At 69.6% G+C, this 111,259-nt stretch carries 105 protein-coding genes, 1 tRNA gene and 1 pseudogene (2 of these 107 running past the window's edge); 48 read left to right on the top strand and 59 right to left on the bottom strand.

From position 1 onward, the window contains the following. From Q0Q47_RS04380 to Q0Q47_RS04395, 4 genes are all read right to left on the bottom strand, one after another. Positions 1-811: the 5' portion of an ABC transporter ATP-binding protein gene (locus Q0Q47_RS04380; protein WP_293854937.1), read on the bottom strand. Its footprint begins 248 nt before the window's first position; 811 of the gene's 1,059 nt are visible here — the first part of the coding sequence; its start codon is at positions 809-811; the stop codon falls past the left edge of the window. Positions 812-831: 20 nt separating this feature from the next. Next, a complete protein-coding gene (locus Q0Q47_RS04385; protein ID WP_293854940.1) occupies positions 832-3,036 on the bottom strand; it encodes an iron ABC transporter permease in 2,205 nt (734 codons plus the stop codon). Positions 3,037-3,143: 107 nt separating this feature from the next. Next, on the bottom strand, positions 3,144-4,181 hold the full coding sequence (locus Q0Q47_RS04390; RefSeq protein WP_293855388.1) for an ABC transporter substrate-binding protein: 1,038 nt from the start codon (positions 4,179-4,181) through the stop codon (positions 3,144-3,146). 66 nt (positions 4,182-4,247) lie between these two features. Further along, on the bottom strand, positions 4,248-5,045 hold the full coding sequence (locus tag Q0Q47_RS04395; protein ID WP_293854943.1) for an inositol monophosphatase family protein: 798 nt from the start codon (positions 5,043-5,045) through the stop codon (positions 4,248-4,250). Between the two features lie 122 nt (positions 5,046-5,167). On the opposite strand from Q0Q47_RS04395, the gene Q0Q47_RS04400 reads away from it, so the two are divergent. Then, positions 5,168-5,677 (top strand): peptide deformylase, encoded by a 510-nt coding sequence (locus Q0Q47_RS04400; protein WP_293854945.1) that lies wholly within the window; start codon positions 5,168-5,170, stop codon positions 5,675-5,677. Between the two features lie 14 nt (positions 5,678-5,691). Here the strand turns inward: Q0Q47_RS04400 and Q0Q47_RS04405 are convergent, their stop codons facing one another. Genes Q0Q47_RS04405 through Q0Q47_RS04415 form a run of 3 tightly spaced genes read right to left on the bottom strand, consistent with a single transcriptional unit; the run spans position 5,692 to position 8,950 of the window. Next, on the bottom strand, positions 5,692-7,350 hold the full coding sequence (locus tag Q0Q47_RS04405) for a Na/Pi cotransporter family protein (protein ID WP_293854948.1): 1,659 nt from the start codon (positions 7,348-7,350) through the stop codon (positions 5,692-5,694). Between the two features lie 42 nt (positions 7,351-7,392). Next, positions 7,393-7,893 (bottom strand): NUDIX hydrolase, encoded by a 501-nt coding sequence (locus tag Q0Q47_RS04410; RefSeq protein WP_293854951.1) that lies wholly within the window; start codon positions 7,891-7,893, stop codon positions 7,393-7,395. Between the two features lie 4 nt (positions 7,894-7,897). Further along, positions 7,898-8,950: a LacI family DNA-binding transcriptional regulator gene (locus Q0Q47_RS04415; RefSeq protein ID WP_293854954.1), complete on the bottom strand. Its 1,053-nt coding sequence runs from the start codon at positions 8,948-8,950 to the stop codon at positions 7,898-7,900. Positions 8,951-9,331: 381 nt separating this feature from the next. Here Q0Q47_RS04415 and Q0Q47_RS04420 point away from each other — a divergent pair, with 381 nt between their 5' ends. The 3 genes from Q0Q47_RS04420 to Q0Q47_RS04430 all read left to right on the top strand — a co-directional run bounded on the left by Q0Q47_RS04420 (position 9,332) and on the right by Q0Q47_RS04430 (position 14,243). Further along, positions 9,332-10,732 carry an efflux RND transporter periplasmic adaptor subunit gene (locus Q0Q47_RS04420; RefSeq protein WP_293854956.1) on the top strand — a complete coding sequence of 467 codons (1,401 nt, stop codon included), beginning with the start codon at positions 9,332-9,334 and terminating at the stop codon, positions 10,730-10,732. Then, the gene (locus tag Q0Q47_RS04425) at positions 10,732-13,857 is read left to right on the top strand and encodes an efflux RND transporter permease subunit (protein WP_293854959.1); all 3,126 of its coding nucleotides are present in this window, start codon (positions 10,732-10,734) and stop codon (positions 13,855-13,857) included. The genes Q0Q47_RS04420 and Q0Q47_RS04425 overlap by 1 nt, the downstream gene beginning before the upstream one ends. A 161-nt stretch (positions 13,858-14,018) precedes the next feature. Further along, complete coding sequence (locus Q0Q47_RS04430; RefSeq protein WP_293854962.1) at positions 14,019-14,243, top strand: hypothetical protein; 225 nt, start codon at positions 14,019-14,021, stop codon at positions 14,241-14,243. 281 nt (positions 14,244-14,524) lie between these two features. On the opposite strand, the gene Q0Q47_RS04435 is transcribed toward Q0Q47_RS04430, so the two are convergent. Both Q0Q47_RS04435 and Q0Q47_RS04440 read right to left on the bottom strand, forming a co-directional pair. After that, complete coding sequence (locus Q0Q47_RS04435) at positions 14,525-14,917, bottom strand: hypothetical protein (protein ID WP_293854964.1); 393 nt, start codon at positions 14,915-14,917, stop codon at positions 14,525-14,527. A gap of 101 nt (positions 14,918-15,018) precedes the next feature. Beyond that, the gene (locus Q0Q47_RS04440; RefSeq protein WP_293854967.1) at positions 15,019-16,968 is read right to left on the bottom strand and encodes an acetoacetate--CoA ligase; all 1,950 of its coding nucleotides are present in this window, start codon (positions 16,966-16,968) and stop codon (positions 15,019-15,021) included. Positions 16,969-17,180: 212 nt separating this feature from the next. On the opposite strand from Q0Q47_RS04440, the gene Q0Q47_RS04445 reads away from it, so the two are divergent. Beyond that, entirely contained in the window at positions 17,181-18,998 is a 1,818-nt protein-coding gene (locus Q0Q47_RS04445) for an AsmA-like C-terminal region-containing protein (RefSeq protein WP_293854969.1), read from the top strand. A 16-nt stretch (positions 18,999-19,014) separates the two neighbouring features. On the opposite strand, the gene Q0Q47_RS04450 is transcribed toward Q0Q47_RS04445, so the two are convergent. Genes Q0Q47_RS04450 through Q0Q47_RS04470 form a run of 5 tightly spaced genes read right to left on the bottom strand, consistent with a single transcriptional unit; the run spans position 19,015 to position 23,534 of the window. After that, positions 19,015-19,809 (bottom strand): ABC transporter permease, encoded by a 795-nt coding sequence (locus tag Q0Q47_RS04450; RefSeq protein ID WP_293854972.1) that lies wholly within the window; start codon positions 19,807-19,809, stop codon positions 19,015-19,017. Then, complete coding sequence (locus tag Q0Q47_RS04455; protein ID WP_293854975.1) at positions 19,806-20,726, bottom strand: ABC transporter permease; 921 nt, start codon at positions 20,724-20,726, stop codon at positions 19,806-19,808. Before Q0Q47_RS04455 ends, Q0Q47_RS04450 begins: the two co-directional genes overlap by 4 nt. Next, positions 20,723-21,907, bottom strand: a complete 1,185-nt coding sequence (locus Q0Q47_RS04460; protein ID WP_293854977.1) for an ABC transporter ATP-binding protein — start codon at positions 21,905-21,907, stop codon at positions 20,723-20,725. Before Q0Q47_RS04460 ends, Q0Q47_RS04455 begins: the two co-directional genes overlap by 4 nt. After that, complete coding sequence (locus Q0Q47_RS04465; RefSeq protein WP_293854980.1) at positions 21,900-22,586, bottom strand: Crp/Fnr family transcriptional regulator; 687 nt, start codon at positions 22,584-22,586, stop codon at positions 21,900-21,902. Before Q0Q47_RS04465 ends, Q0Q47_RS04460 begins: the two co-directional genes overlap by 8 nt. A 54-nt stretch (positions 22,587-22,640) precedes the next feature. After that, positions 22,641-23,534 carry an aldose 1-epimerase family protein gene (locus tag Q0Q47_RS04470; protein WP_293854984.1) on the bottom strand — a complete coding sequence of 298 codons (894 nt, stop codon included), beginning with the start codon at positions 23,532-23,534 and terminating at the stop codon, positions 22,641-22,643. Between the two features lie 165 nt (positions 23,535-23,699). Here Q0Q47_RS04470 and Q0Q47_RS04475 point away from each other — a divergent pair. Then, positions 23,700-23,775: transfer RNA gene (locus tag Q0Q47_RS04475), tRNA-Phe, on the top strand. Between the two features lie 73 nt (positions 23,776-23,848). Here Q0Q47_RS04475 and Q0Q47_RS04480 read toward each other — a convergent pair. Then, complete coding sequence (locus Q0Q47_RS04480) at positions 23,849-25,813, bottom strand: UvrD-helicase domain-containing protein (RefSeq protein WP_293854987.1); 1,965 nt, start codon at positions 25,811-25,813, stop codon at positions 23,849-23,851. A 142-nt stretch (positions 25,814-25,955) separates the two neighbouring features. After that, positions 25,956-26,552 (bottom strand): hypothetical protein, encoded by a 597-nt coding sequence (locus Q0Q47_RS04485; protein WP_293854990.1) that lies wholly within the window; start codon positions 26,550-26,552, stop codon positions 25,956-25,958. A gap of 202 nt (positions 26,553-26,754) precedes the next feature. Between Q0Q47_RS04485 and Q0Q47_RS04490 the strand changes: the two genes are divergently transcribed. The 5 genes and pseudogenes from Q0Q47_RS04490 to Q0Q47_RS04510 all read left to right on the top strand — a co-directional run. Beyond that, positions 26,755-27,276 (top strand): cupin domain-containing protein, encoded by a 522-nt coding sequence (locus Q0Q47_RS04490; protein WP_293854993.1) that lies wholly within the window; start codon positions 26,755-26,757, stop codon positions 27,274-27,276. Positions 27,277-27,381: 105 nt separating this feature from the next. Continuing rightward, on the top strand, positions 27,382-28,392 hold the full coding sequence (locus Q0Q47_RS04495; protein WP_293854996.1) for an ABC transporter substrate-binding protein: 1,011 nt from the start codon (positions 27,382-27,384) through the stop codon (positions 28,390-28,392). Positions 28,393-28,445: 53 nt separating this feature from the next. Then, on the top strand, positions 28,446-29,183 hold the full coding sequence (locus Q0Q47_RS04500; protein WP_293855391.1) for an ABC transporter permease: 738 nt from the start codon (positions 28,446-28,448) through the stop codon (positions 29,181-29,183). Next, the gene (locus Q0Q47_RS04505) at positions 29,176-29,877 is read left to right on the top strand and encodes an ABC transporter ATP-binding protein (RefSeq protein ID WP_293854999.1); all 702 of its coding nucleotides are present in this window, start codon (positions 29,176-29,178) and stop codon (positions 29,875-29,877) included. The genes Q0Q47_RS04500 and Q0Q47_RS04505 overlap by 8 nt, the downstream gene beginning before the upstream one ends. Positions 29,878-30,233: 356 nt before the next feature. Then, positions 30,234-30,653, top strand: a pseudogene (locus Q0Q47_RS04510) (ATP-binding cassette domain-containing protein); the annotation flags it as partial. A gap of 277 nt (positions 30,654-30,930) precedes the next feature. Here the strand turns inward: Q0Q47_RS04510 and Q0Q47_RS04515 are convergent. Next, positions 30,931-32,733, bottom strand: a complete 1,803-nt coding sequence (locus Q0Q47_RS04515; RefSeq protein WP_293855002.1) for an acyclic terpene utilization AtuA family protein — start codon at positions 32,731-32,733, stop codon at positions 30,931-30,933. A gap of 50 nt (positions 32,734-32,783) precedes the next feature. Next, on the bottom strand, positions 32,784-34,031 hold the full coding sequence (locus Q0Q47_RS04520) for a CaiB/BaiF CoA transferase family protein (RefSeq protein WP_367278207.1): 1,248 nt from the start codon (positions 34,029-34,031) through the stop codon (positions 32,784-32,786). A 130-nt stretch (positions 34,032-34,161) separates the two neighbouring features. On the opposite strand from Q0Q47_RS04520, the gene Q0Q47_RS04525 reads away from it, so the two are divergent. Further along, positions 34,162-34,983 (top strand): GntR family transcriptional regulator, encoded by an 822-nt coding sequence (locus Q0Q47_RS04525; protein ID WP_293855008.1) that lies wholly within the window; start codon positions 34,162-34,164, stop codon positions 34,981-34,983. Here the strand turns inward: Q0Q47_RS04525 and Q0Q47_RS04530 are convergent. The 8 genes from Q0Q47_RS04530 to Q0Q47_RS04565 form a co-directional block, all read right to left on the bottom strand. Continuing rightward, the gene (locus tag Q0Q47_RS04530; protein WP_293855011.1) at positions 34,967-35,605 is read right to left on the bottom strand and encodes an NAD(P)-dependent oxidoreductase; all 639 of its coding nucleotides are present in this window, start codon (positions 35,603-35,605) and stop codon (positions 34,967-34,969) included. The genes Q0Q47_RS04525 and Q0Q47_RS04530 overlap by 17 nt on opposite strands. Positions 35,606-35,616: 11 nt before the next feature. Beyond that, entirely contained in the window at positions 35,617-36,597 is a 981-nt protein-coding gene (locus Q0Q47_RS04535; RefSeq protein WP_293855014.1) for a tripartite tricarboxylate transporter substrate binding protein, read from the bottom strand. Between the two features lie 95 nt (positions 36,598-36,692). Beyond that, positions 36,693-38,210 carry a tripartite tricarboxylate transporter permease gene (locus Q0Q47_RS04540; RefSeq protein ID WP_293855017.1) on the bottom strand — a complete coding sequence of 506 codons (1,518 nt, stop codon included), beginning with the start codon at positions 38,208-38,210 and terminating at the stop codon, positions 36,693-36,695. Between the two features lie 5 nt (positions 38,211-38,215). Beyond that, entirely contained in the window at positions 38,216-38,671 is a 456-nt protein-coding gene (locus Q0Q47_RS04545; protein ID WP_293855020.1) for a tripartite tricarboxylate transporter TctB family protein, read from the bottom strand. Between the two features lie 107 nt (positions 38,672-38,778). Continuing rightward, positions 38,779-39,549 carry an enoyl-CoA hydratase-related protein gene (locus Q0Q47_RS04550; protein WP_293855023.1) on the bottom strand — a complete coding sequence of 257 codons (771 nt, stop codon included), beginning with the start codon at positions 39,547-39,549 and terminating at the stop codon, positions 38,779-38,781. 99 nt (positions 39,550-39,648) lie between these two features. Continuing rightward, a complete protein-coding gene (locus Q0Q47_RS04555; RefSeq protein ID WP_293855026.1) occupies positions 39,649-40,806 on the bottom strand; it encodes a thiolase in 1,158 nt (385 codons plus the stop codon). After that, positions 40,803-41,192: an OB-fold domain-containing protein gene (locus Q0Q47_RS04560; RefSeq protein WP_293855029.1), complete on the bottom strand. Its 390-nt coding sequence runs from the start codon at positions 41,190-41,192 to the stop codon at positions 40,803-40,805. Before Q0Q47_RS04560 ends, Q0Q47_RS04555 begins: the two co-directional genes overlap by 4 nt. Beyond that, entirely contained in the window at positions 41,189-42,493 is a 1,305-nt protein-coding gene (locus Q0Q47_RS04565; protein WP_293855032.1) for a CaiB/BaiF CoA-transferase family protein, read from the bottom strand. Before Q0Q47_RS04565 ends, Q0Q47_RS04560 begins: the two co-directional genes overlap by 4 nt. A 145-nt stretch (positions 42,494-42,638) precedes the next feature. On the opposite strand from Q0Q47_RS04565, the gene Q0Q47_RS04570 reads away from it, so the two are divergent. Genes Q0Q47_RS04570 through Q0Q47_RS04585 form a run of 4 tightly spaced genes read left to right on the top strand, consistent with a single transcriptional unit; the run spans position 42,639 to position 45,981 of the window. Next, positions 42,639-43,400: an SDR family oxidoreductase gene (locus tag Q0Q47_RS04570; RefSeq protein ID WP_293855035.1), complete on the top strand. Its 762-nt coding sequence runs from the start codon at positions 42,639-42,641 to the stop codon at positions 43,398-43,400. A 37-nt stretch (positions 43,401-43,437) separates the two neighbouring features. Further along, positions 43,438-44,718 (top strand): aromatic ring-hydroxylating dioxygenase subunit alpha, encoded by a 1,281-nt coding sequence (locus Q0Q47_RS04575; RefSeq protein WP_293855038.1) that lies wholly within the window; start codon positions 43,438-43,440, stop codon positions 44,716-44,718. Between the two features lie 31 nt (positions 44,719-44,749). After that, the gene (locus Q0Q47_RS04580; protein ID WP_293855041.1) at positions 44,750-45,226 is read left to right on the top strand and encodes a MaoC/PaaZ C-terminal domain-containing protein; all 477 of its coding nucleotides are present in this window, start codon (positions 44,750-44,752) and stop codon (positions 45,224-45,226) included. Further along, positions 45,223-45,981, top strand: a complete 759-nt coding sequence (locus Q0Q47_RS04585; protein ID WP_293855044.1) for a ThuA domain-containing protein — start codon at positions 45,223-45,225, stop codon at positions 45,979-45,981. Before Q0Q47_RS04580 ends, Q0Q47_RS04585 begins: the two co-directional genes overlap by 4 nt. A 160-nt stretch (positions 45,982-46,141) precedes the next feature. On the opposite strand, the gene Q0Q47_RS04590 is transcribed toward Q0Q47_RS04585, so the two are convergent. Next, a complete protein-coding gene (locus Q0Q47_RS04590; RefSeq protein WP_293855047.1) occupies positions 46,142-46,456 on the bottom strand; it encodes a Rieske 2Fe-2S domain-containing protein in 315 nt (104 codons plus the stop codon). Between the two features lie 166 nt (positions 46,457-46,622). After that, positions 46,623-47,786 (bottom strand): acyl-CoA dehydrogenase family protein, encoded by a 1,164-nt coding sequence (locus tag Q0Q47_RS04595; RefSeq protein WP_293855050.1) that lies wholly within the window; start codon positions 47,784-47,786, stop codon positions 46,623-46,625. 101 nt (positions 47,787-47,887) lie between these two features. Between Q0Q47_RS04595 and Q0Q47_RS04600 the strand changes: the two genes are divergently transcribed. The 4 genes from Q0Q47_RS04600 to Q0Q47_RS04615 are packed head-to-tail and all read left to right on the top strand — an operon-like array spanning position 47,888 to position 51,594. Then, the gene (locus Q0Q47_RS04600) at positions 47,888-49,258 is read left to right on the top strand and encodes an FAD-dependent oxidoreductase (RefSeq protein ID WP_293855053.1); all 1,371 of its coding nucleotides are present in this window, start codon (positions 47,888-47,890) and stop codon (positions 49,256-49,258) included. Beyond that, positions 49,255-49,692 (top strand): hypothetical protein, encoded by a 438-nt coding sequence (locus Q0Q47_RS04605; protein WP_293855056.1) that lies wholly within the window; start codon positions 49,255-49,257, stop codon positions 49,690-49,692. Before Q0Q47_RS04600 ends, Q0Q47_RS04605 begins: the two co-directional genes overlap by 4 nt. Beyond that, positions 49,689-50,084 carry a MaoC family dehydratase gene (locus tag Q0Q47_RS04610; protein WP_293855059.1) on the top strand — a complete coding sequence of 132 codons (396 nt, stop codon included), beginning with the start codon at positions 49,689-49,691 and terminating at the stop codon, positions 50,082-50,084. The genes Q0Q47_RS04605 and Q0Q47_RS04610 overlap by 4 nt, the downstream gene beginning before the upstream one ends. A 1-nt stretch (position 50,085) precedes the next feature. Beyond that, positions 50,086-51,594 carry a class I adenylate-forming enzyme family protein gene (locus Q0Q47_RS04615; RefSeq protein ID WP_293855062.1) on the top strand — a complete coding sequence of 503 codons (1,509 nt, stop codon included), beginning with the start codon at positions 50,086-50,088 and terminating at the stop codon, positions 51,592-51,594. A 192-nt stretch (positions 51,595-51,786) separates the two neighbouring features. Here Q0Q47_RS04615 and Q0Q47_RS04620 read toward each other — a convergent pair whose 3' ends face one another. From Q0Q47_RS04620 to Q0Q47_RS04630, 3 genes are read right to left on the bottom strand one after another with little or no spacing between them, the layout of a single operon-like run. Beyond that, positions 51,787-52,680, bottom strand: coding sequence for an SDR family oxidoreductase (locus Q0Q47_RS04620; protein ID WP_293855065.1), 894 nt, complete (start codon positions 52,678-52,680; stop codon positions 51,787-51,789). A 7-nt stretch (positions 52,681-52,687) separates the two neighbouring features. Then, complete coding sequence (locus Q0Q47_RS04625) at positions 52,688-53,542, bottom strand: enoyl-CoA hydratase-related protein (protein WP_293855068.1); 855 nt, start codon at positions 53,540-53,542, stop codon at positions 52,688-52,690. After that, positions 53,491-54,738: an aromatic ring-hydroxylating dioxygenase subunit alpha gene (locus Q0Q47_RS04630; RefSeq protein ID WP_293855070.1), complete on the bottom strand. Its 1,248-nt coding sequence runs from the start codon at positions 54,736-54,738 to the stop codon at positions 53,491-53,493. Before Q0Q47_RS04630 ends, Q0Q47_RS04625 begins: the two co-directional genes overlap by 52 nt. Before the next feature lie 165 nt (positions 54,739-54,903). On the opposite strand from Q0Q47_RS04630, the gene Q0Q47_RS04635 reads away from it, so the two are divergent. From Q0Q47_RS04635 to Q0Q47_RS04645, 3 genes are all read left to right on the top strand, one after another. Further along, positions 54,904-55,425 carry a VOC family protein gene (locus Q0Q47_RS04635; protein WP_293855072.1) on the top strand — a complete coding sequence of 174 codons (522 nt, stop codon included), beginning with the start codon at positions 54,904-54,906 and terminating at the stop codon, positions 55,423-55,425. Between the two features lie 83 nt (positions 55,426-55,508). Further along, on the top strand, positions 55,509-56,054 hold the full coding sequence (locus tag Q0Q47_RS04640; RefSeq protein ID WP_293855075.1) for a nuclear transport factor 2 family protein: 546 nt from the start codon (positions 55,509-55,511) through the stop codon (positions 56,052-56,054). A 2-nt stretch (positions 56,055-56,056) separates the two neighbouring features. Continuing rightward, positions 56,057-56,374 (top strand): 2Fe-2S iron-sulfur cluster-binding protein, encoded by a 318-nt coding sequence (locus Q0Q47_RS04645; RefSeq protein WP_293855078.1) that lies wholly within the window; start codon positions 56,057-56,059, stop codon positions 56,372-56,374. 183 nt (positions 56,375-56,557) lie between these two features. Here the strand turns inward: Q0Q47_RS04645 and Q0Q47_RS04650 are convergent, their stop codons facing one another. Next, on the bottom strand, positions 56,558-58,180 hold the full coding sequence (locus Q0Q47_RS04650; protein WP_293855081.1) for a class I adenylate-forming enzyme family protein: 1,623 nt from the start codon (positions 58,178-58,180) through the stop codon (positions 56,558-56,560). A 349-nt stretch (positions 58,181-58,529) separates the two neighbouring features. On the opposite strand from Q0Q47_RS04650, the gene Q0Q47_RS04655 reads away from it, so the two are divergent. The 5 genes from Q0Q47_RS04655 to Q0Q47_RS04675 all read left to right on the top strand — a co-directional run bounded on the left by Q0Q47_RS04655 (position 58,530) and on the right by Q0Q47_RS04675 (position 63,163). Beyond that, positions 58,530-59,657 carry an ABC transporter substrate-binding protein gene (locus tag Q0Q47_RS04655; RefSeq protein ID WP_293855084.1) on the top strand — a complete coding sequence of 376 codons (1,128 nt, stop codon included), beginning with the start codon at positions 58,530-58,532 and terminating at the stop codon, positions 59,655-59,657. A 279-nt stretch (positions 59,658-59,936) separates the two neighbouring features. Beyond that, the gene (locus tag Q0Q47_RS04660; protein WP_293855087.1) at positions 59,937-60,827 is read left to right on the top strand and encodes a branched-chain amino acid ABC transporter permease; all 891 of its coding nucleotides are present in this window, start codon (positions 59,937-59,939) and stop codon (positions 60,825-60,827) included. Beyond that, positions 60,824-61,711 carry a branched-chain amino acid ABC transporter permease gene (locus tag Q0Q47_RS04665; protein ID WP_293855090.1) on the top strand — a complete coding sequence of 296 codons (888 nt, stop codon included), beginning with the start codon at positions 60,824-60,826 and terminating at the stop codon, positions 61,709-61,711. The genes Q0Q47_RS04660 and Q0Q47_RS04665 overlap by 4 nt, the downstream gene beginning before the upstream one ends. Then, positions 61,698-62,462 carry an ABC transporter ATP-binding protein gene (locus Q0Q47_RS04670; RefSeq protein ID WP_293855093.1) on the top strand — a complete coding sequence of 255 codons (765 nt, stop codon included), beginning with the start codon at positions 61,698-61,700 and terminating at the stop codon, positions 62,460-62,462. Before Q0Q47_RS04665 ends, Q0Q47_RS04670 begins: the two co-directional genes overlap by 14 nt. After that, complete coding sequence (locus tag Q0Q47_RS04675; protein ID WP_293855096.1) at positions 62,459-63,163, top strand: ABC transporter ATP-binding protein; 705 nt, start codon at positions 62,459-62,461, stop codon at positions 63,161-63,163. The genes Q0Q47_RS04670 and Q0Q47_RS04675 overlap by 4 nt, the downstream gene beginning before the upstream one ends. 32 nt (positions 63,164-63,195) lie before the next feature. On the opposite strand, the gene Q0Q47_RS04680 is transcribed toward Q0Q47_RS04675, so the two are convergent. The 3 genes from Q0Q47_RS04680 to Q0Q47_RS04690 all read right to left on the bottom strand — a co-directional run bounded on the left by Q0Q47_RS04680 (position 63,196) and on the right by Q0Q47_RS04690 (position 66,919). After that, positions 63,196-64,017, bottom strand: a complete 822-nt coding sequence (locus tag Q0Q47_RS04680) for an SDR family NAD(P)-dependent oxidoreductase (protein ID WP_293855098.1) — start codon at positions 64,015-64,017, stop codon at positions 63,196-63,198. 230 nt (positions 64,018-64,247) lie between these two features. Continuing rightward, positions 64,248-65,297, bottom strand: coding sequence for an SDR family NAD(P)-dependent oxidoreductase (locus tag Q0Q47_RS04685; RefSeq protein WP_293855101.1), 1,050 nt, complete (start codon positions 65,295-65,297; stop codon positions 64,248-64,250). 14 nt (positions 65,298-65,311) lie between these two features. Continuing rightward, the gene (locus Q0Q47_RS04690) at positions 65,312-66,919 is read right to left on the bottom strand and encodes an alginate export family protein (RefSeq protein ID WP_293855104.1); all 1,608 of its coding nucleotides are present in this window, start codon (positions 66,917-66,919) and stop codon (positions 65,312-65,314) included. Between the two features lie 382 nt (positions 66,920-67,301). Here Q0Q47_RS04690 and Q0Q47_RS04695 point away from each other — a divergent pair, with 382 nt between their 5' ends. The 4 genes from Q0Q47_RS04695 to Q0Q47_RS04710 all read left to right on the top strand — a co-directional run bounded on the left by Q0Q47_RS04695 (position 67,302) and on the right by Q0Q47_RS04710 (position 71,677). Then, on the top strand, positions 67,302-67,793 hold the full coding sequence (locus Q0Q47_RS04695; protein ID WP_293855107.1) for a hypothetical protein: 492 nt from the start codon (positions 67,302-67,304) through the stop codon (positions 67,791-67,793). A gap of 223 nt (positions 67,794-68,016) precedes the next feature. Further along, positions 68,017-68,940, top strand: coding sequence for a thiamine pyrophosphate-dependent dehydrogenase E1 component subunit alpha (locus Q0Q47_RS04700; protein ID WP_293855394.1), 924 nt, complete (start codon positions 68,017-68,019; stop codon positions 68,938-68,940). Positions 68,941-68,954: 14 nt separating this feature from the next. Next, positions 68,955-69,968, top strand: coding sequence for an alpha-ketoacid dehydrogenase subunit beta (locus tag Q0Q47_RS04705; protein ID WP_293855110.1), 1,014 nt, complete (start codon positions 68,955-68,957; stop codon positions 69,966-69,968). 2 nt (positions 69,969-69,970) lie between these two features. Next, the gene (locus Q0Q47_RS04710; protein WP_293855113.1) at positions 69,971-71,677 is read left to right on the top strand and encodes a 2-oxo acid dehydrogenase subunit E2; all 1,707 of its coding nucleotides are present in this window, start codon (positions 69,971-69,973) and stop codon (positions 71,675-71,677) included. A gap of 183 nt (positions 71,678-71,860) precedes the next feature. Here the strand turns inward: Q0Q47_RS04710 and Q0Q47_RS04715 are convergent, their stop codons facing one another. After that, positions 71,861-72,541 carry a GntR family transcriptional regulator gene (locus tag Q0Q47_RS04715; protein WP_293855116.1) on the bottom strand — a complete coding sequence of 227 codons (681 nt, stop codon included), beginning with the start codon at positions 72,539-72,541 and terminating at the stop codon, positions 71,861-71,863. Between the two features lie 117 nt (positions 72,542-72,658). On the opposite strand from Q0Q47_RS04715, the gene Q0Q47_RS04720 reads away from it, so the two are divergent. Next, positions 72,659-73,471 carry an SDR family NAD(P)-dependent oxidoreductase gene (locus tag Q0Q47_RS04720; RefSeq protein WP_293855119.1) on the top strand — a complete coding sequence of 271 codons (813 nt, stop codon included), beginning with the start codon at positions 72,659-72,661 and terminating at the stop codon, positions 73,469-73,471. A 414-nt stretch (positions 73,472-73,885) separates the two neighbouring features. On the opposite strand, the gene Q0Q47_RS04725 is transcribed toward Q0Q47_RS04720, so the two are convergent. The 4 genes from Q0Q47_RS04725 to Q0Q47_RS04740 all read right to left on the bottom strand — a co-directional run bounded on the left by Q0Q47_RS04725 (position 73,886) and on the right by Q0Q47_RS04740 (position 78,910). Next, on the bottom strand, positions 73,886-75,529 hold the full coding sequence (locus Q0Q47_RS04725) for an AMP-binding protein (RefSeq protein ID WP_293855122.1): 1,644 nt from the start codon (positions 75,527-75,529) through the stop codon (positions 73,886-73,888). Beyond that, complete coding sequence (locus tag Q0Q47_RS04730; RefSeq protein WP_293855125.1) at positions 75,526-76,371, bottom strand: ThuA domain-containing protein; 846 nt, start codon at positions 76,369-76,371, stop codon at positions 75,526-75,528. The genes Q0Q47_RS04725 and Q0Q47_RS04730 overlap by 4 nt, the downstream gene beginning before the upstream one ends. A gap of 30 nt (positions 76,372-76,401) precedes the next feature. Then, the gene (locus Q0Q47_RS04735) at positions 76,402-77,163 is read right to left on the bottom strand and encodes an SDR family NAD(P)-dependent oxidoreductase (RefSeq protein ID WP_293855129.1); all 762 of its coding nucleotides are present in this window, start codon (positions 77,161-77,163) and stop codon (positions 76,402-76,404) included. 94 nt (positions 77,164-77,257) lie between these two features. Further along, positions 77,258-78,910: an FAD-binding protein gene (locus Q0Q47_RS04740; protein ID WP_293855132.1), complete on the bottom strand. Its 1,653-nt coding sequence runs from the start codon at positions 78,908-78,910 to the stop codon at positions 77,258-77,260. A gap of 186 nt (positions 78,911-79,096) precedes the next feature. Here Q0Q47_RS04740 and Q0Q47_RS04745 point away from each other — a divergent pair, with 186 nt between their 5' ends. Continuing rightward, positions 79,097-79,945, top strand: coding sequence for an SDR family NAD(P)-dependent oxidoreductase (locus tag Q0Q47_RS04745; RefSeq protein WP_293855135.1), 849 nt, complete (start codon positions 79,097-79,099; stop codon positions 79,943-79,945). Between the two features lie 5 nt (positions 79,946-79,950). Further along, positions 79,951-80,775, top strand: coding sequence for a TIM barrel protein (locus tag Q0Q47_RS04750; RefSeq protein ID WP_293855138.1), 825 nt, complete (start codon positions 79,951-79,953; stop codon positions 80,773-80,775). A gap of 37 nt (positions 80,776-80,812) precedes the next feature. Here the strand turns inward: Q0Q47_RS04750 and Q0Q47_RS04755 are convergent, their stop codons facing one another. Beyond that, a complete protein-coding gene (locus tag Q0Q47_RS04755; protein WP_293855141.1) occupies positions 80,813-81,025 on the bottom strand; it encodes a hypothetical protein in 213 nt (70 codons plus the stop codon). A 144-nt stretch (positions 81,026-81,169) separates the two neighbouring features. On the opposite strand from Q0Q47_RS04755, the gene Q0Q47_RS04760 reads away from it, so the two are divergent. The 6 genes from Q0Q47_RS04760 to Q0Q47_RS04785 all read left to right on the top strand — a co-directional run bounded on the left by Q0Q47_RS04760 (position 81,170) and on the right by Q0Q47_RS04785 (position 89,091). Further along, the gene (locus Q0Q47_RS04760; RefSeq protein ID WP_293855144.1) at positions 81,170-82,831 is read left to right on the top strand and encodes a hypothetical protein; all 1,662 of its coding nucleotides are present in this window, start codon (positions 81,170-81,172) and stop codon (positions 82,829-82,831) included. A gap of 11 nt (positions 82,832-82,842) precedes the next feature. Continuing rightward, positions 82,843-84,003: a phosphatase PAP2 family protein gene (locus Q0Q47_RS04765; RefSeq protein WP_293855147.1), complete on the top strand. Its 1,161-nt coding sequence runs from the start codon at positions 82,843-82,845 to the stop codon at positions 84,001-84,003. A 39-nt stretch (positions 84,004-84,042) separates the two neighbouring features. Beyond that, positions 84,043-86,139 (top strand): hypothetical protein, encoded by a 2,097-nt coding sequence (locus Q0Q47_RS04770; RefSeq protein WP_293855150.1) that lies wholly within the window; start codon positions 84,043-84,045, stop codon positions 86,137-86,139. A gap of 322 nt (positions 86,140-86,461) precedes the next feature. Further along, positions 86,462-86,884: a hypothetical protein gene (locus Q0Q47_RS04775; protein WP_293855153.1), complete on the top strand. Its 423-nt coding sequence runs from the start codon at positions 86,462-86,464 to the stop codon at positions 86,882-86,884. A 49-nt stretch (positions 86,885-86,933) separates the two neighbouring features. Continuing rightward, positions 86,934-87,551: a LysE family transporter gene (locus Q0Q47_RS04780; RefSeq protein WP_293855156.1), complete on the top strand. Its 618-nt coding sequence runs from the start codon at positions 86,934-86,936 to the stop codon at positions 87,549-87,551. Between the two features lie 46 nt (positions 87,552-87,597). Further along, positions 87,598-89,091 carry an alpha/beta fold hydrolase gene (locus Q0Q47_RS04785; protein ID WP_293855159.1) on the top strand — a complete coding sequence of 498 codons (1,494 nt, stop codon included), beginning with the start codon at positions 87,598-87,600 and terminating at the stop codon, positions 89,089-89,091. A gap of 10 nt (positions 89,092-89,101) precedes the next feature. Here the strand turns inward: Q0Q47_RS04785 and Q0Q47_RS04790 are convergent, their stop codons facing one another. The 6 genes from Q0Q47_RS04790 to Q0Q47_RS04815 form a co-directional block, all read right to left on the bottom strand. After that, positions 89,102-89,524, bottom strand: a complete 423-nt coding sequence (locus Q0Q47_RS04790; protein ID WP_293855162.1) for a type II toxin-antitoxin system VapC family toxin — start codon at positions 89,522-89,524, stop codon at positions 89,102-89,104. 6 nt (positions 89,525-89,530) lie between these two features. Next, entirely contained in the window at positions 89,531-89,791 is a 261-nt protein-coding gene (locus Q0Q47_RS04795) for an AbrB/MazE/SpoVT family DNA-binding domain-containing protein (protein ID WP_293855165.1), read from the bottom strand. A gap of 69 nt (positions 89,792-89,860) precedes the next feature. Continuing rightward, entirely contained in the window at positions 89,861-90,919 is a 1,059-nt protein-coding gene (locus Q0Q47_RS04800; protein WP_293855168.1) for an ABC transporter ATP-binding protein, read from the bottom strand. Further along, positions 90,919-91,707 (bottom strand): ABC transporter permease, encoded by a 789-nt coding sequence (locus tag Q0Q47_RS04805; protein ID WP_293855171.1) that lies wholly within the window; start codon positions 91,705-91,707, stop codon positions 90,919-90,921. Before Q0Q47_RS04805 ends, Q0Q47_RS04800 begins: the two co-directional genes overlap by 1 nt. Continuing rightward, positions 91,704-92,588, bottom strand: a complete 885-nt coding sequence (locus Q0Q47_RS04810) for an ABC transporter permease subunit (RefSeq protein WP_293855174.1) — start codon at positions 92,586-92,588, stop codon at positions 91,704-91,706. Before Q0Q47_RS04810 ends, Q0Q47_RS04805 begins: the two co-directional genes overlap by 4 nt. A gap of 82 nt (positions 92,589-92,670) precedes the next feature. Beyond that, entirely contained in the window at positions 92,671-93,774 is a 1,104-nt protein-coding gene (locus Q0Q47_RS04815; RefSeq protein ID WP_293855177.1) for an ABC transporter substrate-binding protein, read from the bottom strand. Positions 93,775-94,127: 353 nt separating this feature from the next. Here Q0Q47_RS04815 and Q0Q47_RS04820 point away from each other — a divergent pair, with 353 nt between their 5' ends. After that, positions 94,128-94,562 carry an MgtC/SapB family protein gene (locus tag Q0Q47_RS04820; RefSeq protein WP_293855180.1) on the top strand — a complete coding sequence of 145 codons (435 nt, stop codon included), beginning with the start codon at positions 94,128-94,130 and terminating at the stop codon, positions 94,560-94,562. A 7-nt stretch (positions 94,563-94,569) separates the two neighbouring features. Here the strand turns inward: Q0Q47_RS04820 and Q0Q47_RS04825 are convergent, their stop codons facing one another. The 4 genes from Q0Q47_RS04825 to Q0Q47_RS04840 are packed head-to-tail and all read right to left on the bottom strand — an operon-like array spanning position 94,570 to position 97,838. Next, entirely contained in the window at positions 94,570-95,583 is a 1,014-nt protein-coding gene (locus Q0Q47_RS04825; RefSeq protein WP_293855183.1) for a ketopantoate reductase family protein, read from the bottom strand. Further along, positions 95,565-96,275, bottom strand: coding sequence for a creatininase family protein (locus tag Q0Q47_RS04830; protein WP_293855186.1), 711 nt, complete (start codon positions 96,273-96,275; stop codon positions 95,565-95,567). Before Q0Q47_RS04830 ends, Q0Q47_RS04825 begins: the two co-directional genes overlap by 19 nt. A gap of 47 nt (positions 96,276-96,322) precedes the next feature. Continuing rightward, positions 96,323-97,276, bottom strand: a complete 954-nt coding sequence (locus Q0Q47_RS04835; protein WP_293855189.1) for an isoaspartyl peptidase/L-asparaginase family protein — start codon at positions 97,274-97,276, stop codon at positions 96,323-96,325. After that, positions 97,257-97,838: a MarR family winged helix-turn-helix transcriptional regulator gene (locus Q0Q47_RS04840; RefSeq protein WP_293855192.1), complete on the bottom strand. Its 582-nt coding sequence runs from the start codon at positions 97,836-97,838 to the stop codon at positions 97,257-97,259. The genes Q0Q47_RS04835 and Q0Q47_RS04840 overlap by 20 nt, the downstream gene beginning before the upstream one ends. Before the next feature lie 198 nt (positions 97,839-98,036). On the opposite strand from Q0Q47_RS04840, the gene Q0Q47_RS04845 reads away from it, so the two are divergent. The 5 genes from Q0Q47_RS04845 to Q0Q47_RS04865 all read left to right on the top strand — a co-directional run bounded on the left by Q0Q47_RS04845 (position 98,037) and on the right by Q0Q47_RS04865 (position 103,669). Continuing rightward, positions 98,037-99,632: an ABC transporter substrate-binding protein gene (locus Q0Q47_RS04845; protein ID WP_293855195.1), complete on the top strand. Its 1,596-nt coding sequence runs from the start codon at positions 98,037-98,039 to the stop codon at positions 99,630-99,632. Positions 99,633-99,844: 212 nt separating this feature from the next. Beyond that, on the top strand, positions 99,845-100,819 hold the full coding sequence (locus Q0Q47_RS04850; RefSeq protein WP_293855198.1) for an ABC transporter permease: 975 nt from the start codon (positions 99,845-99,847) through the stop codon (positions 100,817-100,819). After that, a complete protein-coding gene (locus Q0Q47_RS04855; RefSeq protein ID WP_293855201.1) occupies positions 100,816-101,694 on the top strand; it encodes an ABC transporter permease in 879 nt (292 codons plus the stop codon). Before Q0Q47_RS04850 ends, Q0Q47_RS04855 begins: the two co-directional genes overlap by 4 nt. Then, a complete protein-coding gene (locus Q0Q47_RS04860) occupies positions 101,691-102,659 on the top strand; it encodes an ABC transporter ATP-binding protein (protein ID WP_293855204.1) in 969 nt (322 codons plus the stop codon). Before Q0Q47_RS04855 ends, Q0Q47_RS04860 begins: the two co-directional genes overlap by 4 nt. Next, the gene (locus Q0Q47_RS04865) at positions 102,656-103,669 is read left to right on the top strand and encodes an ABC transporter ATP-binding protein (RefSeq protein WP_293855207.1); all 1,014 of its coding nucleotides are present in this window, start codon (positions 102,656-102,658) and stop codon (positions 103,667-103,669) included. The genes Q0Q47_RS04860 and Q0Q47_RS04865 overlap by 4 nt, the downstream gene beginning before the upstream one ends. Positions 103,670-103,747: 78 nt before the next feature. On the opposite strand, the gene Q0Q47_RS04870 is transcribed toward Q0Q47_RS04865, so the two are convergent. From Q0Q47_RS04870 to Q0Q47_RS04880, 3 genes are all read right to left on the bottom strand, one after another. Beyond that, the gene (locus tag Q0Q47_RS04870) at positions 103,748-104,833 is read right to left on the bottom strand and encodes a hypothetical protein (protein WP_293855210.1); all 1,086 of its coding nucleotides are present in this window, start codon (positions 104,831-104,833) and stop codon (positions 103,748-103,750) included. Between the two features lie 121 nt (positions 104,834-104,954). Beyond that, positions 104,955-105,383, bottom strand: coding sequence for a DUF2383 domain-containing protein (locus Q0Q47_RS04875; protein ID WP_293855213.1), 429 nt, complete (start codon positions 105,381-105,383; stop codon positions 104,955-104,957). 127 nt (positions 105,384-105,510) lie between these two features. Then, positions 105,511-106,611 (bottom strand): alpha/beta fold hydrolase, encoded by a 1,101-nt coding sequence (locus Q0Q47_RS04880; RefSeq protein ID WP_293855217.1) that lies wholly within the window; start codon positions 106,609-106,611, stop codon positions 105,511-105,513. A gap of 310 nt (positions 106,612-106,921) precedes the next feature. On the opposite strand from Q0Q47_RS04880, the gene Q0Q47_RS04885 reads away from it, so the two are divergent. Next, on the top strand, positions 106,922-108,145 hold the full coding sequence (locus Q0Q47_RS04885; protein ID WP_293855220.1) for a multidrug effflux MFS transporter: 1,224 nt from the start codon (positions 106,922-106,924) through the stop codon (positions 108,143-108,145). A gap of 16 nt (positions 108,146-108,161) precedes the next feature. Here Q0Q47_RS04885 and Q0Q47_RS04890 read toward each other — a convergent pair whose 3' ends face one another. From Q0Q47_RS04890 to Q0Q47_RS04910, 5 genes are all read right to left on the bottom strand, one after another. Further along, complete coding sequence (locus Q0Q47_RS04890; RefSeq protein ID WP_293855223.1) at positions 108,162-109,292, bottom strand: DSD1 family PLP-dependent enzyme; 1,131 nt, start codon at positions 109,290-109,292, stop codon at positions 108,162-108,164. A 157-nt stretch (positions 109,293-109,449) separates the two neighbouring features. Further along, complete coding sequence (locus tag Q0Q47_RS04895; RefSeq protein WP_293855226.1) at positions 109,450-109,854, bottom strand: hypothetical protein; 405 nt, start codon at positions 109,852-109,854, stop codon at positions 109,450-109,452. Between the two features lie 157 nt (positions 109,855-110,011). Further along, complete coding sequence (locus tag Q0Q47_RS04900; RefSeq protein ID WP_293855229.1) at positions 110,012-110,347, bottom strand: hypothetical protein; 336 nt, start codon at positions 110,345-110,347, stop codon at positions 110,012-110,014. Beyond that, a complete protein-coding gene (locus Q0Q47_RS04905; protein ID WP_293855397.1) occupies positions 110,347-111,210 on the bottom strand; it encodes a DUF6772 family protein in 864 nt (287 codons plus the stop codon). Before Q0Q47_RS04905 ends, Q0Q47_RS04900 begins: the two co-directional genes overlap by 1 nt. A 43-nt stretch (positions 111,211-111,253) precedes the next feature. Continuing rightward, positions 111,254-111,259: the end of a mandelate racemase/muconate lactonizing enzyme family protein gene (locus tag Q0Q47_RS04910; RefSeq protein ID WP_293855232.1), read on the bottom strand. Its footprint extends 1,167 nt past the window's final position; the window shows 6 of its 1,173 coding nt (coding positions 1,168-1,173); the start codon falls outside the window, past its right edge; its stop codon occupies positions 111,254-111,256.

Genomic DNA, 111,259 nt, shown 5'->3' on the forward strand with positions numbered 1-111,259 from the left:
CACGGTGCGGCAGGTCGAGCTGCACCGGGCCCAGTTGCACCTGCGCACGCTCGCCGTGCAGGGCGGTGATCGTCGCGTCGACGATGTTGGCATCGCCGATGAAGTCCGCCACGAAGAGGCTCGCCGGCTGCTCGTAGAGTTCGCGCGGGGTCCCGCTCTGGGCGATCCGGGCGTTCGACATCACGATGATGCGGTCGGAGACGGCCAGCGCCTCCTCCTGGTCGTGGGTGACGTAGGCCACGGTGAGGTTCAACCCGAGCTGCAGCTCGCGGATCTCCTCGCGGACGCGGCGGCGAAGCTTGGCGTCGAGGTTCGACAGCGGCTCGTCGAAGAGCAGCACCTGCGGCTCGAGCACGAGCGCGCGGGCCACGGCGACGCGCTGCTGCTGGCCGCCCGAGAGTTCGGAGGGCGCGCGCTTCTCGAGGCCCGCCAGGCCGACGAGCCGGAGCTTCTCCATGGCCATCTCGTGGGCCTTGGCCTTGGGCAGCCCCTGCACCGTCGGCCCGTAGGCGACGTTGTCGAGCACGTTCATGTGCGGGAACAGGGCGTAGGACTGGAAGACCATGCTCACGTCGCGGTCGGCCGCCGACAGCAGCGTGACGTCGCGGCCGCCGATGGTGATCGAGCCTTCGCTGGCCATCTCCAGGCCCGCGATCAGGCGCAGCGTGGTCGTCTTGCCGCAGCCCGAGGGTCCCAGCAGCGTCAGCAGCGTGCCCGGCTCGATGGTGAAATTGACGTTGTCGACCGCTGTCACCGCCCCGTAGCGCTTGCTGACGTTGCGGAACTCGACCGATGCCGGTGCCTTGCCCATGGTGTACCCCTCCCCCGGCCTCAGCCGCCGGCCGCGACCGGCACGCCCGCCGCGCCGCGGCGGCCGAGCCGACGCTCGCCCACAATGAATTCGATGAACAGGATCGCCGCCAGCATGATCACGATCAGCACGGAGGCGTAGGCGATCGCCAGGCCGAACTCGCCGGCCTCCACGCGGCCCACGATGTAGGTCGTGGCCATGTTGTACTGGGCGGTCACCAGGAAGATCACCGCGCTCACCGCCGTCATGGCCCGCACGAAGGCGTAGACCAGCGCCGCCAGGATCGCGGGTTTCAGGAGTGGCATGAGCACGAGGCGCAGGGTGGTGGCCGACCGCGCCCCCAGCGTGAGCGAAGCCTCGTCGAGCGACTTGTCGATCTGGCTGAGCGTGGCGATGCCCGAGCGCACGCCCACCGGCATGTTGCGGAACACGAAGCAGATCACGAGGATCAGCCCCGTGCCGGTGATCTCGATCGGCGGGACGTTGAACGCCAGGATGTAGCTCACGCCCACGACGGTGCCGGGGATCGCGAAGCTGAGGAGCGTGCCGAACTCGAAGGCGCGCTTGCCGGAGAAGGTCTGGCGCGTCAGCAGCCAGCCGGTCAGCAGGCCGATCGCCGCGGTGAGCGGTGCCGCCATGGCGGCCACTTCGACGGTGGCGAAGAACGAGTTCCAGGCGCTGCCCGCGAAGCGGAACCCGCCGTCCGACGTGTCGATGCGGAACGCGGTGACGTAGTGGTTCAGCGTCGGGGTGTAGTCGCGCCCCAGGGCCTGCACGAAGCCGCCGACGAGGATCAGCGCGTAGATCACGACCGTGAAGAGCGCCCACGGCAGCGCCACGCCCCAGCAGGCGATGGCCACGCCCTTGGGCAAAGGCGGCGGCACGCCGCTGTCGCCCTTGCCCGTGACGGTGGTGTAGGTCCGCCGGCCGAGCCAGGCCTGTTGCACCCAGAAGGCGCCCAGCGTGAAGATCAGCAGGACGATGGACAGCACGGTCGCGCGGCCCTGGTCGGTCGCCGCCCCCACGACGGCGAAGAAGATCTTGGTCGACAGCACCTCGAAGTTGCCGCCGAGCACGAGCGGGTTGCCGAAGTCGGCGAGGCTCTCGACGAAGCCCAGCAGGAAGGCGTTGGCGAGGCCCGGCCGCAGGAGCGGCAGCGTCACGGTGCGGAAGGTGGTCCAGCGGCTGGCCCGCAGCGTCTGCGAGGCCTCCTCCAGCGACGGGCTGATGCCCTGCACGACGCCGACGAGCACCAGATACGCGATGGGCGTAAAGGCCAGGAGCTGGGCGATCAGCACGCCCGGGAGGCCGTAGATCCAGCGCGAGCGCGGGATGCCGAACCACTCCGACAGCCCGGCCGAGACCACGCCCGACCGCCCGAAGAGCAGGATCAGCGCCAGGCCGATCACGAAGGGAGGCGTGATGATGGGCAGGACGGAGAGGATCTTGAGGGACTTCTTGCCGTGGACGGTACCACGGGTGGCGAGCAGCGCGAAGGCGAGCCCGAGCGCCGTGCTGCCGGCCCCGACGAGGACGCCTAGCAGCAGGGTGTTCCAGGCCACGCCGCAGCGCAGGTTGCCGGTGACGCAGGCGAGCCCCCAGATGGACTCGTCGAGGAACTTCTCGAGGAACTGGGCCGGCGCGAAGTTGCCGGCATTGTCCTGGACGGCGCTGGCCAGGATCTTGCCGACCGGGAAGAAGACGAAAAGCCCGACGAGCGCGATGACCACGCCCACGGAGGACACGACGAAGGCGTCGCCCCGGCACCAGCCCCGCTCGGCGAGGCCGCGGCACAGAAGCAGCAGGAAGACGGCGAGCACTATGGCGGCGCCGAGGCCGAACCCGGCCTGGGCGGGTCCGGGACCGCCGGCCAGGGACGCGAGCCAGGCCGCGTTCCACCCCTTCAGGCCGAGCGCGAAGCCCTGGACCAGCCCGTAGGCCAGCCCTCCTCCGCCCGCCCAGACGAGGCGGTCGGCCCGCCCCGGGGCGCCGAGCGGCAGCATGCCGCCCGCGACGGCGAGCCCCAACGGCAGAACGAACGGCAGGAGCCACACCTTGCCCGTGAGACCGAGCGCGAGCGCGCTGCCGGCCGGGCCCACCGGATACTCGCCCCAGTGGGACGTGTCCGAGAAATCCAGCCAGTACCAGGGCAGCACCGCAAAGGCGGCACAGGCCAACACGGCCAGGGCCAGTGCCCCGGTCCGACTCTCTTGCCGCGCGCGCATCCAAGCCCCCGCTGGTCGCCGGGCTCATCGCCCGGCCTGCGTCCCCGCCTCGAAAAGGACGGCGCCCCCCAGGACGCCGCCCGATCTCCGTTCGCCGACGGCGAGCCTTACTTCGGCTGCGCCTTGACCTCTTTGTCCCACTTGGTCAGCAGGCGCTTGCGCTCGTCGGACGACCCGTACTTGGCGAAGTCGTAGTTGATGAGCTTGATGTCGGAGAGCTTGGGAGCCTGCGGCGGGATCGGCGTCGCCTTGTTGGACGGCACCTGGTAGGACTTCGCCGCTGCGCCGAGCTTCTGCGCTTCGGGCGAGAGCGCCCAGTCGTACCACTTCTTGGCGTTGTCGAGGTTCTTGGCGCCCTTGATGATCGACATCGAGCCGATCTCGTAGCCGGTGCCCTCGCACGGCGCGACCGCCTTCATGGGCGCGCCTTCGACGATCATGGTGACGTGGTCGTGCAGGAAGGCGATGCCGACGGTCGTCTCGCCGAGGCTGGTGGCCTTGGCCGGCGCCGCGCCCGACTTCGTGTACTGGTTCACGTTCGCGTGCAGCTTCTTCATGTAGTCGAAGGCCTTGTCCTCGCCCATGATCTGCACGAGCGTGGCCAGCATGGTGTAGGCGGTGCCCGACGAATTCGGGTCGGCGACCTGGACCTCATCCTTCAACTTCGGGTTGAGAAGGTCGGCCCAACACTTGGGGTCGTCGATCTTTTTCTCGGCCAGCAGCTTGGTGTTGTAGGCAAAGCCGAGGGCGCCCGAATAGATGCCGACGGCGCGGCCCTTGGACTGCTCCCACTGGCGCACGGCCCACTCGTTCAGCTCGGGCAGCTTGGGAGACTTGTACTCCTCGGTGAGGTTCTCCTCGGCGGCCTGCATGTGGGGGTCGCCCGTGCCGCCCCACCACACGTCGCCGCGCGGGTTGGACGCCTCGGCCTTCACCTGGGCGTAAATCTCGCCCGAGCTCTTGCGGATCATCGAGACCTTGACGCCGGTCGCCTTTTCGAAGGCATCGACCATCGGGCGGCACCAGTCTTCCTGCACGCCGCAGTAGACGGTGAGCTGGCCCTGCGCCTGGGCTCCGGTGCTGGCCGCCAGCGCGGCTCCGAACACCGTCCCCAGCAGCGCCAAGCGGCGCGTGAATGTCGTCATCGTCATGTCTTACTCCTCCCCAGTTGCTTGATTTCAAAAGGATTTGACAGCATCGCCGCAGCCCGGTCAACCGGAGGTCGAGGGCAGGTCGATGCCAGAGGCCTCGGTCAGCGCCGGATAGAGCGCCGGGGTCGCGGCCAGGATGGGATTGCCCTTGCGCAGGCCCTCCCCCGCCAGGAACGGGCTGCAGCGGCCACCGGCCTCCTCGACCAGCAGGATGCCGGCCAGCACGTCCCAGGCATTGATGTGCAGTTCGCAGTAGCCGTCGATGCGGCCCGCCGCCACATAGGCCATGCCGAGCGCACCCGATCCGCAGCGGTAGAGGCCGGCGCCGAGCGCGGTGACCCGCGTGACGACGGACAGGTAGTCGGCGATGGGCCGGCGCATGCTCCAGCCGCACTCGACGGAAGCCTGGCGCGGATTGTCGAGGCCGGACACCGCCATCGGCGCCCCATTGAGCGTGGCCCCCTCGCCCTTCGCGGCGGCGAACAGCTCGTCGCGCATCGGGTCGTAGATGACGCCGACCTTGATCTCCCCGTCCTCGACCTGGGCGATCGAGATGCAGAAGTGACCGATGCCGCGGGCGAAGTTCGAGGTCCCGTCGATCGGGTCGACCACCCAGATGCGCGCGCCGTCGCGGCTGGCCCCTTCCTCGCCGATCAGGCCGTCCTCCGGGAACTGCTCCTGGAGACGCAGGGCGACGAGGCGCTCCACCTCGCCGTCGGCCTCCGTGATGAAGTCCTGGTGGCCCTTGAAGGCGAAGTCGCCGGGTTTGCGGCCCTTGAACTTCGTCCGCATCACCTGCCCGGCTTCGCGGGCGATGGCGCTGGCGGCAACGAGGCGGGCGTTGAGCGAGGCAGTCATGAGTGGCTCCGGCGGCCGAAGCCGTTGGTGGTTGAGCGCGGGCCCGGCAGGGCGCGCGACGATTGCGAAGCGGGTGGGATTGAGGCAGCGTCGACCGCTCCAGCGCCACACGAGTCCTCGCCGTGCCCGCCCGACCGATCGTCTTCTATCCCGATGAGCGCCTGAACCGACCGGCCGCGCCGGTGGAGCGGTTCGACGAAACCCTGGCCGGGCTGGTGCGCGACATCGGCGACACCATGATCGCGGCGCCCGCCGTCGGCCTGACCGCCGTGCACATCGGCGTGCCGCTGCGCGTGACGATGATCCGGCTCGATCTCTCCCGTCCGGCGAGCGTCTACGTCAATCCGGAGGTCCTGTGGGCCTCGCAGGAGACGGCCGCGCACACCGAGGGCAGCGTCTCGCTGCCCGGCCTGAGCGAGGAGGTGACGCGGCCGGCGCGGGTGCGCGTCGGCTACCTGACCGCCGAGGGCGAGTGGCGCGAGGACGAGGCGGACGGCTTCCTGGCGGCCACCCTGCAGCACGAGATCGACCAGCTCGACGGCGTGTTCTGGCTGGCGCGCCTGTCGCGGCTCAAGCGCGAGCGCCTCCTGAAGAAGGCCGGCAAGCTGCGCCGGGCCGACCGCCCGGACTGACGCGGCACGCGCCGTCATGGCCTGAGCCTGCTGGCGCGCAGCACGCCGATCTTCTCCAACGTCCCGTAGACGGTGGCCGCGATGTGGGCGTCGATGCGCTTGAGGTCGCGCGTGATGTCCAGGTGCAGCGCGCTTTCGGCAATGGCGTTGGCGTTGTTGCGGCGCATGGTGGCGAAGTGCCGCTCGGTCGCCGACCGCTCGATCTCGCGGAAGTGCTCCTTCTCCGTCACCAGCCGCCGGGCCGCCTGCACGTCCTGCACCATGAACACGGTCACGGCGAGCTGGAGGTGGTCCAGCAGGCGGCCGTGCATCTCCTCGATGTCGTGCATCGCCTCGGGCGGCAGGGTGTAGCGGTTGTCGAGGCGCTTGGCCGCGAGCTTCATGAGGTTCTTGTCGGCGATGTCGCCGATGTGCTCGAGGTTGATAGCGATCTGCAGGATTTCGGAGGCGCGCTGGGCGTCCTCATCCGAGAGCGCGTCCGGGCCCATGGCGCCGAGATAGCGCTGGATGGCCCGGTAGAGCCGGTCGAGGATGTTGTCCATCGCGCTGACCTGCACGATGCGCTCCCGGTCGTCGTGCTGGAAGGCGTCCTGCGAGCCCCGCAACATGGCGTCGACCACGTCGACCATGCGCAGAATCTCCCGCGCCGCGTTCGACAGCGCCACCGACGGGGTCGCGAGCGCCGACGGGTCGAGATATTGCGGCTCGCCGGGATCGGTCGGGCGCGGCGGATCGGGCAGAAGGCGCATCAGGATCTTCGCGGCGACCGGCAGGAGGCCGATGAAGAGCAGCGCCGTGCCCACGTTGAAGATCATGTGGAAGTCGGCCGCCATGCGGCCGGGCGGCTCGCCCAGGGCCGCGAGGCCCTTCGCCGCCATCGGGATCAGCGGCAGCGCGATGACGCAGCCGATGGCCCGGAAGACGAGATTGCCGACGGGGATGCGCAGGCGCGAGGGATCCTTGCCCATCGCCGCCGTCACCGGGTTGACGGCGCTGCCGAGGTTGGCGCCGAGCACCATGGCCAGCGCCGCCTCCGGGGTGACGATGCCGGTGCTGGCCAGCGACATCACGAACAGCATGGCCGCGACGCTGGAGTGGGCCGCCCAGGCCAGAAGGGCCGCCAGCAGCATGTTCAGAATGGGATCGGGCGTGATGGCCCGCAGCACGTCGCGGGTCGCCTGCGACGCCTCCAGCGGATGCAGCGTCTCCACCAGCATGTGGAGCGCCATGAGCATCAGCGCGAGCCCCATCAGGGCGCCGCCGGCGTCGCGCAGCGACGAGCGCTCGCCGGCCCGGCGCTGGGCCGTGAACCCGGCGATGAACAGGATCGGATAGACCCAGCCGATGTCGAAGGAGACGATCTGCACGATCAGCGTGGTGCCGACATTGGCGCCGAGCATCACGGCGAGACCCGGCACCAGGTCGAGCATGGTGGCGGTGCCGAGCGAGGTCACCATGAGGGCCGTCGCGGTGCTGCTCTGCAGCAGCCCGGTCACCGCGAGCCCGGCCAGGAACGCGCTGAGCCGCCCGCGCACGCCGATGGCGATGGCGTGGCGCAGGCGCGTGCCGAAGGCCCGCTGCACGCTGCTCGACAGAAGGTGGATCGACCACAGCAGCAGCGCGACCTCGAAGGCGAGGCGCAGCAGGAGGTAGGTGGCGGTGTCCGTGGCCATGCCCTCAGGCCTCCCCGCGGGACATGGCGTGACGCGAGGCGGTCATGGCGCCAGCTCCCGAGCGTGCGGCGTGCCCGCCGACCCGGCGACCGCGGGATAGCGTCCGCCCAGAACCTGCGCCGCGCCCTGGGCGAAAGCGCGGATGATGGTCCTCAGGCCGGGCTCGTCCACCAGGTCGGCGGCATCGACGGCCTTGAACCACACCGCCCTGCGCTCGCCCTGCTCGCGCCACTTCTTGCGCTGCTCGCGAACCTCGAGGGGATAAACCTTCACGTTGCACAGGATGAAGTGGTCGGTGAGCCGCTTCCACGCCTCGTAGTGACCGATGGCGCGGCGGTCGATGCGGCCTTTGACGCCCGCTTCCTCCAGCGCCTCCCGCTCGGCGGCGCGGTGGGGCTTCTTGCCCTTCATCGGCCAGCCCTTCGGGATGATCCAGCGCTGCGTCTCGCGGGAGGTGACGAGCAGCACCCGCAGTTCCCCCTCCTCGAAGCGGTAGGGGAGCGCGGCGACCTGGCGTGACTTCTTGGCGTCGGGGGAGCCCATGGCTTCAGCACCTCACGGACGAACGCCAGACCAGCGTCGGCGTGAAGGACAGGCTGACTGGGTCGCCGCCGGGATCCCGGCCCTCCTCGACGAGCTGGACCACGGCCGCGGCGATGTCCTCGACCGGCTGGTCGAAGGTGGTCAGGCGGTAGGACAGCCAGTCTGCCTCGGGAATGTTGTCGAAACCCATAACGGACAGGTCTTCGGGGACCCGCAGGCCGAAATCGTGGCGCGCCGCGTCGAGCACGCCCAGCGCGGTGACGTCGTTGACGCAGAAGACCGCGTCGGGCCGGCGCTCGCCGGTGAACAGCTCGGTGCCGGCGAGCCGCCCGTTCTCGTAGGACGTGCTGACGCCGCGGCTGACGATGCGGGGCTCGATGCCGACGGCCCGCGCCGCCTCGATGAAGCCGGCGGACCGCTCCGCCAGGCTCAGCGTCTGCTTCTCGGTGGTGACCACGGCGAGGTGCCGGCAGCCGCCGCGCACGAAGGCGAGCAGCGCGGCCCGCGCCGCCCCGGCGTTGTCCAGGCGGATCCGGTCCGGTCCCGTCTCGGGATCGTCGCGGCTTATCAGGATCAAGCGCTGTCCCGATTCGAGACAGGATCGTACGATCGACCGGGACGGCGTGCCCGACAGGACGATCGTCGCCTCGGCCCGGTACTGGGCGGCGCGCTGGAGCACCAGGCGCGCGTCGTCGTCCGGACCGCTGAGGCTGAGCACCATGGCCACCCGGCCCGCCTGCTGCAGGCGGCGCGTGAGGATGCCGAGGAGGCGCGACATCTGGGGCGACATGATGTCGGAGACGACGACGCAGACGATGCCGCTCTGCTGGAGGCTGAGGCCCCGGGCCAGCTTGTTGACGTGGTAGCCGAGCTCCTCGGCCGCCACCAGCACGCGGCGACGGGTGTCCTCCGCGACGCTGGCGCCGGGCGTGAAGGTTCGCGACACCGCCGACCGGGACACGCCGGCGCGCGCGGCCACCTCGCGCGCGCTGACATAGGCGGAGGCGCCCCGGTCAACCGTTCGCGATGCTGGGGCGTCGCGCCCGAGGTCGGTCATCTCGTCTTCGCCTTGTTCATGGGCAGCGAGTGTGAATGAATGTGCACGCGCGTGCAAGCAATGCCGATCAGGACGCGAATCTTCTGGCTCAATACAACCGCGAAAGAGGCCAACGGCTTAAACCATCGGCAAGTTTCACCGGTGCACAGCCTTGCAGACCGGATTGTACGCACACGACCGCGTGAGGGCAGCGCCTGCCCGCCGATTGGTCTGGCATTGGTCTTGCGTTGCCGGTTACGATGAGTTGAATAGTTTCCAACCTTTAATGAGGGGCACCTGTCAAATGCAGGGATCGCACGCTATAACGGCTCAGTCCTCGCCTGGAGCCCCCGGCCACCGGGCCTTCGAACCTGCCGTTGCCCGGCCACGTGGAGTGCTGTGATGCCGTCGAAGGCGTCGACTTTCGTCGTCCTGCTGGCCGTTGCCGGGGGAGCCTTCTACGGCGCTCCCGAGATCTGGCCCGACCTGAAGCCGAAGCGTGACGAACTCGTCGCGAAGCTGCCGCCGGAGGTCACCAAGTACATCCCCGGGATCAAGCCGGCCGGCGAGAAGACGGCGGCCGCACCCGCCGCTCCGGCCGCCGGCCAGGCCGGTCGCGGACCGGGCAGCGCCGCCGCGGCGGCCAACCGGACCGTGCCCGTGGCGCTCGCCAAGGCCGTCAAGCAGCCGATGCCCGTCCGGTTCGACACCATCGGCACGGTGCAACCGGTCGCAAGCGTCGTCCTGCGCTCCCGCGTCGAGAGCCAGGTTCTCGCCGTCAACTTCGAGGACGGCGCGACCGTCAAGCAGGGGGACATCCTCTTCCAGCTCGACTCCCGCGGCATCGAGGCGCAGATCAAGCAGGCCGAGGCCAACCTCGCCCGCTCGAAGGCGCAGCTCGAGCAGGCCCAGCGCGACGTGAAGCGCGGCGAGCAGCTCATCGCCAGCGACGTCGGCTCCCGCGTCACCGTCGACAACGCCCGCACCTCGGTGCTGACGACCTCGGCGCAGATCCGGGCCGACGAGGCGGTGCTCGAGAACCTCAACGTCCAGCTGAGCTACTACACCGTCCGCGCCCCGATCACGGGCAAGGTCGGCGTCGCCGGCATCAAGCCCGGCAACATCGCGAAGACGGGCGACAACAGCGCCCCGCTCGCGACGATCAACCAGATCAACCCCATCTACGTGACCTTCAACGTGCCGCAGCGGCTCCTGCCGGAGCTGCGCGACGCGCTGGCGAAGGGCACCGCCAAGGTGCAGGCGACGCCGCAGGGCCTGACGGACGCGGTGGACGGCCGGGTCGCGGTCATCGACAACACCGTCGACGCCGCCTCCGGTACGATCGCCCTGCGCGGCATCTTCGACAACGGCGCGGAAGTGCTGTGGCCGGGCGCCATCTGCGACGTCCGCCTGGTGATCCGCATCGAGCCCGACGCCGTCACGGTGCCGCGCGAGGCGGTGCAGACGAGCCAGAACGGCCAGATCGTGTTCGCGGTCGAGAACGGCGTGGCCAAGGTTCGCCCGGTGACGGTCGATCGCACGCTGCGCGGCTTCTCGGTGATCAAGACCGGCCTGAAGGGCGACGAGACCGTCGTCACCGACGGGCAGCTGCTGCTGGTCGACGGCGCCCGCGTGGAAGCGCGCGGCGGCGGCAACGGACCGGGCCAGGGACCGGGCGGTCCCCGCGGTGGCGGACAAGGGGGACCCGGCGGCGGCCAGGGTGGCGCGCCGGCGGCCGGGCAGAAGCCCGCGGCGCCGGGAGCCGCTGAAGCTCCGCAGGCGACGGACAAGGGAGCTTCCTGATGGGTCTGCCCGAGGCATGTATCCGTCGTCCGGTGATGACGACGCTGATCACGCTGTCCTTCATCATCTTCGGACTTTTCGGATACCGGCAGTTGCCGGTGGCCGCCCTGCCCCGGGTCGACTTCCCGACCATCAACGTCTCGGCCCAGCTTCCGGGCGCCAGCCCTGAAACGATGGCGGCCTCCGTGGCCGCCCCGCTCGAGCGCCAGTTCGCCAACATCTCCGGCATCACCGCGATGACCTCGGTGTCCCAGCAGGGACAGACGAACATCACGATGCAGTTCGACCTCGACCGCAACATCGACGGCGCCGCCCTCGACGTGCAGTCGGCCATCGGTGCCTCGGCCCGCCGGCTCCCGCCCGACCTTCCCAACCCGCCGAGCTTCCGCAAGGTGAACCCGGCCGACCAGCCGGTGCTGTTCCTCGTCGTCACGTCGAACACGCTGCCGCTGTCGACCGTCAACGACTACGCCGAGACGATCCTGCAGCAGCAGATCTCCCAGATCCCGGGCGTCGCGCAGGCCCAGATCTTCGGCACCCAGAAATATGCCGTCCGGATCATGGTCGATCCGTCGGCGCTCTCGGCCCGCAACCTGTCCTTCACGGACCTGCGCTCGGCCATCTCGGCCGCCAACTCCAACCAGCCGACGGGCACGCTGCGCGGCGACCGCCAGCGCATCACGATCGAGGCCAACGGCCAGCTGCGCAGGGCGGCCGACTATGCCGGCCTGATCGTCAGCTCGCGCAACGGCGTCCCGATCCGTCTCGACGACGTGGCGACGGTGCAGGACTCGACCGAGAACCAGGACTCGGCGAGCTGGTACAACAACGAGCGCTCGATGATCGTGGCGGTGTTCCGCCAGTCCGACGCCAACACCGTCGAGGTGGTCGACCGCATCCGCGAGAAGATCCCGAACTTCCGGGCCCAGCTGCCGGCCTCCATCGGCCTCTACGTCCTGAACGACCGCTCCGAGCCGATCCGCGAAGCGGTGCACGACGTCGAGTTCACCCTGATGCTCTCGGTGGCTCTCGTCGTCCTCGTCATCTTCCTGTTCCTGAAGTCCTTCACCGCGACGCTGATTCCGACGCTGGCCCTGCCCGTGTCGCTGATCGGCACCTTCGCGCTGATGTACGTTCTGGGCTACTCGATCGACAACATCTCGCTGCTGGCGCTGACATTGTCGGTGGGCTTCGTCGTCGACGACGCCATCGTCATGCTGGAGAACATCGTCAGGCACATCGAAGAGGGCATGAAACCGTTCGAGGCCGCCCTCCTGGGCGCGCGCGAGATCGGCTTCACGATCGTGTCGATCACGCTCTCGCTCGTCGCGGTGTTCATCCCCGTCTTCTTCATGGGCGGCGTGGTCGGGCGCGTGTTCCGCGAATTCGCGGTGGTCATCTCGGTGACCATCCTGATCTCGGGCTTCGTGTCGCTGACGCTCACCCCCATGCTGTGCGCACGCATCCTCAAGGCGCACGACCTGCACGCCAAGCCGGGCCTGTTCTCGCGGTCCGTCGATGCGGTGGTCGGCGGCATGCTGGCGGTGTACCGGTTCTGCCTCGACGTCGTCCTCAAGCTGCGCCTGATCGTCCTGCTGCTCACGATCGCGTCGATCTTCGTGACCGTGCGGATGTACATCGACGTGCCGAAGGGCTTCTTCCCGCAGGAGGACACGGGCCTGCTGCGCGGCGCCACGGAAGGCCCGCCGGACAGCTCGATCGAGGCCATGTCTGCGCGCCAGCAGGCGATCAACGAGATCCTCCTGAAGGATCCGGCGATCGACTACCTGACGTCGAACATCGGTGGCTTCGGCGGCGTCAACCAGGGCTTCATGTTCATCGCCCTGAAGCCCCGGGACCAGCGCGACGACGTGGCGACCGTGATCGGCCGCCTGCGCCGGGCGACCGCCAGCGTCCCCAACATCACGATCGTCCTGCAGCCCGTTCAGAACATCAACCTGAACTCGGGCCGCCAGTCGCGTGCCCAGTACCAGTACACGCTGACCAGCGGCGACCTCCAGGCGCTCTACGGGGCCGCCCCGGAAATGCGCCGCCGCATGGCGCAGATGGACCAGCTGCGCGACGTGAACATGGACCTGCAGGTGGCCAATCCGCAGGTCTTCATCGAGCTCGACCGCGAACGGGCCGCCAATCTCGGCGTCTCGTCCGACGCCTTGCGCCAGACGCTCTACAGCGCGTTCGGCTCACGGCAGATCTCGACGATCTTCACGCCGTCGAACGACTATGCCGTGATCATGGAGGCCGACCGGGCCTTCCAGACGGATCCCAACCGCCTGTCCCAGCTCTTCGTGAAGGGCATCAACGGACAGAACGTGCCACTGGAGTCGGTGGCCAACATCAAGCGGTCGATCGGTCCGCTGTCGGTCAACCGGCAGTCGCAGCAGCCTGCGGTGACGATCTCGTTCAACCTCGCGCCGAGCATCTCGCTGGGTGACGCGGTGGAGGCGATCAAGGGCGTGGAGCGGCAGGCGGGCCTGCCGGCGTCCATCACGACGGGCTTCGCGGGCTCCGCACAGCTCTTCCAGGACGCCCTGAAAGGCCAGGGACTCCTGATCCTGGCCGCCGTGCTGGTGATCTACATGGTGCTGGGCGTGCTCTACGAGAGCTTCATCCACCCCATCACCATCCTGTCGGGCCTGCCGTCGGCGGGCCTGGGAGCCCTGCTGGCGCTGCAGTACTACAACATGGACCTGTCGGTGATCGCGATCATCGGCATCCTGATGCTGATCGGCATCGTCAAGAAGAACGCCATCATGATGGTGGACTTCGCCCTCGAGCGACGGCGCGAAGGCGCCGACGCGATGACGGCGATCCGCGAGGCGGCCCTCATCCGCTTCCGCCCCATCATCATGACGACCTTCGCGGCGCTGCTCGGCACCCTGCCCATCGCGCTCGGCCAGGGCGCCGGCTCGGAACTGCGCCAGCCGCTCGGCATCGCGGTGGTGGGCGGCCTGTGCGTGTCGCAGCTGCTGACGCTCTTCATCACGCCGGTCGTCTACTACTACCTCGACGGGCTGGAGACGTTCCTCACCCGCCGCGGCCGCAAGGAGCGCGAAGCCGCCGCCGCCCCGGCGACGCCTGCGACACCGGCGCCGGCCGAGTGATCCTCAGAACCGTTCCCGCGGTGCCACACCGCGGGAACTCTTCGAATGCGACCCTTCGGGGAAGCCGCGCGTTAAGGCTTCGGTAATCCTGATCTTGCTCAAGCTGTGCGAGGGTCCATAGTAACGGGACCCTAACCCTGTTGCCCGGTGTTGTTGCGTTCATGCGTAGCGTACGGATCGAATCCACGATCGAGGGCGTTGACGGCGTCGAGACGCCGCAGCCCGGCGCTTCCGCCCGTCGTCCCGGCCGTTTCTGGCGCCGCGCGGCGGCCTTCCTGCTCGGCGTGACGCTGGGCATTTCGGGAATCGTGATCGGCCAGCAGGCCTTCGAGCGCCATTCCGAACTCTTCGGCCCGGCCGACGCGCCCCCTCCCCTGCGGCGTTGAGACAGGTTCGCTTCGACGCTCCGCTGCGTCGGCGTCACGGGGTCCTGTGAGTCGATCCGTGCCCCAATCCCCCTCATCCTGAGCCGGCCGCAAAGCGGCCGAGTCGAAGGACGCAGGGTGCTTCAACGGCACGATTCTGCGTCCTTCGACTCACGGCCCTTCGGGCCGTGGCTCAGGATGAGGGAATTTGAGGCCTGATCGGTTTGCAGGCTTACGTGATGACTGGTTCGGGATGCTCCCGGCCCCATCTTCGAGCGGAGCCGTAACCCCTCCCCTCGTCTTCAGGCGGCCGTGACGGAGACCACCTTGAAGGTGTGCATCTCGCCGTCCTCGTCCTTCACGGACAGGTACTCGCCCACCACCATCGGATGGTCGCCGAAGCGATAGCCGGCTTCCTCGTCGCCGGTGGCGGCGGGGTCGTAGTCGAAGGCCCAGGTGGCGCCGCCCTTGCCGCCCGAGCGGTGGACGAGGTGGCCGGTTTCCTCCTTCTCGCCCACCCAGAACCGGCGGACGCGGCAGGCGGCGCGGGCATCGCGCCACACCACGGGGTCGAGGCGGCCCTCCGCGGTGAGCGGGGCCAGGAACTCGTAGCCGTGGCGGCTGGAGCCGTCCGGATGCTCCTTCGAGCGGGCGAGATGAAGGGTGATGCGCTTCAGGGGAATGGGATGGGACACGGAGACCTCCGCAGGATGCGTCTTCCGGCATCCTGCGGCGCGGCGGCGCCTCCCGTCGTTGACTTCGCGCAAGCGGGCTGGGCGCCGGCTCCGCGAAACCCTCAGCTGCGCAGGTCGGGCAGGTCCTTGAACAGGTCGAGCGCCTCGGGGTTGGCCAGGGCTTCCTTGTTCTTCACCTCGCGCCCGTGCACCACGTCGCGCACGGCGAGCTCGGTGATCTTGCCCGACTTGGTGCGCGGGATGTCGGCCACCGCCACGATGCGCGCCGGCACGTGCCGCGGGCTTGCCCCGGAGCGGATCTTGGCGCGGATCGCCTGCTGGAGCGCCTCGTCCAGGACGACGCCCTCCCGCAGCCGGACGAACAGGACCACGCGCACGTCGTTGTCCCAGTCCTGGCCGATCGCCAGGGCCTCGATAACCTGCGGGATCTGCTCGACCTGGGCGTAGATCTCGGCCGTGCCGATGCGGACGCCGCCGGGGTTGAGCGTGGCGTCCGAGCGGCCGTGGATCACCAGGCCGCCATGGGCCGTCCATTCCGCGAAGTCGCCGTGGCACCACACGCCGGGAAAGCGGTCGAAATAGGCGGCGTGGTACTTCTTCCCCTCGGGATCGTTCCAGAAATAGATCGGCATCGACGGGAAGGCCCTGGTGCAGACGAGTTCGCCCTTCTCGCCGCGGATCGGCTTGCCGGCGTCGTCCCACACGTCCACGGCCATGCCGAGCCCCGCGGCCTGGATCTCGCCCTTCCAGACGGGCGATGTCGGATCGCCGAGCACGAAGCAGGAGACGATGTCCGTGCCGCCGGAGATCGACGCCAGGTGGATGTCGGGCTTCACGGCGTCATAGACCCAGTCGAAGCTCTCGGGCGCCAGCGGCGAGCCGGTGGAGGTCATGAGCACCACGCTCGACAGGTCGTGCGTGTCGCGCGGGCGCAGGCCCGCCTTCTTGCAGGCGTCGATGTACTTGGCGGAGGTGCCGAACAGCGTGAACGCCTCCTCCTGTGCATAGTCGAACAGGATGGACGGGACGGGGTGGAAGGGCGAGCCGTCGAACAGCATCAGCGTCTCGCCGTTGGCGAGGCCCGAGACCAGCCAGTTCCACATCATCCAGCCGCAGGTGGTGAAGTAGAACGCGCGGTCGCCGGGCTGCAGGTCGCTCTGCAACCGATGTTCCTTGAGGTGCTGCAGCAGCGTGCCGCCGGCCCCGTGGACGATGCATTTGGGCACCCCGGTCGTGCCGGACGAATAGAGGATGTAGAGCGGGTGCTCGAAGGGCAGCCGCGTGAACGCCACCGGCGCGGCCGCGAAGCGCGCCAGCACCTGCGGCAGGGTCACGCCGTTGCGCAGTCCCGCCGCGGTCGCCTCGGCGACGCCGACATAGGGCACCACCAGCACGGCCGCCAGCTCACCCAGCGCCGGCACGATCTCGGCGAGCTTCTCGCCGATGGGCAGGGTCTTGCCCGCGTAGTAGTAGCCGTCGCAGGCGATGAAGACCTTGGGCTCGATCTGGCCGAAGCGGTCCAGCACGCCGCGGACGCCGAAGTCGGGCGAGCAGGACGACCAGACGGCGCCGATCGAGGTGGCGGCCAGCATCAGGGCCACGGTCTCGGGCATGTTGGGCATCATCGCCGCGACGCGGTCGCCCGGCCCGACGCCCAGCGAGACGAGCCACTGCTGCAGGCGTGACACCATCGCGTGGAGGTCGGCCCAGCTGAGACGCGCGCTGGCCTTGTCCTCTCCCCGGAAGACGATCGCGTCGGTGTCGTCATGGCGGGCCAGGAGGTTCTCGGCGAAGTTGAGCCTGGCCTGCGGGAAGAAGTGCGCGCCGGGCATGCGATCGTCGGCCAGGGCCACGCTGCCCTTCTCGCCCTTCACGCCGCAGAAATCCCAGAGCAGCGACCAGAATTCCCCGCGCCGCTCGATCGAGGCGGCATGCAGGTCGGCATAGGTCTGGAGCGACAGGCCCAGCGCCGCGTTGAAGGCGTCGCGGAAGCGCATGACCTCGGTCGCGGCGGCCCGGGCGGGTGAAGGCGTCCACAGCGGAGCAGTCATCGGCGACCTCGATCGATCCGGACAATTTCGTCCATTGGCTTGGTTATCGCACTTTCTCGCGGGTGCGAAGGGCGGGAAAGGGCGAGAATCACCGCGAGTCGCCCTGATTTCGTCCGGTTTTGTCACCAGCAACAAAGGGCTATAGTCACCTGCTCCCGCGAGCGGCCTACGGCGTCGGTGATTCTCTGTCTGTCCGCGTAGAACGACCCCGCATGATGCGTCTCCGCTCCCTCCTCATCGCCTCGGCCGTTGCCGGCGTCGCCGTGGCCGCGGCGATGCCGTGGCGGCTGTCCGAGACGACCCACCGGCTGGAGGTGGCTCCGCAGATCGGCCGGATCGCCGGGCTCAAGGTGGAGGATGCGGGGGAGGCCCGCTTCACGCTGCTGCCCGTGCCGCGTCTCGAGGTGACCGGCCTGCGGCTTGCGGACCGCGACGGCACGAGCCGGCTCGATACGGTCAAGGTCCGGGCCCGCGCCCGCCTCCTGCCCCTGCTGGGAGGCCGTTTCGACGTCACCGAGGTGTCGCTGCTGTCGCCTCGCCTGACCCTGGCGAAGGGTCAGACGGCGCTGCCCGTGCTCGACTCGCTGCTCGGCACCGGGACGAGCGAAGGCCGGCACCTGCTGCTCGACCGGATCGCCTTGATCGACGGGTCGGTGGTGGAGCGCGAGGGCGAAACCTATACCGAGACCGTCAGCGCCCTCGACGTGCTGGCGACCCGCTCCGACTCGACCGGCGCCGTGGACGTCGACGGTCGCATGACGTGGCGCGGGCAACCTGTCGCCGTGTCGGCCAAGGGGTTCGACCTGAAGGCGATGTCGGGTGCGCCGACGGCCCGGCTGCGCGCCTCCGCCACCATGCCCCTCGGCTCCGTCGACTTCGACGGCACCGTCCTGCCCGGCGCCACCTGGCAGGCCGAAGGGACGCTGCGCCTGGCCTCCCCCGCCGTCGAGAAGCTCGCCGCCTGGCTGTCGGTGACGCTGCCCGTTCCACTCGCCGGCCAGATGACGATCGCGGCCAAGAGCACGGTGCGCGCCGACGGCGTGGCGCTCGACATGGCGCGCCTGACCGTGCCGGCGGGGGTGCTGGAAGGGGCGGTGTCGCTGCGGCAGGCCGAGGGCGGCACAGCGCTGCGCGGAACGCTGGCCAGCGACCGCCTCGACCTCAGCAGCCTGCTCGACGACATGCCGGAGCTGCGCGGGGACGACGGCACGTGGAGCCGCGAGCCCTTCGAACCCGGCGTGCTGCCGCGCGGCGACGTCGACCTGCGGATTTCCGCCGGGCGCGTGGTCTTCGGCACCACCAGCATCGGCAATACGGCCCTGTCGATTCTCAGCCGCAACGGACGCACCGACGTGGCCCTGGCCAAGGCCGAGGTGTTCCGCGGCGACCTGCGCGGCCGCGTGTCCCTGTCGCCCAGCGCGCGCGGGATCGACATGAAGGTCACGGCCTCGCTGGAGCGGGCCGACGCGACGGCGCTGCTGCAGGGCCTGTCCACCACCCGCCGGCTCGGCGGCGCCGTGCACGCCAGCCTGCAGGCCGAGTCCTCCGGGGACAGCATCCTGTCCTTGATGCGCGGGGTGGACGGCAAGGCCGCTGTCACCGTGCGGCAGGGCGACCTTGTCGGCATCAACCTGCCGGAGGTGCTGCGACGGGTGGAGAAGCGCCCGCTGCTGGCGGCGCTGGACATGCGCGGGGGGCGGACGCCCTTCGACGTCGTGAACGTCTCCTTCAGGGCGACCCGGGGCCTCGTGGAGATCAGCGACGCCGCGCTGCTGTCCTCGGCGGCGCGCGTCACGCTCTCCGGACAGATCGGGCTGCCCGAGCGTCACTTCCTGCTCACCGGCGTGGCGCAGCTGAACGACCCGGCCTCGGACGCGTCCTCCCTGCCCTTCGATCTCACCGGCACCTTCGACGAGCCTCTCGTCGTGCCGGACTTCCGCGCGCCCATCCGCCGCGCCGTGTCAGCGCCGGCGGCCAAGCCCGAGGCCCGCCCCGACGCCTTCGTCGCTCCCGCCCAGGCGCCGAACTGAAGCGCGCTGCCCGCCGTCAGCCCTTGCCGAGCATCCCGGCGCGCTTGGTGACGAGCGAGGCCACGATGATGCCCAGGGTCACCAGGCCGATCAGGATGGTGCAGGCGGCGTTGATCTCAGGCGAAACGCCGAGGCGCGCCTGGCTGTAGATGCGCATGGGCAGGGTGGTGGCGCCCGGGCCCGAGGTGAAGCTCGCGATCACGAGATCGTCGAGCGACAGCGTGAAGGCCAGCATCCAGCCGGCCGCCACGGCGGGCGCGATCAGCGGCAGGGTCACCAGCAGGAACGTGCGCAGCGGCGTGGCGCCCAGGTCCATCGCCGCCTCCTCCAGGCTGCGGTCGAAGGTGACGAGGCGCGACTGCACCACCACGGCCACGAAGCAGCTCGTGAAGGTGATGTGGGCGATGGTCACGGTCCAGAAGCCGCGGTCGAGATCGAGCGCCACGAAGAGCAGCAGCAGCGACAGGCCGGTGATGACCTCGGGCATGACGAGCGGGGCGTAGACCATGCCCGTGAGCATCATGCGCCCGGCGAAGCGCCCGAACCGCACGAGGGCGATGGCGGCCAGCGTGCCCATGACCGTCGCCACGGTGGCCGAGACGAGCCCGACCCGCAGCGTCACCCACGCGGCGTCGAGCATGGCCTGGTTGCGGAAGAGCTCGCCATACCACCGGGTCGAGAAGCCGCCCCACACCGTCACCAGCTTCGAGGCGTTGAAGGACCAGCCGACGAGCAGGACGATCGGCAGATACAGGAACGCGAAGCCCAGCGTGAGCGAGACCACGTTGAAGCGGGAGAGGCCGCGGTTCATCGGGCCGCCTCCAGCCGGCGCATCTCCAGGTGGCGGTAGGCCAGCACCGGGCCGACGATGATGACGAGCAGCACGACGGCGACCGCCGAGGCCAGGGGCCAGTCGCGGTTGTTGAAGAACTCGGTCCACAGGGTGCGGCCGATCATCAGCGTCTCGGAGCCGCCCAGGAGATCGGGGACCACGAACTCGCCCAGCGCCGGGATGAACACGAGGAAGCAGCCCGCCAGCACGCCGGGCAGCGACAGCGGCACGGTGACCAGCCAGAACGCCTTCCAGGGCGGCGCGCCGAGATCCTGCGCCGCCTCGATCAGCGTCGCGTCCTGGCGCTCCAAGGCCGCGTAGAGCGGCAGCAGCATGAATGGCAGGTAGGAGTAGACGAGGCCGATCTGCACCGCGATCTCGGTGTCCAGGATCTGCAGCGGCTCGTCGACGATGCCGAGCGCCATGAGCGCGGCGTTGAGGAGGCCCTCCGGCTTGAGGATGCCGACCCACGCGTAGACGCGGATGAGGAAGCTCGTCCAGAACGGCAGCACGGCCAGCATCACCAGGACGGGGCGGATCCTCGCCGGGGCGCGCGCCATGGCGTAGGCGACGGGATAGCCGATGAGCACCAGGAGCACGGTCGCCGTCGCGGCGATGCGGATCGAGGTGACGAAGGCGTCGAGATAGAGCGGCTCGTCCAGGAGCCCGGCGAAGTTGTCGAAGCCGAGCTGGCCGAGCTTCTCCCACCAGCCCGCCGGCCCCTCCTCCCAGGAGAAGGCGGGCCTGTAGGGCGGCCGGCTCGTGGCGCGTTCCGACAGGCTCATGCGCAGCACGATGGCGAAGGGCGCGAGGAAGAAGACCAGCAGCCACGCGAAAGGCAGCCCGGCCACGAGCAGGCGGCCGCCGGAGCGGCCGGCGCCAGCGCCCCCGCTCACCGCGCCAGCACCACGGCGGCGTCCGGCGCGAAGCGGATCCAGACGCGGTCTTCCCAGGTGAGCGGGCGCGCCACGTGGCGCGCGGCATTGGCCCGGGCGACCTTGACGATGGAGCCGTCGGCGATCTTCACGCGGTAGGTGGTCCAGTCGCCCAGATAGCCGATGTCCCAGATCTCGCCCTCCAGGACGTTGGGGCCGGCCTCCGGCCGATCGGCGAGCAGCTCCATCTTCTCGGGCCGCACCGCCACGGCCACGGCATCGCCCGCGGCCGCCACGGCCCCGTCGCGCGGCGCGCCGACGACCCGGAACGCCTGTCCGGCCGCTCCCGCCACGCTGACCACCTCGCCGTCGCGACGCTCGACCGTGCCTTCGAACAGCGTGATGTCGCCGACGAAGGCGGCGACGCTGCGGGTGGCCGGCGATTCGTAGATCTCGGCCGGCGTGCCCACCTGGGCCAGGCGCCCGCGCTCCATCACCGCGATGCGGTCGGCCATGGTCATGGCCTCGTCCTGGTCGTGGGTGACGACCAGGAAGGTCATGCCGAGCTCGACCTGCAGGTCCATGAGTTCGAACTGGGTCTCCTCGCGCAGCTTCTTGTCGAGCGCCCCCAGGGGCTCGTCGAGCAGCAGGACCTTGGGCCGCTTCACCAGCGCCCTCGCGAGCGCCACGCGCTGCTTCTGACCGCCCGACAGCTGGTCGGGCCGGCGGGCGCCGAATCCCTCGAGCTGGACGAGCTTGAGGATGGCGGCGACACGGTCCTCGATCTCGGAGCGCGGCAGCCCCTCCTGCTTCAGGCCGAAGGCGATGTTGCCCGCCACGCTCATGTGCGGGAACAGCGCGTAGGACTGGAACATCATGTTCACCGGCCGCCGGTAGGGCGGCAGGCCGGCGAGGTCCTGGCCGCCCAGCAGGATGCGCCCGGCGCTCGGCGTCTCGAAGCCGGCGAGCATGCGCATCAAGGTGGTCTTGCCGCAGCCGGACGGCCCCAGGAGGCAGAAGAACTCGCGCTCGTAGATGGCGAGGTCGACCCCGTCCACGGCGGCCACGCTGCCGAAGCGGCGGCTCACGTCCTCGAAGCGGATGAAGGCCTGCGCGGCCGGATCGGTCCAGGGCGCGAAGCTGCGGCGCACGGAGCCCACGGGCTGGTGCGCGCCACGCGGGGCGCCTCCCGGTTCAGCCATCGTTCTGGAGGGCCTCCGCCAGCCGCTCCTCGAGCACCTTGGGCCGCACGATGACCAGCGCGCCGCGGGTCTTGGTGACGATGCCTTCCGAGCTCAGCGCCGACAGCTCGCGCGTCACCTGCTCGCGCCGGCAGCCGATGCGGGCGGCGAGCACGTGATGGAAGGGCGGCGGCGACACGGAGCGCTCGCCGGACCCGCCGGGACGCGGCTGCGACATGCGCAGCAGCTCGGAATAGAGCCGGTGCTTCAGGTCGAACACCGAATGCTCGGTGATGCGCGCGTTCATTTCGCGGATGCGGTTGGCCAGGAGCCGCAAGAGCCTGTCGGTGACCACGCGGGAGGCGTAGACGGCCTCGCGGAACACCGCCGCCGGCATGATGCACATCTCGGCATTGGTGAGCGCCGTGACGTTGGCCGAGCGCGGGGTGTCGTCGATGGCCGAGAGCTCGCCGAAATACTGGCCGCCCTTCATCTCGCCGAGGATGACCTCCTTGCCGGCCTGGGTGCGGATGAGGATTCGCACGTCGCCCGCGATGATGAAGTAGACGTCGGAAGACGCGTCCTCGAAGTCGACGACGGTCTCACCCTCGTCGAAGCGCTTCCAGGCGCACCGCCGATCGAACTTGTCGAATTCGATGCCCGCATCCTTGAAGAACGGCACCCGTGCGAGAGTCTGCACGCCCCCACCCCCGTAGTCCTGACCCGCGCATGCTTAGGGGCAGGATCAGCGGGGTCAAGAGGTTGTTCCGTCAAGCGGTTCGACGATCCTTACCGTCATGCGGTGAGATGTGGATTGCCCGGGCTCCAGGACGCGCATCCCCGGCTTCTCGAACAGATCGCCGGCGAAGCCCACCGGGTCGCCCCGGCCCGTCCATCCCTCGACGCACAGGAACGGCGCCTCGGGCCGGCGCCACAGGACGATGGTCGGCAGGTCCTCGAAGTCGAACCGCAGCGCGCGCCCTTGCGCCGGCGTGAGCACGAGGCCCCGGCTGCGCGCGTCCACGAAACACAGGGACTGGGTGGCGAAGGTGCCGGCATCCAATGGCAGGCGCCGCCCATCCAGGGGAATCGCCCGCCGTTCCGGTGAAAACAGCCCGCCCGGGGCGATCACCGGGACGGTTTTCTCCTCCTCCGCATCGAACACCACCGCGAGCGGCGAGTCCGGCCCGCCGCCCAGCGGCAGCCGGAAGCCGGGGTGGAAGCCGATGGCGTAAGGCATGGGCCGGTCGCCCGTGTTGACCACGTCGAAGGCGACGGAGAGCCCGTCCGGGAACAGCCGGTAGGTCACACCGAGTTCGAACCGGAACGGGAATTGCTCCAGCGTGGCGGGCGTCTCCCGCAACACGAAGCGGGCCTCGTCCTCGCGCGCGCCCGCGGCTTCGAACGCCTGGAAGCGGGCGAAGCCATGCAATCCCAGAGGGTAGGTCTGCCCACCCACGCGGGCCTCGCCGTCGCGGGTCCAGCCCACGACCGGAAAGAGCACCGGCGCCGATTCGTCCCAGGAGGCCGGATCACCCGGCCAGAGCCAGGGCGTGTCCCCCACGTCCCACGCCTTCAGCTCGGCGCCGCGCAGCGCGATGCGGGCGCGGGCGGCGCCCGCACGAAGTTCGATCGACGGCCCGGCCATCCCCTGCCCCCCTTTGCGTCCCGCAGGCATCAAACGGCCCCGCGCGGCAGGGAGCAAGCGCCGCGACAGGAAGGCCTCTCGTCGCGGCGTCGGAGACGCTGGACAGCCCCGATCCGACCCTCTATAAGCCCCCTCGTCCGCCGCGGCCCGCCCGCGTCACGGCACGCCCAGGTAGCTCAGTTGGTAGAGCATGCGACTGAAAATCGCAGTGTCGGTGGTTCGATTCCGCCCCTGGGCACCATCTCCCTCACGTTGAACAGTGTTGGTTCCGTTTTGCGGGTCCTATCAGGCCCTCGCCGCTCGATGGCGTGGTGTCAGTCCCCGAAGAGCCAGCTCATGAACCCCTTCTTTTTCGGCGCGGGTGTGCGCTGAGCGGCGGCGTTTGACGGTGATGGGCCGGGCTGGGCGCCGGGACGCCGGATCGGCTGAGGTTTCCCAGGGGGCACGTAGCTCGTCGGCGGTTGGAACGGTTCGATGACGGCCCCGCCGGGGCCCGGCCGACGACCGCCCGGTGCCGGGGGCGCCTTTTTCGGGCTTCCATTCGAGACCGTCCGTTCGCTTGGCGCTTTGCCGGCCAGCAGGTCGAGGACGGTCGTCGGCACGTCGAGCGTCTCCTTCGCGCGCGTCAGGGCGACGTACAGCAACCGAAGCTCCGCAGGATCCGCTTCCACCGACCCCGTCCCGGGTTTCGCGGTGCGCGGCTTGGACTTCATGAAGTCGTCCATGAGCTTCACCTGAGGCCATTCGCGACCTTTCGACTTGTGCGCCGTGGAGATGACGAGGTCGGCCTGGTCGTGATCGACCGTTCGGTTCAAGGCCCACATCAGCTGCTTCTCACCGCGCTCCACGACGAGCTTCACGAAGGTGCGGAGATGCTCTCCCTCGCCAGATCCGGAAAACTCGACCAGCTCCTGCCAGGTGTTGAAGCCAAAGAAGTCGGGGACCGTGCTGGGCTGACCGCTCTTCAGATCCTGCACGCCCCGCAGGAGATCCATCAGTTCGGCGTTCCCACCGATCAGGTGAGGCTTCTGGTTTTCATCCAGGGCGGTGATCACGGCGCTGATCGTTGCGGCGTTCGTTCGCGCGAGGATGGTCGCTCCTCGCCCCGCGGCTGCCAGTTTGCTGGCGACCTGCCTGTTGCCCGTGACCGGCTTGTGCTCGCCGAGGCTTCGCAGCACCTGGGAGGCCAGGTTCGCGATCTCCGATCCAAATCGAAACGATGTCGTGAGGTAGGTCGTCTGGCCGGTCTGGATCTTCTCCATGGCATTCACGGCGCCGCGCCATTCGTAGATCTGCTGGTACTTGTCCCCCACATAGACCATCTGCGCGGGCTGCCGCTCCAGGACGCCCAGAACGACCGGGTTGGTGTCCTGCGCTTCGTCGAGCAGGATGAAATCCGCCGCGATCTGCGGATCGCCGAGGGCCCAGAGCTTGAGGTATCCGTCATGCCCGAGGGGCAAGGCGTCCGCGGGACTGGCCATCCGTCCCCAGACATGCCGGGCCCCTCGCATCGCGAAATCGACCGCCAGGGCCATCGTTTCGGGAGGAGCCGCGACGAGGCTGCCGTGCCTGGGAACGTGATGCGCGCAGATGTCCGGATCGCTGCTCTGGGCGTATTTCTTGATCGTTTCGATGATCAGGAAGGCCTGCGAGCGGGGAAGCAGCGTGTGCTTTTCGTCGAGCCGCCAGTTTTTCGTCAGCCCCAGGATCTCGGCGAGCTGGTTGGCGTTGAATTTCCCGACCATCTTGTCGTTGCCACCACCGAACGTCGGAGCCATGGCCTTGAAGGCCAGGCCATGCGTGGTCGAGCAGTTGACCCGGTTCGGGAATTTCTCCTTTGCCTCGCGAACGATGTCCCGATTGAAGGCGATGTACTGCCCTCTCCGGTTCGTCGAATGGGCCAGCATCTCCAAGGTCGAAGTCTTGCCTGACCCTGCATAGGCATTGATTTTCAGCGACGCGGCGGACTTGAAGTGGTCGATCGCCTCACTCTGCTCGGGCGTCGGCGAGATCTTGCGCTTGACCTTCGCGGATGACGGGGAGGACTGCGCGCCACCCGTCTTGCCTGAATGGGTCTTGGTCGCCGGCTTGACCGGCTGCCCTTGCAGCGAAGCGAGTTCGGCTTTCAAGATCCGGTGCAGTTCGCCTGCCCGGGCCGTCTTTCGGTGCTGGAGTTCTGTTTCGATCAGAGCAAGCTTTTGTTGATCGTGTGCCGCCATCCCCGCCGAGAAATGCGTCTCGAGCTGGTCGATGGAGCAATCGATGAACGGCCGGGACACAGTGTGCTCCAAGACGGAAATGCAACTTTTGGTTGCACAGGAAGCACCACGGCGTAAGGCAAATCAATCGCGGGCGAGAATTAACGGAAATATTGCTGAACGGCTTTCATCCATGATCTTCCCGGCCCGCGCGAGGCCGTCGCTACACGGACAGGCCGGACACGGAGCCGGTGCGGGAGACGAGCGCGATTTCGATGCCGCTTGCCCGGAGCCGGGGCTTGGCGCGCCACGCCTCGGCGATGCGGCGAAAGCTCGGCGTGTCGGGCACGGCTGCAACCACGAGATCGGTGTCGTCGGCATCGAAGAGCAGCGCCTGGCCGATCGCCAGCGTGAGAAGCGGATATTCCGGGCTGCCAGGCTTCTTGACCAACGGTCCTTTCTTGCACTCGGCGACCACCCGCCTGCCGTTCACGATGGCCGCGACATCGCCTTGGCCTGGACGGGAGTGGACGCGCAGCGTGGCGTCGCCGCGCCTGTAGGAGGCGGCCCATGCGTTCTTGCTCGTAGCGTCGCCACCGCGGATCCATCCTGCGCCGGCCAGGAACCCGACGATGTCGAACACTTCGGTCTCGGCGACCCGCACCGATGCTCCGTCGATTGCCACGTCGACATGACCACCGAAGCCCGGCCGTTCCGAAAGGTACTCGGCGAGGCGCAGCGCCACCTCTGCCTCAGGCATCCGGTCGGCGGGGCCGGTCCAACCCGCCACCGTGCGAATTCCACTGTCTTCCGAATGCACGATTGCCACTCCCAGCGCCCGTCCAACGAGCGTCCATCTAAAGGTGCGGGGATGGAGTCGACTACCGGAGCCGAGGGTGGTGCCCTCGACTGTGTCTCGCCCCCGACGGTCTTTCATCCCCCCGCTCACGCTGTCGCATCGCCCGCCGATGCGCCATCATCCGCGCCACCTGCTCGCCACCGCCATGCCCGAGGATCCTGCCATGACCCGACCCGACTGCATCGCCCACTGGTCCGAGATCGAGGGGGCGGACGATTCCCACTACGAGGGCGATGACGAGTTGATGAGCGTGCGGGCGGCGTTCGGCCGGCATTTCGGGCTCAAGCGGCTGGGTATCAACCACGAGCGCCTGCCGCCGGGCCGGCGGACGTCCTATCCGCATGCCGAGAGCACGGAGGAGGAGTTCGTCTACGTGCTGGCGGGCGAACCCGAGGTGTGGCTGGACGGGGTTCTGACGCGGCTGAAGCCGGGCGATGGCGTGGGCTTTCCGCCCGGCACGGGGCAGTGCCACACCTTCATCAACAACACGGACGCGGAGGTTCGGCTGCTGGTCGTGGGTGACACGGCGCGGGCCGACAACAAGGTGCTCTACCCGCTGAACCCCGACCGCAAGGCCTATCGCGAGGACCTGTGGACGGACGCCCCGGCCCGTGCGTTCGGTGCCCATGACGGACTGCCGGATGCCGTTCGCGCCCGGAAGGGGAAGGCCGGCGAGCGGGGCTGACGCGCCCGCCCGGACCGATCCGGGATCGCGAGGGTTGCCGAGCGCCGCCACAGGCTTCACAAAAGGCCTGCGGTTGAGACGGGACGTCGGACAGGGCCACCCACCATGACGCGTTTGACACGGCGAGCGGCGCTGCGCGGCGGGCTGAAGGCCCTGGCCGGCCTTTCCACGCCGGCCATTGGGCTGCGCTCGGTCCCGGCACGGGCGGCCGCCACCCTTCGCCTGGCGGTCCAGAAGACCGGGACGGTGGCGTGGGAACTCGATGTGATCCGGGCCCACGGGCTCGATGCCAAGCATGGCGTGTCGATCGCCGTCACGGAGCTCGCCACGCCCGAGGCCGGCAAGATCGCCCTGCGCGGCGGGGCGGCCGACGTGATGGTGTCCGACTGGCTCTGGGTGTCGCGCGAGCGGGCGCTGGGCACCCCGCTGCAGTTCGTGCCGTATTCGGCGAGCGTCGGCGCGCTGATGGTGGGGGCCGAGAGCCCCATCAAGGGCTATGGCGACCTGCGCGGCCGAAAGCTCTCCGTCGCCGGGGGCGCGCTCGACAAGAGCTGGCTCATCGTGCGGGCAGCAGCCCGCAAGGAAGGCGTCGACCTGCGCAAGGAGGCCGAGGTGTCCTTCGGTGCCCCGCCGCTCCTGTTCGAGAAGCTGCTGCAGAAGGAGCACGAGGCCTCCCTCAATTACTGGAACTTCGCAGCCCGCCTGGAGACACTGGGCCATCGGCGGCTGGTGTCGGTGGAAGACGCGATGCGCGGCCTGGGTGCCAAGGGCACGGTCTCCATGCTCGGCTACGTGTTCGACGAGGCCTGGGCCCGCGACCATACCGATACGCTCGCCCGCTTCCTGGCGGCGAGCCGGGAGGCGAAGGCGCTGCTCGAGACCTCCGATGCCGAGTGGACCCGCATCCGGCCCCTCACCGCGGCGCCGGACGACGCGACGCTCGCGGCCTACCGCAACCGCTACCGGGAGGGCATCCCGCGACGCGACGTCGACGCCGAGGAGGCCGATGCGCGCATGCTCTACGCGGTGATGGCCGAGCTCGGCGGAACCGAGCTCGTGGGCCCCGCGCGCGAACTCGCCGCCGGCACCTATTGCCGGCTGGTGAAGCCCGCCTGAGACCCCGCCCCGCGATGCCCCCCACTCCCCGCCGCGGCGCCTCGGCCGTGCTGCTGCCCCGGCTCGGCTCCCTCGTGGTGCTGATCGCCGGCTGGCAGGCGGCGGCCTGGTTCGCCGGCTCGCGGCTGCTGCCGGGGCCCGCCGCCGTGGCCGCCGGCATCGGCGAGGCGCTGGTGCATGGCGAGATGGCGATGCATCTTTCCGCCACGCTCGCCCGCGTCGCGGCCGCCTTCGCGCTGGCGATGGCGTTCGGCACGTCGCTGGGCTACGCCATGGGCCGCTCGGACCGCTTCGACCGCGTGGCCGACCCGTGGCTGGTGCTGCTGCTCAACCTGCCCGCCCTCGTCGTCATCGTGCTGGCCTATGTGTGGTTCGGCCTCACCGAGGCGGCGGCCGTCGGCGCGGTGGCGCTGAACAAGATCCCCAACACGGTGGTGGTGGTGCGCGAGGGCGCCCGCGCGCTCGATCCGGGGCTCGACGAGGTGGCGCGGGCCTACCGCTTCGGCACCTGGAAGCGCCTGCGCCACGTGGTGCTGCCGCAGCTCGGCCCCTATCTCGCCGCCGCGGCCCGGTCGGGCCTGTCGCTCGTGTGGAAGATCGTGCTCGTGGTCGAACTGCTGGGCCGCTCGAACGGCGTGGGGTTCGAGATCGGGACCTATTTCCAGCTCTTCGACGTGCGCATGATCCTGGCCTACGCGCTCGCCTTCGTCGTCATCATGCTGCTGGTCGAGACGCTGGTTCTCCAGCCCGTCGAGCGGCGCGCCGGACGCTGGCGGCAGCGCCATGCTTGAGCTCGACATCCGGCGCAAGGAGTACCGCGGCGTCTCGTCGCCGCTGCTGGCGGTGCGCGACCTGAAGCTGTGCCTGGAGGCCGGCCGGTTCGGCGCCGTCCTGGGCGAATCGGGCTGCGGCAAGAGCACCGCCCTGCGCATCCTGGCGGGGCTGGATCCCGACTACGAGGGCGAGGTGCGCCGGCCCGGCGAGGGGCGCCTGGGTATCGTGTTCCAGGAGCCGCGCCTCCTGCCGTGGCGCACTGTGGAGCAGAACGTCCGCCTGGCCTTGCCGCAGCCGCTGGAGGGCCGGGACCTCGCGCCCCTCTTCGCATCCCTGGGGCTCGCCGAGCATCGCGACCGGCACCCGGGCGAACTCTCCCTAGGCCTGGCGCGCCGCGCCGCGCTCGCCCGCGCCTTCGCGGTGGAACCCGATCTCCTGCTCCTCGACGAACCCTTCGTGTCGCTGGACCCCGCCACCGCCGGGCGCCTGCGGGGAGAACTCGCCGACCTCGTGGCGCGCAGCCGGGCGACCACGCTGATGGTGACGCATGACGAGGAGGAAGCCCTCGCCTTGGCCGACACCGTGTTCGTGCTGTCGCCGCGCCCGGCCCGCCTCCTGGGCGAGGTCACGCTCGACCGGCCGCGCGGGGCACGCGACGCCGGATGGGTGGCGGAGCGCCGGCGGGAGATCGAGCGCTTGCGCGCGGGGTGATGCGATCGATGCTGCCGACGGTGCAATTCACCCCGGGCTTGAGATCCACCGCCCTCCTTCAGAGAGATCGCTAGTCCACCCCGGCCCCCGTCTGCCTCATCCTGAGCCGGCCGCAACGCGGCCGAGTCGAAGGACGCAGGGTGGTGCAGCGGCACCTTTGTGCGTCCTTCGACTCGCGGCCCTCCGGGCCGCGGCTCAGGATGAGGGGCTTGGGGGCGGTTGAAGAAAGAGCCGGAGGGTCACTGGTTGCGGCGATCCCAGGGTGCCCATCATCAGGGGTTCGACGTGCGCGCTCCGATGCCGTAAAGGGCAGGTCTCGCCCGAGGTGCAGCTTGTTTTCCCAGCCGTCCAGCCCGATGACCGACCGAACCGTCCCCGCCGCGGGCGGATCGCTCGTGGTGGACATCCGCAGCAAGGTCTGTCGCGGCGTCTCGGCGCCGCTGCTCGCGGTCGAGAACCTGCGTCTCAGCCTCGAGGCGGGGACCTTTGGGGCCATCCTCGGCGAGTCGGGCTGCGGGAAGAGCACGGTGCTGCGGATCGTGGCAGGGCTCGACACGGAGTTCGACGGGCAGGTGCATCGCCCCGGTGGTGGCCGCCTCGGTATCGTCTTCCAGGAGCCGCGTTTGCTCCCGTGGCGCACGGTCGAGGAGAACGTGCGCCTCGCCTTGCCCGGTGCCTTGTCCGGCCGCGACCTCACGCCCATTTTCGACGCCCTGGGTTTGGCCGATCACCGCGACAGGCACCCCGGCGAACTGTCGCTCGGGCTTGCCCGGCGCGCCGCGCTGGCGCGGGCCTTTGCGGTCCAGCCGGACCTGCTGCTGCTCGACGAGCCCTTCGTGTCGCTGGACGCCCGCCCCTGCACCACCCTCATGGTCACGCATGACGAGGAGGAGGTCCTGGCCCTGGCCGACAGGGTCTTCGTCTTCACCCCGAGGCCGGCCCCGGCTCGCCGGCGACATCGTGCTGGACCGATCGCGCAACGAGCGCACGGCGGCCTGGCTCGCCGACCGTCGCACTGCCCTGGCGCGCTTGAGGGCCGCCGGAGGGACCGGTCTACGCTGACCCGGGCCGCCGGTCTTCGCCGCTCCATGCGGGCGGCACCTTCACGGGCATGCTCAGAAGGATCTGTGCCATCGCCTTGCCGAGGGCGTCGTTGCGCAGGGACGCCATGCCTCCGCCGTCGAGCGCCTCCTCGCAGACGAAGTTGAGGGCGTCGAGGCCGGGGACCTCGAACCGGGTCACCCTGCCCTTCACGGCGTGCCCGAGAAAGGCCCGCACCCGCTCGGGCGTGAGCGCATGGCGAAGGTAGGGCAGCACGCCGGGCCAGCGGGCAATCACGCCGATGTTGGAGATGTCGCCCTTGTCGCCGCTGCGCGCCAGGGCGACGCGGAACAGGGGAACCTCGACCGCCTCGGGCCCCGGATCGGCCGTGGGGCCGGCCGGCTCGGCGGGGCTTCCGGCGAGTGGGGGCGAGGATGCCGCCCCGACGGCGAACGTCCCGCCATCGTCGTGCACGACGGCCGACACTGCCTCCTTGGCGATCAGCCACGAGGCGAGCTTGATCACGGACGAAGGCCGCGGCCGCCGATCGAGCCCCGTGGTTCCCGGCGCGAAGCTGGTGCCGGGTGCGGCGATCTCCCGCGCGAACAGCTCGAGGGCCTCCCGCCGTGGGTGGCGCACCGAGAGCCGCATGACGACCTCGCGCGCCGCCTGGGCCCGGGAATGCGCCCCGAAGCTGCTCTCGCTGCCCAGGATCTCGGTGCAGGCCTCGACGATGGGTGGCCAGGCGCGCAGCGCGAGTCGCTCGTTGATGCGCTCGAGAAGCGCTTCGCCGGTGCGCCGGGCCTTGGCGACCGCCTCGTCGCCGATGACGGTCAGCTGGGCGACGCATTTGTAGCCGTCGGCATAGGTGGCGGACACCTTGTAGTGTGCGCCGGGCGCCCTGCCCCGCGCGCCCGTGACGCGGACGCGGTCCGGACCGACCTGCCGGAGGGTCACGTGGCGCAGGTCGCAAGCGACGTCGGGCAGGCGATAGGAGCCCGGATCGCCGATCTCGTAGAGGATCTGCTCGGCGACGGCGCCTGGCGTCACGAGCCCGCCCGTTCCGGCGGGCTTGGTGACGGTCACGGTCCCGTCGGCCTCGCACGCGACGATCGGATAACCGATGTGGGCCCAATCCGGCACGTCCCGCCAGTCCGTATGCAGGCCTCCCGTCGCCTGGGGGCCGCACTCGATGATGTGACCGGCGAGGCTGCCGCTCGCCAGGAGGTCGTAGTCGTCGTCCCTCCAGCCGAAGGCGTGCTGAAGGATGCCCAGGGTCAGCGCGCTGTCGACGCAACGCCCCGTGATGACGATGTCGGCGCCGCGGTCGAGGGCCGCGCGGATGGGCGCCGCTCCGAGATAGGCACTGGCCGTGAGGAGCTTGCGCGCCTCCCGCGGCGGGGAGGCGTCGTCGAGCGGCACGAAGCGGTCCTGGAGGTGCAGCACGTCGTCGCCGGTGACGACCGCGATCCGCGGGGCGAGCCCCAGCCGTTCGGACACGGCCCGCGCGGCCGCGGCACAGCCCAGCGGATTGATGCCGCCCGCGTTGCAGACGAGGCGGACGCCACGCGTCAGGGCTTCGGGCAGGATCGCGGGAAGGGTCTGCTCGACGAAGTCGGTGGCGTAGCCGAGCGCCGGGTCCTTCTGGCGCGCTGCCGCCAGGATCGACATGGTGAGTTCGGCCAGGTAGTCGAAGACGACGTAGTCCACGGCGCCGCTGTGGACGAGCTGGTGCGGGCCGATCTCGCTGTCGCCCCAGAAGGCGCTGCCGCCGCCGATGCGCACGATGCGCCTGCCGGTTTCCGTGCTCGTCATGCCGTCGCGTCCCGTCCCTTGCTGCCCTGATGACCCTTCGGCCGACCGGATCACCCCTGCTGCACCGCGGCGCCGCAGGCCAGCAGCGCGTCGATGGCCGCCGGCGAAAGGCCGGCTTCGTTCAGCACGTCGCGCGTATGTTCGCCCAGACCGGGCGCCAGGCTGCGCGTCGGGATCCCCGTCGCGTCCCATTCGGCCGGGTTCTTCATCTGCCGGATGCGCCCGACGAGGGGATGGTCGTGCTCCTCGAAGAAGCCGATGTCGCCGAGGTGCGGGTCGTGGATGAGGTCCTCGAGGCGCGGCACCACGAAGCTCGGAATGTCCGCCTCGCCGAGCCTCGCCACCCACTCGGCCGTGGGGCGCAAGGCGAACTCCTCGGCCACCATGGCGTAGAGCGCATCGATGTGGCGCGTCCGGGAGGCCATGTCCGCGAAACGCGGGTCCTCCAGCATCAGGGACGGCTTGCCGACGATGGACAGGAAGGAGCGCCAGTGGGCGTCCGTGTAGACCGTGCAGCAGATGAACCCGTCGGCGGTCCGGTAGGGCTTGCGCTGGGACGACATCAGGCGCGGATAGGTCATCGTGCCGCGGGCGGGGATGAAGGTCTCGCCATAGAGATGGTCGCCCAGCACCAGCGACAGCATGGTCTCGTACATCGGGATCTCGACGCGGTGCCCCTTGCCGTCGCGGGTCCGTCCGTAGAGTGCCGCCGCGATGATGCCGAAGGCGAAGGTGCCCACGGTCCTGTCGGCGACGGTCATCGGCAGGTAGGACGGATCGCCACGGTTGGCCCTGCCGATGAGGTCGGACAGTCCGGTCGCCGCCTGGATCAGGTCGTCGAAGGCGGCCAGCGGCGCATTGCGCCCGCGTTGCGAAAACCCCGTGAGGCCCGCGTAGATGAGACCGGGATTGGCGGCAGCCAGGGTCTCGTAGCCGAGGCCGAGGCGCTCCATCGCCTTCGGGCGGACGTTGTAGACGAGCACGTCGGCGGTCTTGGCGAGCGCCAGGAGCGCGTCGCGCGCTGGTGCCCTCTTCAGGTCGAGCACGACGCTGCGCTTGTTCCGGTTCAGCCCGAGGAACGGAGCACCGAGCAGCCGGTCGCTTCCCGGACCGATCCGGCGCGTCGAATCGCCGGCAGGCGCCTCGACCTTGATCACGTCGGCGCCGAGGTCGGCGAGGTGCTGGGTCGTGAGGGGCCCCATGAACACGCTCGTCATGTCGATGACCCGGACGCCCCGCAACGGCGCCACGTAGGCCTGCCCAACGGCCGTCGCGGCTTGCCGCCGATCCGCACGCACAGTGTTATCTCTCTGGTCCGCCATCGAAATCGGCTCAGCTTCGTGCTATGTGTGACGCGATGCGTCCGGCATTGCCGCTGCCGGGATCCGGCATCGCCGCCCGGGTTCCGGGAGGTCCAGAGGTCACCGCGTGAAACGGATCAGAACTCCTCGCGAACGGAAGTCGGGCGCCGAAGGCGTCGCCCTCTACGCACAGCTCGCCGCGACGCTGCGTCACCAGATCGCGCACGGCCAGTGGCAGGTCGGAGACCAGCTTCCGTCCGTGGCAGCGCTCGCGGCCGAACACGGCGTCGCCATCGTGACGGTCCGGCAGGCCATCCGGATCCTCGTCGAGGAGGGCCTCCTGACGTCGGGGCGCGGAATCGGGACCCTGCTGAAGGCCTTGCCCCCCAAGCCCAACGATGCGCTGCGCTCGGCCATCAACGATCCCCTGGCCCGCCAGTCCGAACTCGCGATCGCCATCCTGTCCGAAAGCGTCGTCGGCGAGGTGCCGGAGCGTCTGCTGGCCGCAGGCGCGCCGGGCGTTGGGCCCTATGTGTGCCTGCGCAAGATCCACGCCCATGACGGCCTGCCTTTCTGTGTGATGAGCATCTATCTCGCCGAGGTCGTCTATCGGCAGCTCGACCGCAAGAGCCTGCGGTCGCAGAAGATCAACGGGCTCCTCATCAAGAACTTCCGCGACGACATCCAGAAGATGCGCACCCTCGTGACCATCTCTGCAGCCGACGCCGAGATGTCGAAGCTGCTGCAATGCGCTGTCGGTGCCCCGCTCGCCAATGTCGTCCGTTGCATAACCGACAAGCGCGGACAGGTCGTCTATGCCGGCGAATTCCAGTACGTCGGCGAGAGATTCATTCTCGATTTCCAATCCGAGATCGACATGCTTGTCGCAGACTCCGAGGAGCGGTTTCCCCACGTGAAGACGCGTCGGTCCGCTAGTAGCCAACCGTGAACCGCCGGTTGTCGTGCCGCGGGACTTCGAGTTCGTCGACCATCGCCACGGCATAGTCCTCGAGCGAGATCGTCGAGGTCCCGTCGGCGGCGACGATCATGTCGTCGAGGCCCAGCCGGAACACGCCGGTGCGCGCGCCGGGGGCCACCATGTTGGGCGGACACAGGAAGGTCCATCGCAGGCCGGGCTCGCTCTCCAGCATTTCCTTGACGAGATAGGTCACCACGGCGCCGGTGGCCCAGTCCTTCGGAAACGCCGGGTGGTGCTTGAACACGACCCCCTCGTGGATCAGCGACCCGGCCCCACCCACGGCGAGGATCCGCGGCACGCCCGCCAGCTTCAGGGCAGCCAGGACCGAGCCCGTTCCGGTCTTCTGCTGCTCGTAGCGGGTGTCGGACGTGATGTCCGGCCGGTAGGCGTGGACGACGGCGTCGCAGCCTGCGAAGGCCCGCGCGAGCGCCTGCGTGTCGGTGACGTCGGCGGCGAAGGGCGTGATGTCGCTTCCCAGCTGACGGGCGGCGGGGCGGCGCGAGATCGCGACGACCGCGTGGCCGCGGGCGGCGGCTTCCGCCGCGATTCGCGAACCGAACTTTCCCGTCGCTCCGACGATGGCGATCTTCATGGCGTGCCGTCTCACTGCTTTTGAAGTTGGATCTGCTTGGCGATCCCCTGAAACTTGTCGATCTCGGCCTTGTAGAAGGTCGCAGCCTCGGCCAGTGACATCGGCTCCGCGATCACGGATCCGGACTCGACGACGAATTTGCGGAAGGCCGCACCCTTCATCACCTCGGCCACCGCCGCGTTGATCGTCCCGGCGACCGCATCCGGCGTCTTCGGCGAGACGAACACGCCGGGCCAGATCGAGTATTCGAAGTTGCCGGCCGTTCCGGTCTCGGTGAGGGTCGGCACGGCCTTCAGGGTGTCGAGACGCTGCGCGGACGTGACGGCCAGGGCCTTGATCTGGTTCGAGGCCAGGAGTTCGGGGACGTTGCCGGCCAGCGGAAGGAAGGCGATGTCCACGGTCTCGCCCATCAGGTCGACCACCATGGGCGCCATCCCGCGGTAGGGCACGTGCAGCATCGAGGCCCCGGTCCGGAGCCGGAAGTCCTCGCCGATGAGATGGGGCATCGACCCGATACCCCAGCTCGCGAAGGTGAGCCCCTTCGAGCCGGGCGCCTTCGCCAGCGCGACCAGGTCCGCGACACTCCCGGCCTTCAGTCCGGGCCGGGTCGCGAGGATGAAGTAGGACCGGTTCAGGAGCGTCACGAGGCGCACGCTGCTGCCGTCGTAGCGGGCGGAGGCGACCGAGAGGGGCGCGAGCACGGTGTTGTCGGCCGTGCCGAGCAGCAGGGCATGACCGTCGGCCGGCTGGTCCAGGAACTTCTGGACGCCAACCGATCCGCTGGCGCCCGGGACGTTCTCGACGATCACCGTCTGCTTGAAGATCCGTTCGAGTTCCGGCTGGATCACGCGCGCCGTCGCATCGCTCGGCCCGCCCGGCGGAAACGGCGCCGTGATGGTGACCTTGTGGGCGGGAAAGCTCTGCGCCGCCACGGTGGCGATCGATGCGCAGCCGGCGGCGAGTGCCACCAGGGCGATCCAGACAGGTTTCATTCGACCCTCCCTAATCATTCTATATTTGGAACTTTTGCATGAATTGGCTGCCGGTCAAGCGAATTGCGTCCCGGGGCGCCGGCGCGATCGCGCCATCACGGTGCCACCGTGTCGGCAGGCCGCTCGCCCGACCGGCCGCGTCGGGCCCTGAGCATCGCGCCGACGACCTGCCAGGCCAGGAACAGCGCCAGGATCGACAAGAGCGTCGCGCTGATGGGGCGCTCGACGAAAACGTCGAAGCTGCCACGGCTGATCAGCATGGCGCGGCGAAAGTTCTCCTCCAGCATGGGCCCCAGGACGAAGCCCAGCATCAACGGCGCGGCGTCGAGCTTGATCTTGATGAAGAGGTAGCCGATCAGCCCGAAGGCAGCGGTCACGTAGACGTCGTCGATGTTGTTATTGATGCTGAACGTGCCGATGCAGCAGAAGAACAGGATGGAGGGAAACAAGACGTCGTAGGGGATCTTGAAGATCGACAGCCAGTAGCGGACCAAGGGAACGTTCAGCACCAAGAGGAAGACGTTGCCCACCCACATGCTCGCCACCAGCCCCCAGAACAGGTCCGGGTGCTTGGCGATCATGTTGGGGCCTGGCTGGATGCCCTTGATGATGAAGGCGGACATCATCAGCGCCATCACGGCATTCTCGGGGATGCCGATGCTCATCAGAGGAATGAAGCTGGTCCGCGCGGCAGCCTCGTCTGCGCCGGACGGACCCGCCACACCCTCGATCGATCCGTCGCCGATCTGGTCGCGATAGCGACTGAACTTCTTCTCGACGGCGTAGGCGGCGAACTGCGCGATGACAGGCCCGCCGCCCGGGAGCAGGCCGAGGAACGAACCGACGGCGCTGCCGCGCAATGCGCTGGGGACGATGCGCTTGAACTCCGGCCAGGTGGGGATCAGGTCGATCCGTCCCGAAAAGGGCGTCCGCGTTTCCCGGGCATCGATGTTCTTGGCGATCTCGGCGATGCCGAAGCACCCGAGTGCGAGGCTGACGAGCCCGATGCCATCCGCGATCGAGTGGAGGCCGAAGGTGAAGCGCGGCACGCCGGTTTCCACGTCGGTGCCCACCTGGCCCAGAAGAACGCCGATCAGGCACATGGCCAGGCCGTTCAGGAGACTGCCGGTCGTGATGACGCTCACGCAGACGAAGCCGAAGAGCATCAGCGCCACGTAGTCGGCCGGGCCGAACAACAGGGCGACCCGGCCGAGCTGTGGCGCGAGCCAGGCCAGCACGACGATCGACACCGTTCCGCCGATGAAGCTCGAGACGCCGGCGGTGAACAGAGCGAGCCCCGTCTTGCCCTTCAGCGTCATCTGGTAGCCGTCGATGCACGTCACGATGCTGCTGGCGTGCGGGATCTTCATGGTGATCGCGCTGACGCTGTCGCCGTACTGCGCGCCGTAGTAGATGCCCGCCAGCATGATCAGGGCCCCGCTCGTGGGGATCGAATAGGTGAGCGGCAGCAGGAGACTGATGGTGGCGAGGGGCCCGAGACCGGGCAGGAGCCCGATGACGGTGCCGACCACGCAACCGATCGCGCAGAAGAGCAGGTTCTCGAAGGACAGGGCGTGACTGAAGCCGAGCGCGAGGTTCTGGAGGATCTCCATGGCGTTCAGTACATCGGCAGGTTCAGCTTGAGGCCGACCTGGAAAGCGAACGCGATCGCCACCAGGGACACCGCCACCGCGGCCGTGCGCCTGACCGAGAAGGTCTGGGATGCGAGCGAGGCCACGAAGACCATGGCCACGATGCCGACGGTCATGTTCACGAAACGCGACAGCACCGCGAAGACGACGAGCGCCAGCAGGATGAGGCCGATGTTGCGCACCTGCAGGTCGGCCGGCGCGCGCGTTCCGAACCAGGCCTGGATCAGGGTCAGGACGCCGATGCAGAGCAGCGCGGAGGCCACCACGAGCGGGAACAGGCCGGGGCCTGCCCGATAGAGATGCCCGATCTCGTAGTTCAACGATCCGAGGCCGAAAGCGAGCGCGATGGCGCACAGGAGCAGTCCGCGGGCGAGCGTCTGGTCGAGCATGGCTGGGCGTTCCCCGTGTTGGCGGCGAGCCATGGACCCGCTCCGATCGCGACCGGGCGGTTTCCCCGCCCTTAAAGTTCTATTCTTAGAACTTTATCAGCCGCCGTCTTCCGGTCAAGGCGGAAGCGTGCGGGGCGCCCTCAACGGCCCGTCCAGCGCGGCGCCCGCTTGTCGCGGAACGCGGCACGACCCTCGATTGCATCGTCGGTCGCAGCCAGCGCCGCAAACTCGTCCTGCATGGCGCCGAGCGCCTCGGCGAAGGCGAGCCGCTCGACGAGGCGCATCGCGCGCTTGCCCCTGCGAATGGCGGTCGGGCTGTTGTCGACGAGACGCGCGAGGAGCGTGCGCAGCGCCTCGTCGAGATCCGCTGCCGCGACGACGCGGTTGACGAGGCCGACCTCCTGCGCCTGGCGCGCGTCGATGGGCTCTCCCGTGAGCGCGAGTTCGGTGAGCGTGCGACGCGAGACCAATCCATCCAGCACGCACAGGACCTGGAACGGGAAAAGACCGACCTTCACCTCGGGCAGGCCGAATGTGGCGTGGTCGGCGGCGACCGCGAGGTCGCACATGGCGAGGAGCCCCATCCCGCCTGCAACGGCCGCGCCGTTGACCCGCGCCACGAGCGGCACGGGACAGTCCCTGGCCGCGACGAAGAGTCGGGCCAACGGCGAGCGGGCCGGCGCCGCATCCGTCCCGAACGGCCCCGAATTGTCCTGGAGGTCCGCCCCCGCGCAGAACGCTCTGTCCCCGGTCCCGGTGAGCACGATCGCGCGGACGTCCTGTTCGCCGGCCGAGAGGATCGCCGCCTCCATGGCCGCAACGAGTGCGTCGGTGAGGGCATTGCGGCGCTGCGGACGATCGATCGTCAGCCAGAGCACGCTGTCGCGCCGTTCGATAATGAGATCGTCCACGTCAGGCCGCTCCGGCGCCGTCGGCCATGAATGGCCGCCCCGCACCTTAAAAGCCTAACGTTGGAACTATCGGATCGTCAAACACGCCCCGCCGCAAGTTCACAGCGTCGCGGCGGTCCCCAGGATGTTCGTGACCTGGCTCGACAGCACGCCGCCATTGCCGTGGCACAGCGCCACGGAGGCCCCGGGCACCTGGCGCGCGCCGCCCTCCCCGCGCAGTTGCCGGACGCCCTCGACCAGGGTGAACAGGCCGTACATGCCCGGGTGGCAGCAGGAGAGCCCGCCGCCGTTGGTGTTCACCGGCAGGCTGCCGCCCGGCGCGATGGCGCCGCTGGCGACGAAGGGGCCGCCCTCCCCCTTGGCGCAGAAGCCGAGGTCCTCGAGGAAGAGGATCGTGTTGATGGTGAAGGCGTCGTAGAGCTCCACCACGTCGACGTCCTTGGGGCCGAGGCCGGCCTGGGCATAGGCCCTGGCGCCGGACCGCGCCGCGCCGGTGACCGTGAGGTCCGGCATGGCGGCGATCTCCTTGTGGGTGATCTCCTCCGCCCCGCCCAGCAGGTAGACCGGCGGCCGGGCGAGATGCCGGGCTCGGTCGGCGCGGGTCATGACGATGGCGGCGGCGCCGTCGGTCACGAGGCAGCAGTCGCGCACGCCCAGCGGATCGGCGACACGGCGGGCGGCGAGGCACTCCTCGAGCGTCAGGTCGCCGCGCATGAAGGCTTCGGGGTTGCGCTGCGCCCATTGCCGCGCCGCCACGGCCACGTGGGCGAGATGCTCCTTCGTGGTGCCGAACTGGTGCATGTGGCGGGAGGCGGCGAGCGCGTAGCCCGTGATGGGGTTCAGCGGCCGGTACGCGCGTTCGTGGATCGAGCTCGTGAGGGCCGAGACGAGCTTGCCCGCATTGCTGCGCTGGTTGCTGCCGTAGGCGATGACCACCGTGTCGCAGAGCCCGGCATCCAGTGCCAGCGCCGCCCAGATGGCGTGGGTGAGGAAGGCGGAGCCGCCGGTGCGGTTGTTGTCGGTGACCTTCGGGCGGATGCCCAGGTACTCGGCGAAAGCCAGCCCCGAGAGAAAGTCGTTCGGCAGGCACAGGAACAGCCCGTCGACGTCGGAGAGCTTGAGGCCTGCGTCGTCGAGCGCCAGCAGCGCTGCCTGGGCCGCGAGGTCGATGGCGTCGTAGCCCGGCGCCTCGCCCTGGCCGAAGGTGGCCGCGCCGACGATGGCCGCGCGGCCCCTGGGGAACGGATCGAGGCTCACGACGATGCTCCCCCGGCGGCGGGCACGAAGACGACGACCGGGTCGGGATCGCCGGGCACGATCCTCGCCTCCACGGCGAGGCCGATGGTCACGGCGTCCGGCGCGATGCCCTCGACGCGGGCCATCATGCGCGGCCCCTCCGCGAGGTCGACGAGGCAGACGTTGTAGGACGGCGCGGGCGGCTTGGCGCGGATCACGGTGGTCGCGTAGACGGTGCCCCGGCCGGAAGCCTCGACCCAGCCCACGCGGGTGTCGCCCGTGCCGGGCTCGGCGATGCGCGGCGGAAAGAAGCAGCGGCCGCTGCCCTGCGCCCGCTGGAGCATGAACCGCCCGGCGGCGAGATGCGCCAGGAACTCCTGCTCGGGCTTCGGCGGTGTCGGCGTCACAGGATGTCCCCGCGCTTGAGGTCGGCGATGTCGTCCTCGCCCATGCCGAGCAGGTCGCGCAGGATCTCCTCGTTGTGCTCGCCGGCCAGCGGCGGCGCGCGCTCGTAGCGCGGCGGGCTGTCGGAGAGCTTGAGCGGGCTGCCGACCACGCGCACGTCGCCGAGCACCGGGTGGCTCAGGGTGACGAACATGTTGCGGGCGGCGAGCTGGGGGTCCTTCTCGATGTCAGGCATGTCGTTGATGGGCCCGCACGACACCTTGGCGCCGTTGAGCACGGCCATCCAGTGCTCGCGCGGCCGGGTGCGCAGCACGTCCGCCATGAGCGTGCACAGCAGCTTTCGGTTCTCGAGCCGGTCACGCGAGCGCACGAAGCGGGGGTCCTGCCCCCATTCGGCGTGGCCGAGCGCCTCGGCGAGGCGCGCGAACTCGCGGTCGTTGAAGGTGGCGATGAGCATGTGGCCGTCGGCCACCGGGAACACGCCGTTGGGCACGGCGGTGGGATGGTCGTTGCCGGTCTTGGGCAGGGGCGCGCGGGCGTTGAGCCAGGAGCCCAGCGTGTTGAGCAGGATCGCCACCTGCGAATCGTAGAGCGCGATGTCGACGTGCTGGCCGCGGCCGGTGCGCTCGCGGTGATAGAGCGCGGTCATGATGCCGATGACGGCGTTGTTGCCGGCGGTGATGTCGGCGATGGGCACGCCGACCCGCATGGGCCCGCCGCCCTCCACGTCGTCGGGATGCCCGGTGACGACCATCTGCCCGCCCATGGCCTGCGCCAGGTAGTCGTAGCCGGAGCGGTCGGCATAGGGCCCGTCCTGGCCGAAGCCGGTGACCGAGCAGTAGATCAGCCGCGGGTTGAGGGCCGCGAGCTGCTCGTAGCCCAGGCCGTAGCGCTCCAGCGTGCCGGTGCGGAAGTTCTCGATGAACACGTCGGCCTGCGCCGCGAGGCGGCGCAGCACCTCGGCGCCCTTCGGGTTGGCGAAGTCCAGCGTCAGAGAGCGCTTGCCGCGGTTGACGGTCTGGAAATAGGTCGACTGGTCGACGCCCGGCGTGGTCTGGGACGAGATCCAGGGCGGCCCCAGTGTGCGAAGGTCGTCGCCGCCGCCGCGGCGCTCGACCTTGATCACGTCGGCCCCGAGATCGGCCAGGGTCTGGCCGGCCAGGGGACCGGCGACGACGCGGCTCAGGTCGAGCACGCGGATGCCTTCAAGCGCGGCGGGAGCCCGGCGTTGCGTGCTCTCGCCGGGTCCGGCGTCCCGCTCGGCTGCCGATGACGTGGTGTCGAGCGAAACGGTGTCCGCCACGAAAGGCTCCTCCCTGGCTGGAGCTTGCCGGTTATGATCTGGCTTGCTCATGTATATACTCAATCCGCGTTTGCGTATACATGCAAGTGCCGACATACTCGGGGGACCGGCTTCGAAGGGGTCGGCGGAGAACGGTGGAAGCGCCATGGATCTAGGGCTCGCGGGCAGGAAGGCCGTCGTCACCGGCGCCACGCGCGGCATCGGGCGCAGGATCGCGGAAATCCTTGCGGATGAAGGCTGCTCGGTGGGCATCTGCGCCCGCGGCGAGAAGGGCGTGCGCGACACCGTGGCCGCCCTTTCGGAGCGGGGCGTGAAGGCCACCGGCGCGACGCTCAACGTCCGCGACGGCGCTGCATACAAGGCCTGGCTGCAGGCGGCCTGCGAGGAGCTCGGCGGGCTCGACATCCTGATGGCCAACATCAGCGCCGGCGGCGGCATGGACAGCGAGCGCAACTGGTACCGCAACTTCGAGATCGACCTGATGTCGACGGTGCGTGGGGTGGAAGTCACCCTGCCCTTCCTGAAGCAATCGTCGGCCGGCTCCATCCTCGTCATCGGCACGATGGCGGCGGCCGAGACCTTCGCCGGGCCGATGGCCTACAACGCCATCAAGGCGGCGCTGGTCACCTATTCCAAGCAGCTGTCGCAGGAGCTGATGACAATCGGCATTCGCGTGAACTGCGTGTCGCCCGGGCCGACGCTCTTCGACGGCAGCGCCTGGGAAATGGTGCAGGTCGCGAACAAGAAGTTCTATTCGGGCGTCATACGCCAGCAGCCGGCCAGGCGCATGGCGGTCGTGGACGAGATCGCCCGGCCGGCCGTGTTCCTGGCGAGCCCGGCGGCGAGCTGGGTGTCGGGGAGCCATCTGCTCGTCGACGGCGGCTACTCGAAGCGGGTGCAGTTCTAGAACCGCCCGCGCCCCACGGATCGTTTGGAGAATCGCCATGGGTATCGACCGCATCAAGCCGACCGACTTCACCGTCACGCCGGTCGACCGCGCCCCCGACCCCAAGCTCGGCCACGCGCTCGTTCCCAAGGAGCGCTACATCTCGCCCGAGTGGATGCAGCGCGAGTGGGACGGGCTGTGGACCAAGGTGTGGCTGCTCGGCTGCCGCGAGGACGACATTCCGGAGCCCGGCGACTACTCCGTGCAGGAGATCGGCCGCGAGTCGATCCTCATCGTGCGCCAGCCGGACATGTCGATCCGCGCATTCTACAATGTTTGCCAGCACCGGGGTAACCGGATCATGGCGCCGGGCACGGGCAAGGCGACGAGCTTCAAGTGCGACTACCACCACTGGGAGTACCGGCTGGACGGCGGCTTCGAGCGCATTCCCGACGTCGAGACCTTCCCGCAGGGCGTGCCGTGCGGCGGCCTGCCGGAGATCCCCTGCGACACGTCCAACAGCTTCGTCTGGTTCAGCCTCGATCCCAAGGCGGGGCCGCTCAAGGACTACATGAACCCGCTCGAGCAGCACCTCGGCGCCTACCACTTCGAGCGCATGGTCAAGACGCGCGACTGGACCGTCGAGTGGGACTGCAACTGGAAGACCTCGGTCGACGCCTTCAACGAGAGCTACCACGTCCAGGGCGTCCATCCGGAGCTGCTCTACTACCTCGACGACTACGACGTGCAGATCGACTGCTACGAGCGGCATTCGCGCTATCTCGTGCCGTTCGCGACGATCAGCCACCGGGTGCACGAGACCACCGAGATCCCGCCGCTGATCAAGCTGATCATGACGGAGGCCGGCATGGACCCGGCCGACTTCGACGGGCGGGTGCCGGAGGTGCGCAGGGCCGTGCAAAAGTGGAAGCGCGAGCACGGGCCGCGCGAGGGGCTGGACTATTCGGACCTCAATGACGACCAGCTCACGGACGACTACAACTACCTGGTCTTCCCCAACGTCACGCTGAACATCCATGCGGACGACCTGATGCTGTTCCGGCACCGCCCGCACCCGACCGACCCGGACAAGATGTTCTTCGACCTGCAGAACTACCGCCTGCTGAAGGCAGGCGAGGAGAAGCCGCGCGCGCCGCGGCACCAGAGCTTCAAGCACGGGGAGCAGACGCTGGGCCGCGTCATCAACCAGGACGCCGCCAACCTGCCGGGCGTGCAGCGGGGCATGCACTCGGTCGGCTTCAAGGGCCTGTGGCTCAGCGAGCAGGAGCTGCGCATCCGCCACTTCCACAAGGTGATCTGCGACTATGTCGGCGAGTGAGGCGCCGGGGCAGCCCTCTCCCGCGCGCCAGATGCCCGAGCGTCATGTGCCGCACCGCTGGTTCGAGGACCTCGTGGTCGGCGAGACGACGCGCTCGGCCGACCGCGTTGTCGACGGCGAGGACATGCTCGCCTTCGCCACGCGCTATGATCCGCAGTTCTTCCATGCCGATCCGGAGGCCGCGAAGGGCTCCCTGTTCGGAGGGCTGATCGCCAGCGGCATCTACACCGCCGCGCTCTGGCGCATCATGGACCACGCCGAGAACGGCTCCATCGCCTTCGTCTGCGGCGTGGCCTGGGAGAACGTGCGCTGGGCGAGCGCGATGCGGGCCGGCGACGTCATCCACGCCACGTCGGAGCTCCTGTCGACGCGCCCCTCCTCCAAGCGCCCGGAGACGGGCGTCGCGATCTTCCACCACGAGGTGCGCAAGGCGAGCGGCGAGGTGGTGCTAGCCTTCGACAGCGTCGACCTCGTCTACCGCCGCCCGTCCGCCCCGGGGACCCCATGACGCTGCCGCTCGAGCCCTCCTCGCCCGCCGATGTCGTGCTGATCGCCGGCGGGCTCTACCACGACGTCGACTATGCGCGCCTGCGCCTCCTGGAGGCCCTGGGCGGCATCGAGGCGGCGCGAACCCGGGTGTTCGAGGACTACGACTGCCTCGACGCGCTCGCCGCCACCCGCACGCTCGTCACCTACACCTGCGGCGTGCTCCCGGACGACACGCAGCGCGCGGCGCTCGCCGCCTTCCTGGCCCGCGGCGGGCGCTGGCTCGCCCTGCACGGCACGAACTCGCAGCTGGTGCTGGAAGAGGGCAAGCCCATCGCCTGCCCGCCGATCCACCCGGAGCTGCGCGCCATGCTCGGCAGCCAGTTCATGGCCCACCCGCCGATCGGCCGCTACAAGGTCCGCAACACCGCCTCGACCCATCCGCTGGTTGCCGGCATCGGCACCTTCTTCGTCGAGGACGAGCACTACCTCCAGGACGTCGACCCGGACGTCGAGGTGCTCCTGTCAAGCCGCTTTTCCGGCAAGACCGAGATGTTCGAGCGCGCCGAGTGGGCGGACGGCGAGCAGCCGATCCTGTACCTCAAGCCGCACGGACAGGGCGCCGTGCTCTACCTGACGCTGGGCCATGCCCGCGGGCGCTACGACATGCGGCCGATCTCCGACCGCTATCCGTTCGTCGAGCGCGGCGCGTGGCCGCTGCCGGTGTTCCAGGAACTGCTCCGCCGCGGGCTGCGGTGGGCGCTCGGAGAGGGGTGAGGGGCAGCCTGCCTTTCTCGCTTGTCCACCATCTCTCCACCGTCCTGGCCGGGCTTGGCCCGGCCATCCACGACTGACGCTCTCAACCGCTGCGAAGTCGTGGGTGCCCGGGCCAAGCCCGGGCATGACGAACGAGAGATGGAGCGTGAGGGCGGAGGCCCTACCCCCTCACCTTCACCTCGACGAGAGTGCCGACCACGCGCACCTGGTACACGGGCAGGTTCGGGCACGCGCCCGACAGCGAGCGCCCCGTCTTGCGGTCGAAGCGCGCGCCGTGGTGGGAGCAGGTGAGGATGTCGCCGTCGACGCGGGCGTCGTCGAGGCTCGCCATCGCATGGGTGCAGTTGCCGCCCACCGCGTAGACGCTCGTGCCGAAGCGCGAGAGGAGCACGTCGCGCCCGCCGGCCTCGACCATGCGGACCCCGCCGTCGGGGATCTGGTAGAGCGTGCAGACGTCTTCGAAGCCGTCGGCCATGGGGAGCTCCTTAGCTCATTCGGTACTTTGCTTCATCCTCTCCGCGTCCTGGCCGGGCTTGGCCCGGCCATCCACGACTTTGGAGCGGTTGAGAGCAATAGTCGTGGGTGCCCGGGCCAAGCCCGGGCATGACGGGCGGAGGGGTGGGCGCCCTTTCGGAAAGCCCTCACCCGCGGCGCTGGTCGAAGCGGCGGCCGACCATGGCGGAGGCGATGTTGACCTTCTGAATGTCGATGGCGCCGCCGGCGATGCCCCAGCCCCAGGCGTCGCGCAGGCGGCGCTCCATCGGGTAGGCCTTGGAGTAGCCGTAGCCGCCCATGAGTTGCACGGCCATGCCGGCGACCTCGCGGGCGATCTCGTTGGCAAAGCACTTGGCGCAGGACGAGTCGAGCACGCTGGGCAGGCCGTCCTCGGCGTTGCGGGCGGCGCGGTGGATGAGGAGGCGGGCGGCCTCGACGCGGATCTGCATCTCCGCGAGCTTGATCTGCACGCCCTGGAACTCGACGATCGGCCGGCCGAACTGCTTGCGCTCCTGCACGTAGGCGACCACGTCCTCGAGCGCGCCGGAGGCCTGGCCGAGCGACATGGTGGCGTTGCCGCAGCGCTCGAGATCGAAGGCCTCCATGAGCTTGCGGAAGCCGCCAGCCGGCACCACGACCGCGTCGAGCGGCAGTTCGACGTCGTCGAAATAGAGGTCGCTCGACGGCACGCCGCGGAAGCCCATGAGCTCCTCCTGCGGGCCGAAGGTGAAGCCGGGCGTGCCCTTCTCCACGTAGACCGCGCCGATGCCCTTGGCGCCCGGGTCGTCGCTCATGCGGCAATAGATCAGGTAGCCGTCCGCATGGCCGCCGCCGGAGCACCAGCGCTTGCTGCCGTTCAGGATCACCTTGTCCCCGACGATGCGCGCGCTGGTCTTGAGGTCGGTGAGCGCGCTGCCGGCATCGGGCTCGGACATGCCGATCGCCACGACCTTGTCCCCGGAACAGACGGCCGGCAGCACCCGCTGCTTGAGGCTCTCCTGTCCGAAATGCTCGATGGCGCGGCAGGGACCAACGCAGGATTCGAACACCGGGAAGCCGACCGCCGAGGAGATCTTGGCGAACTCCTCGACGACGAGCAGCGCGTCGAGATTGCCGAGGCCCAGCCCCCCGTATTTCGGATCGACGTTGATGCCGAGGAAGCCCATCTCGGCATAGCGCTTGATCCAGGCATGCGGCACAGGCTTGTTGGTCTTTTCCAGCTCCTCGGCCAGCGGCGGGAGCTGCTCCCGGGCGAAGCGCCGGGCGGTCTGCTGCAACGCGACCTGGTCCTCGGAGAGGCGGAAATCCATGGGCGTGTCCTCGGTGGGTGTCTCTTAAAAATACACGGACGCTATCCAGCATATACAACATGCCCGGTCCACGATAGTCTCCCGCGCAAAGGGAGGAGCGCATGGCCATGGACCCGGCGTTCGACGTGGTGGTGATCGGCGCGGGCGGCGCAGGACTGGCCGCGGCCTCCACCGCGGCCTCGTGCGGAGCCCGCGTCCTGCTGGTCGAGGCCGACAAGACGCTCGGCGGCTCCACCGCGCTGTCGGGCGGCGTCGTCTATGCCGCCGGCACCAGCCTGCAGCGATCCTGCGGCGTCGAGGACGATCCGGCCGCGATGGCGCGCTACTACATGGCGGTCAACCAGTACAAGCTCGAGGCGGCGCTGGTCTCGCGGCTGTGCCACGACTCCGCCGCCGTCTTCGAATGGCTGGTCTCCCTCGGCGTGAGCTTTCCCGAGGCCAACCTCTACGTCTCGGGTGTCGACGGCATCCGGCGCGGCCATCGCGCCGCGGGGCACGGGGCCGAGATCGCCGCAGCGCTCGAAGCTTCGCTCGTCGGACAGTCGGTCGAGACGGCGGTGGCGACCCGCGTGCGCTCACTCGTGCGCGACGAGACGGGCGCCGTGTGCGGCATCAATGTCGAGGGCGAGGATGTCACCTGCCGTGCGGTGGTTCTGGCCACCGGCGGCTTCGGCGCCAACCCGACCATGCTCGCCGAGCACTTTCCCGACGCGCTTCGCCACCCCGACCTCGCCTGGTACATCGGCTCACGCCAATGCAAGGGCGACGGGATCGCCATGGGGCTCACGGCCGGCGGCGAGCTCAGCACGCGCAACCGCGGCCTCCTGCTGCTGACGCCGGGCTTCGCCAAGGAGCTGGAGGTCTACCTGCCGGGATGGGTGGCCTTCGTGAACCACGAGGGCCGCCGCTTCATCGACGAGACGGTCGAGTACTCCGTGCATGCCGAAGTCATCCGCGAACAGACGGCCGGCGAGTGCTTCGCCGTGTTCGACGAGGCGTCTCGCCTGGCGGCGACCGGCAAGCCCGCTCCGAACTGGTCGGCGGAACGCCTCGCCCATTTCGCGGCCACGGGTCATGTGCGCTCGGCCGCGACGGTCGAGGCCCTGGCCGAGGACATCGGCGTACGCGCCGAGGCCATGGCTGAAACGATCGCCGCCTACAACCGCAACTGCGCCGCGGGCCACGACAGCGACTTCTTCAAGGACCCGCAGTGGCTGAGGCCCATCGCCACTCCGCCCTTCTACGCGGCCCGCGTGCGGCCGGCCGTGATCTGCTGGACCGGGACGGGCCTGCGCATCGACGCCCAGGCGCGCGTGCTCGACCGGGCCGGGCGCCCCATCCCCGGGCTCTTCGCGGCGGGCGAGACGACGGGCGGCATGTTCGGGCCGTGCTATGCGGGCGGCGGCGCGTCGATCACCAATGCGCTGGTCTATGGCCGAGTCGCGGGCCGCAACGCGGCGGGGGCGGCATGAACGGCCCGCCCTCCCCCGAAAGCCTCGTCGGCCGCAGGCTCCCCGGCGGGACGCTCGTCATTGCGCCCACGGACGACGCCGCGCTGCGCGGCATCCTCGGCAGCGCCGCCGGCCCGGCCGGCGAGGCCCATCCGCTCTTCGGCTTCATCGGCGCGATGCGGGGCATGGGGATCGACTGGCACGGCTTCTTCGCCCTGTGCGGCGCGAGCGCCGACGACGGCCCCATGATGGGCGAGACAGACCTCGACCTGCGTCGACCGCTCGCGACAGGCCAGGCCTACGCCGTCACCGCCACGATCGTCGGCTTCGTGCGCAAGGAGGGACGGCGCACCGGCCCCTTCGACGTCGTGACGCTGCAGGTCGACATCGCCGACGAGAGCGGGCCGGTGGCCGTGCTGCGCCAGTCCATCATCCTGCCGAGGGCCGCCCGATGAAGCCCGGAGACGTGCTCGGCCCCTCCCCCGTCGGGTCCATCGAGGCCGCGCCAATGCGCGTCATGTCGGACCTGCTGCGCGACCCGAACCCCATCCACCTCGATCGCGCGGCGACGCGGCGCCTGGGTCTCGGTGACCGGCTGGTGAATCCGGGGCCGATTAACATGGGGCACCTCATGGAGATGCTGGGGCGCGTCGGCGCGATCCGGCGCCTCACCCTGCGGCACCTGGGCACCGTTCGTGAGGGCGACAGGCTCGTGGCGGGCGGGATCGTGCGCAGTGTCGAGGACGCTGCGGGCGAGCGGCGTGCGACGTGCGAGGTGTGGCTCGACCGCGACGACGGCGAGCGCCTTCTGGCGGGAACGGCCGTGCTGGCCATCGGAGACGACTGACGTGGACGACTTTTCCCAGTCGCGGGACCTCACGGTCTACGGCCTGTTCAGGCAGGCCGCCGGGCTCGGGCCCGAGCGGGTCGCCATCGAGTGGCGCGGACGGACGTGGTCCTACGCCGACCTCCTGGGCTCGGTGGACCGCCTGGCGTCGGAGCTGGCCGCACGCGGCATCGGCCGGGGCGACCGCATCGCCGTGCTCTGCGAGAACCGGCCCGGCTTCCTGCGCCTGATCCTGGCGGCGGCCGCGCTCGGGGCCATCGTCGCGTGCCAGAACACGCGGCAGCGCCCGCGCGAGATGCAGCACTGCCTCGACCTCGTGGGGCCGTCGCTGGTGATGGTGTCCGAGCGGCACCGCCCGCTCGTCGATGCCCTCGACCTGCGGGGCGTGCCGGTCGAGGTCGTCGAGGACTGGCCCGCCGCCGCCGCGCCCCCCGCCCCGTCCACGCCCTTCGCGGACGTCCGGCCGGCCGACCCGCTGCTGCTCATCTACACGAGCGGCACGACCGGCCTGCCCAAGGCCGCGGCCATCTCCCACGCCGCGGAGATCGCCCGCATGGCGGTGGTGCGCATGGACCTCGGCACGCGGGCCGGCGACGCCATGATCGCCTGGGCGCCGATGTTCCACATCGGCGGCACCGACCAGTCGCTCGCCGCGCTCATGACCGGCGGACCCGTGGTCGTCATCGACGGGTTCGACGTGCCGGCCCTCGTCGACGCGCTCGGCCGTCACCAGGCGGGCTGGCTGCTGTTGGTGCCCGGCGCCATCGAGCCGCTGCTGGACGCGCTGGAGGCCTCTCCGGCGGGGGTGAAGGGCGTGCGCTCCGTCGGCTGCATGGCGGACCTGGTGCCGGCGGCGCTGGTGGCACGCACCACCCGCGTGTTCGACGCGCCCTTCCTCAACAGCTTCGGCATGACCGAGACGGGCCTGCCGCCCCTCTCGGCCGACCTGATCCCGGTCGGAACGCTGCCGTCTGTCCTCTCCAAGCGTCTCAACTCCCTGTGCGAGTTCCGCCTGGTCGATCCCGACGGCCGCGAGGTCGAACCGGGCGCGGTGGGCGAAGGCGCGGTGCGCGGGCCGACGCTGTTCAACGGCTACTGGAACGCGCCGCAGGCCAATGCCGAGAGCTTCGCGGACGGGTTCTTCCGCATGGGCGACCTGTTCCGCCGGACGGCGGACGGCGGCTACGACTTCGTCGACCGCGCCCGCTATCTCATCAAGTGCGGCGGGGAAAACATCTACCCGGCCGAGATCGAGCGCGTGCTGCTGGCCGACCCGCGGGTCGCCGACGCGGTGGTGGTGCGCAAGCCCGACGCCCGATGGGGCGAGGTGCCGGTGGCCTTCATCGCCCGGCTCGACGGGAGCCTGGACGAAGCCGCCGTCGAGGCGCTCTGCCGGGACGCGCTGGCCGGCTACAAGCGCCCGCGCGACGTGCGGTTCGTCCCCTTCGAGGAGTTCCCGCGCAGCACCTCGGGCAAGATCCTGCGGCACGAGATGGAGAAGCGGCTGTAGGGGGCCGATGTTTCCTGCCTTCTCCAGCCACCCAAAGCCCCTCATCCTGAGCCGGCCTCGCAGAGGCCGAGTCGAAGGACGCAGGATGGCCGGCGCGGCCCCATGGTGCGTCCTTCGACTCGGCCGCGTTGCGGCCGGCTCAGGATGAGGGGCGTGGAGGCAGTGGAGTGAAGGGCAGCCCTGAACCCCTCCTCAAACCACGTTGAAATGCTCCGGCACACCGGCGGGCCACACCGTGCCCCACATGCGCATGCCGCCGTCGATGGTGAGGACGTCGCCGGTGATGAAGTTGGCGCTCGGGGCCGAGAGGTAGACGACGCCCTCGGCGATGTCCCAGCCGTCACCGAGGCGGCGCATGGGGTTGACGTTGTTGAAGCGGGCCGCCGCCTCCGCCGGGTACTGGTTCATGCCCTCGGTGGCGATGGCGCCGGGCGCGATGCAGTTGACGCGGATGCCGAGTGGTGCCCACTCCATGGCGATCGTGCGGCTCAGATAGATCACGCCGGCGCGGGCGGCGCAGGTGTGGGCGGCCTGCGGCATGCCGCGCTCCACATGCGCGACGATGTTGACGACGTTGCCGGGCACGTTGCGCTCCCGCCAGCGCTGCGCGGCGCCCTGCATCATCCACCACGGGCCGTTGAGGTTGGTGTCGATGACCGCGTTCCAACCCTTGCGCGAAAAGTCGATGGCCATCTGCGGGAATTGGCCGCCGGCATTGTTGACCAGCGTGTCGAGGCCGCCATGCCGCTCGAAAACGTGGTCCAGCAGCGAGTCCACCTGCTCGGCATCGCGAATGGAGGCGGTCTTCCAGTCGACTTCGGCCCCCACCTTCTCGCGGATGGAGGCGGCCGTCTCGCTGAGCTTGTCCTCGCGCCGGCCGGCGATGATCACTGTGGCGCCGAGGCGGGCGAAGAGGAAGGCCATGGCCCGGCCCATGCCGCTGCCGCCCCCGGTGATGAGGACGCGGCGGCCCTTCATCAGGTCCGGATGGTAGACGGTCGGCTTGCTCGCGAGTTCGTCGTCGCTCAGCCCCCAGTTGGCCTCGTTGGGCATGGGGCGCGTCGCCCCGGTGCGGGTCTTTGCCATCGGTCGTTCACTCTCGGACGAAGCGGGCCGAGCGGTGCTCGGCATAGGCGCCCACGCCTTCGCGGCTCTCGGGCGAATTGAGGATCTGCGCGCCCATGCGATGGCCGATCGCGATCGCCTCCTCCATGGAGACGTCCTGCGCGTCGTCGAACAGCGCACGGGCGTGGCGCAAGGCGGACCAGCCGTTGGCCAGCATGGTCTGGGCCAACGCCAGCGCCTCCGGCAGCACCCGTGGCGCGGGCACCACGCGGTTGACCACCCCGAGCTCGCACAGGCGCTGCGCCGGGATCGCGGCCGCGCAGAGGATGATCTCCATGGCGGCCGCGCGCGGCAGTTGCCGCGCCAGGCGCTGCACGCCGCCGGTGAAGGCCACCAGGCCGCGCTTCACCTCCGGCAGGGCGAACACCGCGCCCTCGGCCGCGACCACGAGGTCGCAGGCCAGCGCGAGCTCGAAGCCGCCGGCGACCGCATGGCCGTTGATGGCGGCGATGAGCGGCTTTGCAACGCGCCGCTCGGTGACGCCGCAGAAGCCGCGGCCGGGGATGAGGCCGTGGCCGGCCCCGCGCACGGCGGCCTCCTTCATGTCCATGCCGGAACAGAAGGCGCGGTCACCCGCCCCGGTCAGGACGATCGCCCCCACCGCGGGATCGGCTTCGCCCTCGCCGACGAGGCGGTCGATGAGAAAGGACGTGTCGGCGTCGACGGCGTTGCGCACGTGCGGCCGGTCGATGGTGACGACCAGCACGTCGCCGATGCGCTCGGCGCGGGCGCCGGGACCGGGTGCGGGTTCGCTGGGGCCCGACACGCCGGTCAGGCCGGCACCAGCGCCGGTGCGGCGGCGGAGGACCGCGCGTCCACCCATTCGCCCAGAACCTCGGGCACCCGCATCTCGGGCCTGATGTTCTGCGCGCCGATGCGGCGGTCGAGTTCCTCGTGCCAGTGATAGATGCGGCGCTCCTGGTAGTTGAGCGGGAAGCCCTTCACGCCGTTCGACTCGACCGACTTCTGGATGTGGTCGGCGAACTGCAGGTCCTCGTCGAGGATCGCCAGGAAGTTGGACAGGCGCATGTCCCACACCTCCGGGCGCGGGCCGTCGCCCCAGCTCGGCGAGAACCAGTGCACCTCGATCACCATGGTGTCGATGGTCTCGGGCCAGAAGCACAGGAACGGCATGCCCTGGGGCGCCAGCGGCGTGACGAGGTTCGGGTAGGCCAGGATCGACATGTTCGTGGTGCCGATATAGGGGTCCACGCCCTCGATCTCGGGCAGGCCGCGCACGCCCGGGTCCTTCCAGCCCTCCTTCTTGAAGGGCGTGACCATGCGCGAATGGCCGTGCGGCCACAGGGCGATGGCCGAGCCGCGGTGGTCGAGGAAGCGATCGACCGTGTTCTGGTGGATCGACTTGAGGTGGTACACCTCGAGGAAGGCGTCGAGCAGGATCTTGACGTTGCAGGCCACCTTGATCGCGGTCTTCTCGACGAAGATCAGCGTCTCGGGCTTCATCTCCATGATCGCGTCGCCGGCCGGGCCCATGGCCTCGCGCAGGGGCGGCGCGTCGGGATCGAGGTTGATGAAATAGAGGTTGCCGAGGCTCTCGCAGCGCACCTCGTTGAGCGACCGGCACGACATGTCGAGACCCACGAAGTCGCGGCGGTCGCGCAGGTTCACGAGCTCGCCGCGCGTGTTGTAGGTCCAGCCATGGTACTTGCAGGTGACGCCGCGGGACTCGCCGCTCTCCTCCGTCACGACCGGGGCGCCGCGATGGCGGCAGACGTTGTAGAAGCAGCGGACCTTGCCGTCCTCGCCGCGGATGAAGAACAGCGGCTCCCCGAGCCGCGTCCACTGCAGGTAGCTGCCGGGCTTCGGCACCTCGTCACCGTGGATCGCGTAGACCCAGCTCTTGTGCCAGAGATGCTTCTTCTCCAGCTCCGCGAAGGCTGGATCGACGTAGCGCTCGCGCGGAATGTCGGGCAGCTTGGGGAAGCCCTCGGGCGGGTTGGAGCGGGCGGCCTCGTAGGCGTGGCGGTCGAGGATCGCCTGGACTTCTGCCGGGTTCATGACAGGCCTCCCTGTGCGCCGGGACCCTGCTGCGGGGTCCGATCGGCCAACGCTGACACGATACGAGACTGACACTATGCGACGAGCCGGTCGAGTGGTACCAGAGGGCCATCCGTATACGCAAACGAAAATTTTGTATTATCGGCGAGAGCGGGAGAACGCGGGATGAGCAGGCTCTTCGGACCGGTCATGCAGACCGCCTACGTGGTGCGCGACCTCGACGCGGCGATGGCCCACTGGACCGGCGTCCTCGGCGTCGGCCCGTTCTTCGTCACGGACGCCGTGCCCTATGCCGAGGTGCGCTACCGGGGCTGGCCGATCGCGATCGGCACGCGCGTCGCGATCGCCTATTCCGGAGAGCAGCAGATCGAGCTGATCCAGCAGACCTCCGGGGATCCCTCGATGTTTACCGACTTCCTGGAGGGTGGCGAGGGCATGCACCACGTCTGCGTGGTGGCCTCCGATTTCGCTGGCGCCATGGATCTGGCGGCCCGCCACGGCCTGGAGATCGTGCAGGACGGCGCCACCACCGCCGGCATCCGCTTCGCCTATCTCGACCGGCCGGGAACGCCCCGCGGGTCGGCGCTGGAGATCGTGGAAGGCTCGCGTGGGCTGCTGCGCTACTTTGAGCGGCTGAAGGGCGTGGCCGCCGCATGGGACGGCACGGAGGCCGTGCGTCGGATCTAGCCTGTATATGTTGACGGTCATTTGTGCATACCCTAGCGTCGGCGACACAACGGCGCCGGCAGGCGCACCACAGGGAGGACGTCATGGCCGAGCTGGATCTGGCACGCCGCCTGGACCGGGTGGAATCGCGGGCGGAAATCGCCGAGATCGTGGCGCTCTACTGCCGCTCCTGCGACGACAAGGATGCCCCCGTCCTGCGCAGCCTGTTCACCGACGACGCGGTGGTCGAATCCAAGGACGGCGTGATGCGCTCCCAGGGCATCGACGCCATCATGACCATGTATGACGGCCGCTTCGCCGCGCTCGGCGTCACCGCGCACTGGACCCACGACCACATGGTGCGCTTCGACGACGCGAACCCGGACCTGGCCACCGGATCCCTTTCCGGACACGCCGAGTGCTACCGCAACGGCCGCACCCTGGTCGCCTCGCTGCGGTACGACGACGAGTACCGCCGCGTGAATGGCCGCTGGAAGTTCAGCCGGCGCATCCTGAGCTTCCTCTACTACGTGCCGGTGGAGGAATACGGCGAGGCGCTGGGCAGCGAGTTGCGGCAGCGCGCCTATGGCGACCGCCGTCCCGCCGATTTCCCGGAGAGCATCCCCGGCTGGAAGAAGGGTGCGGCCTGACCATGCCCGTCATCATCGCCACCGACCGCGCCGGCAAGGAACACCGCATTGAGGGCAAGTCCGGCCAGTCCGTCATGCTCAACCTGCGCGAGGTCGGCGGCCTCGACATCGCGGCCATCTGCGGAGGCTCGTGCTCCTGCTCCACCTGCCACGTCTATGTGGACGAGGACTGGATGGACAAGGTCCCGGCCCAGCAGCCGGACGAGTACGAGGTCGTCGAGTTCTCCTCCCACTACCAGCCCAACTCGCGGCTGAGCTGCCAGATCCCGTTCAGCGAGGCGCTGGACGGGCTGAAGGTGACACTGGCCCCGGAGGGGTGAGAGGCGGTTCGCTGCCGCTCGCTTCGCTCCAGCGCTCCCCTTCGCGTCCTGCCCGGGCTTGGCCCGGGCATCCACGACTTTGGCCGCCGGGCAGAGGAGCGCGCGAGCGAACTCCCCTGCGTCACTCGTGGATCCTCGGGCCAGGCCCGAGGATGACGGCGGAAAGGGCGAGACTCGAGATCCCTACCCCAGCCGACGCTGCAGCATGAACTTCTGGATCTTGCTGGCCGACATCGGCCACTCGGTCACGAAGTGGATCTCGCGGGGGACCTTGAAGCCGGAGATGCGGTCGCGGCAGTAGGCAATGAGTTCGGCGGGGTCCACGCTGGCGCCGGGCCGCAGCTCGACGAAGGCCACCGGGACCTCCTGCAGGCGCGCGTCGGGCTTGCCGACGACCTGGCAGAGCTTCACCGCGTCGTGCTGGCCGACCAGCGCCTCGATCTCCAGCGCCGCGACGTTCTCGCCGCCGACCTTCAGCATGTCCTTGGTCCGGCCGTGGAACATCACCGAGCCCGCGGCGTCGCGCGAGCCCAGGTCGCCGGTGTGGAACCAGCCGTCGCGGAAGGCGGCGCGGGTCTTGTCCTCGTCCTTGTAGTAGCCGGAAAACACCGAGAAGCCCCGCACCGCGATCTCGCCGATCTCGTCGGGGTCGGCGTCGGTGCCGTCCTCGCGCACGATGCGCATCTCGAGGCCAGGCAGGGGATGGCCAAGCCGCTGGGTGCGGGTGCGGTAGTCGTCGGTGAGGCGGCTCGTGCTGACGGTGCCGGACGTCTCCGTCATCCCGTAGGTGCCGACCTGGATGCAGTCCGGCAACGCCTTGCGCAACGCCTCGCGGAAGCTGTCGGGCTGCATGGCGAGGTTGCTGTTCATCACCCGGATGCGCGAGAGGTCGGTGCGCGAAAAGTCCGGGTGATAGATCATGTCGCCGATGAACGTCCCGAACGAGGGATAGGCCATCGTCACCTTGTGCTTCTCCAGAAGCTCCAGCGCTTCCCCCGCCTCGAAGCGGGCCATGCCGACATAGGTGGCGCCTACCGCGTACATGGCGCAGATCGGGAAGATGGCGGCGATGTGGAACATGGGCAGCGGCGACCAGAAGACGTCGTCGCCGGTCGCGTCGTAGCGGATGGCGAGCGCCTGCCCCGTGCGCACGAGAGCCTCGTGCGACATGAGGCAACCCTTGGGATTCGAGGTCGTGCCCGAGGTGTAGAGAATCAGCGCCGTGTCACGGACCCGCACGCAGCGACGGACCTCGTCCACCACCTCGGGCGCGACCGTTTCGGCGAGCGCGGCGAAGGCGCGGCGCGAGACGGTGCCCGGCACATCTCCGTCGGCCACGAGCGCGATGAAGCGCAGCAGCGGCGCCTTCTCCAGGTTCAGCGTGTCGCCCGTCTGGTCGGCGAGGTCGGGGAAGGCCTGGCCGAGCCGCTCGATGAAGTCGACGTTCTCGGCCACGCGGGTGGAGGTCACGAGCCCGACGAGGTCGGCGTCCTTCACCAGGTAGGCCAGTTCATGGCTGCGGTAGCGGGCGTTCACGGGGACGGCGACGGCGCCCAGCAGCGTGATGCCGAAGAACACCTCGACAAACTCGACGCAGCTCGGCAGCAGGATGCCGACGTGGTCGCCGCGGCGGACGCCGAGCGCATGCAGGGCGCGGGCACGGTCGATCGCGCCCTTGGCGAGCTCGCCGAAGGTGCGGCTTTCTCCGGTGAAGACGAGGCCCGGCTTGCCGGGATTGTGCGCTGCCGCCCTCAGCAGGACGTCGCCGACGGACGTGACTGCGATGAAGTCGCGGAAATCCAGCATCCTCTCCTCCCCTGACCGTCCGGCGGAGGCTCGCGCGGATCGATTGCGTATACAATATCTGCTCGGCCTGTATGCGCAAGTTTGAAGGTCGGGCGGGGGTCGACGGAAGCACCGTCCGCCCTGCTCAAGGCACTGACTTGCAATGACATTCGCAATGCGACGGACGACGCCGGGGCGTGCGGCGGAGCGCGCCGTTTCGCAGCTGCGAGCGCGGCTTGTATGCTCAACAGCGTTATTGCGTATATATAGACCCTGTTGTACCGTACCCGGGTGAAGAACAGGAGCGGAGCTCCGACAAAGCCAGCTGTGTGCCACCAGCCCAAGCGTGGCCGCTCACAGGGAGGGGAAGATGAACCTGAAAAAGACGATTCTGGCTGCCGTGAGCCTCGCCGCGCTGATGGCGGCGCCGGCCAAGGCCGCCGAGTACACCGTGCTCGTCCTGCAGTCCCTCACCGGCCCCGCCGCATTCATCGGCACGGGCGTGAAGGACGGCATGGTCCTGGCCGCCGAGGAGATCAACGCGAAGAAGGAACTGGGAGACGGCAACTCGCTGAAGGTGGTCGTGGCCGACGACGCCAGCGATCGCACCCAGACGCTCTCGCTCATCACCCGGCAGGCCAGCGACCCCAGCGTTCTCGCGGTGCTCGGCCCGACCAGCGGCTCGGTGGCGCTCGCCGGCGCCAACATCGCCAACGAGCTCAAGATCCCGCTGATCACGACCACCAATATCATGGACGTGCTCAAGAACGGGCCATGGTCCTTCATCCTCACCCAGCCGGCCAGCGTGACCATCCCCTACATCGGGAAGTACACGGTCGACTCGCTGAAGGTGAAGAACTGCGCGATCATCGGGCTGAAGGACAACGAGTCCTACGTCACGCTGCAGAAGATGTACGAGGACTATCTCGTCGCCAACGGCGGCAAGGCCACCTCCAACGAGGGCATCAAGGTTACCGACAGCGACTTCTCGGCCATCGCCACCAAGCTCGCCGACAGCAAGCAGGACTGCATCTTCGTGTCGGCGCCCGCGCCGCAGGCCGCCAACATCATCACGCAGCTTCGCCAGGGCGGCGTGGATCCCAAGACCCCGATCCTGGGCCACAGCTCGCTCGCCTCGCCCGAGTTCATCTCCAAGGGCGGCAAGGCGGTTGAAGGCGTCTACCTGATCGGCGACTGGCTGCCGGGCGGCGCCGACGATTTCGGCAAGGCCTTCGACGCGGCCTTCAAGGCCAAGCACAACGCGCCGGCCGACAACTGGTCTGCGGTGGGCTACGGCGGCATGCGCGTGATCGCCGCCGCGATCAAGGCCGCGGGCCCGAACCCGACCCGCGACGGTGTCCGCGACGCCCTCACCAAGGTGAAGGACGTCAAGGTCGTCGTCGGCCAGGGCCTGTATTCGTTCGACGCCGAGCGCATTCCGCGCCCCGGCATGAACGTGCTCATGGTGAAGGACGGCAAGTTCGTCCTGGCGAAGTGAGTTCAAGACCGCAACGATGATGACGGTCCGCTCTCTCTCGCCCGTCGCCGGGTGCGAACGAGCGGACCCAAGGCTCCCTCCCTCCCCTGCACGGGAGGCGGGCAGCCGCGAAGCGGCTGACGGGTGGGGGCGGTGGATCGAGGCGTTCTCGATGCACCGGCTGGCCAGACCGTCGGCGCCCGTCCTCCCGCGGGTTCCCCACCTCGCTCCGCTTCGCTTCGGGACCCTCCCCTGCAGGGGAGGGAGGACGCCCTCCCCTGCAACCGGGTACCTCCGCGCATGATCGCGCAGCAATTGATCAACGGCCTGGTCTCGGGCGCCGTCTATGCGCTGTTCGCGCTAGGCTTCACGCTGGTCTTCGGCGTGCAGAAGCTCCTGAACCTCGCCCACGGCGGCGTGTTCATGGCGGGCGCCTTCATCGCCTACTACGCGGTCGTGAGCGGCGTCCCCTTCTGGGCGGCCGCCATCCTGGGGACGCTCGGCGCCGGCCTCATCTCGGTGCTGATCGAGATCGTCGCGTTCCGGCCGCTCAGAGCCCGCGGGCAGGCCGAGTTCGCCGCCATCGTGGCCTCCATCGGCGTCGACCTCATCCTGGTGAGCATCGCGCAGCGGGTCTCCGACACCAAGGTCCTGAAGTTCCCGTTCGGCACCTTTCCGATCGAGTTCTACCGCTTCTGGGGCCTGCGCATCTCTCTCTTGCAGATCATGATCCTGGCGATCGTCGCGGTGCTTCTCGCCGCGCTCGTCTTCTACCTGAAGAAGACGACCTTCGGCCGGCAGGTGCGCGCCGTCGCCATCAACGAGAAGGCGGCCGCGCTGCTCGGCGTGAACGCCAAGGCGGTCTATTTCCAGACCTTCTTCATCTCGGGCGCGCTGGCCGGGATCGCCGGCGTGCTGATCGGCCTGTCCTTCAACTCCATCCAGTTCCTGATGGGCGAACCCTACATGCTGCGCGCCTTCGTCGTGGTGGTGATCGGCGGCCTCGGGAGCATACCGGGCGCCGTCTTCGCCAGCCTCATGCTCGGCGTGATGCAGACCCTGTCGGTCGCCTACCTGCCCAACGGCGTCTCGGAGATGATCATCTTCGCGCTCCTGTTCGTGGTGCTCCTGTTCTGGCCGAACGGGCTCTTCGGCGGGGCCGGCCTCAGCGCGGGAGTCGGCCGGCGATGATGAGCTACTACCAGGCCTACCAGCCCATCATCGACTTCTTCCTCCTGAACCTCGGCTTCGCCTACAGCCAGCAGGTGGCGCTGCGAGCCGGTGTGTTCTCGGTGGCGACGGCGGGCTTTGGCGCCCTCGGAGCCTATGCGTCGGCGATCCTGGTCACGCGGATGGGCATCTCGCCCGCCCTGGCGATCGCCACGGCGACGCTGGTGGGAACGGCGGTCGGCTTCCTGCTGTCGGTGCCCCTGGCGCGGCTGCGGGGCGTGTTCCAGGCCATCGCGACGCTCGCCTTCGTGGAGGTGATCGTCTCGTTCCTCTATTATGCCGAGGGCATCACGGGCGGCGCGATCGGCATCAACAACATCCCGCGCATGGTCAGCACGCCGGCCCTGCTCGCCGCGGTGGCCGCCGTCATGTACGTCACCTGGGCCATCGGCCGCTCCGGCGTCGGGCGCGCCTTCGACGCGCTGCGCCAGGACGAGACGGTCGCGGCCTGCCTCGGCGTCTCCATCCGCAACTACCATGCGCTCGCCTTCGTGCTGAGCGGCGCCATCGGCGGGCTCTTCGGGGGGCTGCAGTCGCTCTACGTGTTCAGCATCGAGCCGGGCCAGTTCGGTTTCGGGTTCATGGTGGCGATCCTGACCGCGATCGTGCTCGGCGGGCGCGGCACCCTCATCGGGCCGGTGGCCGGCTGCGCCATCCTCGCCCTGCTGCCCGAGATCGCCCGGCCGCTCGCGGAGAACCGGCCCCTCGTCAACGGTGTCATCCTGATCGCCGTCATCATCTACCTGCCCCAGGGCGTCGGCGACGGCCTCCTGCTGCAATGGCGCAACCGCCGCAGCGCGCGACGCGCCCGGGCCATCGAGGAGGCATCCCGTGCCGTCCCTTAGGCTCGAGAACGTTTCCAAGCGCTTCGGCGGCCTCACGGCGGTGGGCGACGTCTCGCTCACCGTGCCGGAGGGCACCATCACCGGCCTGATCGGCCCCAACGGCGCCGGCAAGAGCACGGTCGTGAACCTCATCACCGGGATGCTCAAGCTCACCGAGGGCCGAATCGTGCTCGGCGACGAGGACATCGGCGAGATCGGCCCCGAGGAGGTGGTGCGCAAGGGCATCGCCCGCACCTTCCAGAACATCCGCCTCCTGCCCGAGGCCACGGTGCTGGAGAACGTGCTCATCGGCTTCCACCGGCACGAGACCGCCTCGATCCTGGCGGGGCTCCTGAACCTCCCGTCCGTCTGGCGCGAGGGCAAGGCGCTGCGCAAGCAGGCCGAGGCACTGCTCGAGCGGTTCCGCATGAGCGACTACGCGGATCTGCCGGCGGGCGGTCTCGCCTACGGCCACCAGCGCCGTGTCGAGATGATGCGCGCCGTGGCGAGCGGGCCGGACGTGCTGCTGCTCGACGAGCCCGTCGCCGGCATGAACGACGTCGAGGCCGACGAGCTCGGCGTCATCTTCAAGGACCTCGCCGCAAGCGGCATGGGGCTGCTCCTCATCGAGCACAACGTCCGCTTCGTCACCAAGCTCTGTCCCGTCGTGCACGTGCTCAACACGGGCCGCATGATCGCGTCGGGGCCGGCCGAGGAGGTCATGCGCGACCCGGCCGTCATCACGGCCTATCTCGGGAAGGGACAGGCATGAAGCTGTCCGTGCGCGGCCTCGCCGCCTCCTATGACGGGATCAAGGCGCTGCGCGGGGTCGACATCGACGTCGGCGACGCGGAGATGGTGGCGCTCATCGGGGCCAACGGCGCCGGCAAGTCGACGCTGCTGAACAGCCTCAGCGGCTTCGTCCGCCAGCGCAGCGGCGAGATCCGCTTCGAGGGCCAGGACATCGGCCGCCTGGACCCGCACGCCATCTCGCGGCGCGGGCTGCTGCACGTGCCGGAAGGCCGGCAGATGCTCTCCGACATGACCGTGCTGGAGAACCTGCAGGTCGGCGTGCTGGCCCGCGGCAACCGCACCTCGGCCTGGGACGAACGCAAGGTCTTCGACCTGTTCCCCGTGCTGGAGGAGCGCAAGGACCTCGCCGCCGCGACCCTCTCGGGCGGCCAGCAGCAGATGCTCGCCATCGGGCGCGCGCTGATGGGCGGTCCCCGCCTGCTGCTCCTGGACGAGCCCAGCCTCGGGCTCTCCCCGCTGATCACCGACCAGGTGTTCGAGGTGCTGGAGACGCTGAACCGCGAGGGCCTGGCGATCCTGCTCGTCGAGCAGAACGCCCAGCGGGCGCTCGCCGCGACCTCCCGGGCCTACGTCATGGAGCGGGGCACGATCGTCGCGCAGGGGCCGAGCGCGGAACTGGCCAGCAACGCCAGCGTGATCGAGCACTACCTCGGCGGGTGAGGCCTCGGGATCCCGGACCCCGCAGGCCGCTGTCAATAGGCGGTCCAGCCGCCATCCGTCGCATAGACCCCACCGGTAAAGTTGGATGCCTCGTCGGAGAGGAGGAACAGCATCATCGCGACCTGCTCGTGGACGGTTGCCGGCCGATGCGCGACATCCGTGTAGGACAGGACGCTGTTGGTCTTGATGCCGCCCATGCGTGGCCCGTCCGACGCCTTCATGGATGCGGCCACGAGCGCGCCCGCGCGGGCGACCATGGGCGTGTCGGTCGCGGCCATGTTCACCGAATTCACCCGGATCCCATACGGCGCGTAGTCGATTGCCGCATTCCGGGTCAGACCGTTCACGGCGTGCTTGCTCGCGACATAGGCGGGGTTGCCCGCGAGGCCGGTCAAGCCGGCGATCGAGGCCACGTTGACGATCGAGCCGCCGCACCCCTGTCCGACCAGCTGTTTCAGCTGCGCACGCAGGGCCAGGAAGGTGCCCGTGGCGTTGGTCCGGAACACCTTGGTCCAGTACTCTTCCGTCGCTTCGTGAATGGGCGCGAATACGAGCGGGCGCTGGGCTTCGTAGTCGGGGTCATCGCCCGAATAGACGCCGTCCATGACACCGGCATTGTTGATGGCCCCGTCCAGCCGTCCGAACGACTCGACAGCGGCCCGGACCGCGGCTTCTCCCGTCTCTGCCTCGCCGATGTCGCCATGGACGAACACGCTCCGACCACCGGCCTGCCGAATCGCGTCGTCCGTAGCCAGACCCGGTCCTTTCATCCAGTCGACGCCGACCACGTTGGCGCCTTCCCGCGCCAGCCGCTTTGCCGCGGCGGCTCCCATGCCCCGGGCGGAGCCGGTCACGATCACTGTCCTGCCGGCAAAGCGTCCCGGGACGCAGTAGTCCGGCGAGACCGCAGGAATGTCGACCAACGCGTTTCCCCGGCCCTGCGCCCTGGTCCCACCTGTCCTGGCCGAGGCCGGGACTGAGTCGGTCGACGATGCCAGGCCGGCCTCGGCCCCGAGGCCCTCGGACAACTCTCTGCGCTCCATCTCCTGTCCTCCCGAAGCCCGCGGTTCATCGAAGCTCCGGCTCAGTACGTCGTGAAGCCGCCGTCGGTGGCGTAGTTCGCGCCCGTAAGGTTCGAGGACTCCGGCGACAGCAGGAACAGCATCACCGCCACCTGTTCGGCGGCGGTCGAGCCGGCCTTCTTCGGATTGCTCATCTGCAGGAGACTGTCGATCTTCGCCATTCCGACGCCGCTGTCCCGGTAGCCGGCCTGGGCGCGCTGGCGCAGAAGCGTGAAGGCACGCTCGTACATCGGGGTCACGGTGGTGCCCATGCACACCGAGTTCACGCGGATGCCGAAGGGTGCGTAGTCGATGGCAGCGTTCTTGGTGAGCCCGTTCACGGCATGCTTGCTGGCAACGTAGGAGGGTGTCCCGCCAAAGCCGCGCAGCCCGGCCACCGACGCCACGTTGACGATCGCGCCACCGCGGCCCTGCGCCATCATCTGGCGCAGTTCGGCCCGCATACTGCGGAACGTTCCGGTCGCATTGACGCGCATCACGACGTCCCAGTAGTCGTCCGTCGCCTCGTCGATCCGGGACATGACGAGTCCCTTCTGCTTGCCGTAGTCGATGACGTCGCCCGGGAAGATGGCGTCCATGACCCCGGCATTGTTCAACGCGCAGTCCAGGCCGCCGAAGCTATCCACGGCGGCCTTGACCATGGCATCGCACACGGCCGTCTCCGAGATGTCGCCTTTCACGAACACGGCCTTGCCGCCGGCCGCGACGATCGCGTCGATGACCGCCTTCCCCTCGGCCTCGAGCCAGTCGACACCGACCACGTTGGCTCCCTCGCGGGCGAGCCGGCGGGCAGCCGCCTGACCCATGCCGCGGGCGCAGCCCGTCACGAGGGCGGTCTTTCCGGCGAAGCGTCCGGGATTGTGGAAGTCCTCGGGCACGGGCACGACCGACTGGCGCCCCGGCACGCCGGGATCGGGCGGGTCCCACGGAAGGGCGTAGGGCTGCGGCGCAGCCTGGGGCTGGCTCGCCGCCGGCAAGGCGCCCGCCAGGGTGGCGCCGGCGGCCGCAGCCAGTCCGGCACCCACGATCACGTCACGGCGATCCACGGTCATCTCTGTCGCTCCGATCAGAAGGCGTAGCGCACGAACAGCATGGTGCTGGTCCATGGCGGCGGCTTGGTGCCGAGCGCGCGGGTGACCGCGTCGCCCGGGAAGGTCAAGGCAACGTGCCCCTGCACGTAAAGGGAGCGCGACGGCATGTACTTGACCGTCATGTTGATCTCCTTGCCGTAGTCCTTCGAACCCAGGAAGGACAGGGCCGGGTTGCCGCCGAGGTTGATCAGGCTTTCGGCCCGGAAGACCCAGAATTGCGGGACCAGCTCGATGCTCGGATAGGGTCGCATCCGCAGCTGGAAACGGTGCGCCACGACGTTGCTGTTCTGCACGACCTTGAAGTCGTTGATGCCCTGCACCCACTGCTCGCCGTTGCCGCCGGAGAGCAAGGGGTCCCAACGCTCGAAGCGTGCCGTTCCCGGATTGTCTCCGGAGAACTGCGCGTAGCGATAGCTCGCCGTCGGCGACCAGGGCGCGTCGGCGAACGACCAGCCGGCCTCGCCGGTGAAGGCATAGGCGCGCATGTCGAAGCGGGCATTGCGCTGGAGCGCAGCCTCACCCGCGACAAAAGGGCCGGCCTGGCCGGGACCGTTGGGCTGCCACCGGAACCGACCGTCGAAGACCTGGAGGCCCTCGCGACCGAACGTGGCCGTCGGGGTGAAGTAGTTGGTGTTGGACCGGGGGACATGGAGCAGGCTCGCCCCCAGGGACAAGCCGCCGTCGAGACGCGTTTCCAGGTTGATCCCGTCGATGACGGTCTTGGAGTCGAGGATGGGAAGCTCGTCCGGGTTGACGCGGAAGGCTTCCAGCCGGGTGTTGTTGTAGCGCAGCGAGACCAGGGCGAGATTGTCGGCCGCCCACCGCGGATTGGCCTGCAGTGCAGCCCTGCTGCCGCCGTTCATGGCCGTGTTGGCGATGAGGAAGCCCTCGCCCAGCATGAACCGCTTGCGGCCGAAGGTGGCATTCGCGGCGAGGCGATTGCCTGCCTCGTCGGTGTACCCTGCGATCAGGCCGACATAGGCGTCCTCGACGCCCACGTAGCCGCGGGTCTCGTTTGTGAAGAGCTCCCGCCCGACGGACCCGCTGGCCAACACGCTCGCGCCCCCATAGGCGTACAGTGCGTCGGTGAGGGGAATGAGGCCGTAGAGCCCGGTATGGACGTACCCCTCGGCCCAATGCCTGTACCCGCGACCTGCGGGTGTTCCCACCACGAGCGGATTTCCGGCCAGCAGCCGGTCGGGCCGGCCGTACCACGCGTTCCCGTTGCCGTAGTGGAGGGCGAAGGTCTCGAGCTTTGCCGTGACGAGGGCTCCGTTGGCGTCGTAGAGCAGCGGAAACGACCGTGGATCTCCCGTGGCGAACAGGCCGCGCGGCGCGCTGCGGCCGTCGGGATCCTTCAACGTCAGGGCGACGGTGACGACGACCCCGCCCGCCTGCCCAAAGGCGATGCTGTGGGTCGCCTCGCCGATGTCGGCCGACCTGCGTGCGACGGCGACGGCCAGGTCGACATCCGTCCTGGAGTAGGCCGTCCCCGGAAACAGCGAGAGCTTGCTGCGGAAGACGTCCTGGATCCTGGCATTGGCCCTGAGATCCCTGCTGGGGTTGCGGATCTCGATCGTCACGGCTTCGATCCGGACGTTCCCATCGTTGGCGACCGGGCTCTGTGCGACGACAAGCTGCGGGGCCCCGAAAAGGCATGCGAGAGCGACGATAAGGGCAGGGAGCCTACGCATCTGCGGTGAGGGTCCGTCGGGTGCTCAGAACCGGGGGTGCTCCCACACTCGTCAACCGGGGACTGGGGACAAGGCCGAGGGTGCTCATAATGAGCAGATGCCCCGCCTCTTCTCGTGCGAGGGACGTGCCCGCCCCCCTGCGATGGCATAGATCTAGGAAGGCCCCGGCGATGGGCGGCTTGCGCCTGCGTTAGGGGACGGAAATCCGACCGTCCGGCTCCCGCGCGAACGCGGGCCGAACTCGTGCGGGCGGAACGACAGGAGCGCGATCGTGGACGCGAAGAAGCCGGGCGCCAGCCCGCCGGGTGAGAGCGAGACCATCCTCGCCCAGTTCGTGAGCCAGTACCCCCGTGCGCAGTATCATTGCGCCGAGTTCCTTGTAGGCCACCTGTGCGATTGCTCGCGCGTGTTCGGCGGCGATCTTCAGGAGATGCTGATCCTTGCCGTCATCGGCCAGATGCACCTGCGGTCGTGCACGGACGAGGCGCCGGACGGGACCGTCTGGCGCAGCGCAACGGAGGTGGACACGTCCATCTCCGCATCGCGGCTCTCCGACGTGACCGGCATCCCGCGCCAGACCGTCCGCCGCAAGTTGCAGAAGCTCGAGTCCCTGAGCTGGATCGCTCAGAATTCAGCAGGCCGATGGCACATCCTGATCGATGGCGAGGGTATTCCGAAGTCCCGGGCAGACCTGGCCGCGCTGAACGACAGGTCGATGGAGCGGTTCGCGCGGCTGCACGCGTCGCTGAAACGGATTGCCTGAGCGGGCCGGAGCGCCGTCGGGAAACCGATCGGAAAAATACAAACAAGCCGAGTTCCATATACACTAGACGGGTCAATGGGTATATGTCTTACTCATCGGCAAGCCCGCGACAGGCGGGAACGAAGCGCCGCGGCCGGCCTCACGGGGCCCTGTGTCGCGGCCGGGGACCAGGGAGACCCAGGTGCAGCTCAGCCCAGCCCAGATCCTGAAAGCCTACCGGCAGATGCGCCTGATCCGCGACTTCGAGGAGCGGTTGCACGTCGAGAACCGGACCGGCGAGATCGCGGGGTTCACCCATCTCTATGCGGGCCAGGAAGCGATCGCCGTGGGCGTCTGCGAGAACCTGGACGACCGCGACTACATCATCAGCACGCATCGCGGCCACGGGCACTGCCTTGCGAAGGGCTGCGATCCCAAGGGGATGATGCACGAGATCTACGGGCGCGCCGACGGGCTGTGCAAGGGCCGCGGCGGCTCCATGCACATCGCCGACCTCGACAAGGGCATGTTGGGCGCCAACGGCATCGTGGGCGCGGGGCAGCCGATCGCGGTGGGTGCGGCGGTCGCCTGCAAGCTGCGCAAGGACGGCTCGGTCTCGGTGTCGTTCGGCGGCGACGGGGCCACCAACCAGGGCACCGTGTTCGAGGCCATGAACATGGCCGTGGTGCTCAAGCTGCCCAAGGTCTTCATCATCGAGAACAACGGCTACAGCGAGCACACCGGCGCCTCCTACGGCATCGGCTCGGACGTGGTGCGCCGCACCGAGGGCTTCGGCATCCCGGTGTTCCAGGCCGACGGCTTCGACTTCTTCTCCGTGCACGAGGCGGCCCGGCAGGCGATCGAGCACGCGCGCTCCGGCAAGGGGCCGAGCGCGGTCTACGCGGTCGCGACGCGCTACTTCGGACACTTCGAGGGCGACCCGCAGAACTACCGCGCAAAGGGCGAGGTGGAGCGCTTCAGGGCCGAGAAGGACTGCCTGATGGGCTTCCGCAACAAGGTGCTGGAGGCCGCCCTGCTCGATGCCGCCGAGCTCGACCGGATCGACGCGGAGATCGCCGGCCTCATCGACGCGTCCGTGCAGAGCGCGCGGGCGGCGGCGCCTCCGCCGGCCTCGGCCGTCTACGACGACGTCTACATCTCCTACTGAGCGGAGCCTGCGCCATGACCGTGAAGACCATGCGCGAGGCGCTCAACGACGCCCTCCATGCCGAGATGGCGCGCGACCCGCGCGTGATCGTGCTGGGCGAGGACGTCTCCGGCGGCGCCGGCGGGACCTCCGGCACGCGCGACGCGGCCGGCGGCATCTTCGGCGTCACCAAGGGCCTGATCACCGCCTTCGGCGAGGACCGGGTCATCGACACGCCGATCAGCGAGAGTGCCATCGTGGGCCTGGCCAACGGCGCGGCGCTCGCCGGCCTGCGGCCCGTGGCCGAACTCATGTTCGCCGACTTCGTCGGGGTGAGCATGGACCAGATCATGAACCAGATGGCCAAGTTCCGGTACATGTTCGGCGGCAAGGCGAAGACGCCCGTGGTGCTGCGCATGTCCATGGGCGCGGGCATGAACGCCGCCGCCCAGCACTCGCAGACCATCTACCCGATGCTGACCGCGATCCCGGGCCTCAAGGTCGTGGTCCCCTCGACCCCGGCCGATGCCAAGGGCCTGCTGGCGACCGCCATCCGCGACGACGACCCCATCATCTTCCTCGAGCACAAGGCGCTCTACTCCCGCAAGGGCGAGGTGCCGGACGGCGAGCACCTCGTGCGCTTCGGCGAGGCGGCGCTGGTGCGCGAGGGCGAGCACTGCACGGTGGTGGCGCTCGCCCGCATGGTGGGCTTCGCCGAGCGCGCCATCGACAAGCTGGCGGCGGAAGGCATCACCTGCGACCTCATCGACCCGCGCACGACCTCGCCGCTCGACGAGGACACGATCCTGGAGAGCCTCTCCAACACGGGCCGGCTCGTGGTGGTGGACGAGTCCCCGCCCCGCTGCAGCATCGCCTCCGACATCGCCGCGCTCGCCGCCAACCGCGGCTTCAAGTCGCTGAAGGCGCCCGTCGAGATCGTCACGGCGCCGCACACACCGGTGCCCTTCGCGCGCGAGCTGGAACGCGTCTACGTGCCGGGCCCCGACCGGATCGAGGCCGCCATCCGCAAAGCGGTCAAGGGGGCCTGAGGGTGGCGATCGTCCCGGTCACCCTGCCGAAATGGGGCCTCGAAATGTCCGAGGGCACCGTCACGGCATGGCACCTGACCGAGGGAGCGAGCGGCGAACAGGGTGCCGAGCTCGTCGACATCGAGACCGAGAAGATCGTCAACACGCTGGAGCTGGACAAGCCCGGCACGCTGCGCCGGCGCCTCGCCTCGCCGGGCGACACGCTGCCGGTGGGCGCGCTCATCGCGGTGCTCGCGCCCGCCTCCGTGTCCGACGCCGAGGTGGATGCGTTCATCGCGGGCTACCGGCCGGTCGATGCGTCCTTCGAGCCGGACGCGCCCCCTGCCCCACCAGCGCCCGAGCCTGCACCCGCCGCCGCGCCGCCAGCGCCCGCCGCCGCACCGGTGGCGCGCCCCCTCCAGCAGCTTGCGCCTGAGGAGCTCGCCCGCCGCAACGAGGCGGCACATGCGAGCCCGATCGCCCGCAAGCGCGCGAACCAGCTCGGAATCGACCTCTCGACGCTGACCGGCACCGGCACGGGCGGACGCATCTCGCAGGACGACGTCGAGGCCGCGGCGAAGGCGTTGGCCGAGCAGCCGGCCTCCGACCCCGCACCGGTCGCGGAAACCGCAACGCCCGCGCCGGCACCCGAAGAGCTCGCCCGCCGCAACGAGGCCGCCCATGCGAGCCCGATCGCCCGCAAGCTCGCCAACCAGTTGGGCATCGATCTCTCGACGGTGACCGGGACGGGCAAGGGCGGACGCATCTCGCAGGAGGACGTCGAGGCCGTCGCCGGCAGGACCGGTGCGCCTGCCGCTCCCGAGGCGGTTCCCACCCCCTCACCCGAACCGGCTCCTGTCGCGCAGGCTTCCGCGCAGACGACCGCGCCGGCCGACGAAGGCCCCGCGGCCGGTCCCGCGGCGCGGCGCATGGCGCGCGAGAATGCCCTCGACCTCACCCGGGTGCCGGCCTCGGCGCCGAAGGGCCGCGTCGGCAAGGAGGACGTGCAGGCCTATCTCCTGCGCCACGCCGTGCCGACCGGGCAGTCCGGGACCTTCGTCCCGCACTCGTCCATGCGCCGGACCATGGCGGCCGCCCTCACCCGCGCCAAGCAGTCCGTGCCGCACTTCTACACGGCCATGGACATCGGCATGGACGCGCTGCTGGCCCTTCGGGGCGAGCTGAACGGGACCGGCTCCACGGTGAAGCTTTCCGTCAACGACGTGCTGCTGAAGGCCGTCGCGCTGGCGCTCGCCGACGTGCCGGAGGTCAACGCCCATGTCGGCGACGACGGCGTGCACCGCTTCCCGCGCGCCGACATCGCCTTCGCGGTGGCCATCGAGGGCGGCCTGCTCACCCCGGTCATCCGCGACGTGACGGCCAAGAGCCTCGCCGCGATCGCGGCGGAGAGCCAGGCGCTGGCCGAGAAAGCCCGCGGGCGCCGGCTCGCCGCCGAGGACATCAAGGGCGCCACCTTCACGGTGTCGAACCTCGGCATGTTCGGGGTGCGCAGCTTCGACGCCATCATCTCCCCGCCCCAGGCCGGTATTCTCTCCGTCGGCGGGGTGCGGCGGGAGCCGGTCGAAGGCGCCGATGGGTCGGTGGCGTTCCGCTCCGTGACGACGGTGACGCTGTCGGCCGACCACCGCGCCATCGACGGGGCCGTGGCCGCGCGCTTCCTGCAGGCCCTGCGCACGCATTGCGAGGCGCCGGCGGCGCTGGGGCGCTGAGGGCTCCTGACACTCTCGAATGACGGGCTCACCCTCTCCGCGCGTCATGCCCGGGCTCGGCCCGGGCACCCACGACTGAGGACGGCCCCGGCAAAGTCGTGGATGGCCGGGCCGAGCCCGGCCAGGACGGCGGAGAGATGCTGGCAGGCTGGAGGCAGGACAAGGCTGGAGAAGGAAGCCCCCTCACCCCGCCGAGGCGCGGGCCTCGCGGCTCCCGAGGGCGATGTATTCCGCCAGGACATCGCCCTGCACGGTCGTGTGCTTGCGGAAGATGTCGTGGGCGCGCTCGCCGTCGCCTTCCATGATCGCGTCCAGGGTGGACGCGTGATCACGCAGGTTGCCTTCCGAGCGGCCCGGATAGGAGAGCTGGAAGCGCCGGTAGGGCACGAGCTTCATGCCGAGCTTGTTGGTGGTCTCGATCAGCACCTCGTTGTGGGTGCCGTCGATGAGCTGCAGGTGGAAGCGCCGGCTGAGCGCGTAGTACTCGTCCTGGTCGCCGCGCTTGAGCGCCGCCTCGGACTTGCGGTGGGTCTCCTGCAGGTCCTTCTTCTCGGCGCCCGACATGCGGCGGGCCGAAAGCTTGGCGCAGATGCCTTCCAGTTCGGACATGACCTCGAACATCTGGATCATGTGCCGGATGTCGGTCTTGGCGACGATCGCGCCTTGCCGCGGCTGCTTCTCGACGAGCCCGGACTGGATGAGCTGCAGCATCGCCTCGCGCACGGGCGTCCGCGACACCGAGAAGCGGCGGGCGATGGCCTCCTCCTCGAGCGGCGCGCCGGGAGGAAGGGCACCCGTGAAGATGTCCTGCTCGATGGCGAGGCGCACGGATTCGGCGTGCGTGAGACCTGCGATCTTGGCCATGTCGTCCCGTTGGTTACCGCATTCCGGACGCCACCGTATCGCGGCGCCGGATCGGTTGCATCCCGGGCAAAAGTATACGCAAATTCCTGAACGGTATACAAATTTGAGGAGCGCCCCGTGACACGTCTCGCTGGCAAGACCGCCGTGATCCTCGGGGCCGCCGGCCCCGGCAACCTGGGCCAGACGATCGCACGCCTTTTCGCGCGGGAGGGCGCGCGGGTCATGGTCGCCGGGCGGCGGCCAGAGCCGCTGGAGTCCCTGGCGGGCGACATCGGCGGTGCGTGGGCCGTGTGCGACATCACCCGGAAGGCGGAGGTGGACGCCCTCCTGGCCGCGACCGTGGAGCGTTTCGGGCCCGTCCATGTGGGCGTGAACGCCACCGGCTGGGGCCTGGTGAAGCCCTTCCTCGACACCACCGAGGAGGACCTCGCCGCGATGGCGGCGCTGCAGTTCCACGGTCCGTTCTTCTTCATGCAGGCGCTGGTACGCGCCATGACCGAGGGCGGGTCGATCATCCAGATCTCGTCGGCCACGGCGACGATCATGCTGGAGGACCACGCCGCCTACATGGGCACCAAGGCCGGCACGGACCACGTGGTGCGCTGCGTCGCCAACGAGTTCGGCGGCCGGGGCATCCGCGCCAACTCGATCTCGCCCGGGATCACCGAGTCACCGATGACGGCCAAGGCCTTCCGCAACCCGGCCGTCGTCGAGAGCTTCCGCAAGGAGTATCCGCTCGGACGCGTCGGCACCCAGGACGACATCGCCGCCGCTGCCCTCTGGCTCGCCGGCGACGACTGCTTCATGACCGGCGAGAACCTGCAGGTGAACGGCGGCCTGACGCTCCGCCGCAACCCGCGCAACCAGGAGATCATCGACGCCGTCACGGCCGCGCGCGCCAAGCGGGAGGCCGAGGCGAAGGGGGCTTGAGACCAGGAACCGCTGCGCGCTGCGGCGCCAGCCGCACGCCCTCGCTGCGGGTCTGTTCGATGGCCGGCGATACCAATCTCCTCATCCTGGAGACGTTTACACGGGCGCGCTTTGGAGCCTGAAACCTCAATCTCCTCATCCTGAGCAGCCCGCGGAGCGGGCGTGTCGAAGGACGCATACTGGTCAGTCGAGGCCCTGAAGCTCCACGGCCATTCTGCGTCCTTCGACACGCCGCCTTCGGGGGCTGCTCAGGATGTGGAGGTTGGGGGACTGGCCCTCGTGCAAAGGTCTCCATCCTGAGCCAAGGCCCGCAGGGCCGTGAGTCGAAGGAGCCCCGAAAGTGCGGCGGCCACATCCTGCGTCCTTCGACTCGGCCGCTCCGAGGCCGGCTCAGGACGAGGGGCCTGGGTGCGTCTACCGCATCGCGCGCGGGTCGATCTTCCCGTCCGGAACGAAGCTCTTGAGCAGCTGGAATTTCTGGATCTTGGTGGCGCTCATGGGCCACTCGGTCACCATGCGGACGTAGCGCGGGATCTTGAAGGTGGCGATCTTGCCGAGGCAGTAGCGTACGACCTCCTCGGGCGTCAGCGAGGAACCGTCGCGGAGCTGGACGTAGGCGGCGGCGACCTCGAGGTAGTGGTCGTCCGGCACGCCGACGACCTGCGCCACCAGGATGTCGGGGTGGGTGCAGAGATAACTCTCGATTTCCACCGCGGCGACGTTCTCGCCGCCGATCTTGAGCATGTCCTTGAGGCGGCCCTCGTAGCGGATGCGGCCGTCCGGATCGAGGGAGCCGATGTCGCCGGTGCGCAGCCAGCCGTCGGGGCGCAGCGTCCGGGCAGTCGCCTCCGGGTCGTTGTAGTAGCCCGCGAAGATCGCGTAGCCGCGCAGCCAGATCTCGCCGCGTTCGCCGGGCGGCAGGGGCTCCAGCGTCTCGACGTCCACCACCTGGATCCCGATGCCGGGAAAGGGCCGGCCACTCACCGAGAAAGCCAGCTCCTGGGGATCGGTGAGTTCGTTGTAGACCGGTACGCCCGTCGCCTCGGTGAGCCCGTAGGCGTTGGCGAGGAAGGCCTGGGGGAAGGCTGCCGAATAGCGGCGCAGCAGGTCGGCCGGGCCGACGGCGTGGACGAGGCGGATGCGGGAGAGATCGCGGCGCGGGAAGTCGGGATGCGCGACGATGGCCGACATCATGGTCGGGAAGGAGGCATAGGAGAAGGTGATGCGCTCCTCCTCCATGACGGCGAGCGCCTCGCCCGCGTCGAAGTGGAGGCGCCCGACGAAGGTGGCGCCGGACGCCCGGCAGGCCGCCATCGGCAGCATCGTCGACATGTGGAAGAACGGCAGCGGATCGAAGATCCGGTCGGCGGCGGTGAGCCGGAACCGGTCGGCGAGCGCCGCCGCCGTCCGCGCGAGGCAGGCGTGAGGCAGCATGCAGGCCTTCGGATAGGCCGTGGTGCCCGAGGAGAACATCATGATGGCGATGTCGTCCCCGCGAACCGCGGCGGCGCGCGCCATCACCTCCCCTGTCTCGACGGTCGCAGCGGTGGCGTCGAGTGTCGCGCGGGTGGGCCAGCGGGTCTCGCGCGGATCCTCGAGATTGACGATCAGCCGCAGCCGCGGCGCGGCGGCAAGCTGCAGCGGCGTGCCCTGCTGCCAGTCGGCGAGTTCGGGATAGATGCGCCCCAGCATCGTCCGATAGTCGTGATGGGCCAGTGCGTGCCCGCCGATGATAAGGGCGTCGGCGTCCGAATGGGCGAGCACGTAGCGCAGCTCGTCGTCCCGGTAGCGTGCGTTGATGGTGAGCACCGTCGCGCCGATGAGCGCGGTGGCGTGGATCAACACCGCGTAGTCGATGCTGTTGGGGATCAGCAGCGCGACGTGCTGGCCGGGCCGGATGCCGAGGCCGACGAGCGCCTGCGCGTGGCGCACCGCTTCGTCCCAAAGCCCCGCCCAGGTGAGGCGGCGGCCGTCCATGACGAGGGCCTCCCCTTCGGGCCAGCGCTGCGCCGCGGCCTGCAGCGTGCCGCCGATCGTCAGCGGATCGAGGAGGGTCATGGCGTGCTCCCGTCGCGGCCCGCGGCCCAGGCGGCGGCCTGCGGGCTGGTGACCCAGGCCACGGCATTGCCGAGCAGGCGCTCGAAGGCGGGGTTGGAAAAGGTGGCGCCGTCGTTGCCGCACTGGATGACCACGACCGGGCTGCGCCCGGCCCGGCGCGCCCACGCGATCAGGTCGGTGCCGGGCGGATGGGTCCATCCATCCCGGCTCTCGGCCCGGCCCTCGACCGCGGCTGCGGCCGAGTGGAAGTTCCCGGCGACGAAGTCGAAGCGCGCCCGGACGAGAGGCGCCACGTCAGGCTCGAGCAGGGGCATCAGGTAGAGCTCGTCCTCGAACGCGATGCGCTCGGGCAGGCCCTCGGTCACGGGGTGCCCAGCCACGACGTCGGCCTCGTAGCGTACCGCGGAGCGGTAGCCCGAGTCCGGGTAGTCCCGGCCCTTGTAGGAGCCGGGGCGGTAGAAGAAGCGCGTGCCGATGGCTTCCGCATAGCGGTCCCAGGTCGGCCAGCCGGCGATCGCGTGGTGCAGGAAGACGAGGGGCTTGCCGGCCGCCAGCAGGGCCTCGAAGCCCTCCTTCATCGCGTCCGTGGGCTCGATGAGATCGGGCGGGCGCCGCGCGCGGAACCGCAGGCCGGGCAGGTCGTAGAAGACGATGGCCGCGAAGTCCTCGGCCATCCGAGGGTCGAGCAGGCGCGCGGCAGCGGGCTGCTCGACATGCGTCCAGGTAAAGCCCTGCGAGGTGAAGCCTTGCAGACGATCGAAGAGGCCACAGAACGCGGCCTTGTCGAAAGGGTGGCCCTTGGTGGCGACGAGGAGGTTGGGCCGGTCGTAGCGGATCACCATGGCCTGCCGCCGCGCCGGGCGCCCCCCGCGTCAGAACTGGACGCGCTTCGTCATGCCGCCGTCGACGATGAGGTTGGTGCCGGTGACCCAGGACGCCGCCGGGCTCGCCAGGAAGACCACGCAGCGCGCCACCTCCTCGGGCTCGCCCATGCGGCCGCTCGGCTGCTGAGCCAACGTCGATTCGTAGATCTGCGGCTGGCTCGCCTTGATCTGCTCCCACGAGCCGCCCTCGAAGATGATCGGGCCGGGCGACACCACGTTGACGCGGATGTTGCGCCGGAAGGTCACCTGCGAGAGCTGCTTGGCGTAGGTGATCAGCGCCGCCTTGAGGGCGTTGTAGGCCATCGGCGCCATGAAGGTCTCGACCGCTGCGGTCGTGCCGATGAAGACGATCGAGCCGTGGCCCGATTCCTTCAGCGCCGGCATCAGGGCCTCGCAGCCGCGAACCGCGCCCATGAGGTCGATCTCGAAGTTGCGGTACCAGTTCTTCTCCCCGTCCATGCCGCCGCCGGCGCTGACGTTGGGGATGAAGATGTCGCAGCCGCCGAGCTTCTCGGCGGTCTCGACCAGCCAGGCCTTGTAGGGCTCGGCGTCCTTCACGTTGACGACGGAGCCCAGCACCTTGGTGCCATGCGCCTTCAGCGCGGTGACGGCCTCTTCGACCTCCTCGGGCTTGCGCGCGCAAATCGCGATGTCGCAGCCCTCGGCGGCCAGGATGTCGGCGATGCGCCGGCCGATGCCGCGGGTCGCCCCGGTGATGATCGCCTTCTTGCCCTTGAGGCCGAGATCCATGGCGCACTCCCCGCGTGATTGATTGGCCCGATCCTACACCACCCGCCCGCCCCGGCAAGCGCCTGTATACGCAGCGGGCGGGTTTTGTGTTTTTTCAGGCGTTGACCATCGCGTCCACTTGCGCGGCGGCGCGGCGGCCGGAGCGATAGCCGAACACGATGGCGGGCCCGAGCGTGCCGCCCGCCCCGCCATAGACCATGCCGGTCGGCCCGGCCATGGCGTTGCCCGCGGCGAACAGGCCGTGGATCGGCAGACCGTCGTTGTCGAGCACGGCGCCGTGCCCATCGGTGACCGGCCCGCCCTTGGTGCCGAGCGTGCTGGAGACGATCTCGAGCGCGTAATACGGCGCCGTGCCGATGGGGCCGAGCGTGGCGCCCTTGCCCGGATACTGGCTGAGGTCGCCGTTGAAGCCGTCATAGGCGCTGTCGCCACGGCCGAACTCCGGGTCGGAACCCGCCGCCACCGCGGCGTTCCAGCGCTCGAGGCTGGCGCGCAGGCCCGCCGGATCGATCCCGACCCTGGCCGCGAGCTCCTCCGGCGTCGCGCCGCTCGGCACCCAGGCCGGCATGGTGCCGCCGGCCGGCACGTCGAGGAAGCCGTATCGCTCGATCATGGAGGCGTCGAAGACGAGCCAGCACGGCAGGTTGCCGTATTCGAAGCGCACCGGGTCGAACTGGTGGAACGCGCCGCCGAGCGCGTTGTAGTTGGTGGCCTCGTTGACGAAGCGGCGGCCCTTGCGGTTGACGATGATGCCGCCCGGGAGCGCCCGCTCGCGCAGGATCAGCACCACCTTCTGCTCGCCATACTGCTTCACGCCGGGCAGCAGGCAGACCGGCATCCACCACGCCTCGCGCATGTTGCCCATGCGGGCGCCGGCCTTCATCGCCATCGCCTGGCCATCGCCGGTGTTGGTCGGGATCGAGGCGGGGTGCTGCATGGGTCCACGCAGGAAGCCCGTGACCATGTCGGCGTTCCACTCGAAGCCGCCGGTGGCGATGACGACGCCGCCGCGGGCCGTGACGTCGTGGACCTTGCCGTCCTTCTCGATGCGCACGCCGGTGACGCGCCGGCCGTCGGTGATCAACTCGACCGCGCGCGCCTCCGTGACGGGCGCGAACCCGCGCTCCAGGCAGGCCGCCAGCAGAGCCCCGATCATGCCGCGGCCGCGGCCGTTGACCTTCGCCTCGCGGCGGCGCTGCATCTCGGCCTCGTCGATCCGCCCCGCTCCACCCCCGCGCGGCGATTCCCGCGTCGTCATGTAGACGTGCCCGGTGACCGGATCGGAGAACTGGCCGATGCCCACGCGGTCGCTCCAGTCGCCGAGGCCCGCGAACGAGAACGTCCCCGGTTCGATGGACCGGCCACCCTTCGGACAGCCGCCCGGGTGTTCGGGGTGGTAGTCGGGGATGGGCAGCAGATGGAAGCGAACCGGGGTCTTCGTTTCCAGGTAGTTCAGCGCCTCGGCCACGCCGTCGACGAAGGCCTCCGCCATCTCGGGGCGGATCAGGCCATTCGAGAGAGCCGCCAGATAGGCGAGCGCGTCGGCGCGGGAGTCGGGCAGGCCGGCGTCGCGGGCGAGCCGGTTGTCCGGCATCCAGGCGACGCCGCCGGACAGCGCCGTGGTGCCGCCGACGACCGAGGCTTTCTCGAAGAGGCCCACGCGCGCGCCGGCATCATGCGCCGCCAATGCCGCCACCATCCCGGCCGCGCCGGTGCCCAGGACCACGACGTCGAAATCGGTCTGCATGCGCCCTCCCCTGTGTTTGGAATAAGGTATGCGCAGAAGGGCCGACCTGTATACGGCTTTACCAATCAACTCACCAATTGCCCTGTCTGGCGTCCTGCCCGGGCTCCGCCCGGGCATCCACGACTTTGGTTGGGACAGGCGAAGTCGTGGGTGGCCGGGCCAAGCCCGGCCATGACGGCGGAGAGGATGAGCCTTGTCGGCCAGAGCGCACAGACACGCTTCCACACTGCCTCGATCTGCGTATACAGTATCGTCACAAAGATATTCAGGGAGGATGCCATGCGCTTCGCCAACCGCGTTCTGTTCGTCACCGGCGGCGGTTCGGGCCTGGGGGCCGCGACGGCACGACGCTATGCCTCGGAAGGCGGCAAGGTGGCCGTGGCCGATCGCAATGGCGCCGCGGCCGAGGCCGTGGCGGCCTCGATCCCGGGTGGGTTGGCGATCACCTGCGACGTGGGCGACGAAGCCTCGGTGGAGGCGGCCGTCGCGAAGACCCACGCGACGTTCGGGCGGCTCGACAGCGTTTTCTGCGCCGCGGGCCACGTGGAGTTCGCCCCCATCGAGCAGTTCACGGCCGAGCAGTTCGAGCGCATGCTGCGGGTCCACGTGACCGGGACGTTCCTCGCGTGTCGGGCGGCGTTGCCCCGGCTGCGGGCTTCCGGCGGGGGGGCGATCGTCAACGTCGCGTCCGTCGCGGGTCTCACGGCCCGCAGAAATCTCGCGGCGTACTCCGCCGCCAAGGGCGCGATCATGGCGCTCTCCCGGCAGCTCTCGCTCGATGCCGCCGACGACAAGGTGCGCGTCAACGTGATCGCCCCCGGCACCGTGCGCACGGGCATGACCGAGCCGCTCTATTATGCCCGTGGCGAAGGCGACTACGCGAAGGGCGCGGCGATGTCGTCGAGCGACTCGATCCAGAAGCGCATCGCGGAGCCCGAGGAGATCGCCGCCCCGGTGTGCTTCCTGCTGTCGGACGAGGCGAGCTTCTGCACCGGGATGACGCTGGTGGCCGATGGCGGTCTGACAGCGATTTGAGTCGCATGGACAGGTCCGCTCAAGCATTGCGCGAGCGTCTTGGCCTCCACCACCTGACCGTGCTGGACGCGAGCCCGGCCGAGGTCGTCACGATCGCCGCGGACATCGGCTGCCCCACCGTCACGCTCTTCGTGCAGGCGACCGGGCGCAGCAACGACACCTACCCCATCGTCACCGATGGGCTGGTGGCGCGCGACGTCCGGGCGCGACTGGCCGATACCGGCGTCCGGGTGCACAACCTCGAGGCCTTCGTCTTGCGCCCGTCGGTGCCGGCGGAAGCCTTCGTGCCGGCGCTCGACCTCGGCGCGTCGCTGGGCGCCGCCAGGTTGACCGTGCTGGTGGGCGACCCCGACCTCGGCCGCGCCTTCGACCGCTTCAGCGCGCTGTGCGAGGAGGCCGCGGCGCGCGGCCTGGCCGTGCACGTCGAGTTTCACGCGTTCACCCAGATCCGCACCTTCGGCGCGGCCCAGGGGTTCCTCGCCCGCGGGCGCCCGGCCAACGCGGCGCTGGCCGTGGACGCGCTGCACCTGCACCGCAACGACCACGGCATCGAGCCGTTGCGCTGCATGGCCGGCGCGCCGATCGGCTACGCGCAGCTGTGCGACGGGCCGCCGACGGTCGGTCCGGAAGAGGCCTTCGCCGAAGCCGTGAGCAACCGCATGCTGCCGGGCGAAGGCAGCTTCGACCTTCCCGGCTTCGTCGCGCTGCTGCCGCCGGACATCGTCCTCGACATCGAGGTCCCCTCCCGCGTCCTGCAGGAGCGAGGGCTCGGCCCGCTCGCGCGGGCGCGCGCCGTCATGGACGCGACGCTACGCTGCCTGGGGCCGTGAGCCCGCCGGGCCGCCGTTCAGCCGCACGGTCCCAGGCTCACGTCCTGCGGAACCCCGTCGTGGGAACCAGGTCGTGCGGACCCACGCACTCGGCGAGCCGGATGAGCCAGCCCAGCACCATGGCCTTCTCGCCGTCGTCGCGCATGTCGACGAGGGCACGCTCGGCGACGGCGCGGAACTCGTGCCATCGCAGGACGAATTCGGCGAGATCGCGGGGATTTTCGGCTTCGCTTGAAGAGAACTTTGGCACGTTTTTGTGTCCTGATGACCTGACGACCAAGCATAGTGCCAGTTGCCGCGGCGGTGCCGTGAGAAGGGCGTGAAATGCCCGTGAAGCCAATTGTTGCACCGGCCCGCGCGCGATAGCCTCCAGACGGGATCGCGAGAGGCGCGCATGGCGGACACGCTGGTCGAGGTCAATCTCTACGGAGCCTGCCTGGTCAGGACGACCGGTGACGCGCCCGTCGAGATCACCGGCGCCAAGCACAAGGCGCTCTTCGCCCTCCTGGCGACTGCCCCCCATGGCCGGCGCACCCGGGCCTTCGTCCAGGAGACGTTGTGGGGCGCGGGCGACTACGACACCGGCAACCAGAACCTGCGGCGGGCCGTGTCCGACCTGCGCAAGAGTCTGGGCCCCCACTTCGACGCGCTGATCACGGCGACGACGACCGAACTCATCCTCGACCTTTCGCGGGTCGCGCTTCTGGGCGAGCCGGGGAGCGGCACTTTCCTGGAAGGCATCGAGGTCAAGACACCGGGTTTCCTGCGCTGGCTATCGGAGATGCGGGCGGCGCGCGTGCCGGCCGCGGCCCGCGGCGGGTCGGAGCCGGCCCCGACGCCGCGCCGCAGCCCTGCCCCGGCAGACATGCTGCCCGCCATCGCCGTGCTGCCGTTCCGCAGTGTGCCGGGGGACAAGGACCAGGCGACGCTGGGCGACTGGCTGGCCGAGGAAGCCTGTCGCGCCCTGAGCCGCTCGCACCTGCTGTCGGTGATCTCCCACCTGTCGTCGCGGGAGCTCGCCCGCTCCCAACCGGCGATGGAGACGGTGCGCGAGCGCCTGCAGGTCGACTACTGCATGACGGGCAGCATCCGGCCCGACGGCGGCTCGCTCCTCCTGGCCATTGACCTCGTGGCCGCTGACACCGGCCGCCTGCTGCTGACGCGGGAGTACGGCCTCGACGAGGGCCGCTGCTTCGAGGACGGCCTCGCCGCCATCCGCAACGCCGTCGAGGCGGTGGGACGTGAGGTGACCGAGGCGGCCATCACCGAGGTGGCCGGACGCCCCTTGTCCGACATCGAGGATCACCGGCTCGTGGTGGCGGGCGTGGGCCTGATGCACCGGCCCGCGCTCAGGGATTTCGCGCGGGGCCGGGCCTTCCTGGAGGAGGCCGTAGCGCGCGTGCCGGGCGCAGCGTCGATCCATGGGTGGCTGGGCAAATGGTACGTGCTCAGCGTGTTCAACTACTGGAGCAGCGACCCCGCTGCAGACACCCAGCGGTCTCTGGACTGGACGGCCCGGGGGCTGGACATCGAGCCGACCAACAGCTTCTGCCTGACCATCGACGGCTTCGCGCAGAACAACCTCCTGAAGCGGATGGACGTGGCGGCCGACCGCTATGCGCTCGCCTTGCGCCACAACCCCAGCGAGGCCCTGTCCTGGCTGCTGAACGGCGCTCTGCTGGCTTTCCAGGACAAGGCCGGCGAGGCCGTCACCATGGCCGAGCGCGGCCGGCGCCTGTCGCCCATCGATCCCTTCGGCTACTTCTTCGACGCGCTCGGCGCCTCGGTTCACATGTCGGCCGGGCACTACGAAGCCGCGGCGACGCTGGCCCAGCGCTCGCTCGCCGCCAATGGCCGGCACCTGTCCTCCATGCGGACCCTCATCGCCGCCCAGCACTATCTCGGCCGGCGCGACGAGGCCCGCAAGACGGCGGCCCTGCTGATGCAGCGCCAGCCGAACTTCACCATCGACGGCTACCGCCGGGCTCACCCAGCGGCCGACTTCGAGGTCGGCCGGCGGGTGATCACGGCGCTGGCCGCATCCGGCATTCGATAGGGAGCACGGCCATGGCGGGCATGGGTGGACTTGGCGGATTGGGCGGACTCGGCGGGCTCGGGGGCCTGGGTGGGCTTGGAGGCCTGGGCGGACTGGGAGGTCTCGGAGGCCTCGGAGGTCTCGGAGGCCTGGGCGGTCTCGGGGGCCTCGGCGGTGCGGGCGGACTCGCGGCAGCCGGCAACGATCCCGGCGTGGTCACCGGTGTCCTGGTGGCGACGCAGTCCATCGCCCACGTCGCCGGCCCCGACGACGACGGCGCGCAGCCCCGCGGCAGCTTCACCCCGCTGGCCATGGGACCGGAGAAGAACCTCGAGAAGTGGGAACAGTGGGTCCGCGGCTCGCTCTACCTCACGGAGGCCCTGCGCGCCTTCGACTGGATCGTTCCCGATCGCGATGCCGAGCATCCCGCCTTCGTCCTCAAGCACGACGGCGAGGCCGTTTACACGCTCGTGCGCCCGTCCATCGACGTGTTCCGCCAGCAGCTGGAGTTCATGCGCACCTACGCGGAGCAGCGGGCCGACCGGGCGCCGGAGATCCTCACCCAGATCGGCTATCCCACCGCCTATTTCACTGGCCTCCTCGGCCTTGGCGCCGCCTACCAGAAGACCTTCGAGCTGATCACGGTGACGCAGGTCCTCACGTCGCACGTCGCCATGGTGGTGAAGCATCATCTGGCCTGCCGCAGGCCGGACAAGCTCGGGGCCAGCGTGATGCCGATGATCGTCACCCCGGGCCACGGCACCTTCCCGAGCGCCCACTCGGCCGAGGCCTTCGCGGTGCGCACGCTGCTGCGCGGGCTGCTCGAGGATCCCGCGGTGAAGCCCCACTTCCCCGAGCCCAAGCGCGTGGCCGACCTCGTCTCCAAGCAGGCCGAGCGGATCGCGGTCAACCGCACGGTGGCGGGCGTGCACTTCCCCATCGACACCTGGGCCGGTGCCGCGCTGGGCGAACTCGTCGGCGGTGTCGTTCTCGGCCTCGCCGGACGCCAGGCGACCGTTCGCCCGCGCCACTACGACGCCCGCCACGCCGACTTCTTCGCCAGGTTTTTCGACGACGAGCCCGCCGCCGAGGACCGCGGACTCACGCGCGACCAGGGGACCCATGCGGTCGCTTCGAGCCCGCTCTTCACGTGGCTGTGGTCGCAGGCCACGGCCGAGTTTGCGCTGGGCTGACACACGCCCGACGCGGGCCCCATCCCCGGAGACCGGACCATGGCCGATCGGATCGATGCGATCGAGGAAGAAGCGGGGCTCTTCCTGGGCCCCGCGAGTGTCTGGCGCCTGCGCAACGGGCTCTTCGCCGCGCCGACGTTTCCCGACGAACGCATCCGCTACGTCACGGCCACCCTGGAGCTGCCCGGGCCGATGCCGGTGGACCGGCTCTTCATGCCGGGCCCCGGAAAGCGCTTCCGAACCGCTCTGCGCTGGGCCGGCTTCGACGCGCTGAAAGGCCCCACCTGCGTGCCGCTGATCATCCAGCTGCCGCCCAAGGCCGATCTGCGCAGCCTCACGCTGGGCGACCTCATCGGCATCCTGAAGCAGCCGCTCCTCGAGGCGCTGCCCGACTTTCGCATCGGCGAGCCCGGCTTTCGCCTGCGTCTCGGCGCACCGGTGGCGCAGGCCGTGGTGGCCCTGGACCAGCAGGCCTCGGCACGCCAGTGGCAGCCCGACGCGGCGCTTCCCGCGGACGAGCCACTGGCCGTCGTCGCGGTGATCGACGATGGCCTGCCTTTCGCGCACCGGGCGTTGCGCGACCCCACCGGGCGCTTCTCCCGCGTCGAGTTCTGCTGGCTGCAGGGCAACGCCGCCCAGCCCGACGATCCCTGGCCCGAGGACGGTTCGATCCCGACCGGGCGCGAGCTCTTCCGGGGCGACATCGACGCCCTGATCGCCACCCATGGCGACGACGAGGACGTGCTCTACGACGCGTCCGGCGCGTTTGCGCTCGATGGCGCGCAAGGCTGCTCACTGCGCCGCTTCGCCTCGCACGGGGCCCATGTGCTCGGTGCGACGGCGGCGGCCACGGCCAAGGGGGCAGTCCGGTTCATCGGCGTGCAGCTCGCCCCGGCCGTGACGCTCGATACCGCCGGCGACGAGCGCTTCGCCGGCATCCTGCAGGCGATGCACTACGTTCTCGACCGCGCCGATCGGATCGCGGCGGGCTACGGCCGGCCCCGGCTGCCGTTGATCGTGAACTTCAGCTACGGCTACACGGGCGGCTCCCACGACGGCCTGGGCCGGGTCGCGCAACGCCTGCGCGACCTGCTCGACGTCCGGGTGCAGAGCGGCTCGCCCGTGCTGATGACGCTGCCCGCCGGCAATGCCTTCCAGTCCCGGCTCAACGGCCGGCTCGATCCCGGCGACGGCGCCGAGGCTTTCTCGGCCGAGGTGCCGTGGGCGCTGCCCGCGAGCGACCGCACGCCGAGCCAGCTGGAGCTATGGTTCGCGCCGGGGGCGGACCTCGCCCGCCTGGAGATGACCATCGTCGATCCCCAGGGCACGGCGACGGTTCTCGCCGCGGGCGATCTCGCCGACCCGGCGGCCGCCTACAAGATCAGGGACCGGACGGGCGTGGAGGTCGGCCGGGTCTGGAGCGAACCCGAAGGCGTCCACCCCACCCGACGCGGCCTGGTGGTCTCGCTGGTCGGGACGGACACCCTGCCCGGCCAGCCCCAGGCGGCGGCAGGGCGATGGAGACTTCGTCTGCGCGCAGCCCCGGCCGCCGCCCTCGCCGGCCCCATCGACGTGGGCATCCAACGCGACTTCGATCCGCTCGGATACCGCCGCGGCGGCCGGCAGAGCTGGCTCGACACGGACGAACCCTGGTTCGAGGACGACGGGACCTGGAGGGTCCAGGATACCCCCGGCGCGCTGATCACACGCTTCGGCTCGCTCAACGACCTGGCGACGGACGCGGCGCACACGATCGTGGTCGGCGGAACCGTGGCGATGGACGGAGGGCCGGCCGTGCACAGCTCGGCCGGACGGCTCGACGCCCCGGCGGGCCTTTCGGTCGACTGCGCGGCGCCCGTCGACGAGTCCGCCGTCCTGCCGGGGGTGCGCGGCATCGGCACGCGGAGCGGCTCGATCGTGCGCCTCACCGGGACCAGCGTGGCGGCGCCGCAGGTCGGATGGCAGCTCGCCGCCGCCTTGGTGGACGCCGACGACAAGGGGCAGAACAAGCCCAACCTCGGACCGGACGCCGCTCCGTTCGACAGGACGCCCGACATGGTGCCGGACGTGACCGAAGACCCTGCCCTCGCGGCGCGGCGTGGCCGCAGGCTCCTGGACCGCCGGCCGCGGGACTGAACCCCACGCGCGTGAGAACCTGATAGCCGGCCCCACGACCCGTGGCGCGGCCCGCGCGCCCATATGCCAGCCCCGGACAGGCCTCTCCTTGCACGGCGTTCTCACGCCTGCCGCACCCGATTTCACGCCCAATTCCACTGCCCGAGCCCGGCGACGCGCCCACTCTCGCCCCGTCGCGTCCTCGTCCCGTCGGACGGCTGAAGCTCCGATGCCGAGACCCGCGACCGGTTGAACCGGGCACCGCCGCAGCGGCGGGCCCGCCCAAGGGCACGGAAGCGCGGCCGGCTTTGCCGGCATCGCTCCACATCGAAGGAACTCGGTCATGACACATGCCTGGCTCGGCCTGCGCCTCGGCTTATGCCTCGCGGCCTTCGCCGTCCTGCCCGCCACGTCGCTGGCGCACGGGGAGACGGCCCCCGTCCGCCCGGCCTTCTGCCCCGCCGGATACGAACTCTTCGGCTCCCTGTGCATCAGCGGAGCCACGGGCGACGTGCAGGTGCCCGCCACGCGCGGAGAGACCTATCGCAGGATCCGCGAGGCCTTCGACGAGCGCACGCTCTGCACGGCGTGGGACATCCACGTCATGACCCAGATCGAGGACTTCGCGCAGGAGGACGCATTCCCCACGCAGGCCCTCGTCCAGGCCCGGATGCAGCGGGAGGAGGCTCAGCGCCACATGCGGGCCAGCCGGTTCGCCGACGCCCTCGCGATCTACGAGCGGATCTTCACCGACATCGAGCCCTGAGCGTCGTCCGCGGCGCCCTTGCCCTTTCTCCGCGCGGATCGTTCAGCCCATGCCCGTCATCGAGTTTCCGGCGACCTCGTCGCCGCTGACGCTGTTTGCCGTCGGTTATCTCGTCTGCCTCGCCACGCCCGGCCCCAACTTCATCATGATCGCCAGCATCGCCCTGCTGCGGGGCTGGCGGTCCTGCCTGCCGGTGTGCATCGGGGTGACGGCCGGCTCGATCTGCCTGGCGATCCTGGTCTACGGGGTCGTCGACCTGCTGCCGGATGCCGCCGTCGTCGACCGCGCGGCGCGCGCGGTGAGCGGCGTCCTGTTCCTCTACATCGCCTGGCGAACGCTGCGCTCGCGCCATGTCTTCGCGCTGTCGGCGCCCACGCGGTCCGACTTCCACCTCGGGTTCTCGACCGCCTTTCTCAATCCGACGACCGGGACGTTCTTCATCGGTCACTTCCTCGCCTACAAGAGCGCGGCAACCCTGGACTACGCCGCGGTCGCGGTGCTGCTGGTGCTCGCGATCAGCATCGTGCGCAGCGGACTGATCGCGGCGGCGTTCGGGGTCTGGCGGGTGAAGACAATGGGCGAGCACGCGGCCCGGGCCGTCACCTGGCTGGCGGGCGGCCTGATGGCGGGCTTCGGCGGCATGGCGCTCGCCTCGCTGGTGCATTGAGGGGTGGCAGCCCTAGGATGGGCTTCGCGCATCATCGAGCCCGCCCGTGCCCACCATCCCTCTCCGCCTGATTGCGTTCCTCGTCGGCATCGCCCTGTGCGGGACCGCGCTGTGGCACCTCGAGGCGGCGCGCTCGGGCCTGTCGATCCGGCCGCTCGCCGTGGGAGCCACGCCGGCGACCGTCTATCGGCCGGCCAACGGCGGTCCCGCGCCCGCGATCGTCATCGCCCACGGCTTCGCCGGATCGCGACAGCTGATGGAGGCCTATGCGCTGACGCTGGCGCGGGCCGGTTACGTCGTCATGTCCTTCGACTTCGAGGGACATGGTCGCAACCCGACCCCGATGTCCGGCGACGTCACGCGGGTGGAGGGCACCACCGCCCTCCTGAAGCGGGAGATCGGGCGGGTGACGGACGCCGCCCTCGCTCTCCCCGGGGTCGACGGACGGGTGGCCCTGCTCGGTCATTCGATGGCCTCGGACATCATCGTCCGGCAGGCCAGGGACGATCCCCGGGTGGCGGCGACGGTGGCGATTTCGATGTTCTCCCAGGCGGTGACGGCGACCGAGCCGAAGAACCTGCTCATGATCTCCGGCGGTTGGGAGCAGTTCCTGCGCGACGATTCCCTGCGCAACGCGCGGCTCGCCGATCCGGCGGCGACCGAGGACGCGACGATCGGCGATCCGGCGCGGGGCACGGGCCGGCGCGCCGCCGTGGCGCAAGGCGTCGAGCATGTGAGCGTGCTCTACGCGACGGCGGCGATGGGCGAGGCGCGGGCCTGGCTCGACCGGACCTTCGGGCGGACCAGCAGCGGCCCCGTGGCAGCCACCGGCGGCTGGATCGTGCTGCTGATGGCTGGCCTCGTGGTGCTCGCCTGGCCCCTGGCGCGGCTGTTGCCCGCCGGCGCGGCCCCGCCCCCGCCCGTGCCGTTGCGCGGTTTCCTTCTGGCCGTTCTGGTGCCGGCGGCGGTGACGCCGCTGGTGCTCACCCTGTTCGACACGCGCTTCCTGCCCGTGCTCGTGGCCGACTACCTCGCCGTCCATCTCTTCGTGTACGGGGCGATCTCACTGGCGATCCTGCTGTGGTCCGGCATCCGTCCGGGAGCCGTCGCCTGGAGCGCCGGCCTCGCGCTGGCCGCCTACGGGATCACGGTGTTCGGCGGCGGGCTCGACCGCTACGTCGCTTCGTTCATGCCCATTCCGGCCCGCCTACCCATCATCGCCGTCATCGCGGTCGGCGCCATCGCCTACATGGTCTCCGACAGCCTCGCGACGGAGGGCGGCCGGGCCTCGTTCTGGCGCGTGCTCGCCGCCCGCGGCGCCTTCCTCGCCTCGCTCGGCGCCGCCGTGGCGCTCGACTTCCACCGGCTCTTCTTCCTGGTGATCATCATCCCGGTGATCGTGCTCTACTACGTCGTGTTCGGGCTGATGGGCGGCTGGGTGGGCCGACGCACGCTCTCCCCCGTGGCCGTGGGGCTGGGGCTCGGGCTGATCCTGGCCTGGTCGCTCGGGGTGACGTTCCCGATGTTCTCACCGGGCTAGCATAGCCGCATCAAGGCGCTGGCGGCCTTGCGCCCCAATCGGAGACCAACAGGCCCGGCACACGGTCGAACTCACGCCGGTTGTTCGTGACGAGCAGGGCGTCCCGCCGCCTGGCCTGGGCAGCGATCAGTATGTCGTGAACGCCGATTGGCGTGCCCATTCGCTCCAGGAATGCGCGAATGTCTCCCGCAACGGCAGCGTCCTCTTCATCAAACGGCACGATGCTCTCGATCGCCGACATGAACACCGTCAAACGCTCGCGGCTTCGGACAGGATCCCGGCTCTTGCTGGCCCCGTATTCGAGTTCCGCGACGACGATGGACGAGAGATGGAAGCGATTTGCCGCACCGAGCTCTGCGGCCATCCGCTCAGCGAAGATCGGGACCCGCCTCGTCATGATGCCAATCACGACGTTCGTGTCGAGGAACGTCATGGAAGCCTAGTCGAAACGGATGTCTTCCGAGGGGCGCGACGGATCACGGTCCACGTCCGGGAACTCGTCGTTCAGGAAGCCATCGAGCTTCGCGCGCCAGGCTGCTACGTCGAAGGGAGGCTTTTGCATGGGTTCCAGAACGACGCGGCCACCATCCCTCCACACGAAGACCTCGGTTCCCTCGAATCGGAACTCCTTGGGAAGCCTTACGGCCTGGCTTCGTCCGTGCATGAAGAGCTTCGCTGTCGCTGGCTTCGCTTGAGTCATCGGAGCTCCCGCATCTGGTATCTATCATGATAGATACCACGGGGCGATCGACGCCACAAACGGGGGTGCTCACGCCCCCAGCACGATCAGGTCGCGCGACGAGAGCGAGACCTGCGTGGACGTGCCCGGCATGGGCGGCACGAAGCCGGACTGGTTGAAGGTGTCGATGGACAGGAGCGCGTCGCCGGCCCGCGCGCGCAGGCGGACGACGGAGCCGAGGAAATGCACGTCCTCGATCTCGGCGGGCAGGACGATGTCTCGGCCCGGGGCCGCGCCGAGCGCCACGCCTTCCGGACGCACCGCGAGGCCGATGGTCTGGCCCGCGGGCACGGTCACCGGTTCGGGCAGCGTGACGGACAGGCCCGCCAGGGTGACCCGGCCTTGCGCCGCATCGTCGACCCGGGCCTCGAAGATGTTCAGCGTGCCCACGAAGGTCGCGACGAAGCGCGTCGTGGGCCGATTGTAGACCGTGGCCGGAACGCCGACCTGCTCGGCGATGCCACCGTTCATCACCACCACGCGGTCGGAGATGCTGAGCGCCTCCTCCTGGTCATGGGTCACGAAGACCGTGGTGATGCCGAGCTCGCGCTGGATGCGCCGGATTTCGGTGCGCAGCGACACGCGAATCTTGGCGTCCAGCGCCGAGAGCGGCTCGTCCAGCAGCAGCACCTTGGGCCGCGGGGCCAGGGCGCGGGCGAGCGCGACACGCTGCTGCTGGCCACCGGAGAGCTGGAACGGGTAGCGACCGCCGAGCTCGGGCAGGCCGATGAGCGAGAGCATCTCGGTGACGCGGGCGGCAGCCTCGGCCTTCGGCACGCCGGCGACCTTCAGGCCGAAGCCGATGTTCTGGGCGACCGTCAGGTTCGGGAACAGGGCGTAGGACTGGAACACCATGCCGATGCGGCGCTGGTTGGCGCGCTGGTGCGTGACGTCGGCGCCGTCGAGGCGGACGATCCCGGAGGTCGGGGTCTCGAAGCCGGCGAGCATGCGCAACACGGTGGTCTTGCCGCAGCCTGACGGCCCGAGCAGCGAGATGAACTCGCCCTTCTCGATCGACAGGTTGAAGTCCTTGACCACCTTCACGGTGCCGAAGGACTTCTCGATGTGGCTGAGCTCGAGGAAGGACATCAGGACCGCACTCTCGCATGGCGGGACAGGCGCGTGCCGAGCTGGATCAGCCCCATGCACGCCCAGGTGATGACGAAGGCGATGACGGCGAGCGCCGCCGGCTCGTAGGCCTTGTTGCCGCCGGTCCAGACCATGTAGGGGCCGAAGGCCGGACGGTTGAGCAGGGCCGCGAAGACGTATTCGCCGATGACGATGGCAAAGGTCATGAACGCGCCGGACACGACGGAGCCCAGCACGTTGGGGATGATGAGCTTGCCTATGATGGTGAACCAGCCGGCGCCCAGGCTCTGGGCCGCCTCGGTGAGCGTGCGCACGTCGATGGTGCGCAGTCCCGTGTCGACGGACCGGTACATGTAGGGCAGCGCGAGGATCGCGTAGCCGCACATCAGGAGCACGTTCGTGCCGAAGGCGGACCCCGTCAGCGGCAGGATGCTCGAGGTGTTGTAGAGGCGGATGTAGCCGAACACGATGACGATCGGCGGGATCACCAGCGGCAGCAGCGTGATGAACTCGATGTAGGGCCGCAATCCGGGCAGCCTCAGACGGACCCAGAAGGCCGTCGGCGTCACCACGATGATGCCGAGCACGATGGTGAGCAGCGCCATGACCGCCGAATAGGCGAAGGTCGCCTGGAACTGCGGGTCGGCGAGGACGCGCTCATAGGCGTCGAACGAGTAGACGCCGCGTCGGGCGCGCAGCGAGAACTCGAAGGTGCCGATGAGCGGAAGGAAGAAGTAGAGGGCGCCCAGAACGAAGACGATCCACCACCAGAGCCGGGCCAGCCTCATTTGAGCCACCGCTCCGAACGGGTGCGCAGCGCGATGTAGATCACGTTGGCGACGCCGGTGATGACGATCATGCCGAAGGCCACGGCGAACCCGAGATGCGGATCCTGCAGGACGTCGCCGCGGATCTGGGCGAAGAGCACGATCGGCAGGATGGAGAGCTGCGAGCCGGTGAGCGACATCGCCGTCGCCACGGCGCCGAAGGCGTTGGCGAACAGCAGCGCGAAGGTGCCGAGCAGGGTCGGCCACAGGATCGGCAGCGCGACCATGCGCCAGTACTGGCCGGCGCTGGCGCCCAGGCTCTCGGCCGCCTCGCGCCACTCGCGCTTGAGGCCGTCGAGGGCCGGCGTGACGATGAGGATCATCAGCGGGATCTGGAAGTAGAGGTAGGTCAGCGTCAGCCCGGTGAAGCTGATGAGGTTGAAGCCGGTCGAGTAGATGTTGAAGCCGAACCAGTCCCGCAGCAGGACGGTGACGAGGCCGAGCCGCCCGAGAGTCGCGATGAAGGCGAAGGACAGCGGCACGCCGGCGAAGTTGGACGCGACGCCGGAAAACGTCAGCGTGCTCTCGCGCAGGAAGCCGGGCAGCTTGCCCAGCGTGATCGCGATGGCCAGCAGGAGGCCGATGACGCAGCCGAGAAGGGCCGTGAGGACGCTGAGCTTCACCGAGATCCACGTCGCGGCGAGGATGTTGCTCGCCGCCAGACCGTAGATGTGGTCGAGCGTGAAGGCGCCGTCCTTCGTCGTGAACGCGCCGACCACGATGTAGAGCGTCGGCAGGATCAGGAAGAGGATCGCGAACAGGAAGAAGGGCCCGACCCCGATCCAATCGAGCGGCAGGCGTGCGAGCAGTCCCGTTCGGGCCTGGAGGCTCGGTTGCGACATGGGGTCCGGAAGGCCTGTAACGAACCTCCGCCCCGAAAGGGGCGGAGGCGATGACGTGAACGCCGCAGGGTGCGGCGCAGGCTTACTTCACGGCCGCGCCGACCACCTTGTCCCAGTTCCCGGTGACGGCGGCCTTGTTGGCCTCCTGCTCCTCGAGGGTCGGGAAGATCGCCTTGGCATAGCCCTCGGCCGGCGGCAGCTTGTCGAGGAGGTCCTTCGGCACCTTGCCGGCGGCGACCATGGCGTTGAAGCGCGCCGGGTGGCAGTAGCCGGCGAGCCAGCCGAGCTGCCCCTCGTCCGAGTAGAGGTATTCCATCCACAGCTTCGCCGCATTCGGGTGCGGCGCGTAGGCGGAGATCGCCTGCACGTAGACGCCCGCGAGCGACGACGACTTCGGGATGACGACCTCGATCGGCGGGTTGCCCTTCAGGCTGTCGCGCCAGGAGAGCAGGTTGTAGTCCCACGCCACCACGACCGGGGTCTGGCCCTGGGCGACCGTGCCCGACTTGCCCGTGACGGGCACGAAGTTGCCGCGCTTGTTGAGCTCGGCGAAGAACTCCAGGCCCTTCGCACCGGATTCCGCGCCGGGCTTGCCGCCGCCGGCGATGCCGGCCGACATGACCGCGAGGATCGCCTGGTTGGAGGCGCGCGGGTCACCCGGCAGGGCGACCGCGTTCTTGAAGTCGGGCTTCAGCAGGTCGGACCAGTCGGCGGGGGTGGTCTTGATCAGGTCCTTGTTGATGCCGATCGCCATCACGCCGTAGTAGTCGCCGTACCAGTGGCCTTCCGGATCCTTGACGTTGTCGGGGATCTCGGCCCAGGTGGCCACCTTGTAAGGCTGGGTGAGGCCGTCCTTCTTGGCCGACGGACCGAAGGCGAGGCCGACGTCGATCACGTCGGGGGCCTGCGGGCCGGTGTTGCCCTTGTTGGCCTTGATGGCCTCGATCTCGTCGGCCGAGCCCGCGTCGGGGTTCAGCTCGTTGACCTTGAGGCCGTACTTCTTCTTGAAGCCGTCGATGACCTTGCCGTAGCCGCACCAGTCGTGGGGCAGAGCAATGACGGTAAGTTCGCCTTCCTTCTTGGCGGCGGCGATGAGATCGTCGAGAGCCGCCGCGTAGCTCGCTTGCGACACGAGCGCGGTGCCCGCCAGAAGCACGGAGGCGGTCAGTACGGAACGCAGGTTCATGGTCGTTTGCCCATCCTTGAGCGAGCCCATGATCGAGCCCGCAGCCCTCATGACGTGTCGTCGCGATAGCCATGTGACAGTGTGATGGCTCCACGACACAAAATGCATAAGGGGTCCCGAGAGGCGGCTCAAGCTTCTTGCAACGGTCAAGCGGGGATCGCGCGATTTTGCTGTCCGCCGAGCGTGCGCACGCGCTTCCTCTCGTCAATTCGCGCCGATTTTCTGCCGGTTTGCGACGCTGGCCCGCTCGCATCCCCGGTCAAGCCCGCGGCGGGATGGAACCCCTCCGCCGCCCGTGAAGTTTGCGCCCTGTTCGAGCCCGGGGATGCCCACGGGCGCCCGGGAGCACCCGCATGGCCAGCCTCTTCGACATCGACCTCAGGGAAGCCCTCGTCCACCTGGCCAACCTGATGGCGGCCTACGTGCTCGCACTGCCTCTGGGATGGAACCGGGAAAAGCAGGATCGCAGCGCGGGGCTGCGCACCTTTCCGCTCGTGGCACTGGCGACCTGCGGGTTCGTGGAAGCCGCCGAGCACTCCCTCGGCCATTCCCCCGAGGCGATGGCCCGGATCATCGAGGGGCTGATCACGGGCATCGGATTCATCGGCGGCGGCGCGATCCTCAAGCAGAGCGGCACGGTCCACGGCACCGCCACGGCCGCCAGCCTGTGGGTGACGGGCGGGATCGGCAGTGCCGTGGGCCTCGGCAGCTACGAGGTCGCCGTGGCGCTGATGATCCTGGCGTTCGTCACGCTCCTGGTGCTCGGCAACGAGCCGCAGAGGCGCTGAACCCCGATCACGCGACCAGCATCGCGTCGAGCGTCTCCCACGCCAGGGGACGCCTGCCCTCCTCGATCTCGTGGATCAGGAACACGAGCCGCTCCAGCGCCGGCGTCGGCACGCCGACCTCCTTGCCGATGGTGGCGATGATACCGATCTGGGCGTCGATCTCGGTGCGGCGCTTGCGCACCGCGAGGTCACGCCAGATGCCGGAGTGGGTCTTGGCCGAGCCGCGGTTGAAGGTGACCATGGCGTCGATGGAGGCCTGCAGCGCGACGGGGTCCCCGCCGGGTGCGAACGCGGCCGGATCGAAGCCGTTGAAGCCCATGGGCTTGACGCCCTTGGCGGCTGCGACCGCCATGACCTCGTTGCCCAGCGCCTTGTAGACCGGCAGGTGGCGCGCCGAGGCGAGCGCGTCGGCGATCGACTCGTTGGTGAGCGCGGTGCCGAACAGCAGCGCGCCGTAACCGAGCTTGCCCCACAGATAGGCGAAGATGTCGTCGGTGAGGACGGCGTCCGGCTCGAACTGCCGCAGCAGCGCGTGCATCTCGCGGACCCGGTCGGTCATGCTCCCATCGAGCTCGCCGACCACCACGGCAGCGCGGTTGCCCCGGATGATCCGGCCGGGACCAAGATAGTCCGCGCCGAAATTCACGAAGCAGCCCATCGTCCGTTCCGCGCCGACGACCTTGGCCAGCACCAGCTCGTTGAGGCCGTTCTGGGCGGACAGGACGTAGCCGTCGTCGGCGAGGTGCGGCAGCAGCTGCTGGGCGGCCGCTTCCGTATGGTGCGCTTTCACGGCGAGCACGACGCGGCGGAAGCGCCCCTTCACATCGGCGGGACCGACGGCACGGACGGGCTGACGGAATTCCTCGACGGGCCCCTCGATGGCAAGGCCGGACGCGTTCATCGCCGCGACGTGGTCGGCGTCGATGTCGACGAGCAGCACGTCGTGGCCGGCGCGCGCCCAGTAGGCGCCGATGGTGCCGCCGATGGCGCCGGCGCCCCAGATCAGGATCGGGTCGGCCATGGGCCCTCCAGCTGTTCACGAGTCTCGGCGACACCCGTCGCCCACAGGTCGAGCATCACGTCGTCCGGCTTCTGGTAGGAGCCACCGAACACGCCATCGCCCAGGATCTCGCGGACGCCGGGCGGCGAGGACACGCGCATCAGTTCGCGGTCGAACGGAGGCTTGTCTCCCTGCGGCATCGCGATGTTGGCGAGCCGCGTCCAGGGGAAGTTCTCCATCCAGTTGGCATGCGAGCCCGTCGTGTCGATGGCCTGGACCTTGGCCCAGGCGCGCGGCGCGTTCCACCAGCTGTGGAACTTGATGGAGAGCTCGGGGTGGTCGACCATCATGTCGCCGGCCAGCGCCGCGACCGGCTGGTTGCCGCCGTGCCCGTTGACGATGAGGAAGCGCCGGAAGCCCACCCGCCGCAGCGAATCCACCACGTCGCGCACCACGGCGAGCAGCGTCTCGACCCGCAGCGTGATGCTGCCCGGGTAGGTCGCGAAGTAGGGCGCGATGCCGTAGGGCATCACCGGGAACACCGGCACGCCGAGCGGCTCGGCCGCTTCGGTCGCGACCTTCTCGGCCAGGATCGAGTCCACCGCCAGCGAGAGATAGCCGTGCTGCTCGGTGGAGCCGATCGGCAGGACACAACGGTCGTCGGACCGCAGCCAGGCCTCGACCTGCATCCAGTTCATGTCGCGGATCTGCATCCCGCGGTCCTCCTTCCAGGAATCAGGCCAGAGATCAGGCCCAAAGGTCAGGCATCGAGCCGGTCGTCGCCGAAGATGGCGACGGCCATGCGGCCGCCGCGTGCGATGCCGCGGTACATGCCGGGGGTGTTGTGGGGCAGGATGGCCGAGCCGTCCGCGCCCACCGCGATGAAGCCGCCCGTGCCGCCCATGGCGCCGAGCTCCTCGAGGGCCTGGGCGCTGGCGGCCTCCAGGGTCATTCCCTTCAGCTCCATGAGGCAGGAGATGCGGTGGCCGATGACGCAGCGGATGAAGATCTCGCCCTGTCCGGTGCCGGAGAAGGCGACCGTCGCGTCGTTGGCGTAGGTGCCGGCGCCGATGATGGGGCTGTCGCCCACGCGGCCGACCATCTTGTCGGCGTAACCGCCCGTCGAGGTGGCGGCCGCGAGGTGACCCGCCTTGTCGCGGGCGACGGCGCCCACGGTGCCGTGGCTGTCTTTCTCGGAGGCCGCGGCCTTGGCCTTCTTGGCCGCCTGGACGCGCTCCAGCGCCGCCTGCCGCTCGGGCGTGAAGAAGTACCAGGGGGCCACGATCGGCAGCCCCTGCTCCCGGGCGAACTGCTCGGCGCCGGCGGCCGTCAGCATCACGTGGGGGGTGCGCTCCATGACCGCGCGGGCGGCGCTCACGGGATTGCGGATGCGGGTCGTGCAGGACACCGCGCCGGCGGCGCGGTTGCGCCCGTCCATGATCGAGCTGTCGTGCTCGATGGTGCCCTCGCTCGTCAGCGCCGCGCCGTGGCCGGCGTTGAAGAACGGGCTGTCCTCCATCACGCGCACGGCGGCTTCGACGGCGTCCAGGGAAGGCCCACCCCGGTCGAGGATCTCCCAGCCAGCGGCGAGCGCGCGGCGCAGGTCCGCCCGGATGGCTGCCTCGCGCTCGGGCGAGGCGTCGCCCTTCTGGATCGCCCCGGCGCCCCCGTGGATGAGGAGCACGGGGCCGGGATCAGGCTGCGGATGCGTCATGGGCGGCAGGCTCCGAATTCGCGTCGTCCGGGAAGGGCGGCAGGCCCGGCACGCCCTCGGCGGGCCAGGAGAAGGTGGCGAGGACGATCTTGGCGAGCAGCACCGAGAGCGTCTCGCGCTCCTTCGGCGTCAGGGGCTTCAGCATCTCGTCCTGCACGTGGACGAAGCGCGGCAGCGTGTCCACGAAAAGCTTGCGACCCTCGGGCGTGAGGCTCAGGAGCCAGCTGCGCTTGTCGGTGGGGTGGCGCTGGCGGGTGATGAGGCCGCGCTTCTCCAGCGACACGATCGCGCGGGAGAGCGTGTTCTTCGGGAAGCCGTAGGAAATGCCGATGTCCCGGGCCGTCACCTGGTCCCGCAGGCCCAGCGAATAGATGACGGCCACCTGCGGCCGCACGAGGCCGTAGCGCTGCTCGATCGAGCCGTAGAGCGGGATGTTATAGCGCAGCGACAGGTAGTTGAAGCGGAAGGCGAACCAGGACGGGTTTTCCCACAGGCGGGCCTGCGTGACCACGTCGATGCCGTGGCCGTCGAAATCCTCCGGTCGCCCCGGTACGGGCGGCATCGCCAACCTGCCCTTCCCATCCGCCGCCATGACGATGCGCCGCGCTCCTGCCGGTCAAACTGGTCCCATATGGAACTTGACGGGTCGGCCGACCGTGGTCAAGGTTGGGATATCGTCGTCGACGGATCGCGGACGGGACAGGCATGGGCCTGGCCCCCAACCTGCGGCGGGCGGCCCGAAACCCGGGAGATGAAGTCCATGCACCACGTGTTGACGCGGACGCTTGCGGCCGCAGTGTTGTCCACCACGATCCTCGCCGGCGCCAGCGGCGTGCTCGCCCAGACGCTCACCGTCGGCACCCGCGCCGGCCCCGAGTCGATCGACCCGCACTTCACGGCGTCGGGCACCCACGCCGAGGCGCTCAAGCACGTGTTCGACACGCTGGTGTGGTCGGGCGACAAGCTGCAGCTCGAGCCGCGGCTGGCCGAGAGCTGGAAGCCGCTGAACGACACGACCTGGGAGTTCAAGCTGCGCAAGGGCGTGAAGTTCCACGACGGCTCGGACTTCACCGCCGAGGACGTGAAGTTCTCGATCGAGCGCATCCCGACCGTCTCCGGCCCGAACCCGACGACCATCTACGTCCGCCGCGTGAAGGAGACGAAGATCGTCGATCCCCACACGCTGCACATCGTGACGGACGGCCCGGCGCCGAATCTGCCGAACGATTTCATCCGCCTGTTCATCGTGTCCTCGAAGGCCGCCGCCGGCCTGACCAAGGACAACGCCAACGAGGCGTTCAACACCGGCAAGGCCGCCATCGGCACCGGCCCCTACAAGTTCGTCTCGTGGACGCCCAAGGAGCAGCTCGTTCTCGATCGCTTCGACGGCTACTGGGGCGGCGCCCAGCCCTGGCAGAAGGTGGTGCGCAAGGAGCTGCCGAACGATGCGGCCCGCGTGGCGCAGCTGCGCGCCGGTCAGGTCGACATGATCGTGCGCGCGCCCGCCGCCGACGTGCCCACGCTGGAGCGGGACAACACGCTGGCGATCGTGAAGGGCGACACGGTCTACGTGTTCTACGCCGAGTTCGACATGCGCGAGAAGCCGCCGCAGATCACGGCTAAGGACGGCTCGGCGCTGCCGGCCAACCCCTTCCGCGACCAGCGCGTGCGTGACGCGGTCGACCTGGCCATCGACAAGGCGGCGCTGGCCGAGGTGGCCATGGAAGGCCTGGGCAAGCCCGCGAGCCAGCTCGTGACGCCCGGCATCTTCGGCTACAACGACAAGATCCCGGTCACCAAGCCCGACCTGAACAAGGCCAAGGAGCTCCTCGCCGCGGCCGGTTTCAAGGACGGCTTCAAGGTGACGTTCAGCTTCACCAACGATCGCCTGCCGGGCGACCGCGCGGTGGGCACCGCGATCGCCCAGATGCTGGCGCGCATCGGCATCGAGGTGGTGGCCAACGCCCAGCCGGGCGCCGTGCTGTTCCCGGCCCGCACCCGCGGCGACCTGTCCTTCGTGATGTCGGGCTGGGGCACGCTGACGGGCGAGGCCAACTACACGCTCTCCTCGCTGATGCACTCCAACGCCCCGAACCTGAAGCTCGGCGCGTTCAACTGGCGCGGCTATCTCAACCCCGAGATGGACAAGATGCTGCAGGCCGCGGCGGTCGAGATGGACGAGGCCAAGCGCCGCAAGCTGCTCGAGGACGCCAACGAACTGTCCATCAAGGACAAGCCGCTGATCCCGCTCGCCGCGGTGTCGTCGGCCTGGGCGCTGCGCAAGGACAAGGTGAAGATGGTCCGCACGCGCTCCGACGAGGACAGCCTCGCCATGGACGTGGTGCCGGCGAAGTAGGTCACGACGCCGGGCGCCCCACAGGGGGCGCCCGATACCTGCCCCCCAAACCGTCCTGCCCGGGCTTGGCCCGGGCATCCACGACTTTGCCGGGGCCGTCCTCAAGTCGTGGGTGGCCGGGCCAAGCCCGGCCATGACGCTTGAGAGATGCAGCCTGGGTGAACGGGAGCCTACGTCCCCGAGCCCCTTCCATTCACCACCCCCGGAGCGCCATGCTCGGATTCATCATCCAGCGTCTGCTGCAGGCCTTGCTCGTCATGCTGGCCATGTCGGCGCTCGTCTTCGTCGGCGTCTATGCGATCGGCAACCCGATCGACGTGATCATCTCGCCCGACGCGACGCAGGACATCCGCGCCCAGGCGATCGCCCGCTACGGCTTGGACAAGCCGCTGTGGGAGCAATACTTCATCTTCATCGGCAACCTGCTGCGCGGCGACCTCGGGCGCTCCTTCGTGTTCGGCATGCCGGTGGTCCAGCTCATCATGAGCCGCCTGCCGGCGACCCTCGAGCTCACCCTCGTCGCCGTGATCGGTGCCACCCTGATCGGCGTGCCGCTGGGCATCTATGCCGGCTACCGGCCCGAGAGCCCCGCTGCCAAGGCCATCATGACCGCGTCGATCCTGGGCTTTTCGGTGCCGACCTTCTGGATCGGGCTGCTGCTCATTCTCACCTTCGCCGTTTGGGGCGGCATGCTGCCGGCCGGCGGACGCGGCGACACCGTCAGCGTGTTCGGGGTCGAGTGGAGCGTGCTGACGCTCAATGGCTGGAAGCACCTGCTGCTGCCGGCCTTCAACCTCGCCCTGTTCAAGTTCGCGATGATGGTGCGCCTGTCGCGGGCCGGCACGCGCGAACTGATGCTCACCGACACGGTGAAATTCGCGCGCGCCGCCGGCCTGTCCGACGCCACCATCCTGCGCCGGCACGTCCTGAAGCTCATCTCCATCCCGATCGTCACCGTGTTCGGGCTCGAGTTCGGCTCCACCCTCGCCTTCGCCGTCGTCACCGAGACGATCTTCTCGTGGCCGGGCGTCGGCAAGCTCATCATCGACAGCATCAACTCGCTCGACCGGCCGGTGATGGTCGCCTACCTCGTGCTGGTGGCGGCGCTCTTCGTCACCATCAACGTGGCGGTCGACCTCGTCTACGCGCTGCTCGATCCACGCCTGCGGCCGGGAGAGCGCTCATGACGTCCGCTTCTCCCTTCGCCGGCGCCTGGCGCGAGTTCTGCGAGAACCGCACCGCCGTCCTGGCCCTCGCCGTGGTCGTGCTCATCGTGCTGGCCGCCGTGCTGGCACCCTGGATCACGCCGCAGAACCCCTACGACATCGGCACCTTGAGCCTGATGGATGCCCGCCGGCCCCCGGGCTACGTGGGCTCCGGGGGCTACGTCCACTGGCTGGGCACCGATGCCCAGGGCCGCGACCTCTATTCCGCCATCCTCTACGGCCTGCGCATCTCGATCCAGATGGGGCTCGCGGCCGGCCTCGTCTCCCTCGTCATCGGCGGCACGCTGGGCATCGTCGCCGCCTATGCCGGCGGGCGGATCGAGACGGCGATCATGCGGGTCGTCGACCTGCAGCTCTCCTTCCCCGCGATCCTGCTGGCGCTCGTGCTGGTGGCGCTGCTCGGCCAGGGCAAGACGCAGCTCACCGCCGCCCTGGTGGCGGCCCAGTACGCCTATTTCGCCCGCACCGCCTACGGCGCCGCCTCTGCCGAGCGGCGCAAGGACTATGTCGAGGCGGCGCTCGCCATCCCGCTGTCCGGCCGGCGGATCGTCTTCCGCCACATCCTGCCCAACGTCATGCCGCCGCTGATCGTGGTGGCGACGGTGCAGATCGCCAACGCGATCTCGCTGGAGGCCACCCTCTCCTTCCTCGGGCTCGGGCTGCCCGTGACGGAGCCCTCGCTGGGCATGCTCATCTCCAACGGCTTCCAGTACATGATGTCCGGTCGCTACTGGATCTCGATCTACCCGGGCGTCGCGCTGATCGTCCTCATCGTCGCCATCAACCTCGTGGGCGACCAGGTGCGCGACCAGTTCAATCCGAGGCTGAAGCGATGAGCGCCCTCCTCGAGGTCGAGAACCTGGCGACCCACTTCTTCACCCGCGCCGGCGTGGTGAAGGCGGTGGACGGCGTCTCCTTCTCCGTGCGGCCCGGCCAGGTGGTGGGGCTCGTCGGCGAATCCGGCTCGGGCAAGTCCGTCACCGGCTATTCGCTCCTCGGGCTGGTCGATCCGCCGGGCCGCGTGGTGGGCGGTTCGATCCGCTTCGAGGGCCAGGACCTCGTCACGCTGCCACAGGACCGCCTGCGCGCGATCCGGGGCCGGCGCATCTCGATGGTGTTCCAGGACGCCACCGCGACGCTCAACCCCGTGCTGACCGTCGGCGAGCAGATGCTGCTCGTCGTCAAGGCGCACGAGGCGCTCTCCGACAAGGCGGGCCTGTCCCTGGCGCTCGACGCGCTGGGGCGGGTCGGCATCCCGGACCCGGCCTCGCGCCTGCGCTCCTATCCCCACCAGCTGTCGGGCGGCATGCGCCAGCGGGTGGCGATCGCCATCGCGCTCCTGCACCGCCCCGCCCTCGTCATCGCCGACGAGCCGACCACCGCGCTCGACGTGTCGGTGCAGGCGCAGATCATCCACGAGATGCGCGAACTGGTGCGCACCTCCGGCACCGCGGTGATCTGGATCACCCACGACCTCGCCACCGTCTCGAGCCTCGCCGACGACATCCTCGTGATGTATGCCGGCCGGGTGGTCGAGAGCGGCCCGACCCGCACCATCCTGCGCTCGCCGCGCCATCCCTACACGCTGGGGCTCCTCGACAGCGTGCCGAGCCGCAACCCGCCCGGCGTGGACCTTCCGCAGATCCCCGGCTCGACACCCTCGCTGCTGTCGCTGCCGCCCGGATGCCCCTTCGCGCCGCGCTGCGGCTTCGCGACGGACGTCTGCCGCGAGATGCCGGCGGTGTCCCAGGCCGACGGGCGCACATGGCGCTGCCACCACCCGAGGGGAGTTGCGGCATGAGCGACCCGATCATGACACTCGACGGGGTCGTGAAGCGCTTCGACCCCCGCCTGTCGCTGGGCGACCGCATCGCGGCCGCGATCGGCGGCGACGTCGAGACGCGCAGCGTCCAGGCCGTGCGCGACGTGACGCTCGCCATCGGCAAGGGCGAGACGCTCGGGCTGGTGGGCGAATCGGGCTGCGGGAAATCGACGCTCGGGCGCATCGCCGCCGGCATCATGAAGCCGACCGCCGGCACGGTCCGGCTCGCCGGCGCGCCGGTGATGGACGCGGCGGGCGGCAAGCTGACGACGCGGATCCAGACCGTCTTCCAGGACCCGTTTGCGTCCCTGAACCCGCGCATCACCATCGGCGAGACGCTCGCCGAAGGGCCCATCGCCCACGGCCTCGTGACGCCCGCCAAGGCGCGGGACTACGCCGCGCAATGGCTCGACCTCGTGGGGCTCGATCCCAGTTATGCCAGCCGGTATCCGCACCAGTTCTCGGGCGGCCAGCGCCAGCGCGTCGCCATCGCCCGGGCGCTCGCCATGCAGCCCGAGGTGCTCGTCTGCGACGAGCCGGTCGCGTCGCTCGACGTCTCGATCCAGGCGCAGATCGTCAACCTGTTGCTCAAGCTGAAGCGCGAGCTCGGGCTCACCTACCTCTTCATCAGCCACGACCTGGGCGTGGTGCGCCACATCAGCGAGCGCGTGGCGATCATGTATCTGGGCCGCATCGTCGAACTCGGCCCGACGCTGTCGGTCTACGAGACCCCGCAGCACCCCTACACGCAGGCGCTTCTCGCGAGCGTGCCCCGGCTCGTGACCAGCGACGCCGACCTCGCCGAGTTCAAGCCGATCGCGGGCGAGATCCCCTCTCCGCTGGCGCCGCCCACCGGCTGCGCGTTCCACACGCGCTGCCCCCATGCGGGACCGCGCTGCGCCGTCGAGCAACCGGGCCTCGTGGCGCCCATGCCGGGTCGCCTCGCGGCCTGCCACCTGCTCGCGGGCGGGGTCGGCAAGGCGGCCTAGCGACACGCAGCCCGGACGCCTACGACTGTGACGGAACCGCTCTGAAGCCGTTGGTGGCCGGGCCAGACGCGGCCACGATCAGGGGCTGACGACGGTGGTCGTCGTGGTCCCGGCGGTGCTCGTGCCGACGGCGGTCACCGTCGTCGTCGTGGTGGCGGCCGTCACGTCGCCGCTGCGGATCGCCTCGGCGGATTCCGCGAGGTCGGCCGCGGTCTTCTTGTCCATGTCGATGCCGAGATTGGCGTTCACCTGCTGGACGACGCCGGCAGTGATCTCCTTGTTGGCCGCGGCGGCCAGGGCCGCGGCGGCGGCGTCGAGATCTTCCGGCTTCACCTCGGCCAGCGCCTTCCTGGCATCGTCGATCGCCTGCTGCGCGGCGGCGACGGCGGCGGTCGCCGCCGCGATCGCCACGGGGTCGTTCGCCTTCTGCGCCGCGGCGAGGGACTTCTCGGCCTTCGACAGGTCGGACATCGCCGAGGAGAGCGCCGACTGGGCCTTCGAGAAGCCGGACAGGGCGTCGAGATAGGCCGCGATGCGGCCCACCGCCGAGTTCGGCGCCGCGTTCCTCAGGGCCATCGGCGAGGCGTGGGAGGCGTTCAGGCGCCCGAGCGAGGCGGCCGACGCGAACGTCTGCCGGCTCCGGTCGCGGTTCCGGTCTTCCGTCTCCGTGGACGAGCGGGACGCCGTGGCGCTGCGTCCCGTGCGGGTGTCGTCGTTGCGCGAGCGGGTCGACTGCTCCCGCGTCGAGCGGTCCCGGGTCGCATGATCCTGCCTGGCGTGGCTCTTGCCGAACACGCCGAACAGGCCATCCCAGGGTGCCGCGACATGGGCCGTTCCGGGCGCGGAGCCGGACCGACCGCGCGACTCGCCCGCCGTCGCGGCACTGCCGCGGGCGTCCGACGAATGGCCGCGGGACTCGGAGGCATTGCCGGCGGAGCTGCCGCCGCCATTGCCATGGCCGCCGCCGTTGCCGCCACCGTTTCCGCCCCCGTTCCCACCGCCGTTACCACCGCCATTGCCACCCCCGTTGCCTCCGCCATGGCCTTCGCCGCCGGCGGCAAGGGCGCCGGAGCTGGAGCCGAGAACGGCGGTGACTGCAGGAATGCCGGCGAGTGCGACAGACAGCGCGATGCGGGCAGCGACGGTGGTGAAGCGTTGAGCCATGACGTGTCTCCCTTTTGATGCCGATCCTAGGGGGCCGGCACTGACGGGGACCTGACACGCGGCTTCATGGATCGTTCACCATGGACGACCCATCGCGGCCCTGCCGCGCAAGCTCAACCGATCACGAAGACCGGGCGGCGACGGTCTTCATCTTGGCGACTTGTGCCGCGAGCGCGCTGCGATGCTGGCTCAGCGTCGCCTTCACCGTCGGATCTTGTTCGGAACGCAAAGCGTCATCATAGCTTTCGAGCGTGTTTTCTTCGCCGCTCGCGAAGGAATCCAGGGAGCCCTCGCCGAGACCGACGATCGCCGCCCTCGCCGTGATGACCGTCTTGTGTACGGTGCCCATCAGCGAGCCGTCCTCGTCCGGCCTGTCGCCGCGCGCGGCGAGGATCCTGTCCAGGTCGGCATGCGCGGTGGCGTGCAGACCGTCCACCGTCCGGAGCTCGGCGAGGACGGCGGGGTCCTCCGCCTTCTCGATGGCGGTGCGATAGCCCTCGCGCACGTCGACCAGCGCGGTATGGAGAGACAGCAAGGCGTCGTCGGACATTCGGGATCTCCCGTCTTTGCAAGTGTGGGTTGCCGGTTTGTACGGCTCCAATGCGCCACGAGCCTGGCGGTTCCAGGTGCGCGCGCCCTTGCGACCCCGTGCGTGGGCCGAGACAGGCGAACGGGCCTCAGGCGTGTGGCCCCTCGTGGCCCTGCAGCCAGCGCGCGATGCGCGCCCAGGCCCCCGCCAGGCTGTCCCGTCCGAGAAAGAGCGGAAGATGGTCGCAGTCCGCCTGAAGGACGAGCATGTCGTGCGCCGGCGTTCCCACGAGATGACGGACGGCCAGGACCTGCCCGGGCGGCGCGATCGCGTCGCGACGTCCCGCCAGCAGGCACACGGGCCCCAGGACCGCGCGCAGGTCCGCCGTGCGCCCCAGCGCGGTGAAGTGGCCCGTCGCCAGCGCGTTGCCGCGGAACAGCTTCTCGAACACTTCGGTGAAATAGCGCCCCGGCAGGTCCACCGCCCAGCCGTTCCAGGCCTGCAGCCGGTCGGCCAGCGCGGCCGGGGGCGACCCGCGGGACTGCAGGATCGCCTTCATCCCGGCCTCGTCGAGCGCGGCGATCCCCCAAGAGGCGAGCAGGTGGTGCGAGAGGGCCCGCCCTCCTCCCGCCGCCACGAGGGCGTCCACGACGGCGGGCGGCGTCGCCCGGGCCGCCTCGACCAGGAAGGACGGGGCCGCGTCGTAGTCGACCGGCGCGCCGGCGAGCACGAGCGAGGCCACCTTCGCCGCAAAGCGGGCCGCGAAGGCGAGCGACAGCCAGCCGCCCTGGCAGATGCCCACCAGCGCCGCCCTGCCGCCGAGGTCGTCGACGACGACGAGAAGGTCGGCGAGGCAGCTGTCGATGCCGAAGCCGGCCATGGCGGGCGTCGCCGACCGCCATTCGGCCACCCAGACCTCGGGCAGTCCTTCCGCCAGCAGGCGCTCGACGATGGAGTGCCCGGGCGCGAGATCGACGATGGAGGCATGGTGGAGCGCATAGGGCCCCACGATCAGCACGGGCGGCCCCGGCGCCTCGGCCCGGGCGCGCCGGCCGCCCCGTGCCGCGGGCATGCCGCGGGCGAAGCGCCTGAGGCGCAGGGTGGGCAGGTCGAGGACGATCTCGTTGTCGGTGGCGAAGGCGGGAGGCTCCCGCGCCTCGCCCTGGCCGAGGACGCCCCACCACGCCTCGCTCGCGCGCCAGCCCGCCGTGAGCGGGAGCATCCAGGCCTGCAACGGATCGACGGCCATCGGAACGACTCCAGACGACTGCGGGACCGGGGGAAGGCAGCCGGAATACTACTCCAGATTGAGAGTTCTGGCACGAGCGCCGAGGCGCACGCCGGATGGCTCGCGCGGTCGTGACGGCCGAGGCCCTGCAACTCCCCGGCCGTTCGCGCCGTTATGGCCGAGCCTCAGCAAGACCGCCGGCGCGAAACGCGCTAAAGAGCCCCGACCCCGAAACCGTTCTCATCCCGCGTCGCCAGCCGATCCCTCATTGCATTGCGCGTCCGCCACCCCCGGCATGGCCGGCGGCGGAGGCCCAGGAGCCTTCCCCTTCATGTCCGCGACTCCCACGCCGCCGCCGGCCCATGCCCCCATGGGCTTTGCCGAGTTCGTCGCGATGACGGCGGCGCTCATGGCCCTCAACGCACTGGCCGTCGACATCATGCTGCCGGCCCTGCCGGAGATCGGCCGGGTGCTCGGCGTGGCCCACGACAACGACCGGCAGGTCGTGATCGGTGCCTACATGTGGGGCTTCGGCCTCGGCCAGGTCTTCATCGGCACGATCTCCGACCGCTACGGGCGCAAGACCGTGCTGGTGATCGGCATCGCGGTCTACGTGCTCACGGCGCTCATCGCCGCCTCGGCGCCCACCTTCTCGCTCCTGCTGCTGGCGCGCTTCGTCCAGGGGCTGGTGTCGGCCGTGCCGCGGGTCATCACCACCTCGATCGTGCGCGACTGCTACAGCGGCCGGCGGATGGCGAGCGTGGTGTCGCTGGCCATGACGATCTTCATGGCGGTGCCGATCCTGGCCCCGTCCATCGGGCAGGTGATCATGCTCGGCGCCTCCTGGCGCGCGATCTTCGGCTTCCTGGCGGTCTACGGCGTCGCGCTGGCGCTGTGGGTCTTCCTGCGGCTGCCCGAGACGATGAAGCCGGAGCAGCGCCGCGCGCTCGACCCGCGCAGCATCGCCCACTCCTTCGCCGCGGTGCTGCGGCAGCGCCAGACCGTGGGCTATGCCACGGCCGGCGGGCTCATGTTCGGCGCCACGTTCTCGTTCCTGCTGTCGTCGCAGCAGATCCTGGCCGAGCTCTTCGGCCTAGGGACGATGTTCCCGCTGGCCTTCGCCGCGCTGGCGCTCGCCATGTCGGCCTCGTCCTTCGTGAACTCGCGGCTGGTGGGCCGGCTCGGCATGCGCCGCATCGTCCACAGCGCGGTGATCGCCTATGTGGCGCTGGCCGTGACGCTGGGGATCCTGGCCCGGCTCGGCGTCGCGCAGGCCGCCGTGGCCCTGCCGGTGATGGCCTGCATGGTGTTCGTGGTGGGGCTCGTCTTCGGCAACGTCAACGCGCTCGCGATGGAGCCGCAGGGCGCCCAGGCCGGCACGGCCTCCTCGCTGATCGGCTCCTACACCACCCTGCTCGCCTCCACCCTCGCCTACTTCGTCGGCCAGGCCTTCGACGGGACCATCGTGCCGCTCACCACCGGCCAGGCGCTGATGGGCATCGCCTGCCTGCTGGTGATGGCGCTGACGGACAAAGGTCGCCTGTTCCGGACGTGAGGCCGCCGCGACGGGCTCACCAGCCGCCGAAGCGCGGCCAGGTCCGCAGGGGCTCGCCGGCCTTCGCCGGGATCACGGTGTAGGCCGGAAACTGCGCCCCGGTGGCGCAGGCGTGGTTGGGCAGGATGCGCACACGCGCGCCGACCGGCAATCGCGGCAGCGACGCCGTGCTGCCGGGGCGCAACGCGATGGTGCCGTGCTCCTGGTTCGCGGCCTTGACGATGAGGTCGGGATAGACGCGCCCGTCCTCGTCGCAGACGAGGCCGTAGCCATGGTCCACGGCCTGGACGGCCGTGCCCCGGTCGCGCGACATGGCCATCCAGCCCGCGTCGACCAGGATCCAGCCGCGCTCCTCCTGGTGGCCGATGACGGTGGCGAGCACCGAGAGCGCGACGTCGTCCTGCGTGCAGGCGCCGATACCGGCCATCACGAGGTCGAAGAACACGTAGACGCCGGCGCGCACCTCGGTGACGCCGTCGAGGGTGTCGGCGCCGTGGGCGGTGGGCGTGGAGCCGACGCTGACGATCGGGCACGGCAGGCCAGCGGCGCGAAGCTGGTCTGCCGCCGTGACCGCGGCAAGGCGCTCGCGCTCGGCGAAGGCGGCATGGGCCGGGGGCCCAACGACGCCATAGCTCTCGCCCGCATGGGTGACGACGCCGCGCAGGGCGCCTTTCGCGTGCAGGCGCCGGCCGATCTCCACGATGCGCGGGTCGTCCGGCGCGAGACCGCCGCGATGGCCGTCGCTGTCGATCTCGATCAGGGTGGGAATGGCCCCGCCTGGGGCGGCCAGCACCGCCTCCGCCTGGGGCAGGCTGTCGAGGATCACGGTGAGGTCGCAGCCCTCGGCCCGCAGGGCCGCCGCCCGGGCGACCTTCTGGGGCGCGATGCCCACGGCATAGAGGATGTCGCGGATGCCGCCCTCGCGGAAGAACACCTCAGCTTCGCGCAGGGTGGACACCGTGGCGCCCACGGCGCCCGCGAGCTGGCGCCTGGCCACGTCCACCGACTTGCAGGTCTTGAGATGCGGGCGCAGGCCCACGCCAAGCCGGTCCATGCGGGCGCGCAGGCGCTCGATGTTGGCGAGCATCCTCTCTTCGTCGAGCAGGAGCGATGGCGTGTCGAGGGCGGCGAGGTCGGGGTGGGGCATGCGGGGCTCCGGGCGAGGAGGCCTCGTGTAGCGCGGCTCGCCGCTTCGAGAAAGTCGTGGGTCCCCGGGCCAAGCCGGGGATGACGGCGGAGAGTGGGGCGCAATCTCTCCTCCGTCCTGCCCGGGCTTCGGCCCGGGCATCCACGACTGACTGTCGTCACAGGGGGCCGGAGACTCGCGGCACGATGACCAGCAGGGCGGCGAGGCAGGCGGCGTTGGCGGCCATGCCCGCCCAGTGGAGGCGACGCAGGACGGCAGGCGCGCCGGCCGCGATGGCCGCGTCCATGCGGCCGAGCAGCCAGCGGCGCCAGAGAAGCGCGGCGGCGGGGACGAGCGCGAAGGCGAAAGCGGCGGCCCAGTGCCCCCCGAGGAGCACGGCGATGGTGCCCACCGTGCCGGTGGCGATGAGGGCGTAGAAGTAGCCGTGGAACATCACGCGCAGCAGCCGGGCCACCTGCGGGATCTCGAGCTTCACCAGCAGGAAGGCCGGCGAGGCGATGAGCAGGTACAGCACCGGGAGGAGCTGGATCACCATCGCGAAGAGGATGTACGGGCTCGGCATGGGCAAGGCTTGCCACGGCGTGAACGTGACGGCAATGGCGGGAGTGACGTGACGTCGTGGGTCCCCGGGCCAAGCCCGGGGATGACGGCGGAGAGAGAGGCGCGACCTCTCAACCGGCCTGGCCGGGCCTGGCCCGGCCATCAACGACTTTGCAGCGTCAGGCCTTGAGGTGCATCGTCACCAGCACGGTGTTTTCCGAGCCCTCGGGGAAGCTCGCCGCCACGCGCAGCCAGTTGCCGAAGTGGCGGATGCGCAGCACGGCGATGCCGTCGCGGGCGGTGGGCATGGCCACCGCGGTGCCCTCGGGCACCCAGCGCATGCCGTCGGGCGAGATCTCGGCGCGGACCTGGGGCTGGGGGCCCTTGGGGTCCTTGAGGGAGCGCACGAAGATCACCGCCTCATGGGCCCAGCCGGCCTCGTGCGGTTCGCTCGCCGCCTCGCCGGTCCAGCGCTCGTTGCGGGCGACGATGGAGGTGATGTTTTCGGGCAGCATCAGAAGTCCCCCGAGATGCAGACCGAGTCGATGTAGAGGAAGGCGCGCTTGTCGACGTCCGTCTCGACGAAGAACAGGAAGTTCAGCATGCACCACAGGTTCTTCATGCCCGGGATGCGGATCGAGTCGAAGCCCGACACGTCGAACACCCGGTCGTTGCAGCGGAAACCGGTGGCCTGCATCGTCTCCAGGTCGAAGTCGAAGCAGATATAGGTCCAGTTCACCTTGGTCGGGATCTCGTTGTAGCAGAGCCGCTGCCCGCCATCGGCGAGGTCCACCCAGCCCTCGGGCGAGAGGTGGTAGTGGCTCACCGTCTTGGCGCTGCCGAACGTGGTGAAGGGCGTCGTCTTGGTCTTGAACTGCCACTTCTGGACGTGCTCGCCGTCCTTGGCGTTCAGGAATTTCAGGTGCGGCATCACCCGGTCGTTCGCGCCGTCGCGGTCGCCGCCCTGCAGGTCGAAGGCGAAGCCCACCGCCCGCACGTCCGTCTCGCTGAGGCGCAGCTCGTTGGCCTCGGGCTTGAAGGTGACGTAGGCTTCGAACCGGATCGGCCCGCGCTTCCTGAAGGTGTGGCGCTTGATGGTGACGTTCTGGGCGCCCGCCCTCGGCCGTGTCGCGAGCTTCAGGGCGTAGGACGAGTCCATGCCGCCGTGCGAGCCCGCCTCCCAGTGGGCGAGCGTGGAGAGCATGGCGCTGGTGTGCTGGGCATAGCCCGCCAGCATGGCGTCGAGATCGTCCTCGTAGTTGCCGACGAGCTGCGACCAGCCGCAATGGCCGCGCGAAAAGTCGTCGTGCGAGATGATGCGGGGCAGCGGGTCGAAGCGGCTGAGGTCCGGATTGGCCCTGAGCAGCGCCTGTCGCAACGCCTCCGCCATGGCTGGATCGTGTGTCACCGCGTGGCTCTCCCTACTG

This window comes from uncultured Alsobacter sp. (assembly GCF_945952055.1).
Taxonomy (GTDB): domain Bacteria; phylum Pseudomonadota; class Alphaproteobacteria; order Rhizobiales; family Beijerinckiaceae; genus Alsobacter.

What these genes read in the sequence shown, in the direction of transcription:
- Q0Q47_RS04545 (WP_293855020.1), bottom strand. Translation starts at nt 38,671, where the DNA reads ATGGCTCGCCGCCAACACGGGGAACGCCCAGCCATGCTCGACCAGACG.
- Q0Q47_RS04795 (WP_293855165.1), bottom strand. Translation starts at nt 89,791, where the DNA reads ATGACTCAAGCGAAGCCAGCGACAGCGAAGCTCTTCATGCACGGACGA.
- Q0Q47_RS04770 (WP_293855150.1), top strand. Translation starts at nt 84,043, where the DNA reads ATGGCCGATCGGATCGATGCGATCGAGGAAGAAGCGGGGCTCTTCCTG.
- Q0Q47_RS04875 (WP_293855213.1), bottom strand. Translation starts at nt 105,383, where the DNA reads ATGTCCGACGACGCCTTGCTGTCTCTCCATACCGCGCTGGTCGACGTG.
- Q0Q47_RS04805 (WP_293855171.1), bottom strand. Translation starts at nt 91,707, where the DNA reads ATGAGGCTGGCCCGGCTCTGGTGGTGGATCGTCTTCGTTCTGGGCGCC.
- Q0Q47_RS04585 (WP_293855044.1), top strand. Translation starts at nt 45,223, where the DNA reads ATGACGCTGCCGCTCGAGCCCTCCTCGCCCGCCGATGTCGTGCTGATC.
- Q0Q47_RS04735 (WP_293855129.1), bottom strand. Translation starts at nt 77,163, where the DNA reads ATGGATCTCGGCCTCAAGGGCAAGAAGGCGATCATCACCGGGGCGACC.
- Q0Q47_RS04705 (WP_293855110.1), top strand. Translation starts at nt 68,955, where the DNA reads ATGACCGTGAAGACCATGCGCGAGGCGCTCAACGACGCCCTCCATGCC.
- Q0Q47_RS04820 (WP_293855180.1), top strand. Translation starts at nt 94,128, where the DNA reads ATGGCCAGCCTCTTCGACATCGACCTCAGGGAAGCCCTCGTCCACCTG.
- Q0Q47_RS04790 (WP_293855162.1), bottom strand. Translation starts at nt 89,524, where the DNA reads ATGACGTTCCTCGACACGAACGTCGTGATTGGCATCATGACGAGGCGG.
- Q0Q47_RS04745 (WP_293855135.1), top strand. Translation starts at nt 79,097, where the DNA reads ATGAGCCTTGTCGGCCAGAGCGCACAGACACGCTTCCACACTGCCTCG.
- Q0Q47_RS04750 (WP_293855138.1), top strand. Translation starts at nt 79,951, where the DNA reads ATGGACAGGTCCGCTCAAGCATTGCGCGAGCGTCTTGGCCTCCACCAC.
- Q0Q47_RS04815 (WP_293855177.1), bottom strand. Translation starts at nt 93,774, where the DNA reads ATGAACCTGCGTTCCGTACTGACCGCCTCCGTGCTTCTGGCGGGCACC.
- Q0Q47_RS04840 (WP_293855192.1), bottom strand. Translation starts at nt 97,838, where the DNA reads ATGCCGCCCGTACCGGGGCGACCGGAGGATTTCGACGGCCACGGCATC.
- Q0Q47_RS04760 (WP_293855144.1), top strand. Translation starts at nt 81,170, where the DNA reads ATGGCGGACACGCTGGTCGAGGTCAATCTCTACGGAGCCTGCCTGGTC.
- Q0Q47_RS04605 (WP_293855056.1), top strand. Translation starts at nt 49,255, where the DNA reads ATGAACGGCCCGCCCTCCCCCGAAAGCCTCGTCGGCCGCAGGCTCCCC.
- Q0Q47_RS04765 (WP_293855147.1), top strand. Translation starts at nt 82,843, where the DNA reads ATGGCGGGCATGGGTGGACTTGGCGGATTGGGCGGACTCGGCGGGCTC.
- Q0Q47_RS04625 (WP_293855068.1), bottom strand. Translation starts at nt 53,542, where the DNA reads ATGGGTGGACGCGCGGTCCTCCGCCGCCGCACCGGCGCTGGTGCCGGC.
- Q0Q47_RS04425 (WP_293854959.1), top strand. Translation starts at nt 10,732, where the DNA reads ATGGGTCTGCCCGAGGCATGTATCCGTCGTCCGGTGATGACGACGCTG.
- Q0Q47_RS04700 (WP_293855394.1), top strand. Translation starts at nt 68,017, where the DNA reads ATGCGCCTGATCCGCGACTTCGAGGAGCGGTTGCACGTCGAGAACCGG.
- Q0Q47_RS04775 (WP_293855153.1), top strand. Translation starts at nt 86,462, where the DNA reads ATGACACATGCCTGGCTCGGCCTGCGCCTCGGCTTATGCCTCGCGGCC.
- Q0Q47_RS04825 (WP_293855183.1), bottom strand. Translation starts at nt 95,583, where the DNA reads ATGGCCGACCCGATCCTGATCTGGGGCGCCGGCGCCATCGGCGGCACC.
- Q0Q47_RS04665 (WP_293855090.1), top strand. Translation starts at nt 60,824, where the DNA reads ATGATGAGCTACTACCAGGCCTACCAGCCCATCATCGACTTCTTCCTC.
- Q0Q47_RS04865 (WP_293855207.1), top strand. Translation starts at nt 102,656, where the DNA reads ATGAGCGACCCGATCATGACACTCGACGGGGTCGTGAAGCGCTTCGAC.
- Q0Q47_RS04575 (WP_293855038.1), top strand. Translation starts at nt 43,438, where the DNA reads ATGGGTATCGACCGCATCAAGCCGACCGACTTCACCGTCACGCCGGTC.
- Q0Q47_RS04620 (WP_293855065.1), bottom strand. Translation starts at nt 52,680, where the DNA reads ATGGCAAAGACCCGCACCGGGGCGACGCGCCCCATGCCCAACGAGGCC.
- Q0Q47_RS04685 (WP_293855101.1), bottom strand. Translation starts at nt 65,297, where the DNA reads ATGACCGTGGATCGCCGTGACGTGATCGTGGGTGCCGGACTGGCTGCG.
- Q0Q47_RS04445 (WP_293854969.1), top strand. Translation starts at nt 17,181, where the DNA reads ATGATGCGTCTCCGCTCCCTCCTCATCGCCTCGGCCGTTGCCGGCGTC.
- Q0Q47_RS04845 (WP_293855195.1), top strand. Translation starts at nt 98,037, where the DNA reads ATGCACCACGTGTTGACGCGGACGCTTGCGGCCGCAGTGTTGTCCACC.
- Q0Q47_RS04850 (WP_293855198.1), top strand. Translation starts at nt 99,845, where the DNA reads ATGCTCGGATTCATCATCCAGCGTCTGCTGCAGGCCTTGCTCGTCATG.
- Q0Q47_RS04880 (WP_293855217.1), bottom strand. Translation starts at nt 106,611, where the DNA reads ATGGCCGTCGATCCGTTGCAGGCCTGGATGCTCCCGCTCACGGCGGGC.
- Q0Q47_RS04640 (WP_293855075.1), top strand. Translation starts at nt 55,509, where the DNA reads ATGGCCGAGCTGGATCTGGCACGCCGCCTGGACCGGGTGGAATCGCGG.
- Q0Q47_RS04655 (WP_293855084.1), top strand. Translation starts at nt 58,530, where the DNA reads ATGAACCTGAAAAAGACGATTCTGGCTGCCGTGAGCCTCGCCGCGCTG.
- Q0Q47_RS04645 (WP_293855078.1), top strand. Translation starts at nt 56,057, where the DNA reads ATGCCCGTCATCATCGCCACCGACCGCGCCGGCAAGGAACACCGCATT.
- Q0Q47_RS04900 (WP_293855229.1), bottom strand. Translation starts at nt 110,347, where the DNA reads ATGCTGCCCGAAAACATCACCTCCATCGTCGCCCGCAACGAGCGCTGG.
- Q0Q47_RS04855 (WP_293855201.1), top strand. Translation starts at nt 100,816, where the DNA reads ATGACGTCCGCTTCTCCCTTCGCCGGCGCCTGGCGCGAGTTCTGCGAG.
- Q0Q47_RS04505 (WP_293854999.1), top strand. Translation starts at nt 29,176, where the DNA reads ATGCTTGAGCTCGACATCCGGCGCAAGGAGTACCGCGGCGTCTCGTCG.
- Q0Q47_RS04885 (WP_293855220.1), top strand. Translation starts at nt 106,922, where the DNA reads ATGTCCGCGACTCCCACGCCGCCGCCGGCCCATGCCCCCATGGGCTTT.
- Q0Q47_RS04780 (WP_293855156.1), top strand. Translation starts at nt 86,934, where the DNA reads ATGCCCGTCATCGAGTTTCCGGCGACCTCGTCGCCGCTGACGCTGTTT.
- Q0Q47_RS04390 (WP_293855388.1), bottom strand. Translation starts at nt 4,181, where the DNA reads ATGACGACATTCACGCGCCGCTTGGCGCTGCTGGGGACGGTGTTCGGA.
- Q0Q47_RS04385 (WP_293854940.1), bottom strand. Translation starts at nt 3,036, where the DNA reads ATGCGCGCGCGGCAAGAGAGTCGGACCGGGGCACTGGCCCTGGCCGTG.
- Q0Q47_RS04470 (WP_293854984.1), bottom strand. Translation starts at nt 23,534, where the DNA reads ATGGCCGGGCCGTCGATCGAACTTCGTGCGGGCGCCGCCCGCGCCCGC.
- Q0Q47_RS04570 (WP_293855035.1), top strand. Translation starts at nt 42,639, where the DNA reads ATGGATCTAGGGCTCGCGGGCAGGAAGGCCGTCGTCACCGGCGCCACG.
- Q0Q47_RS04420 (WP_293854956.1), top strand. Translation starts at nt 9,332, where the DNA reads ATGCCGTCGAAGGCGTCGACTTTCGTCGTCCTGCTGGCCGTTGCCGGG.
- Q0Q47_RS04410 (WP_293854951.1), bottom strand. Translation starts at nt 7,893, where the DNA reads ATGGGCTCCCCCGACGCCAAGAAGTCACGCCAGGTCGCCGCGCTCCCC.
- Q0Q47_RS04835 (WP_293855189.1), bottom strand. Translation starts at nt 97,276, where the DNA reads ATGACGCATCCGCAGCCTGATCCCGGCCCCGTGCTCCTCATCCACGGG.
- Q0Q47_RS04740 (WP_293855132.1), bottom strand. Translation starts at nt 78,910, where the DNA reads ATGCAGACCGATTTCGACGTCGTGGTCCTGGGCACCGGCGCGGCCGGG.
- Q0Q47_RS04675 (WP_293855096.1), top strand. Translation starts at nt 62,459, where the DNA reads ATGAAGCTGTCCGTGCGCGGCCTCGCCGCCTCCTATGACGGGATCAAG.
- Q0Q47_RS04715 (WP_293855116.1), bottom strand. Translation starts at nt 72,541, where the DNA reads ATGGCCAAGATCGCAGGTCTCACGCACGCCGAATCCGTGCGCCTCGCC.
- Q0Q47_RS04870 (WP_293855210.1), bottom strand. Translation starts at nt 104,833, where the DNA reads ATGGCTCAACGCTTCACCACCGTCGCTGCCCGCATCGCGCTGTCTGTC.
- Q0Q47_RS04590 (WP_293855047.1), bottom strand. Translation starts at nt 46,456, where the DNA reads ATGGCCGACGGCTTCGAAGACGTCTGCACGCTCTACCAGATCCCCGAC.
- Q0Q47_RS04895 (WP_293855226.1), bottom strand. Translation starts at nt 109,854, where the DNA reads ATGCCGAGCCCGTACATCCTCTTCGCGATGGTGATCCAGCTCCTCCCG.
- Q0Q47_RS04810 (WP_293855174.1), bottom strand. Translation starts at nt 92,588, where the DNA reads ATGTCGCAACCGAGCCTCCAGGCCCGAACGGGACTGCTCGCACGCCTG.
- Q0Q47_RS04730 (WP_293855125.1), bottom strand. Translation starts at nt 76,371, where the DNA reads ATGGTGATCCGCTACGACCGGCCCAACCTCCTCGTCGCCACCAAGGGC.
- Q0Q47_RS04595 (WP_293855050.1), bottom strand. Translation starts at nt 47,786, where the DNA reads ATGGATTTCCGCCTCTCCGAGGACCAGGTCGCGTTGCAGCAGACCGCC.
- Q0Q47_RS04830 (WP_293855186.1), bottom strand. Translation starts at nt 96,275, where the DNA reads ATGCAGATCCGCGACATGAACTGGATGCAGGTCGAGGCCTGGCTGCGG.
- Q0Q47_RS04535 (WP_293855014.1), bottom strand. Translation starts at nt 36,597, where the DNA reads ATGAAACCTGTCTGGATCGCCCTGGTGGCACTCGCCGCCGGCTGCGCA.
- Q0Q47_RS04610 (WP_293855059.1), top strand. Translation starts at nt 49,689, where the DNA reads ATGAAGCCCGGAGACGTGCTCGGCCCCTCCCCCGTCGGGTCCATCGAG.
- Q0Q47_RS04430 (WP_293854962.1), top strand. Translation starts at nt 14,019, where the DNA reads ATGCGTAGCGTACGGATCGAATCCACGATCGAGGGCGTTGACGGCGTC.
- Q0Q47_RS04490 (WP_293854993.1), top strand. Translation starts at nt 26,755, where the DNA reads ATGACCCGACCCGACTGCATCGCCCACTGGTCCGAGATCGAGGGGGCG.
- Q0Q47_RS04650 (WP_293855081.1), bottom strand. Translation starts at nt 58,180, where the DNA reads ATGCTGGATTTCCGCGACTTCATCGCAGTCACGTCCGTCGGCGACGTC.
- Q0Q47_RS04800 (WP_293855168.1), bottom strand. Translation starts at nt 90,919, where the DNA reads ATGTCCTTCCTCGAGCTCAGCCACATCGAGAAGTCCTTCGGCACCGTG.
- Q0Q47_RS04460 (WP_293854977.1), bottom strand. Translation starts at nt 21,907, where the DNA reads ATGGCTGAACCGGGAGGCGCCCCGCGTGGCGCGCACCAGCCCGTGGGC.
- Q0Q47_RS04530 (WP_293855011.1), bottom strand. Translation starts at nt 35,605, where the DNA reads ATGAAGATCGCCATCGTCGGAGCGACGGGAAAGTTCGGTTCGCGAATC.
- Q0Q47_RS04580 (WP_293855041.1), top strand. Translation starts at nt 44,750, where the DNA reads ATGCCCGAGCGTCATGTGCCGCACCGCTGGTTCGAGGACCTCGTGGTC.
- Q0Q47_RS04725 (WP_293855122.1), bottom strand. Translation starts at nt 75,529, where the DNA reads ATGACCCTCCTCGATCCGCTGACGATCGGCGGCACGCTGCAGGCCGCG.
- Q0Q47_RS04440 (WP_293854967.1), bottom strand. Translation starts at nt 16,968, where the DNA reads ATGACTGCTCCGCTGTGGACGCCTTCACCCGCCCGGGCCGCCGCGACC.
- Q0Q47_RS04515 (WP_293855002.1), bottom strand. Translation starts at nt 32,733, where the DNA reads ATGACGAGCACGGAAACCGGCAGGCGCATCGTGCGCATCGGCGGCGGC.
- Q0Q47_RS04495 (WP_293854996.1), top strand. Translation starts at nt 27,382, where the DNA reads ATGACGCGTTTGACACGGCGAGCGGCGCTGCGCGGCGGGCTGAAGGCC.
- Q0Q47_RS04890 (WP_293855223.1), bottom strand. Translation starts at nt 109,292, where the DNA reads ATGCCCCACCCCGACCTCGCCGCCCTCGACACGCCATCGCTCCTGCTC.
- Q0Q47_RS04405 (WP_293854948.1), bottom strand. Translation starts at nt 7,350, where the DNA reads ATGGCCACGGACACCGCCACCTACCTCCTGCTGCGCCTCGCCTTCGAG.
- Q0Q47_RS04635 (WP_293855072.1), top strand. Translation starts at nt 54,904, where the DNA reads ATGAGCAGGCTCTTCGGACCGGTCATGCAGACCGCCTACGTGGTGCGC.
- Q0Q47_RS04450 (WP_293854972.1), bottom strand. Translation starts at nt 19,809, where the DNA reads ATGAACCGCGGCCTCTCCCGCTTCAACGTGGTCTCGCTCACGCTGGGC.
- Q0Q47_RS04395 (WP_293854943.1), bottom strand. Translation starts at nt 5,045, where the DNA reads ATGACTGCCTCGCTCAACGCCCGCCTCGTTGCCGCCAGCGCCATCGCC.
- Q0Q47_RS04660 (WP_293855087.1), top strand. Translation starts at nt 59,937, where the DNA reads ATGATCGCGCAGCAATTGATCAACGGCCTGGTCTCGGGCGCCGTCTAT.
- Q0Q47_RS04415 (WP_293854954.1), bottom strand. Translation starts at nt 8,950, where the DNA reads ATGACCGACCTCGGGCGCGACGCCCCAGCATCGCGAACGGTTGACCGG.
- Q0Q47_RS04860 (WP_293855204.1), top strand. Translation starts at nt 101,691, where the DNA reads ATGAGCGCCCTCCTCGAGGTCGAGAACCTGGCGACCCACTTCTTCACC.
- Q0Q47_RS04600 (WP_293855053.1), top strand. Translation starts at nt 47,888, where the DNA reads ATGGCCATGGACCCGGCGTTCGACGTGGTGGTGATCGGCGCGGGCGGC.
- Q0Q47_RS04540 (WP_293855017.1), bottom strand. Translation starts at nt 38,210, where the DNA reads ATGGAGATCCTCCAGAACCTCGCGCTCGGCTTCAGTCACGCCCTGTCC.
- Q0Q47_RS04630 (WP_293855070.1), bottom strand. Translation starts at nt 54,738, where the DNA reads ATGAACCCGGCAGAAGTCCAGGCGATCCTCGACCGCCACGCCTACGAG.